This window comes from Marinobacter sp. L-13 (genome assembly GCF_056857715.1).
This window is the reverse complement of sequence record NZ_JBSXNQ010000063.1, coordinates 57,672-171,112: the sequence shown is the minus strand read 5'-3', so window position 1 is coordinate 171,112 and position 113,441 is coordinate 57,672. Positions and strand designations below refer to the sequence as shown.

Sequence of the window (113,441 nt, the reverse complement as noted above, 5' to 3'; positions counted from 1 at the left end):
GGCTAGTGGTTCCCCTTGCCGGGTCCACAGGGGACTTGCACCCCCAAGTCATCCGGCCAGCACCACCTGTACCGGAACAGCGCCCGTCAAGGCGCTACGCGCCATGCCTGGCGCACAACGTAAAAGAGCCGGCGTTATGCCGGCTCTTTTCGTTGGATTGCACGGACAAGAGTCAATCCTGGGCCATCGCCGAGGCCACGGCCTCCACCCACTCGACGTATGCGGTTTCGTCAGACTCAATGATTCGCGCCCCCACCAGAAAGCTCGACTCGTTGGGTCGACACCAGACCACTTCGACCATCAGACCGAAAGGCTGGGCATGGTTACCAAGAAATACGCTCGCCGGCAGCAGGGCCCCCAGGGAAAGGGGTTCGTCAGCTGTCAGGCAAAGGCCACTGGCCGAAATATCACGAATACCGCAGACAAGGTCCCGCTCCTCGGCTCCGGTTTCTTCCGGCAAGCCGGACTCAAGCTCGAGTATTGCCCTGGCTCGCGCCGTAAGACGGTAATCTGCCCGATTGTCCTGATCAACGGGCGGCTCATTCCGGGTTCCAAAGCTATAGTCATTATCTGTCATTATTGTTTTTCCTGCTTCGGCAATATCAGTTGCGGCCAACGCGAATCCGCCCGACTACCCTGCTAAGGGTGTCGTCGAATTCCGCGGAGGTTCCCAGAACCCGGATCCGTCCTTCGACAATCCTTTCAACCAGGGCGTCCTCGAGAAATTCACGCCTGTTCAGGCCCAGACGGTCCACAAACACGAGCTTTCTCGACGCATTGATGCGCACGGCCAGTTTCAGACGGGCAGGTTCATCAGACGTTTCATCGGGTTCAACGGCAATCCAGCCACCAAGCTTGATAGCATCCACCTGTTTCTCGGCCAGCAGCGTCCTTTCCTTCCGGATCCGTTCCTTTTCAGCCTGTTCATCGGCGAGTCGTTGCTCTTCATCGGCTTGCCGCTGGCGCTCAAGCTCGGCTTCACGTTCCGCTTCCTCCGCCCTTCGCCGTTCTTCCGCGACTTCTTTTTCCCGCCTCAATTCCTCTGCGCGCAGCCTGGCAGCTTCCGCCGCCTGCTCCCTCTGCCGACGCTGCTTCTCGCAGACACGGGCAAGCAGTTCCACGGTTTCTGCCAGCACCGTTCCGAACGGCGTGAGCTGCGGCAATGGCCGGATCTGCTCCTGCTCAAGGGCCCTCTGAAACTCGCCCCAGGTCTGCAGCCCCAGTTTCACGCCGGCGCCGTTCGTCCAGAGGATTTCTGCCGATTCCGGCAAGAACGCATAGAAGTAACGGCGCTGCTCTCCGACACCCTCGCCCTCGACAAACCATTGCCCCTCATACGGTTCAAAAGCTTCTGCCGCGGGCACTTCGAAGCTGAGCCAGGTGCTGTCCCAGTGGAAGCTCCCCGCCGCCGGCAGTGCCTCCACAAGATCCGGCGCCTCCCCTCTCAGCCTGGAAACCATAGCGGATTCGATCCCGGACAGGGACTCCGCAGGCAGTGATTCATTAAAAACCCGTTTCCAGACATCAAGGATCCGATCACCGATCTGTTCGCCCACGTGATAGAGCCGATTACGGTCCTTGTCGGAAAGCGACGGATCACCAATCCAGACCAGCCATTCCAGCAACTTGCTGCCATGTCGCAGGTTCTCTCCGTCGAGACCGGAATCCCAGATCGACTGTTTCAGCAGACCCTGCCAGTGATCAAGTATAAAGCGGACGATCGGAAGCGGCAGCTTGCGCCCCTGGAGAGCCCGACCGATTAATGCCCGGGAAGACTGCTCTGCCTTGCGCTGCTTTGCAGCGCCCTGCTCGGTTTCCAGCAGCCGTTGGCGGAGCTTTCCAACCTGGGCATTCCTCTTCCCGGCGTCTTCCTGCCAGCGATGACAGAATTCGTTAACCGGCTCCGTCTTGCCGGATTCAAAACTCGCGGAAACGGCGATAACCAGCGAATCCAGCTGATCCATCAGAACCTTGGCGGAACGGCCTCCGGAATCACTCCAGCCGCGCCACTCCTGAAGGCTGTCCAGCCACTCCAGTAGCGCCTTGCTGAAGGCTTTCTTGCCCTCCAGATTCATGCGCCAGGCAAGATAGAAGCGCAGCCTTGCCACCCGGCGGGCGAGGCTCGGATGCAGGCCGCTCGTCTTCAGGAACACGTCCATGATGCGGTCAGCCACATAGGCGGCGTTCACCTGTCGGGCTGACCACTCCAGATGAACAGATCGGATAACATGGGTAACCCGTTCGTCACGCTGTTCGGACCAGCAGGAAACCAGCAGTGGGCGCCAGTCGCTGACGGCGTCTGGTTCGAGCTTGCCAGCCGGGTATGGAAGGTCAGGAACACGAATGCCGGCCAGGACATCGTCAATCTTGCCTGAAACCGCTGCAACGGAAGGCACATCCTTCGGTCTCTGCCTGTTTTGCGACATCCGTTCCCCGTACTTAAGAAGCGTTGAAAAGGCCCTGTAAATAACGCAGTATAACCAACTCGCCGGGGTTTACCGCAACCGTGCACCGGCGCTATTCGCGTTAATCTGCAACCCTGTTGGCATATTCTATCGTCCACCAGGGCTGCAACGATCAGAATCGGGGAAGCAGAACAACATGTCGGGCAACAAACTAGAGAATCTGAATGTGGCGAGCCAGGAAGCACTGATCACTCCTGAAGCGCTGAAGAAGGAGATGCCGCTCTCCGACAAGGCCGCAGAAACCGTCTCAAAGGGCCGCCAGGCGATCTATGACATCATGGATGGCAAGGACCACCGGCTATTCGTCGTGGTGGGCCCCTGCTCCATTCACGATGTTGAAGCTGCGAGAGATTACGCCGCGCGCCTGAAGAAGCTTGCCGATGAAGTCAGCGACACGCTGCTGATCGTTATGCGTGTCTATTTCGAGAAGCCTCGCACAACAGTTGGCTGGAAAGGCCTCATCAACGATCCGCACCTGAACGACACCTTTGATATTGAGCAGGGCCTTCACATCGGTCGTCGTCTGCTGCTGGATATCAACGAGCTTGGCCTGCCCGCAGCCACCGAAGCGCTGGATCCGATCTCCCCGCAGTACCTGCAGGACACCATTGCCTGGTCCGCCATCGGCGCCCGTACTACCGAGTCGCAGACTCACCGCGAGATGAGCAGCGGCCTGTCCATGGCGATCGGTTTCAAGAACGGAACCGACGGCAGCCTGGACGTTGCGGTGAACGCCATGAAGTCCGTGTCTCACCCGCACAGTTTCCTGGGCATCGACCAGCAGGGGCAGGTGGCGATTATCCGCACCAAGGGCAATAACTACGGCCACGTTGTTCTGCGCGGTGGCGGTGGCAAACCCAACTACGATTCGGTGAGCGTCGCCCTCTGCGAACAGGCGCTGGATAAAGCAGGCCTGCGCAAGTCGATGATGATTGACTGCAGCCATGCCAACTCCAGCAAGGATCCGGCCATTCAGCCGCTGGTCATGCAGGATGTCACCCACCAGATCCTGGAAGGTAACACCTCGATCCAGAGCCTGATGGTGGAAAGCAACATCAACTGGGGTAACCAGTCCATTCCCGAGAATCTGGCAGATCTCAAGTACGGCGTATCGGTGACCGATGCCTGTATCGACTGGCCAACCACCGAAAAGGCCATTCGGGATATGCGCGATAAGTTGAAGGATGTCTTGCCCAAGCGCAAGATCGGCTGATCAAAGCATGATATAAAACGGGGAGCCTCAGCTCCCCGTTGTCATAACCCCACCTATCCAGTCCAGCCTTTCTCTCAGCGCGACTACTTGGCCGATAATAACCAGTGTTGGCGGCTGGACCGCTTCCGCCTCTACTCTTTCAACGATGTTGCAGAGATTCCCTGTAACCACGCGCTGATCCCTCGTTGTCCCCTTCGAGACCAACGCCACGGGCATTTCCTGGGACATACCGTGGGCGACCAACTGCCGGCAGATAATCGGCAGGCCAACCAGCCCCATGTAGAACACCAGGGTCTGGTTGTTCTGGACAAAGTCTCGCCAGGGAAGATCGCAGGTATCGTTCTTGAGATGGCCAGTCACGAACCGGACTGACTGGGCATAATCCCGATGTGTGAGCGGGATTCCGGCGTAGGCCGCGCAGCCGGAAGCGGCGGTTATACCCGGCACCACCTGAAAGCGTACGCCGGCGTCGGCCAGAGTTTCAATTTCTTCGCCACCGCGCCCGAAGATAAACGGGTCTCCGCCCTTGAGACGGACCACCTTCCGGCCCTGCCTGGCCAGATCCACCAATCGTTGATTGATCTGGTCCTGAGGCAAGGTGTGGTTGGCCCGCTGCTTGCCAACATGAATCATCTCGGCAGTGTCTGGAATCATGGCCAGTATTTCCGGCGACACCAGGCGATCGTAAAGCACGACTTCGGCGGACGTAATCAGCCTCCAGGCTTTGAGTGTCAGCAGTTCAGGGTCGCCCGGCCCGGCCCCGACGAGGGCCACTTCGCCCGCTGATGTGTTCGGGTTCGAGGTCACCGGGTTTACCCTGTACCTTACCGGTGCAGGGGTTGCACCAACGCCCTTCCCTGGCGCACTTTGTTGCTGATCACTCATTGGATTATGTCGACGCCTCCCATGTACGGCCTGAGAACCTCCGGAACCACAATGCTGCCGTCTGCCTGCTGGTAATTCTCCATAACCGCAATCAGTGCGCGGCCAACCGCAAGACCTGAACCGTTCAGCGTATGCACGGGTTCCGGCTTACCGGTTTCCGGGTTACGCCAACGCGCATGCATGCGGCGTGCCTGGAAATCACGTGTGTTGGAGCAGGATGAAATTTCGCGGAACTTGTCCTGTCCCGGCAACCAGACTTCCAGATCGTAGGTCTTGGCCGCCGAAAAGCCCATGTCGCCACCACACAGTACAACGACGCGATACGGCAGCTCCAGCATTTGCAGAACCTTTTCCGCGTGCCCGGTGAGAGCCTCCAGGGCGGCGTCGGAATCGGCGGGACGAACGACATGCACGAGTTCAACCTTATCGAACTGATGCTGACGGATCATGCCGCGGGTATCCCGGCCGTAGGAGCCGGCCTCGCTGCGGAAACACGGCGTATGACAGACCATCTGCAGTGGCAACTCTGCGGCATCAAGGATGGAATCTGAGACCAGATTGGTGGCAGGTACTTCCGCGGTTGGAATCAGATAAAGCGGGTGTTCGCCCTCGGTTTTGAACAGATCCTCCTCAAACTTGGGCAACTGGCCCGTGCCATAGAGGCTATCAGCATTCACGAGGTAAGGTACGTAGGTCTCCAGGTAGCCATGTTCGCGAGTGTGCAAATCCAGCATGAACTGGGCCAGGGCCCTGTGCAGCCGTGCGACCGGCCCTCGCATGACAGCAAACCGCGAGTGGGCCAGGCGGGTCGCGGTCTCGAAGTCCAGGCCTTTCAGACTCTCACCCAGGGCAACGTGGTCCCTGGGCTCGAAATCAAAGCTCCTGGGCGTGCCCCAGGTGCGAATCTGAACGTTGTCGTCTTCACTCTCGCCGGCTGGTACATCTTCATCCGGGAGATTCGGGATACCGGCCAGGAAGGCGTTGAGCTCCTCCTGGAGAGTGCGGAGCTCGTCTTCGGCTTCAGACTTCTGTTTCTTCAGGTCTTCCACCTCGTCCAACAGCGGCTGGATGTCCTCGCCGGCAGCCTTGGCCTTGCCGATCGACTTCGACCGCTTGTTCTGCTCGCTCTGCAGGTTTTCCGTGCTCACCTGAAGGGCACGGCGGCGTTCCTCAAGCTGCTCGAAGGTGGCGGTATCGAATTCGAAATTCTTGATGGTCAGCCGACGGGCGATCTCTTCTGTCTGGGTGCGGACACGTTTGGGATCGAGCATGATTATCCTGAATCTTCCGGTTAGCGATGTTTTGAATGACTGGCCATTATACCTGCACTGGCGCTCGTGGCTACCGCCGAAAAAAGGCTCAGGTGTAGCGTTTGCGGGGGCTTTCGGCGTTGCGGGAATCCAGACGCTGGCGTTTTTCAGCCAGTTTTATCTCGAGACCGCGGTTTACGGGCTCGTAGTAGCGGCGCTCATGAATGGCCTCGGGCAGGTAGGATTCCCCGGCGGCGAAGGCTTCGGGTTCATCATGAGCGTACCGATAAGTATCCCCATGGCCCATGCTTTTCATCAGCTTGGTGGGTGCATTACGCAGGTGTACCGGCACTTCATAGTCCGGGTCCTGGCGGATGTCGGCCATACACCGATTGAAGGCGTTATAAACAGCGTTGCTCTTGGGCGCCAGGGCCAGGTAGGTCACCGCCTGGGCCAGCGCCAGCTCCCCTTCTGGAGATCCCAACCGCTCCTGAGCGTCCCAGGCTTCCATGCTTAGCTGCAGGGCCCGCGGATCGGCATTACCGATGTCCTCACTGGCTATCCGTACCAGACGGCGGGCAACGTAGAGCGGATCACAGCCGCCATCGAGCATCCGGCACAGCCAATACAGCGAGCCGTCCGGATCTGATCCGCGAACGGATTTATGCAACGCTGAGATCTGGTCGTAGAATACGTCACCGCCCTTGTCGAACCGGCGGAGGCTGGTCTGCATGACCTGCTCAAGCTGATCCGCCGTTACCCGATCCGTGCCGGCCTCATCCGGCTCTGCCAGGTCAGCCGCCACTTCCAGGATATTGAGAGCACGGCGGGCATCGCCACCAGACGCGGCCGCCATCAGGGTCAGCACGTCTTCATCAACTCGCAGGCGTCCACCAAATCCTTCATCAACTGTCAGCGCGCGGCGTAGCAACTGAAGGATGTCCTCTTCCTCAAGGTTCTTGAGCACGTAGACACGTGTTCTGGAAAGCAACGCACTGTTCAGCTCAAAAGAGGGATTCTCAGTGGTCGCACCAACGAAGATGAAGGTACCGTCTTCAATGTGGGGAAGAAACGCGTCCTGCTGGCTTTTGTTGAAGCGGTGAACTTCATCCACGAACAACAGAGTGTCCCGACCTTGTGACTGCTTGCGATTACGTGCCCGCTCAACAACGGCCCGGATCTCTTTCACACCGCTCAGTACGGCCGAAACCGTCTCGAAACTGAGATCGCTGACATTGGCCAGTAGTTGGGCGAAGGTGGTTTTACCGACTCCGGGAGGGCCCCAGAGGATCATCGAGTGAAGCTGGCCCTGCTCAACAGCGCGCCGCAGCGGTTTGCCGGGCCCGACCAGATGAGCCTGGCCCACATAGTCATTCAGGCTTGCCGGCCGCATTCTCGCGGCCAGCGGCCGAAAGCCCGCGGATTCCGCGAACAGACTGTCCTGCATCAGGCCCCGTCCCGGATAATATCCACACCCTCCGGATAGTCGAGGGTGAACGCACCCGCTTCAACCGGTTCGTTCAGCCTGATCCGGTCGAAACTCAGTACGCTGAGCTGTGCCAGAGAATCCTGCATACGCATCTCCTGGAGCTCACCCTTGAAGAACGTCAGCCTGAGGGACGTAAAGAGGGAGTCCGGGCTTCTTGGCTCCAGAGTAAATTCACGGGTGTTGTCGCCTATCTGGCGACCGGACACCCTGTAGGTATCCTCCAGATTATCCACCTCACCGCTCAGTAAAAGCGCGGGTGTGGATTGCACTCGATCGTCGAGATTGTGGATCGTGACCTGTTCCAGGTCCGGATCGTAAACCTCCACGGTTTCGCCATTACTGACAATAAACTGCGACAAAGGCGCACTGGTCTCCCAGTAGAACAGCCCGGGGCGCTTGGCCTTCAGGGAGCCACGGGTTTCCTGAACCTTGTTGCCATTCTCGTTAACAACAATCTGGATAAAATCCGCCTGGTAGGACTCGTAGCCCTTCAGCAACGAGGCCAACTCGTTCGCGCTATCGCTGCCCTCACTCGCACTCAGAGGGCCGGCAATAAACACCGCCATGACCAGGGTGGCCAGGCATTTCACAAAAGATCGTCCCATTGCTTGTTACTCCTAATCTCTGGGTGGCGGCGGAGCCAGAACTTCACGTGCCCCGTTGTGGCCTGCGGCGCTTACCACGCCGGATGCTTCCATGGCATCAACCAGGTTCGCTGCCCGGTTGTACCCGATCTTGAATTTTCGCTGTACCGAGGAAATCGAAACGCGCCGCCCTTCGGTAACGAACGCAACGGCCTCGTCGTAAAGGGCATCCCCTTCACTATCCCCGCCTCCTTCCGAGAGGTTGGGAACGCCCGGCAGGCTCTCGCCTTCAGCACCATTGAGAACATCGTCCACGTATACGGGCTCACCCCGAGCTTTCCAGGCACTCACCACGCGATGGACCTCATCGTCATCCACAAACGCACCATGCACTCGTACTGGCAGACCCGAACCCGGTGGCAGGTAAAGCATGTCACCATGCCCCAGGAGCTGCTCAGCGCCACCCTGATCCAGCACCGTGCGTGAATCAATCTTGGACGAGACCTGGAACGACATCCGGGTGGGAATGTTGGCCTTGATCAGGCCGGTGATTACATCCACCGAGGGCCGCTGGGTGGCAAGGATCAAGTGAATACCGGCCGCCCGCGCCTTCTGCGCGATCCGGGCAATCAGTTCCTCAACTTTCTTGCCGACGATCATCATCATGTCGGCGAATTCATCAATCACCACCACGATGAAGGGAAGAGTGTCCAGCTCGGGGCGCTCCTGCTCGTCGTTGGCCAGGTATTCGTCCGGCTTCCAGAACGGATCCAGTAATGTTTCGCCGGCGGCCCTGGCATCCTTGATCTTGCGGTTGTAGCCCGCCAGGTTACGGACCCCGAGGCTGGCCATGAGCTTGTACCGGCGCTCCATTTCAGCGACACACCAGCGTAGTGCGTTGGCCGCCTCCTTCATGTCGGTGACCACCGGCGCCAGCAGGTGCGGAATGCCGTCGTAGATGCTCAGTTCAAGCATCTTGGGGTCCACCATGATAAAGCGGACCTCTTCCGGGCCTGCCTTCAGCAGCATGCTGAGCAGCATGGCGTTGACGCCAACCGATTTACCGGAACCAGTGGTGCCCGCCACCAGCAGGTGTGGCATTTTGGAGAGATTGGCAACCATCGGGTTGCCGCCAATGTCGTTACCCAGTGCCAGGGTCAGCGGTGAGTTCGACTCCTGAAACACCCGCGCGCCAAGCACTTCACTGAGCCGGACCATTTCCCGTTCTTCGTTGGGAATCTCGATACCGACCACAGACTTGCCAGGAATCACCTCGACTACCCGAACGCTCAGTACGGCCAGTGAGCGGGCCAGGTCCTTTGCGAGGTTGGAAATCTTGCTGACCTTCACACCTGGAGCCGGCTTGATCTCGAACCGGGTAATGACCGGGCCGGGATTGACCTCGACTACTTCAACGGATACCCCGAAATCCCCCAGCTTTTCCTCTAGCAGCCGTGACATATGCTCCAGGGATTCTTCCGAATAGCCTCTTTCCTTATGCTCCTCCGGCGGGTCCAGAAGAGAAATCGGCGGAATAGGGCTTTCAATATCTTCCAGCAATGAAGGCTGCTTGTTGCCCTTGTCTTTGGACTGGGTCGGCTGTTCGTCCTTCTTAAAGGGCGAAATCTTCAGCGACCGTCCGGCAGACTGAGGAGATGCCTCGGGTTTGGCGGGTTTCCCGTTAGCGACAGGAGCGTCATCCCGTGAACTGAAGCTTTCGAGCCTTGCAGGTTCCGGGTCAACTTCGGCAGAGAGACCATCCAACGCGGGCTCTTTTCGACCGGTTTCTGGCTTCGACGCGGGCTTCGGGGCTTTTGGCTTCTTCGGCCCAAAGCCTGGAATCCGTTGCCACCAGCGTGGTTTGTCGGCATCTGCTTTTTGCCGTTTGCTGTCCATGGCCGGCACACGGTCCTTGACCACCGGTGGCTCAGCTTTCGGTTCTGCTTTGGGCTCTGGCTTTTTCGATTTGGGCTTGCCTTTGAAAAGGCCTTTGATGGCAAGGCCCGTTCTGAGAGTCAAACCGCCCACCTGATCCATCAGCCAGAACCAGGAGAGACCGGTAGTAACCGTTAACGCGAACAGGAAAATGGCAATCAGTAACAGGGTTGTTGCCGGCAGGTTGAAAAACCGCACCATAGCGTCGGCAACAGCCGTTCCAAGGACACCGCCCGAGGACGCCCCCAGACCAAACACGGAATACAGCGACAACAGACTGGTTGCCGAGAGAAGAATCAGCAAGAAGCCACCGAAGCGCATCATGAAGAGTGGCCAGTGCAGATCCAGGGAATCGTTACGCCGACGGATGAGCATCAACGCGTATCCCGCAATCATGACCGGGAACAGATAGGCAACGTGGCCGAAGAAATCCATGAACAGGCTGGCGAGCCAGGCACCGGTGCGGCCCGCATAATTCTGCACGCTGGTGTCATGACCGATACTGGCCCAGCCCGGATCTGACGGGCTAAAGGTAACCAGTGCCATGGAAAGGTAAATGCAAAGGGCAATAAGCGCGATGACGGCGCCTTCGCGAGCGCCCTGGGCGGCCAGCCGGCGAAAGCGCTGCTGCTTCTCTGTCAGTTCCTGTGGTGCTTTCTTCGCTTTTGCAGATTCGGCCATGAATGCTCAGACGTTATCGGTGCTTTCGTTCCGAAGCGCCTGAAAGCCGCGTTCAAGATCGGTTTTCAGGTCTTCTACGGCTTCGATCCCCACGGAAATCCGTATCAGATTCTCCGTGATCCCGGCCCGCGCCTTATCCTCCGGGGATAGTCGCCCGTGAGTGGTTGTGGCCGGATGGGTGATCGTGGTCTTGACGTCACCGAGGTTTGCGGTGATGGAGATCATCCGGGTGCCATCGATGAAGCGCCATGCCTCCTCCCGCGCACCCTTGAGCTGGAACGACAGCACACCACCAAATCCGGTCTGCTGCTTTTTCGCCAGCTCATGTTGCGGATGACTCTGGAGCCCGGCATAGAAAACACGTTCAACTGCCGGCTGTTGCTCCAGCCACAGGGCCAACTCTAACGCATTGTCACAGTGGGCGCGCATACGAATTGGTAAGGTTTCCAGGCCCTTCTGAAACACCCAGGCGTTAAAGGGGCTCATGGTGGGGCCGGCCGAACGAAGGAAGCCATAGACCTCTTCCATCATCTTATCTGATCCGACCACGACGCCGCCCACGCAGCGACCCTGACCATCCAGATATTTTGTCGCCGAGTGAATCACGATGTCTGCGCCCTGCTCCAGCGGGCGCTGGAGCACCGGCGTGCAGAAGCAGTTATCGACTACGAACAGGGCGTCGTTGTCTCTTGCCAGCTGCCCCAGGATCTCCATATCGGCCACTTCGCACAGCGGATTGGACGGCGTTTCAATAAACAGCATCCGGGTTTCGGGACGGATCGAAGCCTGCCACTCTTCCATATCCGTCAGACTGACAAACGTGGTTTCCACCCCGAAACGTGCCATGTATTTCTGGAACAACACGTTGGTGGTGCCGAACACACCCCGGGAGCAGATCACATGATCGCCGCTCTTCAGTAGCGCCATGCAGGTGCTCAGGATCGCAGACATACCGGATGCGGTGGCGACGGCACGTTCACCGCCTTCCATGGCCGCGATCCGACCTTCAAACGCCTGGACCGTAGGGTTGGTAAACCTGGAGTAGATGTTTCCGGGCTCTTCGCCGCCAAATCGCGCCGCCGCCTGGGCCGCGCTGCCATAAACGAAGCTGGACGTGGGGAATATCGCGTCGCTGTGCTCAAGCTGCCCGGTGCGGATCTGCCCTGCCCTCACGGCCAGGGTGTCCACGGACATCCCGTCCAGGTCGGACTCCGGGATCCAGACAGTTTCTTCGCGGCGAAAAGTCATCTACATCTCCTGCCTGAAAGCGGCGTTCAGTCTTCGTCGTTATGCAAGTCGATAATGCCATTGTCCCCGTCAGCACCACCGGCACTTTCGGATCGTTTTTCGTCATTGCGCAAGCCGTCAATGCGGCTCAGATACGCTTCATCGACATCACCGGTCACATAATCGCCAGTGAATACCGAGCACTCCCATCCCTCAATGTCATCGTTCACTTCACTGACGCAGGTTATAAGGTCCTCCAGATCCTGATAGAGCAGCCAGTCGGCACCAATCAGTTCCCGGATTTGCTCTACGGTGCGCCCGTGGGCAATCAGCTCACTGGCGGAGGGCATGTCGATACCATACACGTTCGGGTAGCGAACTGGAGGCGCCGCAGACGCAAAATAGACCTTACAGGCACCGGCATCCCGAGCCATCTGGACGATTTCCTTGCAGGTTGTACCGCGAACGATGGAATCATCCACCAGCATCACGTTTTTGCCACGAAACTCCAGATCGATCGGGTTAAGCTTCTGTCGGACCGATTTCTTGCGCATTTTCTGGCCCGGCATGATAAATGTCCGGCCGATGTAGCGGTTTTTGATAAAGCCTTCCCGGAATTTCACCCCCAGACGATGCGCCATCTGCATGGCCGACGTTCGGCTGGTGTCCGGAATCGGCATGACAACGTCGATATCGTGATCCGGTGTCTCGCGGAGCACTTTCTCCGCGAGGGTTTCGCCCATGCGCAGGCGAGCCTTGTAAACGGACACCTTGTCTATGATGGAGTCAGGCCGGGCGAAATACACATGTTCGAAAATGCACGGGTACAGATGCGGCTGCTCGGCGCACTGGCGGGTGTAGAGGGTACCGTCAGTTTCGATATAGACCGCCTCGCCCGGGGCAATATCGCGCACGAGGGTGTAGCCCGCTGCGTTCAGGGCAACGCTTTCAGAGGCAATCATGTATTCCTTGCGGCCATTCTCGTCGGTGCGTTCGCCGTAGCAGGCAGGCCGGATACCATTCGGGTCCCGGAAGCCAACAATGCCATAGCCGGTAATCATTGCAATGACGGCGTAGGCACCCCGGCAGCGTTTATGAACCGCGCTGACCGCAGAAAAGATCTCATCCTTGGTCGGGTCCAGCTTGCCAAGCTTCTGCAATTCATGGGCGAACACGTTCAACAGCACTTCCGAGTCGGAGTTCGTGTTGATGTGGCGCAGATCGGTCCGGAACAGGTCCTTGCTGAGATCATCAGCATTGGTCAGGTTGCCGTTGTGAGCCAGGGTAATGCCATACGGGCTGTTCACATAGAACGGCTGGGCTTCGGCGGAGCTGGAACTGCCAGCAGTCGGATAGCGCACGTGGCCTATACCCACGTTGCCCACCAGACGACGCATATGACGGGTATGGAAAACATCCCGTACCAGGCCATTGTCCTTGCGGAGGAAAAACCGTTCATCCTGAAATGTCACAATGCCCGCCGCGTCCTGGCCCCGGTGCTGAAGTACAGTCAGCGCATCATAGAGCGACTGATTGACGTTGGAAGTACTGACGATGCCGACAATGCCACACATGGATAAGTGTATCTCCGAGTGTTAAAACTGAATGTTAGCGGGACACGGACGCGGGTTCCACGCCTTCCTGCTCTGTAACGGAATCCGGTTCCGGCGCGTTTTCAGGCGCAGGCCCAAGAAAGCGCGCAAATTCATCGCCCAGGGTCCGTCTGGACCAGTCTTCAACCACCGCCAGGCGATCGATAATGATCGAGGTTCGCCACCAGGTATCCTGGGCCAGCGGTGTGTAACGGGTAAATGCAATCGCAACGATCACCACCACCACGCCCCGCAAAAGGCCAAAACCCATTCCAAGCACCCGATCGGTGGCCGACAAGCCGGTAGCTCGAATCAGATGACCGATCATGTTGTTGATGATGGCACCGACGATGAGCGTTCCAAAGAAAAGTATGGCAAAAGCAGCAATCAGCCGGACAAGCGGTGTTTCAACCGTGCTCTCCAGCAGGGACTGCATCTGGGGGTGGAAGGTTCTGGCCAGGATAAACGCGCCCACCCAGGTCACCAGCGAGAGGGCTTCCCGTACAAAACCCCGTTTCAGACTGATGAGGGTGGAAACTGTAATCAGGGCGATAATGACCCAGTCAATCCAGATCAGCGCTTCCATTGAAAACCCGGTGGAGAAAAGGAAGCGCGAATTCTATCAGGAAACCCCGGTTCGCCAAACCGCAAGACACACATAAACCGGACCCCGGGCGTTATTTTTCGCCGGAGGTCACCAGACTGTTAAGACCAAAGGCATCGTCCAGAGCCCTTTTGGCGGATTCGGCCTCGGTTTTTGACGCAAAGGGCCCGCTGAAGACCCTTGTCAGCGTTGTGTCGCCGCGGACAACCTCCTGAAGATGCGAGCCATAGCCCTTTTCCCGGACCTGATCTCTCAAGCGTCGGGCGTTGTCGGCATTGCCAAAGCTGCCCAACTGCACCACCCAGGCGCCATCCAGCGACCGCTCATACTCTGCAGCTTCTGTGGCAGCATTCTCCGAGGTCTGTTCAGATGTCTGAGCCGGCTCATTGGTGGATTCCTGAGCGTTGCCGCTCTCGGGCTGGGCAGCATCGGACGAATCGGTTACGTCCTGCATCTCATCCTGGCCAGGCGCCTCTTCGAGGATACGATAACCCGGGGAATCCCCTGCTTCTTGCGCGCTTGAGGGTGCTGCCAGGCCGCTATCGCTGGACTCAAGACCGTAAGACGGCGCCGGCGCCAATTCCGATTCGGGCGCTTCCACTTCAGGGAAAGGCGGCTCTTCCGGAATCTTGATGGTTGTGGACGTGCGCTCGGAATGAGGCTCATCAAAAAGCATGGGAACAAAGATAACCGCCAGGGAAACAAGTACCAGCGCCCCGATTATTCTCTGTTTCAGTCCATCCACGTTGCTAGGCTCCCAACTGTTATGACTGCGCCCCGACGGGCACCCATGCGCAGATACTAACTGGCCGGCAAGCGGAACTCAAAGTGTCAGGCACGGCCATGGACAAAGTTTAAGGCGGCCTGCCTAGCTTCCGGCTACCTTGCCAGCGAGCAGAATCTCGCGTGCTTCAGCGACCGTGAAGAAAGAACCGAACACAACCACAAGATCGTTCGGGTCAGCCACGGCCAATGCTGAAACCAAGCCCTCCCGCACGGATTCAAAAGCCGTCGCCTGGATCCCTGAATCGGACAGTCTTGCTTGCAGGTCTTGACCGGACAGGCCTCTTGGTACCTTGAGACCGGCCAGATACCAGGCATCGACCACATCAACCATGGCTCTGCCCACACCTGCCACGTCTTTGTCCGCCAGGGCGCCATAAACACCATGCACCCGTCTGCCCGGGGATTTTAGTTGACTCAGCTGACCAGACAACCAACCGGCAGCATGAGGGTTATGGCCAACATCCAGGAAGATATCCGGTGCGGAACCAACACGCTCGAAACGCCCGGGTACACTCAGACCTGAAAGCACCTGCTCAATGACTGGTACCGGCAGGTTCGGTTCAAGCTCGCGTATGGCAACCACGGCGGCTGCCACGCTTTTGATCGGCAATGGACCGGCGGGCAGACGAATCGCCCGGCCTTTATGGCGAAGCTCTACCGCCGGAGCATCATCGCCTGCTTGCTGCTCAGTCACTAGCTCATAATCACGCCCCAGCAGAGCCAGTTCGACTTTCTGCGCAGTGGCCTGCTGGAGCACCGAACGTGGCGGATCGGAATCGGCATAGACCGAGGGGATGCCCGGCCTAAGGACACCGGCCTTTTCAAACCCGATGACTTCGCGATTGTCGCCAAGGAAGGCAACATGATCGATGTCCACCGATGTCAGGATGGCAAAATCCGCGTCCAGGACATTGACAGCATCCAGCCGCCCACCCAGGCCAACCTCCAGCACCCAGTCGTCGAGGCCCGCACCGGCAAAGGCCACGAAAGCGGCAAGGGTTCCGAATTCGAAATAGGTAAGAGAGACATTGCCGCGTGCTTCTTCGACGGCTTCGAATGCGCTGACAAGCGCGTCGTCGGAGATATCCTCACCATTAAGACGCACACGTTCGTTATAGCGTTGTAGATGGGGCGAGGTGTAGGCGCCAGTCCGGCGGCCAGCCGCGCGCAAAAGCGCCTCAACAGTAGCAACCGCGCTGCCTTTGCCGTTAGTGCCAGCCACAGTGATGATCCGGGCGGACGGCTTTCGTCGGAACAACCGCCGCAGGACCACGAGGACCCGGTCCAGGCCAAGATCAATCTCTGTAGGGTGTATCGCTTCCAGGTAGGTAAGCCACTGATCGACGGTGGCACCAGCCCCCGGCGATGCCGGGGGCTGGTCTGCAGGGTTACTCGGCAGGGGCATCGGTTTCGGGCTTCTCCGAGACTTCAAACTCGATCGGGTCTTCGGTTCCCGGGCGCTCCTGGCCGGTAAACTTGGCCAGCACATGAGCAATGCGTTCGCGCATCTGGTGGCGATGGAGAATCATGTCAATCGCGCCGTGCTCAAGCAGGAACTCACTACGCTGGAAACCTTCCGGCAGTTTTTCACGAACCGTCTGTTCTATAACCCGGGGGCCGGCGAAGCCGATCAATGCGTTTGGCTCTGCAATGTTGAGATCCCCCAGCATGGCCAGACTGGCGGACACGCCACCGAAGACAGGGTCCGTCATCACAGAGATATAGGGAATACCCTCAACTTTCATCCTCTCAAGCACAGCGGCTGTCTTCGACATCTGCATCAACGACAGGATCGCTTCCTGCATGCGGGCGCCGCCGCTGGCTGAGAAGCAGACCAACGGGATACGCTCCTTGAGAGCAACATTTGCGGCCTGGACAAACTTCTCCCCGACCACTTGCCCCATAGAGCCACCAAGGAATCCAAATTCGAACGCGCAGGCAACTAAAGGAACCCCGAGCGTCGTGCCTTTCATTGCTACGAGGGCATCCTTTTCCCCAGTGGCTTTCTGCGCCTGGGACAAACGATCTTTGTAGCGCTTACTATCCTTGAACTTCAATCGGTCCCAAGGCTCAAGCTCAGCGGCAACTTCTTCACGACCCTCTGGATCAAGAAAAATTTCGAGTCGCCGACGCGCAGTCACCCTCAGGTGGTGGTTGCATTTGGGGCAAACATCCAGGTTTTTCTCAAGTTCCGGCTTGTAGAGAAAGGCACCGCATTTGGGGCATTTCTTCCACAACCCCTCCGGAACGCCCGTTCTCTGCTTCGACTCCGAGCGAATCTTGCTCGGCATTATCTTGTCCAGCCAGTTACTCATGGTCTCATCCTGTCCTTTGACGCCTGTTTGCCCTCCTCCCCTTCATTCAGGAGGCGAGACTGTCCAGTGCTTCACGCATCGGGTGGAGCAGATCCGTCAATGCCCGCTTGAGCTGGTCGGTATCTGCCTGATTTCTGGCTATTGTATCGACCAGGACGCTGCCAACAATTACACCATCGGATACCCGACCGACCGCCGCGGCAGTTTCCGCATCACGAATACCGAAACCAACACCCACTGGGAGAGCTGTCAGTTCGTGAATATGATTCACCTTGGCAGCTACCTCTTCCACGTTGATGGTGGCCGATCCCGTCACACCCTTGATAGAAACATAGTACACATAACCGGAGGAGTGCTCACTGATTGCCCGGATCCGGTCATCGGTCGTGGTTGGTGAAAGCAGGAAGATGGCGTCGAGATTTCGCTGGGTGAACAGCGGAGCAACCTCGTCGGCCTCTTCCGGTGGCAAGTCAACGGTCAGAATGCCGTCGACGCCAGCATCCTTGGCAGCATCCGCAAAACGCTCGTAGCCCATGGCTTCCATCGGGTTCAGGTAGCCCATCAAAACCACCGGAGTTGCGTCGTCTGACTTCCGGAACTCCTTGACCATGGCAATCACCTGCCTCAGCGAGGTACCGTGCACCAGGGCCCGCTCACAGGCAAGCTGGATTACCGGGCCGTCTGCCATGGGGTCAGAGAACGGCACCCCCAGCTCGATAATATCTGCCCCCGCCTCAACCAGCGTGTGCATCAGATCTACCGTGACATCGGGATGCGGGTCACCGGCAGTAATATAGGGAATAAGTGCCTTACGACCTTGTCCTTTCAGGGCCTTGAGGACCCCTTCAATTCGGCTCATGCCTGCTCCTGTTAATTCTTCAGATCTCGATGCCTTCAAGCTTGGCAACCGTGTTAATGTCCTTGTCGCCACGCCCGGAAACGTTAATGACAACGGTCTGGTCCTTGTCCATGGTCGCCGCCAGTTTGATGGCATAAGCAACAGCGTGAGCCGTTTCCAGCGCGGGCATAATGCCCTCGACGCGGGTCAATTTCCGGAACCCTTCCATCGCTTCGTCATCGGTAACGGACACATAATTGGCACGGCCAATGTCCTTCAACCAGCTGTGCTCGGGACCCACCCCTGGATAGTCCAGGCCGGCACTCACCGAATGCGTACCCGCGATCTGGCCATTTTCGTCCTCCATCAGGTAGGTGCGGTTACCGTGAAGCACGCCAGGACGACCGGCACAGAGTGGTGCCGCGTGTTTGCCAGTATCAATGCCCAGGCCGCCAGCCTCGACACCGTAAAGCTGTACCGATTCGTCAGAAAGGAACGGATAGAACATGCCAATGGCGTTGGAACCACCACCCACACAAGCGACCAGGGCATCCGGCAATTTGCCGGTTTTCTCCAGCGCCTGACGACGGGTTTCACGACCGATTACCGACTGGAAATCCCGGACCAGCAGCGGATATGGATGCGGCCCCGCAACGGTACCAATGATATAGAAAGTGTCGTCCACGTGAGCCACCCAGTCACGCATCGCATCGTTCATGGCATCCTTTAGGGTTTTGGTGCCACCCTGAACGGCATGTACCGTCGCGCCCAGAAGCTTCATCCGGAACACGTTCAGAGACTGTCGCTGGACATCCTCCGCGCCCATGAACACATGGCATTCAAGACCCAGACGCGCGCAAACAGTGGCAGTGGCAACACCGTGCTGACCCGCACCGGTTTCGGCAATGATCCGCTTTTTACCGAGGAAACTGGCAAGCAGCGCCTGGCCGATCGTGTTGTTCACCTTATGGGCACCGGTGTGACAAAGATCTTCACGTTTGAGCCAGATCTGGGCGCCGCCGGTTTCACGGCTGAGACGCTCGGCGAAATACAGCGGGGTTGGCCGGCCAACATAGTCCGCCAGTTCCTTGTCGAACCGCGCCTGGAATTCCGGATCCTTCTTCAGGCGGGCGTATTCTTTCTCGAGCGTCATCAGGGAATCCATCAGAGTCTCGGAAACAAATCGCCCACCAAAGGCCCCGAAGTGACCCCGCGCGTCCGGCAGTGCGCTCAGCATTTCTTCAGTCAGTTTTACAGACACGGTGAACCTCTTTAATAAAATGAGAAATTTTCTGGATATCCTTGATGCCTTTGCCCTGTTCAACACCGCCACTGACATCTACAGCCCAGGGTTTCACCTGTTTCACAGCGGCAAATACGTTATCAGATGACAAACCCCCGGCCAATATGATCGGAAGCGGCCGGTAGTCAGGGATCAGATCCCAGTTAAACGATTTTCCTGTGCCTCCGTACCGGTCTGGATCCCAGGCATCGACCAGCAGGCCGGAAGCGTTGTGAAACTCCTCGAAGGCGGCTTCAATCTGCCCTGCCTTTCGGACCCGGATGGCCTTGATCCAGCGTCGACCAAAACTGGCACATAAATCCGCCGATTCGTCGCCATGAAACTGCAGCAAATCCAGTGGCACCCGCTCGAGAACCGCCTCGACTTCCTGCCTGGATGGATTAACAAATAATCCGACCACCGACATGAACGCCGGAACACGCTTTGCCAGTTCGGCGGCCAGCTCCAGAGAAACGGAACGGGGACTCGGTTCATAAAAAACCAGGCCCAGGGCGTCGGCGCCGAATTGAACAGCCCCGTCAATATCCTCGGGACGGGTAAGGCCGCAAATTTTGACCCTTGCGCTCATTGGCTCGGAACCCGCTGTTTGACATGGATGTGTGTTGGGGTGAACGGACTGTTCTCTTCCCGAGTGAACCAGGGCCGCAGAAAGCCCGGGCCGCATTCGACATCGGGAATCCCGAATTCGTCCGGGTACCCCACATCGACCAGATACAGACCATGGGGAGGCGCGGTTACACCTGCAGCTGTCCGATCTCTGGCGACCAGTATCTCATGAATCCACTCCGGTCGCTGCTTTCCCGAACCAACCGCCATCAGGGCGCCGGCGATATTCCGGACCATGTGATGCAAGAACGCATTGGCCTGAACGTCTATTACGACAAAATCCCGCTTCCGGGTTACCGAAATACGCTCCAGAAACCGAATCGGTGTTCGAGACTGGCACCCGGCCGCACGGAAAGAGGAAAAGTCATGTTCTCCGGCCAATGCCTGCGCGGCCTTGTGCATGCGATCTGCGTCCAGTGGGCGGAAGGTCCAGCTTACCTGGCCCCGCTGTATACCCGGACGCACTGGATGGTTATAGATGATGTAACGATAACGCCGATAGGTCGCGGAAAATCGAGCGTGGAAATCACCGACTCCATTTCCGGCCCAGTGCACGGAAATGTCATCGGGCAGCGCCGTGTTTATACCCATAACCCAGGAGCGCAGGTTACGGACAGAGGGAGTGTCAAAATGAGCGATTTGATAGCTGGCGTGCACGCCGGCATCGGTACGGCCCGCACACACCAGATCAACTGCATGGTTCGCAACCTTTGCCACCGCTGCCGTCAGTTCCGCTTCTACCGATCGGACACCGGATTTCTGGAACTGCCAGCCATGAAACCCACGCCCATCATATTCGAAGGCAAGTGCGACGCGGCCCGCGCCTACGGCGTTATCGGTGGTGAGCTGCTGAGTCTCGAGAAACAAGTGCGAATCCGAAGAGAGTGGTTCTATAAAAACAAAGCGCCGACCTTGTTGCCGGGAAGATACCCGGCGGCCGGCGCTTGCTACCTGTCAGAACCGATTATAACGGATCAGGACAGATTTTTAAGGAGGTCTTGCGCCTCTGCTTTCTGGTCTTCGTTTCCTTCAAGGGAGACTTCTTCCAAGATGTCGCGAGCTCCGTCGGTGTCACCCATCTCGATGTAGGCCCGCGCGAGATCCAGCTTGGTAGCGGCCTCATCAGTTCCGGCCAGGAAGTCAAAATCGTCCTCGTCACCGAGTTCGCTTTCCTCAATGTCCGCAGCCTGCGATTTGCGCGACTCATCGGAAACCTCATCAGACGCAACCGGGAGATCAAGATCACTCTCAGGTGTCTCCGACTCTTCGAGCTCATCGGTTACACCCAGCTGCTCGAGATCCTCGGCATCTTCAACCGTCTGTTCAGGATCCGCTTCCTCTGCATCGCCCTCACCGAGCGTGTCCTCAAGACCAAGCTCTTCATCGAGTGACGCCTCTTCGCTCTCCTCGGAGTTGGCTGAATCGGCAGAATCGGAAAACTCTTCCATCAGTGCCAGGTCTTCATCGGACACGTCCAGTTCCAGGTCATCCAGTGAAGATTCTTCCATCTCAGTGCCACCAAGCTCGTCTTCTTCACCGGCTACCTTGTCCAGCTCAGCATCGAGCTCGTCCAGGAATGACTCGTCCAGCGAATCAATATCCGATTCGCCGTCAGTATCAGCACTCTGCTCAGTGCCTTCCTCGGATGTGGTTTTAGGCCTTTCGTCTGGCAGCTCCTCCGCCAGGTCTCCTTCGTCCAGATCACCCTCTTCCAGATCAAGGCTCAGGTCGTCATCAGAATCGTCAAGCCCCTGCTCTGCGCCGGATGGCTTGTCAGAGTCCTCTTCGAATTCCGAAGACAGATCCCAGTCTGTGGACTCCTCAAGCTCGGAGGTGTCTTCGGTCGAAGGCTTTTCTTCGTCCGATTCCAGCTCCAGGCCCGACAGATCGTATTCGATCATATCGTCACGGCTTTCTTCTTTGCCCTCGCCGGATGCGTCCTCCTTGCTGGCCTCGGATTCGTCAAGCTCATCAAGCTCGAAATCAGACAGGTCAGTCTCTGAAAGGTCCGAATCAAAGTCGCCAAACTCGTTCTCGGCCGGCTCTTCTTTCTCAGCATCAAACTGATCGGCGAGAAGTTCTTCAGATTCAGGCTTGTCCTGCTTCTCAATGGACTCATCACCGGTTTCGTCAGAATCATAGGACGTAGCAAACGAATCGGAACGTAACTGAGACTCAAGGTCATCGATGCTGGGCATCGACTCCGCCTCTTCCAGCCGCGCGCGCAGCTCGTTCGCAGTGGTCAGCGCTTCTTCATCGTCCAGAGCCTCGACCTCTCCGAATTGTTTTTCGAAAGAGTCGCGATCCTGGGTATCTGCGTAGACACCGAGCAGCTTCAAGCGCAGATCGGTGCGACTGGGCTCACGGGAAATTGCGGTTTCCAGAGCTTGGGCAGCCCGATCATGCTGACCATAGGCAATGTAAGAGTCAGCCTCGGCCAGGGCGTCGCCAGCCGCAGATTGCTGATCCTCTTCATCCAGGCTCAGATCGAAGGAATCCGTTTCTTCGTCGGTTTCATTGTTCAGCTGTTCGTAAAACGCCTTTTCCCGGTTTGCATTGCGGCGGGCAAGCAGCAGGAGAAGCAACAGCAGAACGATCAGACCGCCACCAAGGGCAATCTGATACATCGGATTACCAGTTATGGCATCAATAACGTTACCGGGGAAACCTTTATCGGCAGCCGGAGCCTGTTGAGCAGGCTTGGGCGCAGGCTCTGCAGATTGCTCTGTTTGTGTCGGGGCTGGCTCCGCCGCCTCAGTTGCTTCAACCGCATCATCGGTAGCCGCAACCGCGGGCTCATCCGCTCCAGACATTTCAGCCTGTTCTGATGCGTCACCGGCATCGGCACCCATCTGATCATCGGTTGCCTGATCGGAACCGACCATTTCGTCAGTTTCATCGACCATAGCCTCGGACTCGGCCATGTCGCCTGATTCACCCGCAGCTTCCGCATCCCCAGCTTCACCGTCCATCATGTCCGAATCGACGGGTGCCGTATCACCTTCAACGGCCTCGTCCATGGCGACAGATTCCGCTGCTCCGTCATCGGCAGCCGGACTTTCAACGGGTGCGGTCTGCTCTGCCGTTTCATCACCAGCAGTCTGCTGCATTTCAGCAAGCTGGGTATTCTTGAGCTCAAGCAGGCGCTGCAGAGTTTGCACCTGGTCCTGCAGGTCCTCAACACGACTGTTCAGCTCATCGTTCTCCCGGCGAGCGCTTTCGAGCTCTTCCATCGCGACCGCTGTGCCGGCATCAACGCCGCCCGGCAGTTCGCTGTCACCGCCCGCGGAGCCACTTTCGCTGGCCTCACTGCCGGCGTCCTCGGACACCACGAGTTTGAGTTCATCACCTCCGGCGCCAGCCTGCTGTTGAGGCGCGGACGCTGCCTGCTGCTCGGCGGTTGCATCGACTGTGCGCTGGGGAGTCTGGAATTCCTGATTCTGCTGTGCAACCACGCGAGTAGCTTCAGCGCGAGTTCGACTCTGGATCTGGTCCAGAGACGGGACACGCAGCACTTCACCGCGCTTCAGTCGATTGATGTTATTGCCAATGAATGCGTTCGGGTTCAGGTCCTGGATTGCTAGCATGACCTGCTGCATAGAGACACTGTTGTCTGGACGCACTTGAGACGCGATGGTCCACAATGTGTCTGAAGCTCCGGTGGGCCCGAATGTATCAGCCTGATATCCGGAACCCAGCGACCGCTCGGCCTGAGCCTGGCGACGAACTGATTCGGCACTGCGAGTGGTCGTCGGCTGGCTGGTTGCCTGGGACGTGGAGACTGTTGGAGCGCTGACCTGTTCCTGCACGCCGGACTCTTCCGCGTATACAGGTGGATCCACCAGAACGGCGTATTCCCGCATTAACCGGCCGTTTGGCCAGGTCAACTCAAGCAGGAAGTTGAGGTACGGTTCCCTCAGAGGTTCACGGGAGGACACATTGACAATGAGACTGCCATCATTGCCGGTGACCACCTGGAACCTGAGCTTACTGAGAAACTGGTTGCGATCCAGCCCCACCCGCTCATATGCCTGTTCCGAGGCAATATTGACGAACACGTCCGCTGGATTGACGCCACGGCTTTGGGGCAGAACAATCTCTGCGTCCAGTGGCTCGTTCAGATAGGACTGAAGTTCTATTTCACCCAGCCCCAGGGCCTGTGCGACGCCGGATCCGAGCCCTCCCGCCAGAGCCAGGGCAACCGCAAGCTTGCGTACCTTCATGCTTTTTCCTTTCCAGTCTCCGTTATTCGTTACTGCTCTTTTTTAAACAGAATCGGACGAGGTTGGATGACTTTCGTCTTGATAATTCTCGTTATTATGTGTTCTTTTTAATTTTCAGTCCGGCAAGTATTGTTGATAAAACCTCTTTTATCAATCAATCAATCAGCCGCAATCCTTGTACCATTTTTTTATCAATCACGCGGAACTACCTAGCGCTCTTGAAAATAACAGGGGCGGAGGCTGAAATCAGCCTCCGCCCCCTCACCGGTTTATCGAAACCGGACACAGTTGGCATTTATTGCCTCTGTGTAACAATTTTTAACGCTCCTGAAGGATCCGGAGCATACGGCGCAGCGGCTCAGCGGCACCCCACAGGAGCTGATCACCCACCGTAAACGCGGAAATGTATTCCGGCCCCATGGTCAGCTTGCGGATACGGCCGACAGGAACGCTCAAGGTACCGGTCACCTTCGCTGGAGTAAGTTCCTCAATGGTCGCATCACGATCATTGGGAATCACTTTCACCCAGTCATTCGCTTTCGCAAGGATCGACTCGATTTCAGAAACCGGGAGATCCTTCTTCAGCTTGATTGTCAGCGCCTGACTGTGGGAGCGCATTGCGCCAATCCGCACACAGATGCCGTCGATGGGAATCGGGTTATCGGAGCGCCCGAGAATTTTGTTGGTCTCGACCCCCGCCTTCCACTCTTCCTTGCTCATGCCGTTGTCGAGCTGCTTGTCGATGAACGGGATAAGACTGCCGGCCAGGGGCACCTGGAAGTGCTCGGTCGGGAAGCCGTCCGAACGCATGGTTTCGGTTACCTTGCGGTCAATCTCCAGAATCGCGGAGGAAGGATCATCCAGCTCGGACTGGACGCTTTTGTTGAGCTCGCCCATCTGGTTCAACAGCTCGCGCATGTTCTGAGCGCCAGAACCGGAAGCCGCCTGATAAGTCATGGGCGACACCCACTCGATCAGATCCTGTTCAAGCAGGCCACCCAAAGCCAGCATCATAAGGCTCACGGTGCAGTTACCACCGATGTAGTCCTTGACGCCTTTCTCAAGCGCAGCATCAATCACGTTTCGGTTGACCGGATCCAGAACAATCACAGAGTGGTCGACCATCCGCAGGGTGGAGGCTGCATCAATCCAGTAACCTTCCCAGCCCGCGTCACGGAGCTTCTGATAAACCGCGCCGGTGTAGTCGCCACCCTGACAGGTCACGATAACATCCATGGTTTTCAGAATCTCGACGTCAAACGCGTCCTGCAGAGGAGGAACGTCGTCTTTACCCACGTCCGGCGCAGGCTTGCCAGCCTGGGATGTGGTGAAAAACACCGGTTCGATATCGGCGAAATCGTTTTCTTCACGCATGCGTTGCATGAGGACCGAGCCCACCATGCCACGCCAACCTACAAGTCCAACTCGCTTCATGTGCGATCTTCAGACCTCGTTTTATGCCCGCCCCATGCCTTTATCGCTGGCAGGGACAGGATGGGTGATCCCGCGGCAACTGCATCGCGTTGCCGTCGGGTCTCAAATACGCCTGTCAGGGCCTGGCCTCTTTACAGCGCAGCCAGAACCGCCTCCCCCATTTCCCGGGTGGACACTTTCTTTGCGCCCTCAGACATGATGTCCGCTGTTCGCAGACCCTGATCCAGGACCTTGCTGACCGCCGCTTCAATGGCTTCAGCAGCTTTTTCCTCATTCAGACTGTACCGCAGCATCATGGCAGCACTGAGAATGGTGGCCAGCGGATTGGCAATGCCCTGCCCGGCAATATCCGGCGCAGACCCGTGGCAGGGCTCATACATGCCCTGCTTTTCGGAGTTCAGCGACGCCGATGGCAACATGCCGATCGAGCCGGTGAGCATAGCCGCTTCGTCCGAAAGAATATCACCAAACATGTTGCCAGTCACAATCACGTCAAACTGCTTGGGGGCACGGACCAGCTGCATGGCAGCATTGTCCACGTACATATGAGATAGCTCCACGTCCGGATATTCCCGGCGGAGATCGTTCATGATTTCCCGCCATAGAACAGTCACTTCCAGCACGTTGGCCTTGTCCACGGAGCACAGCTTCTTGCCCCGCTGCTGCGCGGCTTCAAAAGCCACCCGCCCGATACGACGAATTTCCGATTCTGTGTAGGCGTAGGTGTTGTAACCCTGGCGCTCTCCGCTCTCAAGTTCGCGCACACCGCGCGGCTGACCAAAATAGATGCCGCCAGTCAGTTCACGGACAATCATGATATCCAGCCCGGAAACAACTTCCGGCTTCAAAGAAGAGGCGGACGCCAGTTGCGGATAAAGAATTGCCGGGCGCAGGTTTGCAAACAGCTCCAGGTTAGAGCGCAACCCCAGCAACCCCTTCTCCGGGCGCTTGGCCATCGGCAGACTGTCCCACTGAGGACCGCCCACGGCACCCAGAAGGATCGCGTCGGCTCTGGTGGCCTTTTCGAGGGTTTCATCCGGCAGCGGTGTGTCGGTTTCATCAATCGCCGCACCACCCACGAGGCCGGACTCGAAGCTCAGGCCGAGATTGAACTGATCATTGATCTTGTTGAGCACTTTTTCCGCTTCAGCGACAATTTCCGGACCGATACCGTCGCCGGGAAGCATCAGGATAGTTCTGGGCATGTTTTTTCCTTGTTCCATTCCTTCAGGTCGAATTAGCGCCAGCGTAATCCGACAGCCTATTCAACCCCCGGCACCAAACAGCCAGGGCGCAGTTTTACGGCGGCTTTCTTCATAAGACCGGATCAGCTCAGCATCTTCCAGCGTCACGCCAATATCATCCAGGCCGTTCAGCAGGCAATGACGACGGAAATCATCCACCTCAAAGGTAAAGGTTTCGCCGGATGGGGTAGTTACAGTCCTGGCTTCCAGGTCGACTGCCAACTGATAGCCTTCACTCTGCTCCACTTCCCGGAAAAAACGATCGACAATTTCCTCAGGAAGAACAATGGGTAACAACCCATTCTTAAAGCAGTTATTATAGAAAATATCGGCAAAACTCGGAGCAATAATTACCCGGAACCCGAAATCCTCCAGAGCCCAGGGTGCGTGCTCCCGGCTTGAACCACAGCCAAAGTTACGTCGCGCCAACAATACACTGGCGTTCTTGTAGCGGTCCTGATTCAGGACAAAATCCGGATTAATCGGACGGGTGGAACAATCCTGATCCGGTTTGCCTTCATCCATATACCGCAACTCATCAAACAGGTTCGGGCCGAAACCCGTGCGCTTGATGGACTTCAGAAACTGCTTGGGAATAATCATGTCCGTATCCACGTTGGAACGGTCCATGGGGGCGACAACGCCCTGGTGTTGCTTCAATGCGCGCATGGTTCTCTCCTGTGGATCAGTTCATCAGCTCGCGGACATCAACGAAATGACCGGTTACTGCGGCAGCAGCAGCCATGCCCGGGCTCACCAGATGGGTACGCCCGCCAAAGCCCTGACGGCCTTCGAAGTTCCGGTTTGACGTGGAAGCACAATGCTCCCCCTGCCCCAGCTTGTCGGCGTTCATGGCCAGACACATCGAACAGCCCGGGTCGCGCCACTCAAGACCGGCTTCGATAAAGATCTTGTCCAGACCTTCCTGCTCCGCCTGGGCTTTCACCAGACCGGAACCGGGAACCACCATGGCCTGCTTCAGAATCGGCGACACCTTCCGCCCTTTCACCACGGCCGCGGCCTCGCGCAGATCCTCAATCCGGCTGTTGGTACAGGAGCCAATGAACACACGATCCAGCTTGATATCGGTAATCGCCATATTGGGCTGCAAACCCATGTACTTGAGAGCGCGAACAATGCCTTCACGCTTGATCGGATCGGCTTCCTGTTCCGGATCGGGCACCTTGCCATCAATTCCGGCCACCATTTCAGGCGACGTACCCCAGCTCACCTGCGGCTGGATTTCCGAGCCTTCGAGCTCAACAACCTTGTCGAAGACTGCATCGCTATCGCTATGCAAGGTGCGCCAGTATTCAACTGCAGCATCCCACTGCTCGCCCTTGGGCCCAAACGGACGATTGCGAACGTATTCGATGGTGGTGTCATCAACCGCTACCATACCAACCCGCGCACCGGCTTCGATGGACATGTTGCAGATGGTCATCCGCCCTTCCATGCTCAGGCCCTGGATGGCTTCGCCCCCAAACTCAATGGCGTGCCCGGTACCACCGGCAGTCCCGATCTTGCCAATGATGGCCAGCACAACATCCTTGCCGGTAACGCCCGGCCCCAGCTTGCCATTGACCTTCACCAGCATGTTTTTCATTTTCTGCTGCACCAGGCACTGGGTAGCCAGCACATGCTCAACTTCACTGGTGCCAATACCATGAGCCAGGCAACCGAAAGCACCGTGGGTAGATGTATGGGAATCCCCACAAACAATACTCATGCCCGGCAACGTTGCGCCCTGCTCGGGCCCGATAACGTGCACGATGCCCTGGCGTTGATCCTTGATCTTGAACTCTAGAATCCCGAACTCGTCGCAGTTCTTGTCCAGTGTTTCCACCTGGATCCGGGAAACCGGGTCAACAATACCTTCGACACCACGATCACGATCCGTGGTAGGCACGTTGTGGTCCGGCGTCGCAATGTTGGCATCAATCCGCCACGGCTTCCGCCCCGCCAGACGCAGGCCTTCAAATGCCTGGGGTGATGTCACTTCGTGCAGTAACTGACGATCGATATAAATCAACGCGGAGCCGTCGTCGCGCTGTTTGACGAGATGATCGTCCCACAATTTGTCGTATAAGGTTTTGCCCGCCATGGTTCTCTCTCACTCTCTGGGGGTTTTTGGTTCTGACGTTTGATAACGGTATCTTACCGCCTGCGACCGGATAACCTCAATTCATGTTTTTTATCTATCGCATGCCTTATGGTAATACTTTAAGATTCTGAGAAGGTCGCATGAAGGGATAAGCCTCCCAAAACACGCCCGTAAATACATCCATGTAGGGCTCGGTCGCGCCATCCCTGGCGCTCCACGGTTTTGGGAGGCTCATCCCTCCATACTCCCCATGCGCTGCGGATATTGGCCACACTCTGGGGAGCGGGTTGGAGCAGCGTTTTCAAAACCGTAGAGGGCCAGGGATGGCCCGATTCGAGCCCACATGGACGTGCTTGTCGGCGTGTTTTGAAAACGCTGTTCCAACTCGGGACCTTCGGCCAAATTGAAAATCAGGAACGAATGCATGGATTCAAACGCATTAAAAGCTTTTCTGACCATTGTCGATCAGGGCTCCTTCTCAGAAGCCGCGGAAATCCTGCACCTGACACAGCCGGCCATCTCGAAACGCCTGGCCGCCTTGGAAAACCAGCTTGGCACCAGCCTGATCGATCGTAGCCACCGCCAGATTCGTCTGACCGATGCCGGCAGTCGTTTGCTTCCCCATGCACGTCGGATCCTCGATGAAATTCACAACGCCCGGGTGGCGTTGTCGCCGGACTCTGGACAAGTCCAGGGCGAGCTGCAAATCATCGCCAGCCATCACATCGGTCTGCATCATTTGCCAAATTGGCTACGACGGTTCAAACGGGAATACCCTCAGGTGTCCATCAACCTGCAGTTCATGGAATCCGATGCCGCCTACGAGCAGATGCGTAAACGTAATGCGGAGCTGGCATTCGTGACGCTGAGTGACAGCATGGAACCGAGCTTTCATGTGTTTGCCCAATGGCCGGACCAGATGGTGTTTGTGGTGGGCGCCGAGCACCCCCTGGCGTCACTCGAAAATCCGAGGCTTACAGACCTAGCAGACCACCCGGCACTATTGCCCGACACCAGCACCGCAACCTATCGGGTTGTGAGCCGGTTGTTTCTGGAGGCGAATCTGCACCTGAACCCGCAAATGCCAACCAACTACCTGGAAACCATCAAGATGATGACCAGTGTGGGCCTGGGCTGGAGTGTGCTGCCCCTGCGCATGATTGACGACAGCCTTAGGGTACTGGATGTGGGCAAGCCAGTTTCTCGTGTCCTCGGGGGGATCGGGTTATCCGGGCGGCAGCTCAGCAACGCGGCCAAAGCGTTACTCGCCATCGTACAGGAAGAGGAAAGCGCCTGAGGTTTAACCCTCGCCATGGGCTGGCGGCGGCCGAAGGCCTCGCCAGGTGATCACGATTGCGACGGCCATGGCGGCCGCACCACCCCAGAAAGCCGCCGAGGTACTGAACCCATCCACCAGGAAGCCCGACAACCAGGCCCCAAGCGCACCGCCAGCACCGAAGGTGAGGCCGCTGTATAGCGCCTGGCCCTGCCCGTGATGGTGCTTGCCAAAAAAGCCCTGGATGTACTGGACAGAGATTGCATGCAGCGCACCGTAGGATGCTGCGTGCAGCAGCTGGGCGAACAGCAGGACGAGGACAACATCCGTCAGCTCCGCGATCAGTACCCATCGAATCATGGTGAGCGTAAGCGCGCCGATCGCAATCTGGCGAACCGTGAAATTGCGCGTTAACCGGTGCATCACCAGAAACAGTGCGATCTCCGCAAACACACCCAGCGACCACAGCAAACCAATCGACAGCTTGCCGTAGCCGTGCTGCTCCAGATGGATACTGAAGAACGTGTAATAAGCTCCGTGCGAAACCTGCAGCAGGAAATTCATCAGAAAAAACGTCACCACTGCCGGGTGCGTGACGATGGCCTTTAAACTGCCTTTCGGAGCCGGCGGCTTTCGCTCACCTCGCTCCGCAGGCACCAGAAATGCGGATACGGCAATGCCCGCAAACACCGGAAGCAACAACCACGGGAGATTCTGAATCGGCACCAGTTCCAGCAAACCGCCAACCAGCGCAACCGCTCCGATGAACCCCACCGAGCCCCAGAGCCGAACCCGCCCGTATTTCTCTTTCTGCTCGCCCAGGGTTCGAAGCGTGATCACCTCATACAGCGGCAAGATCGCATTCCAGAAAAACGTGAACGCCAGCATGACCAGCAGCAGGCCATAGAACCCCGGTTCCATGAACACACCGGCGAAGAACAGCGAGCCGATGATGGCGCCGAACCGGACCAGACGAACCCGTTGGCCGGTCTTGTCGCCGAGCCAACCCCAGACGCTGGGCGCAATGATTTTGGTGAGCTGGATCGTCGCCATGAGGGTGGCGATCTGGAGGTAGGAAAAGCCCTGGCCCGCAAGGTAGAGGGACCAATACGGCAAGAGCCCGCCAAGGAGGGCGAAGAACCAGAAATAGAGGTTAGAGAGGCGCCAGTAGATAGAAATACCCCGCAAGTCCGGCTGTTTTGGCGGGACTCACTGCCCAAAAATGTGGAGCGCCAAGGATGGCGCGACCAAGCCCTACAGGGAAGTATTCACGGGCTTTTTTTGGGCAGTGAGTGCCGCCGAAGCAGCTTCACCAAGCCTGACAAACAAAATCAGAGCTGCCCAATCACCGGCGTAGAAACAGAAACATCCGCATTCTGCCCACGATGCCGCAGGTAATGGTCCATCAACACAATGGCCATCATCGCCTCCGCAATCGGCGTCGCCCGGATACCGACACATGGATCGTGCCGCCCGGTGGTAATAACTTCACAGGGATCGCCGTTCACATCAATACTGCGACCCGACAAGCGCAAACTCGACGTGGGCTTCAATGCGATACTGGCCACGATCGGTTGCCCTGAGGAAATACCTCCAAGCACACCACCGGCATTATTCGAAAGGAACCCTTCCGGCGTCATCTCGTCACGATGCTCGGTGCCCTTCTGGTCGACGCAGTCAAAACCGGCGCCAATCTCGACGCCCTTCACCGCATTGATGCTCATCAGTGCATGAGCCAGATCCGCATCCAAGCGGTCAAAGATCGGCTCGCCGAGACCCGGTGGCACGCCTTCGGCAACCACGTTGATCCGGGCACCGATGGAATCACCCTCCTTGCGCAGGGCATCCATATAAGCTTCCATTTCGGGAACCTTGTCCGCATCCGGGCAGAAGAACGGGTTCTGGTGAACCTGATCCCAATCCAGTTTCTCGGCCTTGATGGGCCCCAGTTGCGACAGATAGCCGCGAATCCGGATACCCAGGCGCTGTTCTAGGAACTTTCTCGCAACAGCACCCGCAGCAACCCGCATGGCGGTCTCACGGGCAGACGAACGACCACCGCCGCGATAGTCGCGAACACCATACTTGTGCATGTAGGTGTAATCAGCGTGAGCCGGCCGAAACTGTTCGGAGATCTTTGAGTAATCCTTGGACCGCTGATCGGTGTTTTCAATCAGCAGGCCAATCGGCGTTCCGGTGGTCTTACCCTCGAAAACGCCTGAGAGGATTCTCACCTCGTCGGCTTCACGACGCTGGGTTGTGTGCCGGGATGTGCCTGGCTTTCGGCGATCCAGGTCCCGCTGCATGTCCGCTTCCGAAAGCTCAAGTCCCGGAGGGCAGCCATCAATGATGCACCCCAGCGCAGGCCCGTGGCTCTCGCCGAATGAGGTAACCGTAAACAGTTTTCCGAAAGAGTTTCCCGACATAATTCAGTATCTTGTTCAGCTTTTATGAGAATTCAGTTTAACTGGAAGCCTGCCACTGACGCAGGTCCGGCTCGGTGATCAGAAAGACGCCATCGCCCCCATTCTCGAACTCCAGCCAGGTTAGTGGCAGATCCGGATACGCCTCATCCATTGCAACCCAGCTGTTACCGACTTCCACGACCAGTAGTCCACCAGGAGTAAGATGTTCGGCCGCTTTGGCAATGATTCTGTGAGCGATGTCGAGCCCGTCTTTACCGGCGGCAAGGCCCAGCTCAGGTTCGTGGCGGTACTCATCCGGCATGCTGGAGAGATCGTCTGCATCCACATAGGGCGGGTTGCTAACGATGACGTCGTAGCGACCTTCAATATTGTCAAAGACATCGGATTGTACGGTACGGACCCGCTCGCGGACTCCGTGCAGGTCGATATTGGATTCAGCCACTTCAAGTGCATCCGGAGAAATGTCCGACAGATCGACTTCCGCCTCGCCGAAAACAGATGCCGCACCAATGCCAATGCACCCGCTCCCGGTGCAAAGATCAAGGATGCGTTCCACCGGCTTGTCTCCGAGCCACGGCTGAAAGCCATTCTCGATCAGTTCACCAATGGGGGAACGCGGCACCAACACCCGTTCGTCAACATGAAAGGGCATGCCCATAAACCAGGCTTCACCGAGCAGATACGCCAGAGGTACGCGCTCATCCACGCGCCGGGCGATTCTTTCCAGTACCAGCTCCCGCTCTTCCCGCGTTAGACGGGCATCCAGGAACAGAGTGTTGTTTTCAAGGGGAAGGTGCAGGCTACGCATAACCAGCTGAACAGCTTCATCCCAGACATTGTCCGTGCCATGCCCGAAAAACAGCGGCGAAGCAGCAAACCGAGAGGAGGCGTAGCGGAGGTAATCCCGAACGCTGTGAAGGTCGTCAATAGGGCTGGTCACTAACGTACATCCTGTGCAAGAGCGTGTTAGCGCGGGATTATACGCTGTTTACCCGCTCGACTGCAGCCCGCCCCCGCCAACAAATTGTTCAGATAGCCAGAGGCCCGGAGCTGTTCCGGCTTTCTTCAAAGCGATCCAGCGCAGCAGCCATCCGCTCACGGCCCAGCTGAATCAATTCCGGGGCCTTGTGATAATCGTAGCTCCGACAGGCATTCTTCGGGATATTCACCAGCAAATCCGGCGGGTAGCCCGCGATCTTGTACTGCACAAGCGCACTCTGCATGGTCTCGATGGTGAGGTTCATCACATCGAATTTGCCGATCCCGAGCTTGTCCCAGTCGATGGTTTCGTGCTCTTCCTGGCTCTTCTTGTAAGCCGGCTTCTTCTCCGTCTGCTTTTGATGCTCTTTCTTGTGCACTGCCCGGCTGATCTTTTCTTCCGGGCTGTCACCGTTGTCCGGCTTCCGGGCAGTCAGGGATTTCAGGGCATCCCAGTCAAACCAGCGCGAGGCCTTCTCACGGATGGTATCCACCCACTCGTCCATATCCGTGTTTTCAGCCTCGCCCGGAGTAAACGCAGCGTCCGGAATCCGTCGACGGCGGTCATCCTCGCCACTGAGATTGACCGCAACGATGATGTCAGCGTGGGAGGAAATGGTCGGGATGATTGGCAAAGGATTGAGCAAGGCACCGTCCACGAGGACTCTGCCATTGAGAACGAGAGGTGTGACAACACTTGGAATCGCCACCGAAGCGCGGATAGCCTGATCCAGAGGCCCTTCCTGAAACCAGATTTCCTTGTGGGCGAGCAGATCTGTCGCCACGGCCGTAAAGGCAATGGGCAGGTTTTCGATCCGGGTATCTCCCAGCATTTCCCTTACAACCGAAAAAATCTTCTCGCCTCGAATAGCGCCCACGGAATTGAACGTTACATCCAGGAGCTTGAGGACATCGAACTGGCCCAGACCGGTAACCCAGTCCTTGTAGTCCTGCATCTTGCCGGCTCCGAACATACCGCCGATCAGGGCCCCCATGGAACAGCCGGAGATAGCAACGATGTCGTAGCCACGCTCCACCAGAACTTCGATGGCGCCGATGTGGGCATACCCTCTGGCACCACCACTTCCCAGCGTCAGAGCCACGGTCTTGCGCGGTTTGTTCCGGTCTTTGCCTTTTTCCGGGTTTGCCGGAGCACGGGTAGCGGAGACATCAGAGCTGCTCAGGACCTTCGAGACGTTGTCCTGCGGATCTTTCTCTGAGGGCTTGTCCTTTGGATCCTGATCGTCATCCTTTGATGTGCCCATAATCATTACCTCGAGATCACCACCACTTCTACCCGGTCGCCCTGCCTGTCTGGATCACTGAAGACACCTGCCGGCCCCACAACGATTATCTCCTGTTGAGCCCGGGAGACACCCGTTTTGGACAGGACCTCCGACAACGATTCGGTAGCCAGGCGGGCACGCTCCATCGCATCACTGAAGGACTCATCAGTCTCCAATACAGAATAGCCCACCAGTGCAACCACCGTACCATCTTCACGGGCCAGATCATTCACCCGCCTACGATCCGTTGCCTGCCAGTCGAACCGGTAGGTTACACCGCCTTGCCAGGGAACAATAATCGGCCCTTCAACGCGGTTGGCCATGGTGCCAAAGCCGGGAATGGTCGCGCCGGATTCGACCCGCAGGTGCTCCACCCACACATACTCCCGAAGGTTGCCGCGAGTCACCGTGTAAATGAGGGTCAGCCAACGGGCGCCGTCCTCGGCAACGGTGCCCGCCACCAGATAATCCTGGGTTGCATCACGGCCATAGAGAACCGCCTGATTAAAGATCTGGTTCGCCCATACGTTGCTTCTTCCACAACGGATACTGGAGCACTCGAACAGAATCTGGGCGTTTCTCTCGCGCAATAGAGCGAGGTAGTGGTCCCGCGCTTCCTCGCGACTTGAGTCTCGGGCAATCCGGTACAGGCGCCCTTCCCCAGTCACGGGCAAGCGGGCCAGGGTTTCGGAGCGAATCTCGTTATTGACTTCCCGCACGGGGCTGAACAATACCAGGTGTCCCGACGACTGAATCGAGACCGTATCTTCAAGCGTCGACTGTTGATAGGCCTCGGGCATATCCTCCGGAGCAGACTGCACACCGGAAGACAGAGCCAATAATCCGAGGATCGGAACCAAGAAACGTGTGAACAGTAATTTCAGCAAGCGATTACTCATTTTCCAGGAATTGTCTGATGGCTGTTGCAGCCGGCCCGGTCTCGCCATCCAGATGGCAATGGTGACCTCCCGGCACGTTAACGATCTGGAGGTTGGCGATAGCGTCAGCGCGTTTATCCAGATCCTTTCTGTACGAAAGAAGTCCTGCATCGGCTCTGACAAAAAGCACACGGGTTTCAATAGCAGACAGCGAAGCCAGCACCTGCTCTTCGGTCATCATCAATGGAGACGGGTGCCGTAACCTTGGGTCGGTCTGCCAGACGTAGCCCTCTCCCTCGGGTTTCATATTGCGCGGAATGAGCGTCAGCGCGGCCTCGGGGCTGAGCGGGCTCAGCCCGCCCTCCCGTGCTTTGGCGGCCGTGGCGATATCCGGATAGACAACCTGGCGGCCAGAGCCGGCAATGCGTTTTTTCACAGCTTTTCGGAGCTGGGGAATGGTTTCCTTAACCGGACGGCTCAGTGCGCCAAGGCTGTCGATCATCACCAGGTTTCGAATTCGCTCCGGAAAGGCAGCCGCGTAGAGCGCTCCGACAATCCCCCCAAGCGAGTGCCCGACCAGGTTGATCCTGCCATCCGGTGTTTCCTGGAAATAACGTTCAACCAGCTCGGCAAGATCCGCCACATAGTCCATCAAGAGGTAACTCTGCCCCTCTGGGCGGTGCCCGGAATGGCCATGCCCGGCGAAGTCCAGCGCGTAGACGGGCCCGAATCGCGCCAGCTCCGGTGCGAGCTTCACAAAGGTGAGGCTGTTATCGAGCCAGCCATGCAGCATTATGATCGGTGTAGTATCGTGGGCATCAGTAGCGGCAGGCCAGCTAAGACCGGCCAGGGTGATGTGCCGGAGTTTCCAATCGGACTCGCGGAACGACCGGGCGGGGTTTTCAATGCTCCCGTCCTTCACCTGGTTTCCGGGGGTGTTCGTGGGAAACGACATGTCGCTCATCCAGGCTCCGCCTTCACATTGTATGGGTGGGGCGATCGGAGCTCAGCGAGCCTGCCAGGTAGGACTCAATCTTGGTTCGGGCGGCTTCATCATCGCCGTTGAACTGGACACCGATACCCGCCGCGCGGTTGCCCTGGGCACCTTTGGGCGTTATCCAGATTACCTTGCCGGCGACCGGAATTTTTTCAGGCTCGTCCATGAGGTTGAGAAGCAGAAAGACTTCGTCGCCCAGCTGATACTGTTTCTGGGTCGGGATGAACAGACCACCCTGGCGGATATACGGCATGTATGCCGCGTAGAGCACTGCTTTATCCTTGATTGTCAGGGTGAGTATGCCACTGCGCGCACCAAAACCTGGCCCCATAACTGACACCTTTCTCTTAGATCGTTTTGAACGGTTATCGGGATCCGAAAATCCCTTTCATTCCGGAATCATAGCAGTTGTTGCCCCCAAAGACGCAATTCTGCCGGGATATCCGCTAGGCCGCCGGTCGTTTCACCGGCATGAGCTTTTGCCAGGCGATCAGAAGACGACTGGCTTCCAGCTCGGGGCTGGCGTTGTAGACACCCGCTGCGCGTGATTCCTTTACCATATCGAGCAACTCATGGGCCCGCCAGCCGGGCGTCGTTTTGGCCAGAAATCCGAGCATATCGGCGGCATCGGCGTCCCGAGCACTGCCCCCCACTATCAAGCGTGCCAGATCAGCCGCCCAGGTTTCGAACAACCAAAGCGTATCTTCCAGGCCCATGGACTTGAACGCCCTGGCGGCCTCACCGACCGGAATCCTGGACTTCATGAAATCCTTGAAGCGGTCTAGGGCCGTGTCCCGCAAACCGGTGAAATCTCCTGTTGCATAGTCCAGTGCCAATCTGGGTGCATTACCCGCCAGCATCAAAGCTTTGGCCAGAACATCTGCAGACGGTTGTGCATCTTCGGGAAGATTCTTTACACTACTGGCGAGCCAGTGGTTGGCTTCGCTGTTGCCGGGCACCGGAACCGTCAATGTCTGGCATCGGGACCGGATGGTAGGCAACACCGGACGACCGCTCTCCTGCAACAGAATCAAGGTCACGTCGGGCAGCGGCTCTTCAAGGGTCTTGAGCAATGCGTTCGCCGCATTGATGTTCAACTGATCCGCCCGGTCAATAATCGCCACCTTATGGTGGGCAACCTGCGGAGACGCCACCGCGAACGACGAAAGAGCCCTGACCTGATCCACCTTGACCATACGGGACTTTTCCGGCGCATAAATCCGGATATCCGGGTGGCTGGCGGCGGCCAGAAGTTCACATTGTTTACAGCGGCCACAGGCAATTGCCTGGCCCGCTTCCCGGCCCAATGGCTGATCGCACAGCAGCAGCCCGCCGACAGCCTCTGCCCAGGCCCGCTTACCCACACCACGCTCACCAACGAGTATAAGAGCGTGTGGTAGTCGGTCTTCTGCGACCCGGCTCTGAACCGTTTGCCAGGCACGGTGCAGCCAGGGCATGTCTTGGGCAATATCAGTCACTGGATTTTCCTGTGCGGGTTCCGGATCTGCGCAGTTGGCGCTTCATGGTCGCAAGCAAGCGGCGCATTCGCTTCAACTGCTCAACGCCCTCGTCGTCTTTACCAGCGCTATAGTAATGGCTGTTCACCATCCGGGCAAAAAGCCTGGCAGAATCCCCTGCAGCCGGTTCAGCTTTTGCCAGCCTTGATGCAAGAACCGACGGCGTTTCACCATGACGGACAGGCACGCCTGCAGTCGCGCACAGACGGTGCCACGTATCCACCACCCTCCGGAACGCGTCCCGCCTTTCTCCACGGCGCATTTGCAACGCGGAAATGAGTCCAGCAATTAGCAAGCCGGCACCAACGATACCCGCCGTCATGTATCCCAATTCGCGCATGCCGAAACCACCGGGCAACCTGGACATCAGATCCATCTGGCTCTGGCCCTGATAGCCGACGACCCAGCGCTGCCACTGGTAGTTGATGCGATCCATCTGAAGACTCGCCCATTGCACCAGGGCAACGTCCGCATAACGCTGGGGCGAGGCCCAGTTGTTTTCAAGGAAGGATCCCTCCTCTGCCACCGCATCTCTCAGGCCTGACTCAATCCTATCCGGTGCAATGGCGGCCGTCGGATCAATTCTCACCCATCCGCGGCCGTCGACGTAGGCCTCAACCCAGGCATGGGCATCGTACTGACGCACAATCAGGTAATCGCCTCCCGCCCCGTTTTCGCCCCCCTGGTAGCCGACGACAACGCGCGAGGGAATACCGGCAGCGCGCAGCACGAAGGTGGTTGCGCCCGCATAGTGGGCGCAAAACCCTCGCTTCTCGTCGAAAAGCAGGGAATCAATGCCGTCTTCAGGCATGGCAGGAGGTCTGAGCGTGTAAAAGTATTCCTGTTCTCGAAAACGCTGCAACAGGGTACGAACGACCTGCTCGTCGCCCATCGTACGACGAAGTTCCCGCGCAAATTCTCGCGCTCTGGGATTGCCTTCCTGCGGCAACTGAAGATAGCGGCGCAGTTCCGCAGCGCTTTGTTTTTCGGGAACAGGGGCTTCGCTCTCCAGTGCTAGCCTGTAACGTACCGGGCTGTCAGCCGGTCGCCGGAAACGGAAAAGATCCGCGGTGTCTTCGAACACGTTATCCGATACCGCACGGGAACCTTCCAGGGCAAATGCCCAGCGCTGATCCGTCGGTTCCAGCAACACGTCATACTGGTTTGGCTCAAGCTCTCCTATGCCACCATCAACCGCTACGCGGCCAAGCGCCCGAAACGGTTCTTGTTGACCCTGGCGCCAGGTTTCTCCATCCAGATAGTCGAGAATAAGCCCTCGCCAGTACCTGTCCCTGTAGGCGGGCATCTCGCCGCCAAAGGTTACCCGGAACGCCCTCTCACTGCTCTGGGCAAGGTTGGAAATATCCCCTGGCCTCATGGTATCGCTGATTCCGGTGCGAGCCTCACCGGAAACCAGCGGCACACTCCACAGCGGCGACATCCGGGGGAAAAACACGAATAACAGAACGACAATCGGCAGCGTCTTGAGGAACATTCCACCCAGCCTGCGCCAGCCTGAAGTCATGCCACCGGGCAGTTCCGGGGCGTTCAGTACCTGCAACCCAACCAACAGCAGCGCTATGCCGGTGAAGTTCACCAGTGCCCACAGAATCTCCTGGTGGAACAGAAAATTTACCGAGGCCAGATAGACAAGAATGAAGAAAAGAACGTAGAAGTCCCTGACCGATCGGGTCTCCAGCCACTTGAGACCCACCGCCAGCACGAAGAACGAAGCTGCGGTATCTACCGTGAACCGCCCCTGTACTGTTGCAACATAGACGCCGATAAGCACCAGCATAATGCCCGTGCGCAACAGGCGGCCAGGGAGCCTTACCTTCCCGTATTGCGCCAACCAGCGCCAGGCCGCCAATACCGCACATGCTGCAATCAGCCAAAGCGGTAAACGGTCCCACTGGGGCGACAACAGCAACGCAAAACTGGCAATAAGCCAGAGCAGGGCCCTTGATGGCAGATTGGTCGCTGTCGCTTCTTCCGATTGGGTGCCTCTAAGACGGTCCAGGAAACTCAAGCCTGCCCCTCCCCTGCATACAGCGGTGAGTTTCCTATCGGCTGCCTGCGCGTTCCATGGGGCTCGGCCATGGCCTCCCGGGGCCGTTCCTCACCCCAGGTCGCCAATGCTCGCAGGCACCGCATTGCGTGCGCTGGCCCCGAATCAGGCTCGATGATCTGCCCGGGAAGATTCAACCCGAAGCGCACACCGCTTTTACCCCGTTCGTTAACCAGAAACGCCAGGTAACTCAACCGCAACTCATGGTCTGCGCCGGGGTAGGCGTTGAAATCCAGCCAGTAGGGACTGCCCTGCTCACCCTCCCAGTCTGCGACCACCATTTGCCCGGTTCGTGCGAACCGTTTCCAAAGTACCCGCTGGCTGAGATCACCTTCCCGCCAGGGTCGGATATCCGCATGATCATTGCCTTCAACGGATCGTGCTTCTGCTGACTCTTCACCATCCTCTACCGTGCTGAACGCCTCAGGTGCTGGAACCGGCCTTGGAAATACCAAACCGGCGGATACCGGCCGAACCCACGACCAGGCCTTGAGGAGGCCAAACGGAAAACGCGTTTCAATCCGTACCCGATCGGGCCGCAAATACCCCCGATGAGCGGAATGAACCGGAAGCGTGACATCCTGGGAACGACCCGAGTGAACGTGAACCGGGGCCAGGCCGGACTCTTCGCAGGACAGCAGGATGGCAATGGCGTCATCCCGCCCTGCCTTCAGGCGGAATCGAAACGGAATATCATCACCGGCAAAGCCCTCTCCTGGCTGAACCAGCGTGAGTTCCATGCCGGACAGATTTCGATGGGTCTGATGCATCGCGCCAACAAAGACCGCCCCAAGCAGAAAGGTACTCAGATAAATCAGGCTGTTCTGATAATTGATGCCGGTGAGAAGCATGATGACGAGCAACAGCCCGAACACGAGTCCCGCACCAGTAGGCAGGATGAATATGTTCTTCTGACTGAAGCTCTGGACATCGGACCGCGGAATCCGTCGGTTAATCCAGCGACGAAAGCGATTTCTGAACGGATTTTTCATAGTAGAACTGAGGCCCTGCGATGCCCAAAAAGTTCATGGTATTCGACCACGATTTTGCGTTGATTAGTAACAGTACCGAAAATCAAAGATTCTGATCACAATCCCGGATCATCTGGCTTGAATTCCTGTCTGACAAACCGAATACTCGTTTAAGGGAGCGTATTTTTTAAACAAAAGAGACCAGATTATGAAACGCCGACACCTGCTCACCACCGTCATCAGCGGTCTGGTTGTTGCATTACCTGCCTTTGGTGGCGTTCAGACCATGACCCCGGACGAGATGGTGGAAACCTATGTGAAAGATTCCGCCGTAATCGTTGTACCCAAAGAACGGAAGAAATCAGAAGCCGACCGCCAACGTATCCTGCGCTCCCTCACCATATCGCCCGGCGAACCGGTAATGACCGAAGCTGAAGAGGAAGCTTACCGGGAAGCGTTGCAACGATACGTTGATGAGGGCAAGACCGATGCTCTGGAAAACGCAGAAGATGAATTCCTCCGTCGCGCCCTGCTGCTGCCCCAGGAAGAAATCGCCCGGGCGCAGCCGCCAGCAGAGTTTACCCCAACGATTCCACCAATCATCTTTGGGCAGCAGGCACAGATTCCAGAAGAGCCTTTTACGCAAACCTTTCTTAATGATCAACTGGGGATAGGGTTTGACGGGCAGAACCTGAATTTCAGCATCGGCAATCCGCCGGGGATTGATCAGATACAGGTTCCGCAGGCCATTAATGAAGGACCGATTACTTTGACACCGAGGCCCGGTGGTGGGTTTGATCTTTCTATTGCGGTGCCGGATCAGTAGCGCTGACTTTTAAATCAGTTGCGAAAACGGCAGCCAGGATTGGCTGCCGTTTTTTATTGTCTCTGTTTTTCATCTGACCAAATAAAAACGCCCCGCAAGGCGGGGCGTTTCACCAACTCTGGTGTCAGGTCAGATTAGTGACCATAGACAGCCAGGCGGGTGTTCTGAATATGCAGGTTGTCCAGAGCGACAGTACCAATGCTGGTTCCGCCGATGAGAACACCGCCAACATTTACGTCCATTACGACATCGTTGACATCGACCCGCAGCACGTCGGTTGCAGTCGACTGGCCGAGGCCATTGCCCTTGTAAACATCGAGGTTCACCTTGGCGAAGCCGACATTGATGCGTTCCGCCTTGGTGTCTCCGACGGTGCCACTGCCATCAAGGTCAGTATCGGCGCTATCAACAACACCATCACCGTTGTAGTCGAAGTTCGCTCCGGCGCCGGTGATGGACATACCGCGCACGCCAACCGCCAGGAAGGGAACGTCGAATTCCATGTTATTTACGGTGAAAGCAGTGTCGATGTTCAGAGAACCGTCGCCAGTGCCACCGAGGCTGGTGGACGCATCTTCAGTGTCAACCCGGATATCCAGCTTGGCCAGCATACCCCAGGCACTGAGGCCAGAGATCAGCGTGGTGCTGTCGGTACCTTCCAGGTTCATTGAGGAGGCCGTGAAGCCCCAGTCAATTGGCAGGCCACTGATCGTGTGAACGGAAATCACAGCGTCGCCGTCGTCCGCCAGGTCGATGTCGATAGACAGATCGTCTAGGAGCTGGCTAGCCGCAGTGTCAGGAGTACCGTCACTGTTAGTATCGAAGATCGGGTTGGCACCTGTGATGAGACCAGCACCACCAAGTTCGATGTCATTAACGGTGAATGAACCGCCACCGATTTCACCAGCAGCACCACCGTTCGTGTCGGTGTACTTGAACTGACCAATGCTGACCTGGGTTTCCAGTTCGATGGTCACACCGGCCTGGCCGGTTACGTTACCCATCGCAGAATCATTCATGGCCGTCAGTTCTGCCTGGGCGGCGAACGGGGCGGCGGCTACCGCTGTAGCAAGTGCAATTTTTTTCAGGCCTTTCATTCTTATCTCCTTATAAACTCATCGTTGTTCTTGTGTGAGTTTTGTATTTTTAGAAGCAGGATCTGTGATCCCACAAATCCATTTAAGATTGTTTTACACTCTGAATCCGTGATTGCACTCACAATTCTCACCCACACCGAAACAAACCGTTACAAAAAGGATTTATTTCACGTTTTGTTCTGCCTATCCCCGCCTTGATCTTCTTCATCACGGCCGTCATAGAAGAGCTCATAGGGTTTTTTCTGGGTACTCGGTTTGCCGAAGGTCAGCTTTCCTCCCGCAAATTGGTAAGGTACGACCTGTAGTCCCGACAGGCCTAGCCGATGCTCATGTTCTATGGCCATAACTCGCGTACCTTTTTCCCCCTCGACGGTGCCCGCATATACGATCGCTGTAGCAAGGATTTTTCCGTGTCGTGCCAGCGACTTTAGTGCGGCTCTGAACATAAGCACCTTCATGGTTGCCGCTGCCTGCTCTCCACTAGCGCCCAGCCGAACCCGCTTAACTTCACCGTCATTCATCATCATCCATGCCGCAGGAATGACTACGCCACTTTGTTCAAGCTCACTACCAACCTCTTCCCGGGCAACTGCAGTCAATTCCTGAATATGCTTGGCTGCCAAAGTAGCGTATTTCTTGATTTCATCCGGGCTAAGCTTCCCGTCAGATAGAGCATTTCGATCGGGTATGTGTTCACCGACCTCGCTCTGAGCCTGAACGCCTACAGGTATGAAAGACAGCATGAACAAAGCGGATAGAAGAATTATCTTAAAGTGCCCCATGATTGTTTTTATCCTTGTATTCTGTCGTTTTGTTGAGGAAGGTCAGTCGTATGTGCAGTAAAATGCAAAAACCTAATTAATTGCCTTCCTTTGACTTTTCATTAGATCAAGGGCTACACGCAGCGGACAACGCCCGTTTTGTGGGCTGTTTATCATTTCTTGAATATCGCGGAGGATACTTGAACCCGGCAACTATGCGGAAACTCACCCAGGAGGCCTACCATCGCCTGCTAAGCTATGCCTGCCGGGAAGCGGATTTCGCCTATATTGGGAGTGTCGGTCACGGCCCCGCCCGAGGAGTCTTCAGCGGTTTTTCTGCCAGAGCTCGCGCCACCGAAGTGCTCCAATACCCTGTGCCTCCGGATTTCTGCTCCGATCAGCTTGCCCAGAGCATGGAAAGCCTCGTCCGTCAGTTCCAGATCGAACAGGAACCCAACCCGGAATGTCTGTCCGGCGGGTGGATTGGATTCCTCGGTTATGAGCTCGGGTATGTCAGGGAAAACCGTCTCAGAGAGCTCTGCCCATCTCTGGATGTCCCCCTGATGTCTGCAGGATTCTATCTTTGGACTGCCAGTCATAATCGCAAAACAGATCAGTATTGGCTTTGGATTCATCCGGATTGTCCTGATGGGACACGTGAATTACTGGACCAGTGGCTGGCGACGGACGAACCCGCCGCCACCACTGGATGGTCTATGGTTTGCGGCTTTCAGCCCAGGCAAACACCGGTTGCTTTCAGGACGAGCGTCGAAAGGGTCCGCCAATACATCGAAGCCGGTGATTGTTATCAGGCGAATCTGTCCCAGGAATTCTCAGGCCGTTTCGTAGGGGATCCCTGGCGAGCATTCCAGGCGCTTTCGGACGCTAACCCCACTCCCTACAGCGGTTTTATCCGAACAGGCGAAGCATCGATCATCTCGGTCTCCCCCGAACGCTTTCTCGAGATACACGATCGCACCGTAACCACCAGCCCAATTAAGGGCACCAGGCCGAGAGGCAGAACACCGGAAACAGATCTGGCCTATGCCTCTGAACTGGAAGGCTCAGAAAAGGACCTTGCCGAAAACCTGATGATCGTCGATCTTCTCCGCAATGATCTGGGCCTGAACGCGAAACCCGGAAGCGTGAAAGTCGACAAACTCTTTGCTCTTGAGTCCTACAGGAACGTTCATCACCTCGTCAGCCACATTCGCGCGGAACTTGCCGACGGTGTTACGCCGATGAAGGCCCTGTTTGACGCATTCCCGGGTGGTTCCATTACGGGTGCGCCCAAGGTCCGAGCAATGGAAATCATCCGGGAGCTGGAGCCCCACTGGCGCGGTCCCTACTGCGGCTCGATTTTCTATCGCGGACTGGATGGCACGCTGGACAGCAATATTGCGATTCGAACCATGCTGTGTGATGGCGATGGCACCATTCGGTGCTGGGGTGGTGGCGGTATTGTTGCGGACTCAGATCCCGAGGCTGAATATCAGGAGACGCTCGCAAAAGTCGGCTCTTTAATGCGGTTTCTGGAAGAGTTGGTGATCGACTGAAGTGAGTTCGGGTGAACATGGGGGCAGAAGAGAGCGTTCTTCTGACCCCAATTTCAGTCCTCCAATCAGGGGTTATGGATCTCGCTGGCCTTGAGAAACTCCTGCCTCAGATCCTCGAAGTTATGCACTGCAGGGAACTGCGGGAACTCGTCGATTACGTTTTGCGGCGCATGGAACAGGATACCGGCTTCGGCCTGGCCCAGCATGGTAGTGTCATTGTAGGAATCACCGGCAGCAATCACGCGGTAATTCAGCAACTGGAATGCCCTCACGGACTGTCGCTTAGGGTCGCGCTGGCGCAGCAGGTAGTTGGTGATCTGGCCGTCGTCTGCAACTTCCAGCTTGTGACAAAGCAGTGCCGGATAACCCAGCTTCTTCATCAGGGGCATCGCGAATTCGTAGAAGGTGTCGGACAGAATCACAACCTGAAAACGCTCGCGCAGCCAATCCAGAAACTCCCGGGCGCCGGGCAGCGGGTCCAGCTCGCCAATCACTTCCTGGATTTGCGGAAGGCCATAGCCGTGCTGGTCCAGCAGCTTGAGGCGCTGCTTCATCAACACGTCATAATCCGGAATATCGCGGGTGGTCGCCTTGAGCTCTTCAATGCCGGTCTTTTCGGCGAACGCGATCCAGATCTCCGGGATCAATACTCCTTCAAGGTCAAGGCATGCCAGTTCCACAACGATCTCCTGCTTTGATTGGTAAAGGGCCAGTACGGTCAATCCGCCTGCCTGTATTCGGTGCGTATGATAAGAAAAACCGGCCAGGATTGCATCGTGGAAGTGTAAACCCGCGCTTTTGAACGCGGAATAACCATATAGATCGTCATTCCTTCAGGGTATGAGGCATTTAATGGTAGCCTTTTCGGTCAGTTAGATACCCTTGCACATCCATAGAAGGCAATGCCGGGCCATGACCGATATTCAAACCCTGCGGGAAGAGCTCGAAGGCCAGAGCCCCCGTTCGATTCTCAAAGCTGCGCTGCAACAATACGATAACATCGCCATTTCTTTCAGTGGCGCAGAAGATGTCGTGTTGATTGAAATGGCGCACAAGCTGACCGACAACCTGAAGGTTTTCACTCTGGATACAGGCCGTCTGCATCCGGAAACCTACGATTTTGTAGAGCGGGTTCGCAAGCATTACGGCATCGAGATCGAAGTTCTGTTTCCGGATGCTCACGAAGTTCAGGATCTGGTGAACAAAAAGGGCCTGTTCAGCTTCTATGAAGATGGGCACGGTGAGTGTTGCGGCATTCGCAAGGTCAACCCCCTTCGCCGCAAGCTGGCGACCGTGGACGCCTGGATCACTGGACAGCGGAAAGACCAGAGCCCCGGAACTCGCAATGACGTCCCGGTTATCCAGGAAGATACCGCCTTCTCGACCAATGAAAAGACACTGGTAAAGTTCAACCCACTTGCAAACTGGACATCAAAAGAGGTGTGGGATTACATCCGTATGTCCGAGGCGCCTTACAACAAACTGCATGAGAAAGGCTTTGTCAGCATCGGCTGCCAGCCCTGCACCCGTCCTGTCCTGCCTGGTCAACATGAACGTGAAGGCCGCTGGTGGTGGGAAGAAGCCACCCAGAAAGAATGCGGCCTCCATGCCGGCAACCTGATCGCCCGGGAATAACCCGAGCGCCTCTTGCCCATTCACCTTTTAGTGAGTGGGCAGCTCGACATCCTTGAACAGTTCTTCGATTTCAGACCGGCTGCCCTGATGGGAAACCGCCTCGTCCACCTTTTCTTTGGTGAGATGGGGCGCGAAACGGTGAATGAAGTCATACATATAGCCCCGTAGGAAAGTCCCCTTTCGGAACCCGAGTCGTGTGACGCTGGGACGGAAAAGCTTGCGGGCGTCGAGCGCAACCAGGTCGGTGTCCGTTTTTGGATCGAATGCCATGCTCGCGACAATTCCAACACCGAGCCCCAACCTGACGTAGGTCTTGATCACGTCTGCATCTGCTGCCGTAAATACCACTTTCGGTGTCAGTCCCTGGGACTGGAACGCCTCATCCAGTTTCGAGCGCCCCGTAAAGCCGAACACGTAAGTCACGAGCGGGTATTCTGCCAGCTCCGGAAGTGTCAGTTCCGGCAGTTTCGCCAGTGGATGATCCTTCGGCACGATGACGCTCCGGTTCCATTTGTAGCATGGCATCATGATCAGGTCGTTAAACAGCTCCATGCCCTCGGTCGCAATGGCAAAATCGACCGCCCCGCTGGCTGCCATTTCGGAGATCTGCATTGGCGTCCCCTGATGCATATGCAGGGAGACGTCCGGGTACTCCTCTATAAAACCACTGATAATCGGGGGCAGTGCATAACGGGCCTGGGTATGCGTGGTGGCGATGCTGAGATCACCCTTTCGCTGGTTACTGAATTCCTGGGCAATCTTCTTGATGCCCTCAACCCGCCGCAGGATTTCGCCGGCCTCGCGAATAATGATCTCGCCGCCCGGTGTGATTCTGGTGAGATGCTTGCCGCTGCGGGCAAATACTTCAAGCCCCAGCTCGTCCTCCAGCAGGCGGATCTGTTTGGAGATACCCGGCTGGGACGTGAACAGACTCTGGGCGGTTGCTGAGACATTCAGGTCGTGATGCGCAACTTCCCAGATATAGCGCAACTGTTGTAGTTTCATTGAATCTGCTGCTCCCTGGAGATCGAAGGACCTTGTTGAAGAATACGCATAAAAATACAGATTTTCATTCTTTTTTAATATAGGCAACTGCTTTTACACAGTTTAGACCAAAATCGCATTTGCGCAGCCCCTGATAAAACCCTGAGGCTATGAAAAGCCCCTCCAACCCTTGACTTGGCCAATACAAAGGACACAATCCGTAATGCCTTGTCTGGGCACATCAACACTCCAGTTCTCAGGGAACCCATGCTGCTCACCACAAAGTTTCTTCGGCCAACGTCAGACTCGCGCGCGGTTAAACGTGAGCGGCTGAGTGCCTTGCTTGAGTCCCGGGCTCCGAAAAGACTTAATCTGGTGATTGCGCCGGCCGGGTTTGGCAAGACCACTCTGGTTGCGCAATGGTGTTCAAGGGTTTCCTCCCCTACCGCCTGGCTCTCTCTGGATGAACACGACGATGAGCCCCGGCGATTCTGGCAGTACCTGATAGGTGCTTTTGAGCAAGCCGGCCTGACCGGCGCGTCCGATTTGCGTAAACAACTGGCTCACCACTCGGATGACACGTTTACCGAAGCCATTACCGGCCTGATCAACACACTGGCGCATGATGACAGCCCGTGGTCGCTGGTGCTGGACGATTTCCACTTCATTGGCAACCCTGCCATCCACAGGCAGTTCGCCTATTTCATTGATTATCTTCCGCCGGGTGTTCTGATAACCCTGGCGTCCAGAACCGAACCGCAACTGCCCCTGGCCCGCTGGCGCGTCCGTCGGTGGATCCAGGACATCCACCCTGGCCTGCTGGCCTTTTCTGAAGACGAATGCCGTCAGTTCTTTCACGACACCATGGGCCTTGATATCGCCGACGAGGATGTCCACGCGATTTACCGCAAGACCGAAGGCTGGGTCGCCGCCATGCAGCTGTCCGCATTGTCCGGAAAGGACGCCAGCACGAGTGGAAACCAGATAACTCTGGATGAGCGCCACATCAGCGATTATGTGCTGAGCGAAGTACTTGAGCAGCAACCCCGGGAGCTGTCGGACTTTCTGCTTGAAACGGCCTGCTGCCCCCGGCTATGTGCGTCCCTCTGTGATTCGATCCGTGGGTCCGATAACAGCCAGGAGCTGCTTGAAAAACTTCTCAGCCAGAATCTGTTTCTGGTCCCGCTGGATACCCGGAACGAGTGGTTCCGCTATCACGACCTGTTTCGGGATGCTCTGCAACTCAGGGTAAGTCACCAAGACCCTGACTCGGCCGCGCGACTCTGGCACCGGACGGTGGACTGGTTATTGGCCCATGGCCACGTGCAGGAAGCCATTGCCCAGATCGTCCGACAGGAGGACTGGTCCCGGCTTGCCCGGGTGCTCGCCGAGCACGGCAACAACCTGATCCATGGCGGATATCACCTCCCCGTGCTGGACTGGATTGATGCCCTGCCACAGGACCTTGTCATCGACAATCCGCAACTCCAGATGCTCCGGATCTGGGGGCTGTTCTTTGCCAACCGAATGGATAGTCTGGAGCCGCTGCTGTCCGGCCTGGAGGATCTTCTGGACCGGCAGGTGGCGGACTCCCATCCGGATGCCGAAGGGGCCCTCGGGCTGCAAAGTGAGATCTCGCTGATGCGCTCCTATCTGGCTCGCACCCGGAGTGACGACAAGAGCGCCGCAGATCTCACAAGACAGGTGCTCAGGGAGATTGATCACACTCGCATACCGCTAAAGTCGGTGACCTATTACGGCCTGGGCCTGGATTACTACGGCAAGGGTGAACTCACCGAAGCCGAAGACGCGCTCCAATCGGCAGTCCGCTACGGACAGGTCGAACATAAACCCAGTACGGTTCTTTCCAGTGGCGGCCTGCTGGCGTGGATTCAGTACAATCGCGGCGATATCGATCTGGCTTTGGAAACCTGCACCGAGATAAGGCAATGGGTGGACAAACACTATGCGGACCCAACCCAGCCAAGACTCATCTCATGCTGGCAGAACAGTACACTCTGCGAGATTCATCGCGAACGAAATCACCCCCAGCTAGCAGCCACGCACCTGAAACCGTTGCTCGAACATGTTGAGCGGGGCACCGAACCGGGCCAGCACGTGATCATTCAGTACGTGCGTGGTCACCTGGCTTTCAGCGAGGGCAGGCTCCAGGAGGCGATTGACGCGCTCGAAGACGCATCCCAGACCGCCCGCAAGCGGCGAGAGCAAATCGTGTTCGAGCCACCCGCAAGCACTGCCCTTCTGGCACGTTGCTACCTGGCTTCAGGCCATCTGGAAAAAGCCCGGGCCTGCCTGGGTTCCCGAGCCGATACCGAGTTCACCAATCCGCTTCATCTTGAACAAAGCCGTATTAGCGAGGCGCGAGTGCTGGTGGCACTGGATCAGCCCGAGCGGGCCCAGGAGATACTCAGCGCTCTTTTGCAACCGGCTGAACGCAACGCCCACAACCGACACCTGGTGGAAATTCTGTTGGTCTATGGCGAGGCCCTGGCGAAGCAGAAACGGACCGATGAATCGGAGCAAATGCTGACCCGCGCGATAGAACTCGCCGGCGAGGCCGGATTCCTGAGGCTCTTTGCGGAGGAAAGCCCGGATCTGCGTGCCCTGCTCCTTGGTTTGCCAGCACTGGATGAACCGGGAAGCTGGAACGCCAGCGTCAGGAAAATGCTTCTCGATCAGCGCCGGTCTGGCAAGGGCCATTCTGAAACAAAAGCCAGTGCTATTTCTGGTGAGCACGGTCGTACGACACTCAACGCCGAAACACTGCCTGAACCTCTCAGCCAGCGAGAACTTGAAGTGCTTGCGCTCATTCATGCGGGCCACGCCAACAAGGAAATTGCCGCAAAAATGGACGTTGCCCCGGCTACGGTGAAGGCCCACATTCGCAACCTTTATGGAAAGCTCGGCGTTGGCCGCAGAACCGAGGCTCTGGCCAGGGCCCGGGAACTGGGGTTGCTGCAAGGCTGATTTCGAGCCAAAAAACGTGATGCACCTCACACTTTGCACCAACAACTTAAACCCGCTACGCCCTTTGGACGATCCGGCTACGCCCTCTAATCCCCTATTATATTTTCAACGGTGAGGGAAACCTCACCAGGAATTCTGAAACTTCAGGCCTTCAGATTTCTTGTTCCGCGTTGTTTCGACGCCCGGGTTCGAAAGAACCCCTTGATGAGAGCCAACCCCAAAGGGGCTGGCTCTTTTTTTATGGCTGAACGGTTCTGGTGGGATTCAGTGTTCGATGATCCGGCGGAAGGGTGGCAATGCATCCAGCAACAGCTGACCATACCGGCGGGCAATAATGCGGCGATCCAGGATCGTCACTCTTCCAGTATCCTGCTCGGTCCGCAGCAGCCGACCAACCGCCTGGACGAGTTTGATGGACGCGTCCGGAACGGTGATTTCCATAAACGGATTGCCGCCCCGCTGCGTCACCCACTCGGCCAGGCTCGCCTCAATGGGATCATCCGGCACCGAAAATGGCAAACGGGTAATCACGACGTGGTGCAAGTACTTGCCTGGAAGGTCGATACCCTCTGCAAAACTGGCAACGCCGAACAGGACACTCGGCCGGCCTTCATCCACCCTGCTGCAATGCTGCCTCAGCACTTCGCCCTTGGCCATATCGTCCTGGGTAATAATGAGGTCCGGGTAATCCGGGGCCAACGCGTCTCGCACTTGCTGCATTTGACGACGGGACGTAAACAACACCAGAGTCGCCTTCTCGCCTGCCCAGAGGTCCGGTAGTCGTTTTACAAGCTCATCGGCGAAGCCGTCATCCGTTGGCATGGCAGACATCGCAGGCACCTCCACCGTTGCCATTTCGCCGTAACGGAAAGAGCTGGGAACCACGAGGAAGCGGCTGCCCTGGGGCAATCCAGCCCGCGCGTTCAGGCGATCGAACCGACCAAGTGCAGTCAGGGTCGCACTGGTGAGCACGGCGCCGTAAGCGCGAGACCAAAGCCTGGAATACAACAGGTTGTCTGCCAGTACCGGTGAACTGTAAAGAGTGATGTCTTCGGCGTGATCCCAGCGCTGGCGTACTGACCATCGGGCTGGGGGCGGGCTTCTCTGCGTTTTCGGCCTGGCTTCTGGCTCATCACCTGTCTCGCTGTTGGTTTCAGCTTCCACGGGGGGACTGGCATTGCCCGGGTCGCACCAGGCTGTCCAGAGCCGCAACTGGTCCTCTGCCCGGGCGTGAAAGGAGCCTATCACCGGATACCAGGCTTCGGCGGTTTCCCGGTCGATTTCATGCTCCTTGCGCTCGTCAAAGGCGCCCTGCAACTCGTCCGCCAGAACGCCCAGTTGCCGGACCATGTTAGCGGTAGCAATCCGGCTTTCGGCTGCAAGCTCGGCCATCGCCTCCGGCAATTCACCTTCCGGATAACGCCACTGCGCCGTCCGTCGCTCCTCATTGAACTCCCAGCCGGTATTCTGCTCGGCTTCTTCGTAAACCCGGTTGAGGACCAGGTCTACCTCTCTCGACGCAGAACTGATGCGATCCAGGGACTTGGCGGCCTGGGTGCCGGCTGCCAGATAAGGCTGCATTTTCACAAGCGCCTGGGAAAGCTGCTTCAGCCATTGCCGGGTAGCATTGAGTGGCAGCGACGCGGCAAAGTGATTCAGGGCCTTGTCCGGAAGGTGATGAGCCTCGTCGAAAATATAGAGGGCGTTCTCCGGCTCCGGCAGAATGGCACCGCCGCCCAGGGCAAGGTCGGCCAGAACCAGGTCATGGTTAGCCACCACGATATCGGCATCATCAAGGTCTTTACGGGCATCAAAAAACGCGCAACTGTCGAAATAGCTGCAGTGGCGGTTGGTGCACTGCCGGTGGTCCGTGGTTACCTGTCGCCAGACGTCGTCCGGTATCTGTTCCGGCCAGTGGTCACGGTCACCGTCCCACTCGCGGGAGCCATAACTGGCGAGCATTTCTTCGAAAAAGGCCCGGGTGCCCGGTTCTTCATTTTTCGGCCCATCCAAAAGGAACAGGGGCATGGTGTCGCTGTCGGTATTGCCTTCATCGTGCAGTCGGGCTTCCAACCGGGACATGCAGAGATAGCGCCCCCGCCCTTTGGCCAGAGTCCAGTTGAAATCCATCTTGCTGTGCTTTTTCAGGTCCGGGAGATCTTTAAGCACAATCTGGTCCTGAAGGGCCACGGTTGCGGTGGAGATAACCAGGGTTTTGCCGAGGGCTTTGGCCACCGGGATGGCAGCGATCAGATAGGCCAGGGTTTTGCCTGTCCCGGTCCCGGCTTCGACCACACAGGCAGAGGCAGGGGACGTTCGCTGGCCATCGTTCTCGGTGATGTCGCCCATGTATCTGGCGATTTCCGCAATCATCAGGCGTTGCCCATAGCGCGCCCGAATATCCTTGCCTGCCAGCACATCCCGATATCCCTGCTGGATCGATTGCTTGATCTCGTCGGTCAGCGCCATCAGCGAGGGCTCACCCAGTCCCGAACAACGCCAACCCGAAAACGGCGCCCGTCACGACTCAGAACCACCCCTTCTTCCGTTATGTCGTCTACCCGCAAGCCTTCGAAGACGTCGCCCACTCGCAGGTAGGTGTCGTTAATCATGACCCGGCGCGATGCAGGGGATGACGAGTAGATATGGCTGTTAAAGGTCAAATCGGGAACGCTCTTCTGAAATGAGAGCGGCAACTCTACCAGATGTGGCACTCTGCCTGCCTGCTCGGGCTGCACCATTGGTGCAGCAGTTTCGGCATTTGCGGATGAGGGAACGATAACGGTCGCCCGCTCCCGGCTTTGTGATGGGGAAGGTTCCGAAGCGATCGGCGCCGGCGTCGCCTCGCCCGCATCGGGCTCAGGGATGGTCCCCGTTTGTGCAACGGGATCTTCCAATGTCGGCGCTGGCTCTGTCGCAGGCGCCACCGCATCAGGTTCAGGAGCTGTCGTTCTGGCCGAGGCCGCAGATGTCTCGGATTGCGACTCGGAAACCCAGGGCAACGGCGCTCCCGGCCAGAAGACAAAGGCCAGGACGCCGGCATTGAGCATGAGTGCAAGAGACACCCAGGCAGCCGGCGACCACCGCTTTTTCTTCGGGCGATGGATCAGCTGTACCTGCTGACCAAGGTCCGGTACGCGCCCTTGCCTCCGTTCAGTTTCGGATTTCCGCAATGCGTCAAGAATGTACGACATAATTACTCTCGACCTTCAACTTGCCGGCGACCTTCGGACTGCAGAGGCTTGAGACGGGGAATGTTAGCTTCCAGGTCGTTATTGATCTGGATAATCGTCATGGCTCCGGCGATCCCATCGACGGTAAGCCCTCGCAATGACTGATACCAGCGAACCTGCTCTTCGGAATCCAGCCGTTTCACCCGGTCACTTTCAGCACGGGAATTACTGAAACGGTCCGCCAGATCCATCATTCGCGCACCAATCCAGAGTTGCTCGCCCCCGCCATTGCTGTAAAAGCCGTCGCCCGTCAGGTATTCCGGAAGGCGCCACAGAACCCGATACTCCCCGAACCAATAGCGCTCGATACTGGCAAACAATACAGTCTGATTGCCGGAGGGCAAGGCGATGTCTGCGGTATCGCCATCCAGATGGCGGAGCACGACAAACCCCCGGTTACCCGCCTCATCCTGCAACTGAAGCATCGCCGGGCGATCCAGAAACTCGAGGCTTCGGCGGCTACCCTGACGACTCAGGCATCCAAGACCCGCCTCGTTGGCCCATTCGCAGGCAACGGGCGCTTCCGAAGGTTCATATTCGCGCCCCCAAATCCCGAAAAGTACCTGAAAAGCCTCCACGGAATCCAGAAGCTGACCTGGCACGGCAAGTTCAACGGGTGCTGACGACTCTCCCGACCCGGTTTCCTGGATCTCTTGCAATGGTTTCTGTTCCTGCTCCTCGACTCGCTCAACAGCTCCCTGTAAAGGTTCTGCTGAGGAGGGATCGGTGAGAAACGCTCCGCCCGGTGACCAACGCTCAAAAAGCCAGGAGGTGCCGATGATGGCCACCAGAATCGAAGCCGCAACGATAAGGTACTGGGATCTGTCTGGTGACTGGTGAGCTCGTGAGGGCGTGGGGCCGAGGGATTGTCCACGTACTTCTTTTGCCGCCTGGCGGATATGCTCGGGCGTAATCTCATGCTCACCCTCGGCATAGGCGCCCAACAGTGCGCGGTCACTGATCAAATTGATCAGGCGGGGTATGCCCTGGCTCTCGCGATAGAGGCGATTCACCGCCCGCTGCGAAAAGATATCACCCCGCATGCCGGCAACACTGAGGCGGTATTTCAGGTAGGCCGCCAGCTCATCCCGACCGATGGCGTCCAGGTGATAGCGTGCTGTAACCCGCTGATTCAGCTGCCTCAATTCCGGAAGTGCCAGCATTTCCTGCAGTTCAGGCTGGCCAAGCAGGACAATCTGCAGCAGCTTCTTCTCTGCCGTCTCGAGATTGGTCAACAGCCTTAACTGTTCGAGCACCTCGGCCGAAAGGTTCTGGGCCTCATCAATCATCAGAACCTTGTGTCGCCCGGCTGCATGGGCCTTGAGCAAGTCCCGGTTAATCAGATCAACCAGTTCCTTGATGGTGGCACTGATATCGTGGGGGATTTCCAGCTCATCGCAGATGGAGGACAGTAACTCCCGCGCAGAGAGCCTCGGGTTGAGGATCAGCGCGATATCCACATGATCGGGAACATTCTCGATAAAACACCGGGAAACCGTTGTTTTTCCTGTTCCCACCTCACCAGTGATTACGATGAAACCGCCCTGCCCCTGGACTCCGTACATCAGGTGCGCCAGGGCCTCCTTGTGGCGATCGCTGAGATATAGATAACGAGGGTCCGGGGCAATGGAAAACGGCGGTTCGCGAAAGCCGAAAAAGTCGTAATACATATCAGGACGTACCGGAATCCGCGTTGCTGATCAGCCTGAGCTCGGCCGTGCGCCGGTTCTGTTGCTTCAGCCTTCGCACGCAGCGCTCCAGGGTTTTCGATATACGGGCGTGGGAGCGAATCATGGAGATCTTCGGCCAGGTCGCTCGCTCGCCAGCCAGAATCATCTGCCGCACGTAAGCAGGATCCGGATTCGCCAGCATCCTGCTGTAATCCTTGAAGGAATACGACGGAGCTATGGTCACGTCTCCCGAGTAACGCTGAGCCATAATGGTGTACAACTGACCGGACATCTGCCGCAGAAGTTCCGGCCTTACCCGTTTTCGCAGGTAATCGAACACGCCCTGGCCATGAAACTGTATCTCGGATTTCAACAGATGCATGGGCAGATTTCCGAGGGACAGTTTTTCATCCAGCCCCCGCTGGCTCAGGAAAGGGACTACGTGGGGATTGGTCTGGCTCACGATGGTGTAATTGACATCGTACAGGTGCATCAACCGCTCGATTGGCAAATCACTGACGACCGAGCCATCCACAAACTTCAGGCGCGGCATATACGGTAGCGTATTACCCTGAATGTCTTTTTTCATCAGGGTAACCGGCGGGAAAATACCGGGAACCGCGGCGCTGGCCAGCACCGCGCTCCACACCATCAAATAGGGCGAGGTGTATCCGCAAAGCAACCGGGCCTTCTGGTGCGCCTGTACTGGGGACACGCTAACGTTGATTGAACGTCCGGTACGCTGATACGCCTCCTCGAAGGTGTACTCACCGATATTGCCCCGCAGACAGTTCCGAAGCTCCTCCTGATCCATGAGCCCGTCGCCACGGACTGCGCTTAGAAGACCTCGCCATTTCCAGGCTTTCAGGTTGTGGTTCTCGGGGATCAGCATTTCCGGAATTTCGGCATCCGTATGCACACCAAGAATGCCAGCGATGATGGCCCCGATACTTGAGCCCGCAATAACCTGCGGCAGAAGCCCCTTTTCCCAGAGCGCCTTGATCACGCCGAAATGGAACACACCGAGGGTGGCGCCGCCACTGAGCAAAAGTGCCGGGCGACCGTAACTTGTGAGGGTGTCGCGGAAGAACTGGAGCTTATCTGCAACTGGAAAACCCGGAACCGGTTGATCACAAAGATAGTCCAGCGCTTCACAGACCTGCGTGATGTACTCCTCGATCAGATGCTTCGTGCCGACGCGCGACCGGGTATAAAGCGCGGGATTGCCCATATTGCCCAGGTCATGGTGCAAGCCTTCGCGGAGAGCGCGTTTGAGGCGTTCCACGTCATTTTGCTGGCGATACTGCTTGAGGTTGCTCAGCCGGTCGTAGATGACTTCATAATGATAAAGGTCGGAGGCAAAATCCTCTTTCCACTCGGCGTTGCCCTCCAAAAAGTCCAGTTCCAGAGCCGCTGCTTTCCATACCTCGTAGTTGGGCGCGTCGGCCAGCATTTTCCGGAACTTGGCTATTCTTGGGTCCTTGAGCACCGTTGATCTCCTTTCAATCCGGCTGACGCTTAGAAATCATCAAGCATCAAGTCCTCATCATCATCGCTGGCAAACGGATCGTTAACCACCTTACCGTCGTTAATCAGGAATTCGCGACGTTGCAGAAAGGCATTCCGCACAAACACGTAACTGTCGCCAGAGATGAAACTTTCAGCAGGGATCAAATCCGCCCGGCGGTCGACGATTTGCAGAGCCCTTGCATAGTAAACTTCAGGGCTTTCCACTTCATCCCACGCCGAAGGCAACGCGAAGCCGTCCGTCACAAACCCGGTAAAGTGCCGGGGTGTGGAAGGGCCGAGAAAAGGAAGCATCAGATAGGGCCCTGAACCCGCGCCCCAGTATCCCAGGGTCTGACCAAAATCCTCGGGCCGTTCCGGCAGGTCAAAGGCGGTTGCGACATCGAACAAACCACCCAGCCCAAAGGTGGTGTTGTAGGTGAAGCGCCCCACGGCAACCACCGCAGACTCCCCTTTCAGTTGAAGGACACTGTTGATGAAGTTCCTCAGTTCTGTCAGATTGTTGAAAAAATTGGTAACGCCGCGGTCGACAATTTGCGGAGTGAAGGTTCGATAGGCCTGTGCTACCGGTTTCAGGAACCAGCGGTCGATGGTCTCGTTGAAGGTGTACACCTTGCGGTTCCAGTTCTCCCAGGGATCTGCGGGATCAACCGGAACAGATCCCTCTGGAGCGGGTTCCTGCATGTTCTGGGCAATAGCCTGGCCCGCTGGCAGAAGCGCAGACAGGGAAAACAACATGGCCAGGGTAATAAGCCGGCGCCGGATAAAAAAGTAGTTCATCATCTGCTCTTGGGTTGTTTAATTCGTTTCAATTCGTCGAAAATACCGGCGCTACTTTTTATTATTAAACCGTTGTTCCGGAGAAACCGATGTCAGTACCGGGAAATCTTGTAAACACAATCACTATGCCCCTCCGGTGGGGAGACATGGATGCATACGGCCACGCCAATAATACAGTCTACTTCCGATTCTTTGAGGAAGCGCGCATTGTGTGGCTGGCTTCACTGGAGCTGGGCGGGCCTGACGAGCCGACCGGCCCCGTTATTATAAAGACCAGCGCTACCTTTCTAAAGGAATTGAACCACCCGGCAACGGTTGAGGTGAAAACATACGCTGACAAGGCAGGTAACACCAGTCTCGACACCTACCATTTGCTGACAGATGTCGACACCGGCGCCGTCTATGCGGAAGGCTATGCAAAAATCGTCTGGTTCGACCGGAAGACGCGCTCATCGGCTCCGCTGCCAGACACCCTCAGGGCACTGGCAACGTCTTGACCCAGCTCACTCCTATCGGCGGCGAACCACAACGCTGCCGATGGAATAACCTGCCCCGAAAGAACAGATTACCCCCAGATCACCACTGACAAGGTCATCCTTGTTTTTGTGGAAGGCGATGATCGAACCGGCGGAGCTGGTGTTTGCGTACTCATCCAGGATGACCGGGGCCTCTTCTTCGGTGGCATCCCGACCCAGTACCTTGCGCGCTATCAGCTGGTTCATGTTCAGGTTGGCCTGGTGCAGCCACATACGACGGAGATCATCCGGGGCCAGAGAAAGGCTTTGCAGCTGTTTCTGGATTGTCTCGGCAACCAGTGGCGACACTTCTTTGAATACCTTGCGGCCTTGCTGAACGAAGAGCTTGTCCGGTTTTCCGACACCGGAATCGTCGGCGCGGTTCAGAAACCCGAAATTGTTCCGGATGTTATTCGAGAATTTGGTTTTCAGACTGGTACCGAGGATCTCGAAGCCCTGGCCTTCACGAGTATCTTCTTCACGCTCAACCAGAATAGCCGTACAGGCGTCACCGAAAATAAAGTGACTGTCCCGATCGCGGAAGTTCAGGTGGCCCGAACAGATCTCCGGGCTGACCACCAGAACGGCACGGGCACTGCCATTCTCGACAGAGTTAACGGCGGCCTGGAGACCGAACGTAGCGGAGCTGCAGGCTACGTTCATATCATAGGCAAACCCGTCGATACCCAACGCCTCCTGGACCTCGATAGAAACGGCTGGGTAGGCTCGCTGCAGATTAGAGCAGGCAACGATCACCGCATCAACATCCTCAGCCGACTTGCCCGCTTGTTCCAGCGCCTCACGGCAGGCCGTCACGGCCATATCGCATTGAACCGAGGGCTCTTCGTTGCTGCGATCCGGGATGTAGGGTTTCATGCGGTTGGGATCGAGAATGCCATCCTTGTCGATGACATGGCGACGCTTGATTCCCGACGCTTTTTCGATGAACGAAGAGGAGGAAGGCTGCAGTGGCGTTACATCGCCGCTGGCGATGGCGTCTGCGTTCTCGGCGTTGAACAGTTCAACATACTGGTTAAAGGCTTCGACCAGTTCGTCATTACTAATGGTTGCTGGCGGTGTGTAGAGACCGGTCCCGCTAATAACGGCTTTAATCACGCTAACCCCACGTCATAATTGTGAAAACGGGACACCAGACATCCCGTTTTGTTAATTCGTTGACCTACTGCCGGAAATACTAACACAGTATCGGGGTTTTGCCCGTCGGGTATCAGTCATGGGCACCGGATTGGTGCGCCCGTTACTGCCTCAGACCTTCGTTTTCTCCCACTGCCGGTCCAATCGTTTTACGGACACAGTCATCACCGTGCCCAGTTGCTGTGCAAAAAACGACACCCGGAATTCTTCCAGCATCCAGCGGTACAGCACCAGCTCGGGGTCTCGAACGCCCTGCCGTTGCTGTTCGTCCCGCTTGACAGCATACCGGGACCAGAGCGGCTCAATGGTGTGGAGAAATTCCCGTTCCTGGCCCATTTCCCGGGGCATCTTCTCCAGCCGAACCAGAGCCGCCTCAAAATAGCGCCCGAACTCCGCCAGCCACTCTGGCGGCGTCTCAACCAGGAATCCTGGATACACAAGGTTCTGCAGCTGAAACTTGAGATCCGCCATGCTGTTGGCCATGGCCAGATTGATCTTACCTTTTAACTGTTTCGCCACTTTCTGGTAACCGGACATGGCCTGATACAACCGTTCGTCTGCCTGCTCCAGTGCAGGAATGAAATCCCCTCGGTGAGCATCAAACACCCTGTCGAAGCCCTCTGCTGTCCTCGGAATTTCGTCCGTAAGAAAGTGCTGCATGGCGGTCGCCAACAGCAGATCGTCCAACAACACTTTCGACTGACCCACCGGAGCAAACATCAGCGCAGATTGTTTAAACCGGGGAAGCTTGCGCTCCAGATCATCAAGGGTTCGGCCAAACCGATTAATGATCAAGCGGGCGATAGCCTTCCGAGTCGTATCTTCAGCGGTCAGCCGGTCAAGACAACGGATCTGGCGTACCTGCTTACCCAGGTCCTCAAGGGCGGGATACACAGTAACCTGCATACCGCCTTTTTCTGTCTGTACCTGTTCAGGCAATGCGCCGAACTGCCATTCCGTGTACTCGCCACTCGGTTCCGTTGCCGCATCATCCTGAGTCGCCGAGGCCAGCGCCTGCTCGGCCTGACCCTCAAGCTGGTGCTGAAGATCTGCCGTTTCTCGGCTCTCTGCAATGGCGCGACCGCCGTCACCCATAACGCGAAGGTTCATCCGCAAGTGTTTTGGCAATTCGCTATCGGTCCAGGCATCAGGATCAATCTGCACGCCGGTCATGCGCCGCAACTGCTCGCCAAGCTGAAGCGTCAGCGGTTCGTTGGAAGGCTGAAGATTTTCGAGAGCGGCATCAACGAAATCCGGCACCGGAACGAAATTCCGGCGCAATGCCTTGGGCAAGGATTTCACCAGGGCAATGCACTTCTCCCTCAACAGTCCCGGCACCAGCCATTCCAGGCGACGGGACGGTATCTGCTTGAGCGCCATCAAGGGCACCTGGAGCGTAACGCCGTCCTTTTCACTGGAGGGTTCGAACTCGTAGCTCAGTGGGTAACGAACACCCTCCCACTCCAGATAGTCCGGGTAAAGGTCAGCGGCCTTGGCATCAACCGGTCGCTGAAGAATGTCGGTTTCGGTGAGCTCCAGTTCTTTCAACTGTTCCGCCGGCAGCCCTTTCCACCAGGTCTCGAAGTGCCTGCCACTGATGATGTCTGACGGCAGGCGTTCATCATAGAAGGCCACCAGCACTTCATCATCAACGAGCAGGTCACGCCGCCGGGTCTTCTTCTCCAGATTCTCAACCGTGTCGAGCATTTCTCTGTTACGGGCGATAAATGGCGCCTTTGATCGGTAATCCCCCTCCACAAGGGCTCGCCGGATAAACAGATTTCGGCATTCCGCCGGATCCACCTTGGCGTAAGGAATGCGGCGCTTGGCCACGATATCGAGGCCGTAAAGGGTCACCTTTTCATAGCCCATCACCTGGGCCCGCTTCTGCTCCCAGTGGGGCTCAAAGTAGTGGTGCTTGACGATATGTCCGGCCAGGGGCTCAATCCACTCCGGTTGAATAGAGGCCACCACCCGGGCGAACACCCGACTGGTCTCCACGATCTCGGTGGCCACAATCCATTTCGGGCCAGTCTTGGCGACCTTCGAACCGGGAAAGATCAGGACTTTCCGGTTTCGTGTTGCCAGGTATTCCTTTTTCTCCACTTTCACCGCCACTTGGCCCAGGAGACCCGCCAGAATCGCCTTGTGCAGCGCTTCGTAACTGGCGGCATCCTTGTTGACCGCCAATTTTTGTTCCCGGCAGATCAGCGTGAGCTGGCGATGGATGTCCCGCCATTCCCGCATTCGCATCCAACTCAGGAAACTCTTCTGGCAGACCTTCTTGAGTTGATTCTGGGACAATTCCTGACGCTGTTCTTCGTAGAAGTTCCAGACATTCAGTAGCGTCAGAAAATCGGATTCTTTGTCATTGAAAGGCGCGTGGGCCTGATCCGCAGCCTGCTGTTTGTCCTGGGGGCGTTCCCGGGGGTCCTGAATACTCAGCCCGGCAATGATCACCAGCGTTTCCGAAAGACTCCCCAGCTCGGCGGCAGTGACCAGCATCCTGGCCAGGCGCGGGTCCAGAGGCAGCCGTGCCATGGTTCGACCAAGTCGGGTGACGCGGCGTTTGTCATCCACCGCGCCCAACTCTTCAAGGAGCTTGTAGCCGTCGTTTACCTGGCGCTTATCCGGCGCCTCAAGAAATGGGAACTGGCGAATCTCCCCCAAACCTGAAGTGGCCATCTGCAGAATGACCGACGCCAGGTTGGTGCGCAGTATTTCCGGATCGGTGTATTCCGGGCGGTTGATAAAATCCGTCTCGTCGTAAAGCCGGAAACAGATACCCGGGGCCACCCGGCCACAACGTCCTGCCCGCTGATTGGCGCTGGCCTGGGAAATCGGTTCCACCGGCAAGCGCTGGATCTTCGAGCGCACACTGTAGCGGCTGATCCGGGCAACCCCGGTATCGATCACGTAACGAATGCCCGGCACCGTCAACGAGGTTTCCGCCACGTTCGTCGAGAGCACGATCCGTCGCCCCTTGTGGGACTGGAAAACCCGATTCTGCTCGGCGTTGCTCAATCGGGAATACAGCGGAAGCACTTCGGTATGGCGCAGGTCGACGTGGCGAAGAACCTTGCTGAGGTTGCGAATCTCGCGCTCGCCGGGCAGAAAAACCAGAATATCTCCAGGCGGCTGTTTCTGGCTACGCTCGTGCTGTTCGATTTCATCAAGGGCACCCAGCACGCCATCCGTCCAACCCTGATCCCGGTCGTCTTCATCTCCGGTCAGTGGCCGATAGCGCACGTCCACCGGATAGGTTCGGCCGCTCACCTCGATCACGGGCGCCTTGTCGAAGAACTCGCTGAAGCGCTCGACCTCAATGGTGGCCGACGTAATGATGACCTTCAGATCCGGGCGTTTGGGCAAAAGCTGGCGCAGGTAGCCCAGCAGAAAATCGATGTTGAGACTGCGCTCGTGGGCTTCATCGATGATGATCGTATCGTACCGGTCCAGAAACCGGTCGTGCTGAACCTCCGCCAGCAGGATGCCGTCGGTCATCACCTTCACCCGTGACTGCTCGGAGGTGTTGTCGGTGAAACGAACCTGATAGCCGATCTGCTGACCGGTCTGCTCACCTATCTCCTCGGCAATACGGGCAGCCACACTGCGGGCGGCGATCCGCCGGGGCTGGGTATGACCGATCAGGCCACGAATACCACGACCACTGTTCATGCAGATTTTGGGTATCTGGGTGGTTTTGCCAGAACCGGTTTCACCCGCAATGATTACCACCTGATGGTTTTCGATGGCCTCACGGATATCATCCACACGCTCAGAGACCGGAAGGCCCTCGGGGAAGCTGGCCGGCTTGTGCAGGGCATGGCGTTGCTGAACCTTTTCAAGCCCGCGCTCCAGCCAGCTGGCCATTTTCTCCAGGTCTTTCTGGCCCGGTTTGCCCTTGGTACGGGCCACCGTTTTCACAATGCGGGCGGCTTCCTGCTGATTGCAGGCGTCCAGCTGCTCCATCATCGCTCTAACAGCGGCTTCGCCATCGGGCTTGGGTTTCGGTGTGCTCGGAGTATCGGAACGGGTTTCTGTCATTGAATTGCCGGAATAGCGCTCACTCGGATTCGATTGGGCGACAGTCTATCGGGAAAGTCGGTGTCTTAAAAACGGAAAAACCCCGCCAAAGCGGGGTATTCCTTGATCCACTGGCAGGGAGGCTTACTTATTGTTCGCCTCGTCCCGCAGTTCACGGCGCAGGATCTTGCCCACATTTGTCTTGGGCAGCTCGTCCCGGAACTCGAATTTCTTGGGAACCTTGTAGGCGGTTAGCCGCTCGCGACAAAACTCCTTCAGCTCGTTTTCCGTCACGCCTTCAGCCGTCGGCACCAGGTAAACCTTGACCGCCTCACCGCTCTTGGCATCGGGAACGCCAACCGCGGCGCACTCGACTACTTTCGGATGGCTGCTGACCACGTCTTCGATCTCATTCGGGAACACGTTGAAGCCAGAGACAATGATCATGTCTTTCTTGCGATCAACAATGCGGATATAGCCGTCTTCCTGGATCAGGGCGATATCGCCGGTGCGCAGGTAGCCATCGTCGGTGAAAGATTTCTGGGTGTCCTCAGGGCGCTGCCAGTAACCGCGCATAACCTGCGGTCCTTTTACGCAGAGTTCGCCCGGCTCGCCCAGGGGCGTCTCATTGCCTTCTTCATCGAGGGTTATGACCTGGGTGGACGGAATTGGCAGGCCGATGGTGCCGATCTGAATGGCGCTATGGGGGTTAAAGGTCACAACCGGGGAGGTTTCGGTCATACCGAAGCCCTCACAGATCTCGCATCCGGTGACCCGCTCCCACATCTTGGCGGTGTCGCTTGTCAGCGCCATGCCGCCCGAGGACGTCAGCTTCAGGCTGCTGAAGTCCAGATCCTGGAAGTCTTCGTTGTTGCAAAGCGCGACAAAGAGCGTGTTCAGGCCCAGGAACGCGGTAAACTTGTGGTTCTTCAGCTCTTTCACAAAGCCTGGGATATCACGCGGGTTCGGAATCAGCACGTTGTGCGCGCCGGCCTCGAGCATGATGCCGCAGTTCAGGGTAAAGGAATAAATGTGGTAGAGCGGCAGCGGCGCGATAACAACCTCCTGACCTTCAACCACCATGTCTTCCATCATAGGACGGGTCTGCAGCAGATTGGCTACCAGGTTGCCGTGAGTCAGCATCGCGCCTTTCGCCACACCGGTCGTTCCGCCGGTGTACTGAAGCACGGCAATGTCGTCCTGCTTGCACTCTACCGGGGTGAATTTTTCACGGGCGCCGGCACTCAGAACGGCAGGCAGCTTGTGGGCCTGGGGCAGATTGAACGGCGGCACCATCTTTTTAACGTGCTTGACCACGGCATTCATCAGCGTGCGCTTGATTGGCGAGTGCATATCCGCGATTTCGGTAACAATCACGTGCTCAATGCCAGTGTGCGGCAACACCTTCTCGGCGTTCTCGGCCATGTTCGCCAGAACCACCAGCGCCTTGGCTCCGGAATCGTTGAACTGATGTTCCATTTCCCGCGTGGTATAAAGCGGGTTGGTATTCACTACAATCAGGCCAGCTCGCATTGCGCCAAACACAACGACCGGGTACTGGCTGACGTTTGGCATCTGCACAGCGATGCGGTCGCCAGGTTTCAGATCGGTCTTGTTTTGCAGCCAGGCTGCAAAGTTGCGGCTCTGGGTGTCGAGGTCACGGTAAGTGAGAGTTGCACCAACAGCACTGAAAGCTGGACGGTCGGCAAATTTTTTGACCGACTGTTCGAACACATCCACCATGCTTTTGTACTTCTTCAGGTCCACCTCGCGGGTTACGCCGGCGGGGTATTTATCCTGATAGAACTGCTCAAAATCCATCACCATCTCCTGTTTGGCGCTTTTGATTGTAATGATTTACCGATGTCAGGTTGCTCAAAAAATCAACCCTACAAAAGTATCAGCCTCAAAAAAGTGGGGAGAGAATAGCAGTTTTGTAACCGATGAGGTAGTTTTCGAGACTCTTACCCGAACACCAACCAGAACACCTGTACTCAAATGACAACAGTGCGGAGCACGCGATGAGCGATACCCTTGATACCCTGGAAAGTATCACCTACGACGAGCTGAACGAAGGCGATACCGCAACCTTCACACGCACCCTTACCGAGGACGAACTGGTGCTGTTTGCAGCGGTCTCCGGCGATGTAAACCCGGTACACCTGGACTCTGAATTTGCCGCAGGCTCCATGTTCAAGGAACGCATCGCCCACGGTATGTGGAGCGGCTCGCTGATTTCGGCGGCCCTGGCAACAGTGATGCCAGGCCCTGGGACCATTTACCTGGAGCAGAGTCTTTCGTTCAAGCGGCCGGTTAAACTGGACGACACCCTGACCGTTCATCTCAAAGTCCTTCGCAAGGAGCCGAAAGGCCGGGTTGTAGTGGAGTGCGACGTGCGCAATCAAAACGAACAGAAGGTGGTCATCGGAGAAGCGAAGGTGATCGCCCCGACGGAAAAAGTGTCTCTGCACAAACCGCGACTGCCGAAAATCGCCATCGAACACTGAGAACTCAAAATCGGGCAGCCATTTTTATGGCCGCCCGATCACACGCTTCACCCGGGCAGGAAATCAATCGGGAACCTGACCTTGCGGGGCTCAACATTGTCAGCCCCGAAATTGAATAGCCGTACCCGCATGGCAATCCGTTGTTCCAGGGTGGCATGCCCAAGCTCCGAACTGACTACCTCGCAGGCGGAAACCGAGCCATCCGGCTCTATGACCAGCTCCAGCAAGACTTTGCCTTCCAGGGTCGGGTCCTGGCGGAGTTCCCTCCGATACATGGAATAAAGTGCCGTTTTCTGGGCATCGAAGACTTTCCGAATATTGCTCATTGCCCGCTCACCAGCGGACGGGGCTGTCTCGGCAGGTTTAGCAGCCACTTGCCTGGTTTCTTCAACGGGGGCCGCAACTGTTTTAACCTCGTGCTCAGCCACAGCGACGGTTGTTTCAGGAGCAACCGTATCTTCAACTCCGCCACTGCCAGCGAGAACTTCCGTCGATTCCTCATTCTCTCGGGCTCGATCCGGGGCGCTGGCTTCCGTGTTGACCGAAAATTTTCGAGCCGGCGCTGGTTCGGGGGACCTGAGTGATGCCAACTTGTCCCTCATCGACAGCAGCCCCGATCTCGACGCTTTCTCCCTCGCCTGCTCGATGGTCTGCGTTGGCTTCGGCTTTGGCTCCGAAGCTACCTGAGGTTTTACCTCTGGTTCCGGAGCAGGTTCAACCTCGGCAACTTCCGGCTCCGGCTTTTCAGGCTTTTCAGGCTGTACTTCTGGTTTCGGCTCGGGCTCGGGCTCCGCCTCGGGCTTCACCGGCTCCGGTGTCACCACCGGTTGCGGCTTCTCCACCAGGCGAGCCAGCCTTGGGGGAATCGTCTCGGCTTCGCTGCGCTCGATCTCCGGCACATCCTGAATGGGAATTAGCAATGCGGGCGGCAAAAACAGCGCCGTCACCAACAAGACGATGCCCGTAAATCGTCGACTCTCGGCCTGATCACGACTCCATGGCAGCCCTGAATCGCCCATTCGAGACCATCCGCTGTCAGCCATTTCGGACCTCCCGTTCCACAGCGAGCCGCACCTGCCGGTACTGCTCATCAACACAGGTCTGCATGACCTTGCGAAGCAATCGGTAGTCGGTGTCGCGCCCCGCCATGATGGTTACGTCAAGCCCCTCCTCGGGAATTTCAGACCAGCGACTGCGACGCCAGGAAAGCTCTTCCGAAAGCCCAGTGATATAGGTATCACCAATCTCGATACCCTCCAGTCTTGCAACTTCGCTGCCCTGAACGAGAATGGCATTGCCCGTTATCTGGACTGTCAGGCTCTCAACGGCCTCCTGTTGCGCCGTGGACTTTGGCAGTGGCACGTCCGCGGTGTTCTGCATCACTTTCACATCCGACGAATTCACCATGAGGAAGAAAACCAGGATCGTGAAGATGTCCATCAGGGACACCAGGTTCAGGCCCCCAGACTTCTTCATACGGCCGTAATGTCGACGAATTCTTTTGGCCTTACGCGAGGTCTTCATGCGCCCTCTCCGGATTCAAGCCTGGCATTCGCGGCAAGCTTTCGGTCTGCCGGCGCATCCATCAGTGAGACATCAGGAAACAGCTCTCCCTCAACCACGCTGGCCGCAACCACAGCAGGATAAGAACGGACCGTATCCATGGCCGTGATCAGTGTCTGGTAATCGATGTCTTGCCCGACTTCCAAAACCACATCGGTCTTCTCGGGAACCCGGTTTTTTATCTGCCGAAGGACCTGACGCAGGCCTTCGAAGTCTTGAACTGCCTCTTCTGTCGGCAACACACGAATCAAGCCGCGATCACTGTCGGCGATTTCAATACCTTCAGGAATCAAAGTAACCACGAGACGGAACTCTTCGGGCGCCGGGGCTTCCCCAGCGTCCATGCCCGGAAAATTCAGCTCAATCATTCGAACCTGACTGAATACCATGCCCAGCAACAGGACAGGTACCAGCACAATCATCAGATTGAGAAAGGCGGTAATATCCAGCTCAGGCGATACGCTTAACCTTCGGTGACGTCGTCTCATGCTTCAGACACAATGTTCAGCAACTTCACGCCGGCCATTTCAAAGCTGTCGACAATCTCATTGGTTCGGGTCTGTAGTACCGCATGAAACATGAGCAACGGAATGGCCGACATCAGGCCGAAAGCCGTGGTATTCATGGCCACGGAAATACTTTCGGACAACAGACTGGCCTTCTGGGAAGGATCTGCCGCCGCCACCGCAGTAAACGCAGCAATCAGACCAATAATGGTTCCCAGCAGGCCGAGCAACGTGGCGATGTTGGCCAGGGTTGCCAGATATTGGGTACGCTTTTCCAGGCGCGGCAGCACTTCCATCAAGCCTTCTTCCATGGCGTACTCAATATCCTCCCTACGACTGTTGCTCAGCAGACGGCCGATGCCTGCCCCCATGATTGAGGCAATCGCACTGTCTGAGTTTGTGGCTGCTTTCATGGCCCGCTGATAGTCCCGCTTCCTCAGCAGCGGCAGGATGCCCCGCTCAAAGGCAATCCGGTTTCGCCGCCGTACCGCAGAGAGGTATAAGAACCGCTCCAGAGTAATCGCCAACCCCAATGCCAGGACAATGGCGATGGGGTACATGAAGGGCCCACCTTCCTGGAAAAAACGTACGATCGTGTCCAGCATGATTGTTCTCCGGTTATTGCTCGGCCAGGCCTGAGTCTCCAACAGGGCTCAGGATGAGAGGATTAAGGTTTTCACGAAACAGACGGTGACGCTCGAGGACGACTGGATCCACCGGCCGGACCAGTTCCGGCGCCTCGTCATTCAGGTCCGCCCTTGGTCGTTTTGGCAGGCTTGGGGCTTGCCAGGGCAGAATGTAGAGTACCCGCGGCTCGTCTTCGCCGAGGCTGGCGGATATACCCTCAACAGCCAGCCGGTTCGCTTCGTCCTGATCCGCCTGCGCCGGGTTGAGGAGCATTAACTGGAGGCCAACCAGCGCCAGTACGCGTAAGACGACTTTGGCAGTTTTGCGGATATCAGCCATTTATTGCAGCCTCCGTTCCAGATCTGCTATCCAGCCAGCCACCTGCTGGTCTTCTTTATCCGTCAGCTGCCGGTAGCGGTTGTAATGCTCAAGGGCAGTCTGAAGATCCAGCAAATAGAGCTCGGCAATCACCGCCAGATTAAAATGCAGCTCGGCCACATCCGGCGAATGGCTGATGCCCAGTTCCAGTAGCCTGGCCGCTTCGGCGAATCGGTACTGGTCCTTTAGAACGAGCGCCAGGTTGTTGACTGTCACAGCCCTGGTCGGATCCAGCTCCACGGCTTTTTGCCATGCATCCACAGCCGCGCCTTTGCGACCTTCTTCGAAGGCCACCCGCCCCTCATGTTCATAACTTGCTGCCAGTTCCGGATCCTTTCCGATGGGCTTCTCCGGCTGCCGGACTTCCTGCCCGGCGCAGCCGACGAGCAACACCAGAAGCGCCGCCAGTGGCAGGCCCGTTTTCCCCGTTGAATTACACGCCATCCCTGATCTCCATATTCCAGCCAAGCCACTTAACACTCCGCTCGTAACGTCCCGGGTGCAGCTCCGCAAGAACGCCAAGACTGCGTCCTATCCAGGGGTCATACCCCTCGGCCGTAATCCGGCGATGGTTCTCCGTATGAAGTTGAATGGCTTTGTCTTCGAATGGGAAAGCTTCTTCCTCCAGTAACATCTGATACTGCATCGCCTCCAGTTCATTCAAATCCGCCGGAACCGTGGATGCCATCAGGTCTTTGGCCAGACCACGATAGAGTTCGGCCCGTCGGAACAGCGATTCAGACAGAACTCGCTCGCCGCCCAGAGCTTCGGCATCCAGGAATCTCTGTCGAGCCGATTCCAGCGCCTTTTGCTTGCGCGCCAGAGAATGTTCCAGCGGCTGGCTCAGTCTGATGCTGGTAAACACTGCAGCCGCACGGGCACCGAGCACCAGTGACGACCGGGAGGCCCACTCAAGGGTGTCGGCGGTGTGCCAGGTGCTGTCCAGCTCTGACTGGACCAGTACTTCCCTCCAGGCATCGGGATTGTCGCCGGTTTCTACCAGGCGATGCCGGAATGTCTGGAGCTGTTCATGTTCGGCCCCGCTCTCTGCCTTCGGAGCCGTTGCAAGGTAATCCCTGTAAAGGGCATTTCGTTCCGCTACATTCCCGGCTTGATTCAACAATTCCGCAGCCCGCAACTTCAGGCTCCATGGGTTAGCGTGATTGTCGGCGGCCTGCAATAATTCTGACGCCGCGCGGGTGGGTTCATCAGACTGAATCCAGGCATGTACCAGCTTTTCGCTGATGCCGGCAGTAAGCTCGTGCTGGGGAAAATCGGCGCGAAAACTCTGCAGGTCGCCGACGGCAGCGCCCCAGTCCGATGCTTTGAGTAAGGTGTTGGCGGCGTCGTAACGGGCCCGGATGGCGATTTCCGAGCCGGGTAACACTGAATCAACCCGCCGGAAATGACCCACAGCCTCTCCGAGCCTGCCCTGGAATGCTGCCACTTCCCCCTGGCGATAGACAGCTGTCGCCAGTTGCCTGCGAATCGCCGCCAGCTGGTCGCCAGTCACATCCTTGAGCTGATCGCTCTCGGCAAGATCCAGCGCCTGATTCCAGGCACGTTCCGCCAGTCCATAATCGCCCTCTTTCTGGCGGATCCGGGCCGTTACCTGCCAAGCAGCGTATTGCTCTGCCGGCGATGCCCCGGGGGCGGTAAGAACCTGCGAAGCATAGTGCAACCCCCGCTCATGCTCGCCGGCAGCAAGCCAACGGGCAGCCAGATCCGCCATCAGGCCGGAAACCCTGTTATCACCCGCGTATCGCTCGTTAAAACGATCGGCTTCGTCTGAAAGATCCTCCAGACCAGGCCTGAACGCTGCAGCCCCGTACTGCTGGTCGATGCCGTCTCGCAACAGAGTGACGGCGGCCCAGGCAGCATCTGCTGCCTCACTGTAACCGGGCGCCTCATAGGCAGCCTTGCGAAAGTTCGCCAGCGCCTTCGGAAAGTGGCCCGCCTGCAATCGGGCATCCCCGGCAAGGCGCAAGACCTCACCGCTCTGGGCAACCCGGGGCGCCAATCCTTCATAGTAAGTGGCAGCCTGTGCAAAGGCAGACTCAGAGTTTGCAACCTGCCCCTGTTCCGCCGAGCGGGCGCCCAAATCATAGTGATAGTCCGCCAGCCGTCTGCTGAAGCTCCGCCACTTGTCCTGCTGGCTCCCATTCAGCCCGGCAAAGGCGGAATCCAGGCTATAGCTGTGGACGAATCGGGCCCGGGCCGTACGAACCCGCTCCGCGTCACCCGCCCCTTGCCAGACATCCACCACCTGCAACCGAAAGGCGGGAACGGAATGGTGATTCGGGGAAGACTCGATGAAGGCCCGGTTAGCGGCAACACTGGCCCTGGTCTCGCCCTGGATGGCGTAATAATCCGCGAGCCGGTCGAACAACAGGTGTTCCCAGGGGCGCGGCTGGGCCTTATCCAGCCACGCAATGAGGGTGTCCGGCCCACCCTTTCGGGCCGCCATCAATGCCAGCACCCGGAAGGTATCGTCGATGGTATCAACACTGGATTCACTGACCGACGCAAGGCTCTGTTCCTGCGGCAGAAACTCGTCCAGAACCTCGACAAACGTGCCTGCGGCCCTGTTCCATGCAGACGGGCCCTGTTTGAACTGGCTCCAGCCAAGCATGTATCGGGCCTTGGTGCTGAACTCTTCGCTGTCGCCGGATTCAATCAATTGCCGGTAGCCGCTTTCTGCCTCAGCGTACTGGCCAGCAGCAAAGGCGGATTCCGCCAACCGGAACCGGGCCTCCGGTACCAAAGGGGAATCAGGGTAGAGCCCCACCAGCTGTTTCAGCCTCTGGATAGACGCATCCTGCTGTCCTGTCAGGGCATGGGCCTTGGCCATCTGGTAAAGCAGTTCATCCAGCCGCCCACCATAGGAGCCGCGCGCAAGGATGGATTCGTAACTGCTGATCGCCTCACTGTAGACCCTTTCCTCTTCAGCCGGAGAAAACCCTATGTCTTCACCTGAACGATCCCGGATATTACTCAGGCGGTTAAGGGCATCAATCCGGACCTCTGGCTCGTCGGATGTCCGGAACAGGCGATGGTAACGACGAGCAACTTCCGAAGGCGAGATGGCCGGCATCGGCCGGCTTTCAAAGGTCAGGAACACCGGGCGCATATCCCCGATGGTCTCGCCGTCCCGGCCCAGTTCCACACGAAAAGATTCCTGCGCCACAGCCGGCGCTGCCAGCAGTAAGGAAAGGCAGAAGCTCTGAAACGGCCGGATCATGGTTGGGTCTCCTCCAGGTTCTGAAGGGCGAGATATTCATACAGGTGAGCTATCTGCTGTTCGGTTTTGTCCAGTGCGAAGGCCATCTGCTGGTCACTGGCTTCGACATAGTCGAGAGCCAAATCGTCCAACGCCGTCTCAGATGCTTCAAGCAACTGACGAGCAGACACTAACAGCGCTTCGTTGCGCTCTGTCAGCGCAGCGGCAGAGTGACGTAACCGTTCCAGGATTTCCGGTTGCCCCGATGCCTTGCTCCGGACCTGGCTCAAACGGGTCTGGGCATCCGTCAGGGTTTTCTGGAGAGCCTCGATACGGGCTTGCTGGCCGGGACCGGCGCTATCCGCGAGGCGCAGCAGCCGTGCACCGAGCTCCGCCCCCCGCGCATTAAGATCAGCGGTGCTTTGCCTGGATTCCTGCTGATGGATGCCGACCAGCTGTTCTCTCAGAGCCCCCTGAAACACCTCAAGATCGTAACCATGGCGTTCAAGTTTTACCGCCATCGAACGAAGAGCGGCCACTCGCCCTGCGGCCCTCTGGACGTCAGCGTCCTCCATGAAGCCCAACAGATAGGCCATTCGCGGTTGAGTCAAGGTGCGGCTGTCGGCAAGAAACCAGTCAATCCCGGTTTCCCTGGCATCTTCCACCAGGGTTTTGTAGGCGCCCTGCTCGCGAATCTTGCCGGCAAGTTTACGAAGCGTGACCCGTTCACTCTCGAACGCAGCGTTGGCCGCAAGGTAGGCTTCTCCGGCCTGCCCGAGATAGCCGGAGAGATCGTAGCCGCGCCCCATCCCTATCCATGCGTCGGCAACTCCCGGGTAGGCCAAAGGATATTTCCTCGCTCGATGCCAGCTCTGCATAGCGGCCCGGTGATTGCCTTTTTCTGTCAGCGCCAAGCCGTGCAGGTAAAGGGCCCGCGGCGTGTTGAAACTGTCGAGATCGACCTTCTCCAGAAAGCCGATCGCTTTATCGAATTCGCCGTGCTGGTAGGCAAGGTAGCCCGCACGTACCAACAGATTATTCTCCAGATGCTGGCTACGCTCAGAATCGGCGTCACCATCGGACATGGCTAACGCAACCCGCAGAGCAACCAGCGCTCTGGCCGGGTTAAGATCGGATTTCGCGTAATCACTGGCAAGATTGAGGTATCCCAGAGCCGCCCAGTAGCCCTCTTTCATACCGGCCAGGATGCGCCCGGCCTCATCGGTGCGGCCTTCGGCTCGTGCCTTCTCAGCATCTTCATAGAGCGCTTGCTGTCGTCTGTCCCCAAGATCGACGCCGACTTCTCCCGCCTGCCGGAATTGCTTGAGACCAGAAAGGACATCATCCGGCATTACCGGCGTGGCCGCCCCGGAAAAGCCGGAAACAGTCAGAGGTAACACAAACAGGAGGACCCGGAGCATCATGGCGCCCTACTCCCACTCCACGAAAGAAACCCGAGGTTCGTAATCGGGCGCCCGGGCTTCCAGACTCATCTGCAAACGGAGTACGCCGGGGCGTTTTCTGAACTTATGGGTGGATTCCCGCCGCACGAAATCATCATCGGCGGAGCGAGCGGTAATCACCGTTTTCAACTCATGCTCGCCGTTTTCCAGGTTCCCGGTAAACAACTGCTGGATTCCGCCGCGTTCAAGCGATGTCCGCTCTCTATCGGAATAAAGGTGGGAAGCGACAGGTTGGCCATTCACGAAGAGCTCGACGGAATCAAGATCGAGCGCATCCCGGCTTTGAAGTGTCAGAAAAACTGCCAGTCTGGTATTCGCTGGATGCAGGACCTTCTGCTCAAGGGCGAAGACGCGCTCCGAATGACTGGCGACCTCGGCACTCAAGCGTTCGAGTTCCTCGTCAAGCCCGTTGGCGGCTACAGCCGAGACAGCCAGCAATGACAGAACCACTGCACCGAAGCGGACTAACCTTTGGCGTGCTATCCGTCGCCTCTGTGATTTTCGTGTGCCGAACATAAGCCTCCTGCCCTGCAGCCTCTGTAACTCATGCAAACTTCTGTAACAGATCGGCAGAAAGCGTAACACTTGGTAACCGCCAAGAACGGTATCCAGATCACCAAATGAAAAACGCGAGTCCGGCAGTTAAAAATTGAGAAGAGTGTCGACTTATTTGACAGGGTGAAGAGAGTTATCGGAGCAAGTTAAAACCTAAGCGGATAAGCTGAATTTTAAACGACTGTTTTAGCAGCTTTTAATTCAACTGGCCCCGTATTTGCTCACTGGAAAGCGGCGGGAGTGCCTTCGGGCAACCCCGCTTGATATGCCGAGCTTTGCCGATGCCCTCAACCGCATCGGCTTTTTTTATTTACTCAGCTGCTTCATGGCCGATTCAAGGCCTTCAACGGTTAACGGGTACATGTGATCGTTAACGAGCTGCCTGGTCATACCCAACGAACCACCGCTACCCCAGTAACTCTCCGGGAGCGGATTGATCCAGACGACCTTACGGAAGTGCTCGGTGATGCGCTGGAACCAGGTGGCGCCTGCTTCCTCGTTCCAGTGCTCAATCGAGCCACCGGGATGGGAGATCTCATAGGGCGCCATGGTCGCGTCGCCGACAAAGATCACTTTGTAGTCGGGCGTGTACTTGTGAAGAATGTCCCAGGTGCTGGTGGTTTCATTCATCCGCCGGATATTATTTTTCCAGACACTTTCATAGACGAAATTGTGGAAATAGAAATATTCCATGTGCTTGAATTCGAGCCGTGCGGCCGAAAACAGCTCCTCACAGACACGAACGTGGGGATCCATGGAGCCGCCCACATCGAAGAAGATCAGCACTTTCACAGCGTTATGCCGTTCGGGCACCATCTTCAGATCCAGATAACCGGCATTGCGGGCAGTGGAACGAATCGTGTCGTCCATATCCAGCTGGTCTGCCGCACCCTGGCGGGCGAACTTACGTAACCGACGCAGCGCCACCTTGATGTTCCGTATGCCCAGAGTCACGCTGTCGTCCAGATCCTTGAACTCGCGTTTTTCCCAGACTTTAACGGCCCTGCCGTGGCGGCCATTCTTCTGGCCAATACGGAAGCCTTCGGGGTTATAGCCGTTCGCTCCGAATGGTGAAGTGCCGCCGGTTCCGATCCATTTGTTGCCACCGGCGTGGCGCTCTTCCTGCTCTTCCATTCGCTTCTTGAAGGTTTCGATAAGCTCCTCAAGACCTCCCAGAGAATCAATCTTGGCCTTCTCTTCCTCAGACAAGTGCTTCTCGAACTCGGCCCTCAACCAATCGTCCGGAATCAGGGCTTCCAGCAGGCCGTCGAGGTTCTCGATACCTTCAAAGTAAGCCTGGAAGGCACGGTCAAACTTGTCGAAGTGGCGCTCGTCCTTAACCAGGCAGAGGCGAGCGAGGTAGTAGAACTCTTCCATATTCGCAAAGGCGAGCCTCTTCTGCAGGGCTTCCAGAAGATCCAGGAATTCCCTCAAACTGGCAGGCACCTTCGCGCGCCGAACTTCAAGAAAAAAATCAATCAACATAAAACGTGACTCTTGCCAGTGTTCTTGCCGAGAATCAGCTGCGACGACGGGCCATAAACGCGAGCTTCTGCAACAGGTGAACATCCTGCTCGTTCTTCACCAGAGCACCATAAAGAGGCGGCAGCGCCGAACTGGAATCCTTCTCCTGCAACATTTTCGCCGACAGCTCATCAGCCATCAGCAGTTTCAGCCAGTCAATCAGCTCCGAGGTGGACGGCTTCTTCTTGAGGCCCGGGACCTTGCGCACATCGAAGAAAACTTCCAGAGCATCGCGAACGATTTCCTGCTGCAAGTCCGGGAAATGCACGTCCACGATATTCTGCATGGTGTCGTGGTCCGGGAAGCTGATGTAGTGGAAGAAGCACCGGCGCAGAAAGGCATCCGGCAGTTCTTTTTCGTTGTTACTGGTGATCACCACGATCGGGCGTTTCTTTGCCTTAACCAACTTCTGAGTCTCATAGACAAAGAACTCCATACGGTCGAGCTCCAGCAACAGGTCGTTGGGGAATTCGATATCCGCTTTGTCGATTTCATCAATCAGCAACACAACCTGCTCATCAGCCTCAAAGGCCTCCCAAAGTTTGCCCTTTACAATGTAGTTGCTGATGTCCTTGACCTTTTCATCACCCAACTGGGAGTCCCGCAGACGGGAAACCGCATCGTACTCGTACAGGCCCTGCTGGGCCTTGGTGGTGGACTTGATGTGCCAGGGGATCAGTCTCATCCCGAGGGCGGCGGCCATTTCCTCGGCCAGCAGGGTTTTCCCGGTGCCCGGCTCGCCCTTGATCAACAGCGGGCGCTGAAGCGCAATCGCTGCGTTGACGGCCATTTGCAGGTCATCGGTGGCTACATACTTCTCGGTACCGGTAAACTTCATGGTCTGGTTCCTGTTGGTTACTTTTTCTGGTCTTTCTGATCAGGTTTTTTCTTCGAGTCGTCTTCGGGCAATCCGGACTCGTCCTGATCATAATCGGGTAAATCGTCGAATTCGGACAGATCGAAATCTTCAAGCCCGAACTCCTCCTCATCATCATCTTCCGGCCCATCCGCGTCGGACGGATCGGCAATATCCTCCAGCTCCGGGATATCCTCATTCAACTCCGCAGGCTCTTCCTCCACCGGGGTATCCGCTACCGGGATGTCCTCTTCCAGTTCGTCGGTCGGTTCAATCTCCGGTTCCATAAGCGCTGCATCTTCCGACTTCAGGGCGGCCTCATGTTCATCAATAACGGCCTCCAGCTCAGACATATCCTCCTCAGATGCTTCCTCGGTTACCTCAGGGATTTCCTCGGCTTCGACGTCCTCTTCCGGCTCTGAAACTGCCTCCGGCTCGGGTTCTGGTTCTGGTTCGGGCTCGTCCTGCAGATCCTCAAGTGTTTCGCGCTCAGATGCTGCTTTCTCTTGCGCCTGCTGATCCTGTTTACGCTTACGGATGGCAAACCAGACCAGACCGCCAATGAAGAGAAGCCCACCGCCGGCTGCGCCGACCATCCACAAAGGCACGGCAAAAGCAGGTTCCGCGTCTTCCGGCTCCTCAGGGGCCGGTTCCGGCTCCTGGACCGCTGGCGTCTCTGGCTCCTCCACCTCGCTTACGTCGATGGGCGATGTAATCGCCGGTTCCGGCCCGGATTGCTCCGGCTCAGACACCGGCGGCTCCGGTTCAGACTGCTCAGGGGCGAGCGCCGGTTCTGTCACCTGCGGCTCCGGCGATTCAGCCGGCTCAGCCCCTTCAGGCATCGTAAACCCGACGGTGGCGCTGAACTTGCGGCTGAAGGTCTGGCCATCGGCCACCACGGCAAAGGTGTAGAGGCCCGCGGCTGGCAAACGACTTACCGTATCCCGGTAGGTGCCGTCTTCCGGCGGCTGCTCTCCCGACAATACCTTGGTTCCACTTCTGCCATCCTCGGAGGTGATACTGAGGCTGACCTCAATCACACCCAGAAAATCGGGATTAGTGATTTTCTCCCCTTCTTCGAAAAAGCCGACCCGGAGCTTGAGGGGCTCCTGCAATGTGAATGATGGAGGTAGAGGATTGACCACCATCCTCAGATCGCTAACGACCGTAACCCGGCTGCCCTCTCCGAGTTCGCCATTAATGCGCCACTGCCCTGCCAACGGCTCATTGACCGTAATAAGATCGTAACCGGCTTCCCTGGCCCACCGGACGTTGTCGGGAAACTCCGAAAGATTAACGACCCGATCGTCCGGGCGCACGAGGGCAAGCTCCCGGGTGGCAGAGGTTTCAGACTCGCCCCAGAAAATCAGGGCGGTAAACTCACGAACGCCCTCGTCCACAGTAAAGCCATTGCCCTCAATGGGAATCTGCTCCTGTGGGACCGCGGTATTCAACGCCTGAAGAAATGCCAGGTTCAGCGCTTCTGCTGTATCCGCCACCTGGAAACGACCGCCGGAGTCTGTCGCCAACGCTTTCAGAAAGTCGGTATCGGCGGCCTCAGAGAGAGCTACGGGGTGAAAGGTAGCGCCCCTTTCGATGAGATCAGCGACAATCGTATCCAAAATCCGAGTTTCCTCTGCGGTATTCTTTGCAGGATCGTCGGAGATATCGACCTTGCCGTCGGTCAGCAGTATGAAGTGGGTCCGGCTCAGATCGCCGTCTGTGAAATAATCATCGCTGGCTGTCTCAATAGCCGCGCCAAGGTTTGTTCTGAGTGCGACCGAGTTAATCTGAGCTGAGCGCTGAATGGCAATTTCCCGCCATGCGTTGGTCACCTCACGGTGCGGCACCAGCATGTTGACATATTGCCCGAAGGTCCAGACACCCGCGGAGGCCCCCTCTGGCAACAGCCGGGCCAGCAGACGCACGGCGGGCTGTCGCAGGTTGTTCGGATCGGTGTCTTTCATGGAGCCCGAGATGTCGACTATGATCCGGACGTCCGACTGCTCCGGCAGTTGAACATCGTCGCTCTCCTGGGCATTCAGCCCGGCTGGCAGACTGAGCACGAAGCAAATTGCAACCAGCCCAAACCATCTCGATGTCATCTCTCTCAAGGCATCCATCCTTATCTTTTTTTCTTTTTCGCGCTATTTACGAACAAGACGGTAGCGAACCAGATCCAACACCCAGACCAGCAGCATGACCAATCCGGCGAGGCCCAGATTAAACAGGGCCCGACCAGAAGCGTCGGCGTCGCCAAGAATCATTTCGTAGCCGCCGAAGAGCCAGGCCGGAATCCACCAACCGGTCAGATCGGGTGATTCAACCGGAGTGAGCAGCAAAGCCACCAGGGCGGCGAGAATCAGGGTCCGCACTCCATAAAAAGGTAGAAAACGGATCAGGCTCTTCATCATGTAAAAGAACACGACAAAGGCTATAGCGTAGGCGGCCCAGAAAATCCCGTAGGCCATTTGTGCATCGGTATCAATCATTACAGGATCCAGTGAATGATATGTTCTTCCCAGTCTTCTTCCGGCACACGGTCTTCTGAAATCACCTTGTGACGGATCGAAACGCCTGCTTCGTGCACCGAATCCGGATCCCCGCTTCGCAAGGGATGCCAATCGGCCAGCGGCCGGTCTTCAGCCAGGGTGCGGTAGGCGCAGGTGTACGGCAACCAATGGTAGTCGTTGACGGTACCTGGTGTCAGTACCGTGCAACCCGGCACCTTCTTAAGCCGCTCTTCGTAAACGGTGCACTGGCAGGTTTCTTCGTCCATGTAACGACACACCAGATCGGTGTGGTAGACCTCGCCGGTGTCTTCGTCTTCCAGTTTGTTCAGGCAACATTTTCCGCAACCGTCGCAAAGAGACTCCCATTCCTCAGGCGTCATCTCATGCAGGCGCTTGCGTTGCCAGAACGGCACCTGGGCAATCATCGATTGCGCTGATCCAGTTTGCGCTTGAAGTCCACCACGTACCCTTCCTGCTCTTCCGGCATTTGCAGAAAAAAGTCCTTCTCGCCAATGGCTTCCAGAACCTGCTTTCCGGTAGTCCTCGCAAGCTTGCGGTCGGGCGTCAGAACCAGATCCATGGAATGAACCGGCTGACCGAAAATACCCCGGAGGCTCTCGGGAAGCTCCTCCCACTTCTGTCCGCGCCGAACAAAAAGGTAGGTATCCTTCTTTTTGCTGCTCCGGAAAACAGAGACAAATTCCCGCTCTTTCATGACTTCAGTAATTCCTCGATATCAGCGCGAACCGGAGCAAGAATCTGCGCCCGCCAGCCCTGGAAAAATTCGTGTTGCGCCAGATCGGGATGCTGCACAACCTTTTCAAGACGCTTTCTCGGCGCCAACAATTCCATTGGAATATCAGCATCTTCAGCCGCACTCCTGAAAAGACGCTTTAACTGTTTAAAGAATCCCTGCTGATCCCGGGACAACGGTGGCGCAATCCTCTCAAGGGACGAATTATCCGCGGTCGATCCCCGGCTAACAAGTTCAATCAGGGTATCGCCGTACCGACGGACTGCGCCGGATGGTACTCCTTGAATGTTAGAAAGTTCCTTCAGGGACGCTGGCAGCCTTTCCGCGATCGCAATCAACAGTGCATCTGCCATCACACGGTTCCTTGGCCGGTCCCGCCGCTGGCACTCCAGCTCACGCCAGCGCACCAGTTCCTTGAGAACACCCTGTTGCTGAGCCGAGAGGGTCCATCCGGCCCGCAGTTTCAGGTAATGGTTGTCGGGATCCTCCTGCCCTGCCAGTTCATTGGCAAAGCGCGCCGATTCCTCAACCAGAGCCGTTTCCAGACCGCGATCGCGAAGTAATGCACTGACCCACTGGTACATCGGCTCCAAAAAACGGATATCGTCAATCGCGTAGCGTTGCTGAGCATCGCTCAGCGGTCTCGCCAGCCAGTCAGAGCGGGTGGCGGACTTGTCCAGAGTCTCACCGAACAGGGTTTCCACCAGTCTCGCGTAACCCAGGGAGAACCCTGCTCCGGCCATTGCGGCCCCGATTTGAAGATCAATGACACCGGCAGGTTGAAGATTCAACCACTGGCGAAAAAGTTCCAGATCTTCGCTCATGGCGTAAAGAAGCTTTGGAGTGTCCGGGTCCGCCAGGACTTCCCGAAATCGTCCGGACTGCTCGGCAACGGAAGGGTCCACCAGGCAAAACTCGCCGTCGAGGCCCAACTGAACCAACCCCGGTATCGGGTAAAAGGTGTTTACCCGCTCAAATTCGGTGTCCAGCGCAAGAGGCTTGCCCGGTGCCCGATCGAGCCATTTGTCCAGTGCTTGCGGTTCCCGGATCCAGTCAATACTGGTCGGAGCCGGGGGTACGTCAACTGCCACAGCAGCCTGGGCGGAAATATCCATAAACGTGCCTGGTAGGTTTATTCGGTCAGATTCAATCGGACAGTGGTTTGCGACCGCGGAATGCGTGAGTCAGAGTAAAGCCATCGACGTAACCGAGCTCTCCACCCACCGGTATACCATGGGCCAGACGGGTTATCAGGATGCCCTGGCCATCTAGGCGATCGGCGATATAGTGAGCCGTAGCCTCACCTTCCACCGTCGGGTTGGTCGCCAGAATCAGCTCAGTCACGCCTTCGTCGCGGATCCGCCTCAGCAGGCGCTCAATGCCGATTTCTTCCGGTCCCACGCCATCAATGGGTGACAGGTGCCCCATCAAAACGAAATAGCTGCCGCGATAGTCACCCGCCTGCTCAATGGCCAGCAGATCCGACGGACTTTCCACCACACAAAGGGTACCGGTGCGCCGCTGGGGATTTTCACAGATGCCGCAGATCTCGGTGTCGGCAAAGTTCTGGCAGCTTTCACACCGCCGGACACCGCTCATGGCCTGGCTCAGAGCCTCGGAAAGTCGGGTGCCGCCGGAACGACCACGCTCCAGCAGATGGAAAGCCATGCGCTGGGCCGTTTTATGGCCGACTCCGGGAAGACAACGAAGGGATTCTACAAGCTCATCAACCAGCGGGCTGAATGCCATGAAAGGTCCTCGAACGGCTGCAGGATGGAATTCAGAACGGCATCTTGAAACCGGGCGGCAGGCCCATGCCGGACATCATACCGGACATTTTCTCTTTCTGGTTTTCCTCGACGCGCCGCACGGCATCGTTCACCGCAGCGGCCAGAAGGTCTTCCAGAATATCTTTTTCCTCAGTCATCAGGGAGGAGTCTATGTCCACTTTACGAACGTCGTGACGGCCGTTCATGGTGACTTTGACAAGGCCGGCTCCGGCTTCGCCAGTCACTTCGGCCTTGGCGATTTCTTCCTGAGCCTTCTGCATCTCTTCCTGCATTTTCTGGGCTTTTTTCATCATGTCGCCCATATTATTCATCATAGCTTATCTCCTGCTTGTCTCTGCCGGCCGGATGCTGTCTTCCACTACCCGCGCCTCGAATCGTTCAACAATAGACTTTACGACCGGATCCTTGCGAATGGACGCCTCTGCGGCTTCCTGGCGCGCCTTTCTCTGGCGTTCCTCATAAGCCGCAGGGGTGTCTGGCCCGGGATTGCCCTGCTCTGTACGTAACTGAATGGAGTCGCCAAAGCGGTTTCTCAAGGCAGCCAGAATCTTTTCCTCGTGCCTGCTGTTCAACAGCCGGGCGTGCCCCTCATCAATGGTCAGCGTAATCACATCGCCATCGCGGGACATGGCGCCGTGACTGGCAAGATTACCGGGCATGCCCACAATGCCAAGACTTCGAAAATCCCGGTGCCAGACGAATTCGCCCTCAGGCTCAGGGGCAGCTTCGGCCGCTGACTCAGGCTCAGGCTCTGCCAAAGCTGGTTCCGGAGCCGGGGCAGGCTGAGCAGCTGGCTCGGCGGCAACCTCAGGTGCAGGCTCTTCTGTAACGGGAGCCTCATCACTTAAGGGATAGCTCTCTTCATACTCTCCGGTCGCCTCAGCCTGGGCATCCAGACTGGCCAACCAGGATGCATCTTCTTCCGCCACCGGCGGCACTTCCTGGGGCTCAGGCTCAAGTTGCGGCTCTGGCTGAACAGGAACTGCGCTGGTTTCTTGATCCGGCTCCGACGGCACGTCCGGTGCCGGCTCAGAGCGTTGCGACTGCGGTTGCGGCTGTTTTTGCTCTATCTGCGGAGCCGACTCCTGTGGCGGAATCGGCGCCGGGTCGGGCTCATCCCGTGGCTCGGAGGCCGCAGACTGACCGCCGGAGCTTATGGCGGGCGGCTCCCGCCGGTCAGCCCCGGGCCGAAAGGCAAGCATCCGGAGCAGGGTCATTTCGAAACCCATCCGGGCATCGGGCGTAATGGTTAGGTCTTTCCGGCCGATCAGCGCAGACTGATAGAAAAGCTGGGCGTCTTCGGCACTGAGCTTACGGGCCAGCGCCTGGACCTGCTCGGCATCACCAAGAGCGTTGTCGGCACTGCCCGGAACCACCTGCTCCATGGTAACTCGGTGAAAGAGCGACAGCAGATCGGCAAGGATCACACTGTAATCCGGCGCAAAGTCCGAAATCCGGCTGATTTCCGCCAGTAAGGCGGGGCCGTCGCCTTCAACGAGTGCATTCACGATGCGCTCAATATCCCGTTGATCAATGGTGCCCAGCATATTGCTGACATCACTGGCCGACAGCTTCTGGTTGCCAAAGGCGATGGCTTGATCCGTCAGGCTCAGGGCATCACGCATACTGCCGTCGGCAGCCCGGGCCAGAAGCCACAGGGCCGGTTCCTCGAACGGAATTTCCTCGGCACCCAGCACATGGCGGAGGTGGCCAGCGATGTGCTCCGGAGTCATCCGCTTGAGGTTGAACTGCAGACAACGTGACAGCACTGTGACCGGCAACTTCTGGGGGTCGGTGGTGGCCAGCAGGAATTTGACATGTTCCGGCGGCTCTTCAAGAGTCTTCAGGAAGGCATTGAACGACTGGTTGGTCAGCATGTGCACCTCGTCAATGAGGTACACTTTGTAGCGGCCACGCGTGGGCGCATACTGGACGTTATCCGTCAGCTCACGCATATCATCAACGCCGGTCCGGGACGCGGCGTCGATTTCAATCAGATCCACAAACCGGCCTTCCTGAATCTCGCGGCAGCTTGAACATTCACCGCAGGGGTTCGGAGTAACGCCGGTTTCGCAGTTCAGGCAGCGGGCCAGCAGACGGCCAATGGTCGTCTTGCCTACCCCACGGGTACCCGTGAACAGATAGGCGTGATGAAGACGCTGGCTTTCCAGGGCGTGAATCAACGCCTGGAGCACGTGTTCCTGGCCCACCATATCCTCGAAGGTGCGTGGGCGCCATTTACGGGCAAGTACCTGGTAGCTCATGTTCCGCCAACTGCAGTGAAAAACGGGTTTAACCTTAGCACGGACGAAGATCCAGAAGAAGCAGACTTGATTCCGGAAACGCGCGCGCAAGTGCCGCACATAAGTTCATGGCTATCAAGGATAATCACAAGGATAAAAACAGGAGAGGGGAGAAAACTGGGGGTGACTCCATCAGCGACACCCCGGCACACAATTCCACCGCTTCGGCTGCTCCCTTCCGGGCCTGACCGGGTTCACGGTTTCATGTTGCGGAGGCACCAATGGAGCCACCATAACGGCGTTTCAGGACAATTCCCTGAAAGCGGCGCGCATATTAGCAAAAGGGTTTGCACACTACAATGACAAATCCGCACGCCCGTCTGGATCCGCCTTACAAAGGCAGCGGTACCTCATCCTGACGGAACCAGCAGGCCAGACTGTAACGGGTGCGGTTTGCCGGCAGAACCTCGTGGGGAATTTCCTCACTCATGAACAACGCCATACGCCCCGCCTCGGGCAACACGGTTCCACACACTTCATGGTCGTTATCGCGATTGAACACCTGAAGGGCGCCGCCGTCGGCTGCCTGCCACTCTTCGTTGAGGTAAAGCACCAGGCTCACCACCCGGGACGCCCTGCCCTTGAAACTGTCCAGGTGCTGCTTGTAGAAATCACCGGAATGGTAGGTAGCGTAATGGGTCTCGAACCGCTTCAGGCCCAGAAACAGCCTCTGGTTCAGACCCTGGCGAATCCTCTCGAAGAATTCGAACAATGCTGCCTGAGGCGCTGTAATACCCTGCAACCAGGCGATCTTGTCGCGGCGTACCGAACGGTCACGCACCAGATCATTACCGCGCCCGATACCGGCTTTTTTCATGGCATCGGTACGATCCAGAATCTGCACTTCCTGTTTCAGTGCCGCCAGCAGGTTGTCCCCAATCCGGGACCGCACATCCAACGACATCCAGCCGTGCTCGCTGAGCCCCGAAGCCAGCTCATCCAGCCATTCCTCAGACAAGGCCTGACGTTGATCCGGCGCAAGGCCCATCAGCTGGACATCACTACCTGCCACCGCATCCTCGGCGCTATGCAAAGGGGTGATAAGGGGATCATGGATCGGGGTGATTACCGGCGTTTCCATCGGCGGGCCTCGCGCAAAATTTGAGCGTATTTTAGGCGCAATTCTCGCCGGAGCGGCAGTTTTAATTTACTCTCTGTGTAGGCAAATACACTTAACCGGTTTCACTCAGTAGCTAACCATGTCAGAAAGCAGTAACAGGCCACCGCTCTCACTTTCGCCGGGCCAGTGGTCCTTCACGCGCTGGAAAACGATCGGGCAACTGGAAGCTCTTGAGGTACACCATCCTTTGTTCCAGGCCACTGTGTTTATTCAGGGCGCTCATCTGGCAAGCTTCAAACCTCAGGACGAATCTGACTGGCTCTGGATGAGCCCAGCGGCCCGGTACGAACCCGGTCGAGCAATCCGCGGCGGCATCCCCGTGTGCTGGCCCTGGTTCGGTGATCCGGCCCGCAATGCGCCGGAAGTTCGCAAGCGTATCCATACCGACAAAGCCCACGGGTTTGCCCGCACCGCGCTCTGGAAACTGGAGGATGTCCGGGAGAACGCCCACGAAGTAGAAATCAGCCTGTCCCTGGATGCCAATGAAGATTTCAGTGATGTCTGGGTTGGCCATGCGCTCGCCCTGCTCACTTTCAGCTTTTCCATCCGGGGCTGCCAGCTGGCGCTGACCACCACAAACCTGGGCAACGATCCCCTCGCCTTTACCCAGGCGCTCCATACCTATCTGCCCACCAGCGACATCACCCGCACTCGATTACTGGGCCTGGGCAACAGCCAGTACATCGACACCCTGGATAACTGGGAATACCGCAACCAGGAGGGGCCGGTTTACTTCGAAGGCGAAACTGACCGCATCTACGAGAGCGGCGAAACCCTGACGATCGTGACACCCCGAACTGGCCGCAAGCTCTCAGCCGTTGGCAGTGACTCAACTGTGGTCTGGAATCCCGGTCCGGCCAAGGCGGCCAAGCTATCGGATTTTCCCGATACGGCCTGGCAGGCCATGCTGTGTGTCGAAACCGCCAATGCAGCCAGCGATTATCGGGTGCTTAATAACGGGCAAAGCCACACATTAGGCGTATTCATTGGAAGGAAATCATGAGCCTGGCATCGTTTCTCAAAACCCGACTGGTTCCCGCGGAACTGGAGGAGCATATCAACCGCATCCGCAAACCCATCGGGAGCCTGGGCTACGACCCCTGGGGCTACAACAACGAAGCCATGAAATACGGGCTTTCGCTCACCAAACAGATTTACGAGAAGTATTTCCGGGTAAAGGCCCAGGGCGTCGAGAACATTCCCGCGGATGGCCCCGTACTGATTATCGCCAACCACAGCGGGCAGCTGCCCATCGACGGCCTGCTGATTGGCTATGCCCTCGCCTCCCGGGAAAAAGATCCCCGCATTCCAAGGGCAATGATTGAGCGCTTTTTTCCGACCGTGCCCTGGCTGGGCAACCTGCTGAATGAAGTGGGCGCCGTGCTCGGCGACCCGGTCAACTGCGCCAAGATGCTCGCCAATAATGAAGCCGTGATTGTTTTCCCCGAGGGCATTCGTGGTTCGGGCAAGCTTTACCACGACCGCTACCAACTCAAACGGTTTGGCAACGGCTTCATGCACCTGGCCATGAAGTATAAGGCGCCGATCGTGCCCGTGGGCGTGGTGGGCTGCGAGGAAACCATCCCGGCCATCGCCAACATCAAGCCTCTGGCAAAGGCCCTGGGCATCCCCTACGCCCCGGTTGCCATGCCCGTGGTGCTGCCGGCAAAGGTACACCTGAACTTCGGAGCCCCGATGTACTTTGACGATCTGGAAATCCCCGAAGAACAGGTCACCGAGCGCGTGGAGAAGGTAAAGGCCGAGATCAGCCGGCTGATCGACAAGGGACTGAGCAAAAGGAAAAGGCTTTTCTGATGACCGAACAACGCAGACCGCACATCCTGATTACCGGCGCTGCCGGTGCACTCGCCCAACAGGTCATCGAACAGCTCAGGGATACCTGCGACCTGGTCGCCGTGGATTTCCGGGAACAGGTCTACCTGGGCGACGACATCCCGAGCTACTGCATCGATTTCAACAAGCGGGTATTCGAGGATCTGTTCCGGCGCTACCAGTTTGATGGCGTAATCCACATGGGCCGGATCATGTCCAGCCAGCTCACCCGTATGCGGCGCTACAACGCCAATGTATTGGGCACCCAGAAACTGCTGGACCTGAGCCACAAGTACGGCATCAAGCGTGTGGTGGTGCTCTCAACGTTCCACGTATACGGTGCCGTGGCCTACAACCCCGCACTCATTGATGAAGCAGCACCGCTCAAGAGTGCCGGACTCAGTGCCGACCTGATTGACTCCGTGGAACTGGAGAACCTGGCGAACATCTACCTGTGGCGCTATCCGGAGCTGAACATCACCATTCTGCGCCCCTGCAATATCGTGGGCCCGGGCGTGCGAAACACCATCAGCACCCTGCTGGCCAGCGAACGCGCACCTGTGTTGGCTGGCTTTTCACCGATGATGCAGTTTATCCACATCGACGACATGGCCGACGCCATTGTACTGGCGTATAAAAAACCGACACGTGGCGTGTACAACGTGGCACCGCAGGACTGGGTGGCCTACCAGCACGCCCTGAAGCTTTGTGGCTGCAAACGGATTCAGGTGCCCTCCATCCCACCGATGGTTCCGAAGATGATACTCGGCACGCTGAAGCTGAAGAGTTTTCCGTCCTATCTGATGGCGTTCTTCAAGTATCCGGTGGTGATTGACGGGCGGGCGTTTGTTAATGAGTTCGGGTTTGAGCCGAAGCGGCCGCTGAAGGAGATCTTTCGGTTTTATCGGGAGAATAAGAGGCCGGTTTAGGGAAACGCTGGCTACATAAGTTACTCTGCGTCTAAAACAAGACTATTCTTTGACAAGGACTTCTTTTTTTTCGGGGTGCTAAGGCATGTTCAGCAACATGGACGTACTCAGCTACTCGCTGGCAGCGATTACGTTCGGGCTCTTGGCGATACTGGTTGCAACGAAATACCTCCGTCGCGGCGTCGATCGGGCACTGGCACTGGCGGCTGCAGTTTCTGCAATCTGGGCAGCTTCACTCGTAAGCCAGAGCTTTTGGGGATACCCCGGATTTTATCTACGTTATCTTATTGAACTTCTCCGGGACGCGGCCTGGATCTACCTGCTGTTTGCGCTGCTGCAAGATGGCCTGAGGGGAAAAAAGCTCACTGGGAAGGTAAAAAGGCTTCTTGGTGCCGGGGCTGTAATCCTGATCGTTGTTTTGCTGGGAATGGGCCTTGTGGAACATTTCGCCGGTGTGAACGTGGCGACCGGCAAGGTTAAGCTGCTCGGCCAGATTGCACTATCACTCCTCGGTCTGTCATTGGTAGAGCAGATCTGGCGCAACTCGCCGAGTTTCGGACGGTCAAGCATAAAATACATATGCATTGGTGTTGCCACCATCTTTGCCTTTGATTTCTTCATGTATGCAGACGCCCTGCTTTTTGGTCACGTTGCTGACCCATTCTGGAATGCTCGCGGGTTTGTCAATGCCCTGCTTACACCGCTCTTCGCCGTCAACGTAATTAATACCCGCAAACAACCCGTGGACTTCCAGTTGTCCCGCTCCGCGGTGTTCCACGCAGGTACTCTGTTATTTGCAGGCGGTTATTTGCTGTTCCTGGCTCTCGGTGGCTACTACGTGCGAGTGCTAGGTGGAGACTGGGGAGACGCCCTTCAGGTTCTTTTTTTCACCATCTCTCTGGTCTTCCTGATAACCCTTCTGGTCTCTCGGCGCATTCGCGCCAAACTGATGGTGCTTATCAGCCAGAATTTCTTCGATTACAAATACGATTACCGGGAAGAGTGGTTGAAAATGACTCGGGAACTGGCAGATCTGAGTGACGATCCTCCGCTCCCCCAGAGGGTTATCCGAATGCTTGCAGGCCTCGTTGAGAGCAATGCCGGCGCGATCTGGTTGATTGGCGAACAGGAAGCGTACAGCCTCAAGGCGGCAGTGAATCTCTCGATCCCTAAATACACCATGATCGATAGTGATTCTGAACTGGTGCGATTTTTCCAGGATCGCGAGTGGATCGTCGATCTCCACGAATACAAAGCAGACCCCGTGAGCTACAACCTGCTTGAAATTCCGGACGCCATTGCCAAAACACCAGACGGCTGGCTCATTATTCCTCTTTACCTCGGCAACGAACTCTACGGCATGGCACTTGTTGGCAATCCTTACGCCCAAGTGGAATTGAACTGGGAGAATTTTGATCTGATCAAAGTGGTTGCCAGGCAAACCACCAACCTTCTGGCACAGGCAGATGCCCAGAACCGACTCTCGCGAGCCATGCAATTTGAAGCCGTAAGCAAAGCCTCGGCATTTATGGTTCATGACCTGAAAACTGTCATCGCACAGTTATCTCTCCTGGTGAAGAATGCCCCGAAACACCGGAACAACCCGGCATTCATCGACGACATGATCAACACCACCGAACACGCCGTTCGCAAGATGTCCAATCTGGTGGATCATATCCGCAAGCCAGCCAATGAAGATGACAGCGAGCCCAACCCAATCAACCTGAGCCACCTTGTTGAAGATCTCGTGGCAAACCATCAGCATCGGATGCCCATTCCCCGCCTTGAAGGCCCGGATAAAGACGTTCTGGTGAGAGCTGATTCCGAACAACTCCGGAACGTTCTCGGGCATCTTATACAGAATGCCCAGGACGCAACGCCGCCAGATGGAGACATCGTCCTGAATCTCAAAACCGCCAAGGGAAGCGTGGTGCTCTTTATTCAGGATACTGGCAGCGGCATGACAGAAGAGTTCATCAACGGACAGCTCTTCAAACCCTTTGCAAGCACCAAAGGCCTCACTGGAATGGGCATAGGCGCCTATCAGGCGAGAGAATATATCCAGAAAATCGGAGGCAATATCGATGTCACCAGTGAGCCGGGAATCGGTTCCTGTTTCTCTGTTCGAATACCACTGGCGAATGACAAGGTTGCCCTGAAGGATGTTGAGGCATTGCATCCTGTTTCAGACTCTCAGGGGCCCATGCAAAGCGCCAATTAATTGCCCTCGCTCCAGAGAAAATCAAACCAGCATTGCAAAGTGTCAATGTTCAGTTGAGAATCGGTGGTGTGGAAACATTTACAAAAAGGATTTGTAGCTGTTGTGACCAGAAGACTTTTAATTGTAGAAGATGATCCAGGCCTCCAAAGCCAGATGCGTTGGTGCTTTAGCGAGGACCTCGACGTTTCGGTGGCGACAGACCGTGAGGCGGCTCTCACCTGCCTGAGACGTGAAGAGCCCGAGGTTATTACGCTTGATCTCGGCCTCCCGCCTGACCCCGGTGGAGCCAGCGAGGGATTCAGGCTGCTGGAAGATATTCTCCAATTGGCTCCCATGACCAAGGTCATCGTTGTAACCGGTCGCGAAGACAAAGAAAACGCGGTGAAAGCCATTGGAATGGGAGCATCAGACTTCTATCAGAAACCTCTGGATGCCGATATTCTTACCTTCGTGGTCAATCGCGCGTTCAGACTTGCAGAGCTGGAGCGGGAAAATCGTGAGCTCGCCTTGCAGGGAGATGGCGCCAATATACGGGGCATAGTAGCCTCCAGCCCCCAAATGCTGTCCGTTTGCAGGACGCTGGAAAAAGTGGCCCCTACCGATGTAACTACACTCATCACAGGTGAGACAGGCACTGGTAAGGAATTGTTGGCCCGTGCCCTCCATGATCTTAGCCACCGTTCAGAGAAACCCTTTGCTGCAATAAACTGTGCCGCTATCCCTGAAAACCTCTTGGAAAGCGAGCTTTTCGGTTTTGAGAAAGGTTCGTTTACCGGCGCTACCCAATCGAAAAAGGGCAAAATTGAGAGCGCCAATGGAGGAACCCTGTTTCTTGACGAAATCGGCGATATGCCTATGGCACTGCAGGCGAAATTGCTGCGATTTTTGCAGGAGCGAGTTGTTGACCGCGTTGGCTCTGTGAACCCTGTGCCGGTAGATGTCCGTGTAGTCTGCGCAACCCACCGGGACGTGAGACAGCTCATTGAAAGCGGGGATTTCCGGGAAGACCTCTACTACCGAATCAGCGAGATTACACTTGATGTGCCCGCGGTCCGTGAGCGAGACGGAGATGCTCTGGTTATTGCCCAGTCCTTGCTGAAGTCACTGGGGAAACAAATGGATCGCCCGAACCTTTCCTTCAGCGAAGATGCGGTAAATGCCATCAGCTCGTACTCCTGGCCAGGCAATGTTCGTGAGATGATCAACAAGGTGAAAAGAGCCACCATCATGGCTGACTGCAAACGAGTCACTGCTGAAGACCTTGAACTTCCCTGCGAAGAAAATGTCAGCAATTTACAGTTGAACCTCAGGCAAGTAAGAGAAACGGCAGAACGGCAGGCGATAATTCAGGCTCTGAGAACCAGCAACTTCAATATGGCTCAAGCCTCCAGGCTTCTGGGCGTAACTCGCCCCACTCTATACAACCTGACCGACAAATACCGAATAGAAACCTCTAACGATACCTCCAAAGCCTGAGAAAAGAAGACCAAGAAATGAAGGACTCGAACAACAAAGGATTAAGGGCAATGAAAGCTACTTCCCCATTTAGCGCGACATTTATCGCTATTACCCTCGCCATCGGCCTTTCAGGATGTAGCGATAATCAGGAAGAGATGAGCCAAGAGGAAATTGAATACATCAGCCATGTGGACCAATCGCGCTTCTTCCAGCGGCAGGGTGAATTGCGTTCCAGTACACAAGAGGCCAGGAGCGCTATAGAGCTTCAGCCAGAGCGACCTGCCCCCTACTTCATTATATTGAATAACCTCCTTACAGCGGGTGATGCGGTTAATGCCGAACGCCAACTCGGGTATCTTCTGGAGAGCATTCCGGAAGAGTCGAAAACCGAGGCGGTAGAGAATCAGGCAGCGCTGTTGAGAGCCGAGGCGAACTTGATGCAGGGAGAACTGGACGACGCCCTCAATGCACTGAGCGGCCTTGGCTCACTGGATCGCGTTCAGGCTCAGAAAGCTCAAATAATCAAAGGCCGGATCTTGCTTGCATCAGGCCGGCCCGACGAAGCCCAAAAAGCGTTCGAAGAAGCCCAGAACATCTCCTCCTCCGTTGAAGCCATGGTGGGCCTATCTAAAACAGCAATGCAGCGGGGCCAGGTTGAGCAGGCACAGGAATACATCACTCAAGCCGAGGAAATTGATCAGAACGCCTCCGAACTCTGGCTTTGGAAAGCGCAACTTGCTGAGCAATCAGAAAACTGGGGCGATGCAGAGGAAGCCTATATTCGGGCGCTGGAAGAAATAGGTCGCTACGACATCATGACCTTTCGCAAGTACGAAACCATGTCGGCGCTGATCCGGGCCCTGCGTGAACAAGGGAAATCCTCTGAAGCCTTCGTCTATGAGGAAATTCTGGCCAAATCCGCTCCCGGAACAATCAAGAGCAACCTAAAGGCAGCGCAGTCGGCCTATGAAGAGGGCGATCTTGAAGAGGCCGCCCGCTTCCTAGAAGAAATTCGCGCGCAGGCGCCTGGAAACGAACAAGCTGCAACCATGCTTGGTCTCGTAAGGTTCAAGCAAGGACGCGTCAAGGAAGCAGAACAGTTGTTGGCGCCCGTAGCAGAGCTTGGAGACTCCGAGCTGGCAAGCAAACTTGTAGCCGCATCCCGTCTTCAACTTAGAGACCCTCAAGGCGCCCAGCAGGTTCTGGAAAACCTGGAATCCGCAGACACCGATCCTTCAGTGCTTGCAATGGTGGGGATTGCTTCGCTGTCAACTGGAGACCTTGAAACTGGAGAGGCGCTCCTCGAAAAGTCACTGAGCCTTGCGCCTGAAAACCAGAACCTTCGTCTCCGTTATGTCCGCTATCTTCTGGCGAGAAACCAGACTGACAAAGCCTTTGAACAACTAGGCATTCTCAGCGAACAAAACCCTGATTCCACACCGGTAAAATCTTTGCGTGTTCAGGCCCACCTGGTCTCGGGAGAACGGCAGAAAGCCATTGAGGTGGCCAACCAATGGCTTTCTGAAAACCCCGATGACATCACGGCCATAATGACTAGAGGCGAGATCGCGGCACAGGAAGGCAATTATGAAGAAGCCGCCCAATTATTCGAAAAAGCCTCAAGCCTCGACGACGATAATCCAGCGCCAAGAGTCGCTCTCGGCCGCCTGGCACTCTCCCAAGACAAGCCTGAAGCGGCAAAACAGCAGTTCCGGCAGGCTGCCAATTTAAGCCCCGATAATATGCAGGCGCTTCAAGGGTTGGCGGCGACTCATACTGCCGATGAGTTAAAGCCCGAAATGGAAAAGCTTGTTCAAGATCACCCTGAAGCAACCGCACCCAGATTGATACTTCTGGAAATTGCGTTGACCAGCGGCGACCACACTCGGGCGGATGAACTGGCAGCGATCCTTCTGGAACGTGATTCCGAAAATAATCCGGCTCCGGCAGAATCAGCCGTCGCCAACATCTACAACGGCGTTGGAGCCAAACTTCGTCGTGGAGGAAACCTTGAGCAAGCAGACACCGTGCTGGAACGTGGGCGCGTTCTTTTTCCGGAAAACGAAAGCATTGCACTCCAGTCTGCATCGGTAGCATTCAGCCAAAATCAGGAGGACGAAGCGCGCAGAATTCTGCAGGAAGTCAAACAGGCCCATGACCAATCTCCGGCTCCTTACATCGTTGAAGCCCAGTATTTTGATAATCTTAGCCAGCATCAACAAGCAGCCGAGATGTATGAGCTAGCAATACAGAAAGGCGCCGGCGCCGACATAAAGCTGGCTCTCTTACGGTCGACAAGACAGACGGGCCAGACCGACGAAGCCAGTAAAATGGCAGAGCAGTTTCTAGCCCAACACCCGAAACATCAGGGGCTGCTATTGACCACGGCAATGATGAACCAGGAAGGCGGAGACACAGCCGGCGCAATCGAAGCCTATGAAGCGTTGCTGGAACAGAACCCCCAAAACGCCGTTGCCCTGAACAATCTGGCTTGGCTTTACTTCGAGCAGAATGATGACAGAGCCACGGAGCTTGCCCGCAAAGCTTACGAACTGTTACCGGATAACGCCGCGATTGCCGATACCTATGGCTGGATTCTGTTCAAGTCGGGGGATATGAAAGCCAGCCTCCCAATATTGGAGAAGGCCCATCAACTGGCTCCCGAATCACAGGAAATCGGCCTGCACCTGGCAGAGGCCTATCGCGAGGCAGGGATGAACGATCAAGCAAAGGCCATACTGGAGAAATACAACACGGCTGAGGCAGGATAAGACCACCGCCGTGTTTAATACCACACAGGCCCCCGGGGCGAGGGCTTGTGTGGCTATTTAGACACGCTTGTAGAGAGGACATCGGCCAACCAACGATGCCCTTCCCGATTGAAATGGCCTTCATTTGGATGGAAAAGAGACTCGGGATTCTCCTCGGAGTTCAGCCAACGCCCCACGTCCACCACTTTTACACCCTCGCTATCTAGTTTTTCTGTCAAAACAGATGAAAGCGTTTTTTGATAAGTTCGGGGAATAGATCCTTCCCGGGTAATCCCCTGCCCGGGAAGCAATACAACTTGCAAATCAACGCCCTCATCCTCCAGCATGGATTTTCCCTCTCGGATTATAGCCATGAACAAATCAACTTGTTCCTGGGTGCTGGCCAGCAAGTGCTCTCTCAAAGCGCCCGAATCAATTCCTACCCACTGGTTAACAATCCTGCCAATCTCGAAGTCCTCTACCCACACCTGCCAGCGCTGATAAGGCTGATGCCCCGCGAGAATTTCCGACCGCACACTCATCTTTCTGAACGCGGAGGGCTTCGGTTCCAAAGGCACCGGAACATTCTCTAGCACAAGCCGCCCACTTGGCTCTAGCGTATAATATGGCTTGCCATGGGCCGCCTGAAGCGGAAACGGTTTTCCATTATCGAGAAGATCGTTGCCAAGATAGACCACCCAGATCAATTCCTTTGGCCGGTAATCCGTGAGTTTTTCCAGTAGCAGGAGTTGCTGATCATTGGAATAACCAGGAATCCCGGCGTTCAGATAGATTTGTTCCGATGATTGATTCAGTAACTCGGTGAAAACCTCATCGTCATCTACTCCGAGCCCGAAGGTGAAGCTGTCGCCCAGGAACATAATTGAGTTCGGGCGCGCGAAATCAAGATCATCACCTCGGAAACCGAGAGAGTTTACGCGGTAACTGACGTCAAAATCGTGATGAACATGCCGTCCCTGCCATCCAGGTGCCAGCTTCCATCCTAATCGCGAATCATAAAGGATGAATCCTTTATCCATCTGGCCGGCAGGGTCAATGGATGGCCGAACCAGGCCTAGCGCGATTTCTACAACAACCAGCGCCAACAGCACACCAAAGAAAGCCGAAACGAGGGCAAAAATCCTTTTACGACCACGCGAAGCGTCTGACATAACACCTTCCTAATTCGTAACGAAACAACCACTACATCCGTTTGTTACATCACTTGTGTAGTGTCCATTTTATTTACAGTTGGGGTTAAGAAACCTGACATGTCGATACTAACCCCCTGTTTATAAATAGGTAATTCGAATCGGCGCGGCCTTTGCTTGTTACCTAGATAGACCACACCACTAATGTCTGATAGCCGACATTATGTGCAATAGCAGTAGAAATAGACAGGAGAGTAAGATGTTGAAACATGGACTGGCCACAAAAATTGCCGCATTCGGTCTCATGGGAGCTTCAATGACGCTGTCAGCCAACCCCATCACAGTAAACGACTACGATGGAAACAGTGGCTACATCGGCGCCGATGCCACAGGCACAAACGGAACCTACTACGGCGACGTAGTTGGTAACGACTCCGATTTTGATATTTCATCCATGGTCGTTAACCAGAACGGCACTCAGTTTGACTTCACTATTAACACCGCCTTCGCGGGAAAGTCAGGGAATTTGTTCAATAATCTGACTGTAGGGGGAACCGGCATTGGTTACGGTGACCTCTTCCTGGCTAATAACTGGAACCCGAACGGCAACTCGCCCTATCTTCAGGACGACGCAGCTACCGGGACAGACTGGACCTGGGGCCTGATTCTCAACGACCGCTTTGATAACAACGGCGGCACGGTATCTCTCGCCAGACTTCCTGGCAGCAACCTGGATTCAGCCCTGCTGAGCGATGACCTGATGAGCGGGAATCCCGGACAATACTCTGAATGGCGTTATGGACAGGAAGTCATTGTCGACACAAGTACCAGCGCACGCGAAAACGGCGATGTTGAGCTAATATTCAGCGAGGGCGGTCTTGGAAGCTGGTCCCTGGGCCAGAACCAACTCAATATTAGTTTTGACCTCGGCCAGACAGACCTTCTCAATGGCGACACCCTGGCCTTCCACTGGGGCATGACCTGTGCGAACGATGTTATTGAAGGCGAAGTTGACCTCAAGAAAGTGCCGGAGCCTGGCACAATCGGCCTCGCGAGCCTGGCGCTGGTAGCCATGTTCATCATGCGTCGCCGCTCTAAATCAGCTTAAAGGCTGGCAGTCAAAGCAGTGAATCGTCGGAGAGGCCGTAAAGGCCTCTCCGACACAAGAAGAGGCCCCACGAGTAGTAGTTAGAAAAGAGTATAAATAAACGGTGCAAACGCCGATCCCTGCGAAAAAACAATCAACCCGCCCAGCAGAACCAGTGTTGCAAATAGCGGCACCATCCAGTACTTCTTGCGAGCCCGGATAAACAAAAAGAAATCCCGGAATAATTCCATCATCAGAACGGCACCTCCAGACTCGTTGATTCAGCGCTCTCACGGCGATAGGTCTGTGCCGATGAGTCAAACTTCTTGGGTATTGGATCCTTACCGATCAAACGCATGATGAACCCCATTGGCACAACCATCAGGAAGTACACTGCCCCTAACAGCAATACTGAGTTAAAGCGCCCCAGCGGAACCGCCACCCACATCAAGAACCGATAAACGGGTTTCAGCCCCGCAGGAAAGGCCACAGCCACCGCCAACACCCCTGCCCCCGCTACCCAAGGCCAGACCAACCGTTCAAGGCCAAAGAGCCATGGCAAGACCGCATAGAACAGAAGCGGCAACAGTACCGCCAAACCAATTCCAAACTTCCTGAGATCAGCTCTAGAGACATCCATCAGCATCAATCCAGTTCGAATTTTTCGACATGGTCACGGAACGAATCATTATCCGGTTGGTCCGTCTTGGCCAACACAAAGTTTCCCATCACCAGGTAATCCATATCCGTTGCCATAAAACAGCGATACGCATCTTCAGGCGTGGCAACAATCGGCTCGCCCCGAACATTGAAGGAGGTATTGATGAGTACCGGGCAGCCTGTCAGCTTATTAAACACCTCCAACAAACGCCGGTAGCGCGGTGACCCCCCTTCGCCGACGGTCTGCAGCCGGGCACTGAAATCGACATGGGTCACAGCGGGAATCTGAGAGCGATGAACGGCTAACTGATCCAAACCCCTTACTGGCTCTGCACCAGCCTCAAAACGCCTTTCTGAGGCCACTGGCGCAGTGGTCAGCATGTAGGGGCTGGTATGATCACAATCAAACCAGCCAGCCACCTCCTCCTGTAGCACCGACGGAGCGAACGGCCGGAAGGATTCCCGGAACTTGATCTTGAGGTTCATAACCTCCTGCATATCCTGCCGTCTGGGGTCCCCCAGGATAGACCGGTGCCCCAGGGCACGGGGACCAAACTCCATGCGCCCCTGGAACCACCCAATAACCTTGCCTTCAGATATCAGCGACGCCACCCTGTCAAAAAGCTCGGTTTCCTCAAGACGGACAGCAACACCAGAAAACGAATCGATGGCCGACTGGGTTTCCTGATCGCCATAGTCCGGCCCCAAATAGGCACCACTCATGCCGTCCGGCTCAATGATGTTACGCCGCTGCCCAAAATACAGGTACCAGGCCGCCCAGGCGGCCCCGGGCGCGCCGCCTGCATCACCAGCCGCAGGCTGAATCCACACATTCCGGAACCCACTTTCACGAATCACTTCACTGTTGGCCACACAATTAAGTGCCACACCACCAGCCAGACAAAGATTGTCCAGCCCCGTCTCCCGATGCAGACTTCGGGTAAGGGCCAACACGCACTCATTAGTCACCTGCTGAATGGAGGCCGCGATATCCATGTGCTTGTCTGTCAACTCATCCGACTCAGGATCCCTCGCCGGCAGTCCAAACAACGACTCAAAGGCCGAAGAAATCATCCGCAAACCAGTACAATACTCGAAATACTCCATATTCAGCCGAAACGAGCCATCCGGCTTGATATCAATCAGCTGTTCCTTGATCAGATCTGTGTAGGCCGGCTTTCCGTAGGGCGCCAGGCCCATTACCTTGTACTCTCCGGAATTGACCTTAAAGCCCAGATAGTAGGTAAACGCCGAGTACAAAAGCCCAAGGGAATGAGGGAAATCTATTTCCCACAGGGGCCGCAGCTCATTTTTATCACCAACCCATGCCGACGTTGTAGCCCACTCCCCTACGCCGTCCAAACACAGCACCGCCGCTTTCTCATAGGGAGAAGGAAAAAAAGCGGAAGCCGCATGGGACTGATGGTGAGCGGAGAACAGAAGGGGCGGCAGTTCGGTGATCCTCAACCCAGATAGCTCTGAAAGCTGATGGCGAAGCTCTTTCTTCAGATACAGCTTTTCCTTGAGCCAGACAGGCATAGCCTTCAAAAAGGAACCCAGACCTTTCGGCGCAAAACTCAGATAGGTTTCCAGTAAGCGCTCGAATTTCAGAAGAGGCTTGTCGTAAAAAACGACCGCTTCAACCTGATCCAGGGTAATGCCGGCATGCTCAAGGCAATAACGAACCGCATGGGCGGGGAAGCCAGGGTCGTGCTTCTTTCGCGTGAAACGCTCCTCCTGAGCTGCAGCAATCAACTTTCCGTTGCAGATCAACGCAGCAGCGGCATCATGGTAGTAGGCGGAAATGCCGACGATATAGCGCAGTGAACTTGAAGAGCCATCCATAGATTTACGAACCCTGTTCCTTCATTGTGCAGATAGGCAGACTGTAAAAAATACCGACTTCTACCAAATAGAACACAATTCCTGCCAACAAAAAACGGGATGCGGCGAAAACCGCATCCCGTTTTTCAGATTATCCGCCTCTTACAATCAAGGCAAATAAACACAGGCTCCGAAAAATCAGCTCTTTACGCGCTTGCGCATGCCAAGGCCCAGCAAGCCCAGGCCCAGCAGAGCCAAGGTTCCCGGCTCCGGAACAGTGTAGGAACCTTCTACAATGTCGTTGGCACAGGTCATGGTCCAGCGGAGGCCGATTTCTTGGTTGGTTGCATTGGCAAGACCCAGGTCGCTCAATGCAATCTGAAAACTCAGGTTAGTTTTGCCCGGATCGGTAATTACCACTCCAGCAGCACCTTCCTTCGTTCCTCCACTCAAGTAACCTACTTCCTGGTTTGGGCGATACTCAAAGCCAGTAGGAGCAAGAGCGTCAGACATCAGCAATGTTGCATCGGACAACCCAACAAGATCACCCACACTTGCAGCCGCACCGCCAGCGTAATCGGCGTAATCAGCAGAATCACCACCCGAGGTCCGATCGCTACTCGCTAAAACGGCGTAGTCCCAACCGTTCTTCGCGGAATCGTAAACGTCGTCACTATAGTTTGGCGCTGTTCCGTCCGGAGTCCAGCCGTCAACATCGATAAACAGGTCGCCATACTGGTAGCTGTTACCCACCTCGTTGAAGTAGGTCGTTACTGACACATACAGGTAGTCTTCATCCTGTTTTACATCCATGCCGAAAACTTCGAACGGGCCTCCCCCAATTATATCAGGGTTGGACGACCCGGCAGGATATCCCGCACCCCAGAATGCTTCACTACCGGTATCCTCAATTGTATATGCAGCAGCCCCACTCGCCATTCCAATGGTCAGCAAGGAAGTTGCAATCGCTTTGCTCAAGAGTTTCATAGCGCTTAGTCCTTTGTTTGCTCAATAAAGCTTTTCGTACAGCTCCACGAAGTATTTTAAAAGCAAACAGCGGACCACAACTGAATAAAAGTTCTATAACAGCCACTTACCGTACGCCAAAGACCTAACAAGCAACAGCACATCGTAAAGAATGTCGACACTTCGAAAGATTCCGATGCACCGAACTTGCGCTCCAATCACCCTTAAATGATTAGGACATAAAACCCGTACCAACATGACCAAACGTTTCAATAAATCGTTGGCGAAGTTCCGAAACCACATCAATACTCATCAATCAGATACCTACAAGAGAGCGAGGTACCACATGAATAACTACACGATCATTATAGCCCTGGCATGCACTCTTGCTCTCTCAGGTTGCCAAAGTTGGCAAACCCGAGACATACAGGATCTCCCTCCTACAGCATCATTGCCTGAAACACGGACTCAAGGTGAGGTGCAGATTCGCTACTGGTACGACCTCTCTGGTGCATACCTGACAACACTCACAGAACACCCGTCATACCCTGATTCACCTGACGAGATTGACACGCTGACTTCTCTTGAATTGCCAGAGAGCAAAGGATTTAACTATGGAGCGATGGTTCAAGGGCTTATCTCCCCTCCTGAAACGGGCCTTTATCAATTCTTCGTTTCTGGAGACGACCAAACAGAGTTCTGGCTAGGCACATCTGACCAACCCGAAAGCGCTCAAGCCATAGCAGTGGTTCCTGGATGGACGGATAGCCGTAACTACAGCAAATACGATTCCCAGAAATCTGGACTGATTGAGCTCGACGAGGGTCAGTTTTACTATTTCCAGGTGCGCTACAAAGAGGGTATAGGAGAAAGCCACTTTTCTGTTGCGTGGCAAGGCCCTGGCCTTCAGCAGCAAGTCATCTCCGGCTCAGCGCTCTACAGCTTGTCCAGCGAACGATACCCAGATGACGAAACTTCGGCAAATTCGTTCGCGCGAGGCTATGCAGTTGGTTATTTCGATGCCCAACAAAACCTCAATTACAATCCAATGTACCCGCCTCTGGATAAAGACAACGACGGTTTGTACGACAACTGGGAAACTTTCTACGGACTCAGCAACAGCGCCCCAGGCGACGCAACTTCTGATTCCGACGACGACCTCATGACAGCAACCGATGAATTCTTCGCAGGCACCGCCCCCAACAGCACAGACTCAGATGGCGATGGTATTCCAGATGGTGTGGAGTTTGCCTTCAGCCTGAATCCTACCGACCCTTCTGACGCAGTTGACGATTTTGACGGGGATGGGGCAACGAACCTTGAAGAGTACCAAGCAGGGACGAACATGAATGATGCCGAAGATGTCCCATCAGCAGATCCTGTTTATGTTGCGGGCTTTACTGGCCAGTATTTTTCCGGACGCAATTTCGATCAGCAAACATTAGTTCGCAACGATCAATCAATTAACTATTGGTGGGGCACCCGCCGACCCACCGAGGAAATGCCAGTTGATGATTTTAGCATCCGATGGACCGGATTCTTTCAACCCCCTCATAGTTCTGGCAGCCAAGCTTACGAATTCCACCTAGCAACAGATGATGGCGCAAGACTGTACTTGGGAAACGAGTTGGCTATTGATAGATGGGTGCTCAAAGGAGCGACCACAGATGTGGCCAAAACCACGTTATCCGCAGAGGAAACTCTGCCAATTACCGTAGAGTATTTCGAGGCTACACAAGTAGCGAGTGCTAAATTGCTGATTATAGAATCCGAATCCGGCTCCTTGCTCCAACAATCAGAGGTAATCACCTCCATCGACCCCGCCGTAAGTGCCGATCTGGACACAGACGGAGATTCACTACCGGATACATGGGAGTTGACCTACGGTACCTCCCCCATGCTGCCTGATGCCGATCAAGTTCTGAACGACAGAGACATCACAACATTGGAGGCGTACACCTCTAACCTGAACCCTCGCACACTGGAACCGCTGTCCGGAGCAGCCCCAACGACACCGACATCTACTGACTCTGATTCCACAACACAAAGCCAGTCAATTCAACTGTCGTGGACTGCACCAGGCACCCGCACCGATGGTTCATCGATCGCTCTTAGCGAAATTGACCATTACGAAATCGCCTACGGCCAAGACCCTGGTGATCTAAACACTACTGTTCGGGTAGAAGGTGGAGAGGACTTCTATCGCTTTAACGGTCTTGCATCTGGCATATGGTATTTCAGCATTCGAGTGCATGACACCAACGGACTGGTAAGCCAGTATTCTGAGCCAGTAGACGTAGTAGTGGAGTAAGTCGCCAACAAAGACCGAATGCAGCTCAAAGCATTCAGTCCCGCTACCCTTTGCTCTAGGCAATCACAGCCCCCTAGGGTATATTTCGAGGATGCCACACCTTGTAGACCCAAGGTAGCGGGCACGGATGCTAGTGGGTTTGGATATAGGGAGCTGTATGCCTCCAAGTAGTGTTAACAACATCAAAATCCTGATCGGCTCTCTGCCTCTCCTGATTATCGCCCTGTATTCAGAATGGAAGAACTACTTCGACCTGTGGATGGACTCCTATATTTACAGGCATGGTTTTCTCGTCTTTGCAGGAACCCTGTTTCTATTATACCAGCGTCGTCAACGGTTAAATGGGCTCCGCACCACTCTATCCTCGGCAGGCCTTATCGCTTTGATTGCTCTCAGTTTTATGCTTTTGGTCGCTCACGCGGGCAACATAAAGCTGGCTCGCATGCTGCTCCTGCCTTTCCTTATCATTGCTTGGGGGACCAGCATCTGGGGTAAGTCGTTTTTCACAACCGCAGGGCCTCCGATAGTTCTCATTCTATTCGCCGCTCCCTTCTGGGATGACCTCTCGCCCATACTCCAGTGGATCACAGTAGCCGTAGACGAGCGGCTGCTCGCAACCTTGTCGATTCCTGCAACGATTGAAGAGTTCTACATTACGATTCCGAGCGGTGTATTCCATGTTGCACATGGCTGCAGCGGTATTCGATATCTAATGGTCGGCCTTTACCTGGGTGCATTCTATTCCGTGCTCACTGAAAGCCGGCCAAAACAAACCATGCTACTTATACTGGTTGCGGGCTTCCTGGCGCTACTCACGAATTGGATTCGGGTTGCCTGGATCATCGCAGCTGGCCATTACACCAATATGGAATCATCCCTGGTCGATGACCATGAAATGTTTGGTTGGATTGTGTTTGTCGTCGTGACCCTGATCCCTTTCTTTGTTTTTACCCACTACCTTGATAAACGTCATACTCCCAAACGCTCCGGCACCAGTCACGGCTCCGCCGATAGCCAAAAACAGACGAAGCGAAGTCTTCCCGCATTTATTATCGCTTCACTGCCCCTATTGGCCATACCACTGATCTTAACGAGCCAGAATTACCTCTCTGCGTCTCGGGCGGATAACTGGAAACCGGATCTTCCACAAGTCCAGTCAGATACATGGAAAGGCCCTTTGCAATACGCCGAATTCTGGAAGCCTAACTTCGTAGCGCCAGACATCCATCATTCCGGGGTATATGTTTCAAATGAATTGTCGAAAATTCAGACGGATTTTTTTGGGTATAAGAATCAGGCACAAGGCAAGGAGCTCATCTATTACCAGAATCGGGTTTTCGATAAAGATCTATGGGCAGTTACAGCGAAAACGGTGATAGATCTGCCTGAAGAAAACCCATGGGGAGTGGAACACGCGAATCAGCTATCGCTTGAGTCTATTAACCACCGAGAGTTGGCAACAGTCTGGTATTGGTATGAAGTAGGTGGCGAGTTCACCACATCACCAACCAAAGTACAGCTACTCGCCGGTCTTGGAAAGTTCACCGGTGATACCAGGTCCGGGATCTGGATTTTATCCACTAAATGCGGCACAGAAAATTCGCCAGAATGCGGGTCAATTTCAAAACAAGCACTTAAGTCATTATTAAAGGCACTACGCTTGAATTAATCGGCATGAATCCCAGCCATCTCTTCACTAAAGCAGGACAAGATGGTTGCAACATCTTGCTCAGTCACTCCCTCGTGACATGGCAACGTAAGGAGCCTGGAGGAAAACTCCCTGGCGGCCGGGAAGCCTCTTTTTCCAGATAGCGTGAGGTATTTACTGACTCCCTCAATCTCCGGTAACGGCTTTCCATAAAACACACTGCCGGCGATACCCACCTCATTAAGTCGGGCCACCAAACGATCACGAATACGTCGATCAGGAGCAAGCAACGCGTAACGCAGTGACGGATTAGCCAGATCTTCCTTATCCGAGTGCAACGCTCGGATACGAATCCAATCATACCGATCCAGAAAACTTAGTTTCGCATCATACACCCCCTGCAATGAGCCACCCTGTCGATATTGGTCAATACCAGCAGCTATAAGCTTGCTCGGAACATCAAGACGAGAAATATCATCCAGCAAATGCAATCGGGTCTCGCCCAGATGCAGGAACGGAAGTTTTTCCATCAGGGCATAAGGCAATCGTGATAACAAAAAATTAAATACTAACCGCCTCAAATACCAGGCATGGTTGATTTTAAGAGGTAGCACAGGATAGTCGTGCAGGGCGGACGAAAACCACGACTCATGATCCTTCCTAATCAATAGTGCTCCACCGCCCATAAGGTTAATGGGCTTGCCGCGTCCAAAACTAAGAACCACCAAATCTGCCTCTTCGCTTGCCTTTTCAATGCTTCTTGGAGGGAAGCACTGAGCAGAGTCTTCAATAAGAAGCAGGCCTTTCTTTCGTGCAAGGTCCGCCAAAGGCCCCAGCCGTTCTGCAAGACCCAGAAAGCCCACCGCAATAATGGCCACAGCATTATCCGTTATAGCAGCCTCGGCACCCTCAATATCCATGAACGGTGCCCTGTGATCAGCAAGATCTACCAGTACCGGTATTGCGCCCTGAGCAACAACAGCAGCCACTAAGTCAGGGCATCCGTAGGCCGGAACCAAAACTTCAGGTGAATCAACACCAGGATGGTCGGCAATAGCCAACCTCACTGCCAACGAAAGCGCCTCGGTGCCTGACCGCATGAATTCATGAACATACTGGCCTTCCCAGGGCAAAACAGCGTCCACCTGCGCTGGCAACGGTACCTTGCTGCCTACCGGCCTCAGTTTACCAAAACGCACAAGTCAGCCCCTTATCGCTGGGACGGAGTCCAAACCGTCATCCTCCGCCCCCTCAGAAAATCGACCGTTGCCCGTGCAATCGCCAGGTTCACCTGCACAAAGAAATAGGGAATCTTCACAAGCGTGCGATCCTGGAGCTCAGGCCTGAGGTGGCCGGCAATTACCACGCCGTAAAACAGCAACTGCCCCAATAGCGCAAGCGCGTAAATGCCCCCTTTCGCAGCCAGCACAAACGATGTCACCAATAGCAGAGCCTGAAACCAGGGCACAGCCCAGCGCATCAACTTATGCCCAAACACCTGGAAGGCAAACCAGCCAAAGCGGAACGGATTAAGCACCTCCGCGTGCCGGCTGAGCGCAGTCAGGCCCCGGATAATGGTGCGGATCTTCCGTTGGTACTCCTTGGAGGCATCCGCCACATCCTGATAAAAACCAAGAACGTCCGGCGCAGTGACAGCCACCATCCCCTTTCGGGCGCTATTAAGGGCTGTATTGAAATCGCTGGGGGAGCAGATATCCCAGTCCTGATCACACACTTCCCGCCGCGCAGCAAAGAAGGAACCACTCAGGCCAACCAGACCCGCCCGTTCGCTTTCAACGCCCCGTAACCACATCTCGTACCGTACATAGGCACCCTCACCCACCACCGAACCATCCCGGCTGACAAAACGGTCTTCACTGGAAACCGCGCCAACAATGGGGTCATTGAAATAGCGCACCATCTTCTCAATGGCATCCTCGGGAATGGAGGTCGCCACATCTGAGAAGACCAGGATGTCACCGGTTGCCTTGCGGATAGCCTGCAACTGGGCATACTCCTTACCCTTGCGCTCCCCGGCACGGGCTAGCAGCACACCTTTATCTGCATACTCACCGACAATACCATCGGTGCCATCAGTGGACGCATCCGAGGCAATAATCAGTTCCAGATCGGGATAGGTAAGCTGGAGGCAATTCTCGATTTTTTCCCGAATGCGAGCTTCCTCATTGTGGGCAGTCACAATCAGGGAAACGCGGCGGGGAGACTGAGGATCAGCGTGCTGCTCTGTGGCACCAGTACGCCGGGGAGTGAGACGCAGAAGCAAAGGATAAAGAAAATAACTGAATAAAACGCCAAAAACTGAAATCCAGAACAAGCCCTTCAGCATTACAATCCGTCCCTGTGACCCTGATGATGACTTTTGTGACCGCGGCTGGCATAAATTGAGTACCAACAGACTATACATCCGAGGCCAAATCAAAACCACCAGAAGGAACAACCGCGGAGCAAACTTACCAGCGCAGAAAATAGGCCAGGCCTCTCGAGTTGCCGTAACCTTTTTAATTTATGGATAATAACGACTTGGTTAACAAATAGGATGACCTAAAGCTAGCTCTCGCTTTCAAGGATAGCAGTAGCTTCTCTCTCGCCAAGGAAAAATCACCTCTTGACAAAGCTGCCGATCCCCAGTCGCAATAAACTCTCGCTTGCGCCTTTGAAACAGCAGCCGGAAACGACTCTAAAAAATCGGGGTGGGAGCTGCAAAAATGGTTTATCACATTGATATTGTCAATAAACGTTCTGTCCAGAAATTTTGTGCTGAGGCTATTCCCGCCTCCAACTACATAAAACAACACTTGACGAACCTTGACAACAATGCCGCCATAAGCGGCTCTTAGCCATAGATCAACATCCTCAGCAGTAGTGAGGCTCTCATTAAAGCCCCCACATGCATCGAAATTTTCCTTGGGAATAAAAACACCAGGAGTTCCGAAATAGGGATCACTGAAAACAAGCGGAAAATCGATAATTTCTAACTCAGGCTGTTGAGTGGGCTTGTCCCATTGACGGCACATCTCCGGAGTGAGTTCAGTAACCGCCATCCAGTCAGTTACGCAATACTTCGCCCCAGGATTTGATCCCATGGCACATACCTGCTGCCTCAACTTATCCGGATGCCAAAAATCATCTGCATCAAGGAACGCAAGCACCTCACCATCGGACACACGGCTACCGTGATTCCTTGCCGCAGCAGCGCCCATGTTTGACTGCCTGATCAAGCTAACACTGTAACGTGAGAGGATGTCTTTTAGATCATCGGTAGACCCGTCATCGATAACAACAACCTCGAAGTTGCTATAGGTTTGTCGCATAACCGAATCAAGAGCTCTGCCAATCGTTCCTGCAGAGTTGTAAGCGGGAATAATCACGCTAACCAAGGGATTTTTCATTAGCTCCCACCTTATTCGAAATGAAACATCAATTTCGGAAAACTATACAGTCGCCGAACTTCTGTACAAACAATAAATCTTCATGCAATTTCATCAACAATCTCGAAAAACCTGGGCTTGATACGATCAGACGAAAATTCCAAACTCTTTAAAAACGCAGCTTCACGTACTGCATCTAAGTCAACATTACCAGCTGCCAATTTTCTCAGAACCCCAACGAGTTCATCAATATTGCCGGATTGATAAAGAAAACCATTAACGTTGTCATCAATAAATGACGCTGGGCCGCCAATGTCCGACGCGATCACAATGGCACAACCGTGCATTGCCTCGATGACGGCACCTCCCAATCCCTCAAAGCTCGTTGCAGTGTGCAAAAACACCTGACATTGACTATAAACCGTTGAGACATCCTCAACATGCCCCAAAAACCGGACACATTTTTCTAGACGATTCACATGAATAAATTCATTTATTTCGTCACTATAATTCAACGACGTTATGTCTGGATCAACAGAACCGCAAAACGTAATAGAACAATCAAACCCCTCGTCCCAGAGCAATTTCACAGCCTTCAATGCATCAAGTTGTCCCTTCTGCTTACAGATTCGACCAACATGCAGAATAGACACCTTTTTCGATAAAGAACCACCTCGAAAACGCCGGGATTCATCGCTACTAAAATAAAAAGGAGACGGAAGAACATGCGTTCTTCCGACTGGAAATCGGTATTCTTTCTCATACTCCAACCTAAGTGGAGTCGAAACGAAAAAAAAAGCATCTATTTCGCTTATTGCCCTAGAGAAATTAACATCAAAAAAATCAAGGCTTCTGAAATAACAGATTATTCTAGCATTGCAATCTCGAGTGGCTTTCCAAATATTCGCATCAAAGTTAGAATTCATTATGACAAGATCAATTGACTCTGACTGAACGAGACCCTTAACCCTGCGTTGAACGAGTATATCGTTAAGATAGTCAACAAACACCACAGCCCGCTCAAATATTTTCTTTGGAAAATATTTTTTTAGCGACCCAGAGTGAAATTTTTCTATCCTTTGTGCTTTCTGAGAATAACTAGAGAAAGACCATAACCTCCTCATTGCGATATCGCCACGACCTAAAACTCCGCGATGCGAATAATTCTTTCGAAAAAGGCAGATAAAGTTATGCTTTTTGTTGCCATCGATTAACTCCAATATCCTGGCAACCGAGCCTCCGAAGCTTTGGGCTTGGTCATATATCAAGATATTCATGGCAACCTCCGGATGAAACATCGCTTCATGTTTTAAAACCAACAACAGGCAAAAGAACATCTATGCAAAACTATTATTCTACTGAGCAACTGTCTTCGAGCCTGCTGACAAAAGTTTCGCAAACGGCTCTGATTTCTCTGCAAGTTCAGAATAGGTCCCTTCGTCTAAAACACGACCTTTATCAAAGAGTATTATATTGTTAGCGTTTTCTACCGTTGTTAGCCTATGAGCAACCATGACTATAGTTTTCGAGCTAGCCAGCTTTTGAATATCGTTCAATATATTATGCTCTGTAATATTATCCAGCGCACTGGTAGCTTCATCAAATATGATGACTTTAGGATCTTTATAAAGCGCCCTGGCAATACCTATACGCTGTTTCTGACCTCCGCTCAGCTTGGCACCTCGCTCACCCACCTCAAAATCGTAGCCACCCTCACAGCTCATAATGAAATCGTGAATGTTCGCCATCTTGGCGGCCCTAATGAGCATTTCTTCGTCTACACATTCTTCCATCTCGCCGAAAGCGATATTCGATCTAAATGAGCCATCAAGCAGGAATATATCCTGTGCAACATACCCAATCTGGGATCTCCAGCTCCTGAGATTTGATCTGCTCAACGCACAGTTTTTAACTGAGATATCCCCTTTTGTAGGAGTCAGAAGGCCCAGTAATAGATCTACACAAGTGCTCTTTCCTGCACCGGAAGTGCCGACAAAGGCTGTTATCTCGCATTTTTTTATCTCGAAACTACAGTCGCTGAGAGCAAACTCTTCAGAGTTAGGGTAATGATAATAAACATTATTAAATGAAATGCTGTCTACTGAGATTGGCTCATTTCCCAGCTCGTATAGTGACTTCTTATAGAGCTCGCTTCGCTCCAAATCCTCCGCCAACTTGGATACCACCATTCCGTTGGCCTTAATTGAGGAATAAGACTTATATATTGTTTGAACTGCAGGCAAAAGCTTATACCCTGCCATTGCGTAGAGGCTGACTATGCTTAAAGCACTGGCCGTTGAGCCAGCAGTAACAATAATAAAAATTGACAACCCAAGAATTGCGGAAAATATGATCGTTTCCACCACAAAGCGAGGTAGATCCCCTGCTAATACAATATAGGCAGCCGAGCTTAGACTTCTTACCGTCAAGTCGTTAAGTTCATCTTTGTAGTAATCTTCGTTCCCTCTTAACTTCACCTCTTTAATTCCACCCAAGCTTTCATTTAACAACTTAAGCTTCATCCTATTTATATCATATATTTTCTCGCCATGATCTACGACCTTCCCCCGTATTATTTTGAATATAATGAAGTATATAATCAAAACCAAACCCACCGCGACCAGCGCGACCACTATATCCACAATCAACAATGCTACGACTATCAAAAAACATATAAAAAATTGAGAAACAATATGCAATATTGGCTGCACGACCATATAAATCATGCGCGGAATTTCTTGTGTAATCTGAGAGGTGAGCTTACTACTGTTATTCAATGCAAAAAACGAGTAATCATTATCCATGTAGCTGTTAAATATTCTTCTTTGGACGTGAGCTCCCATGCTCATTGATGCCCTTAACAAAGCCCAAATGCTTAATCCCGATACAAAATTAGCAAACAATACCAGTATCGCCACCCCACCCGCATAGAAAATCAAGAACTCACGATCACTTTTAGCTCCGATAAAATCGTAAGCGGAAGATAATAGCGAGTTGGTACTTATGATGGACGGATCGGTTAGCATTTGAATGAAAGGGGGGATTGCCGCCACACTCAAAACCTGGGCCACCGCCGCCATCAAGAAAACTGCTTGGAGCCAAAGCAACTTTGCTCTATTGCGCTCTCCAATGAGCTGCATCAAATTTTTAAAGAAAATCATAAAACCCCTTAGCAAGATTCGGCATTAAAAATTTGACACTTGATCAATTAACGTTACCCAAACTATAACTGAGACGAAGCACTTGTAGGTCTGCCGAAAATTTTAATACCGCCCTGCTTCTAGCGTTTGCCGCATGCTCATTGTAAATACTCATATTTTTCCCATAATAAATAATCTTTTGCGCCAAGCCCTCATGATCCCCAGGTCTTATATATGCTCCGGTTTGATTGGGTACAGTAGTTTCCCTAAGACCCTGAAGGTCCGAAACAATTAACGGCAAACCACAAGCCATCATCTCCACACTCGACATCGTAAAGGAATCCCAGCCCGTTGACGCTATCACGCCGAGGAAGGCCGATTGCATCAACGCTGGTACATCCTCCCGATATCCGGCAAAGGTTACGTGATCTCGCGTCACTGAGTCAGAGATCAAGGCCTCATATGGAACACTTTGTGAACCCTTATTTCCGCAAATCAAAAGATGAAACGGTTCTATCGCGTTCAGCTTCCTCAGAGTATTCATAGCCTCTATGAGTACTCGCACCCCCTTGCGCTCTTCCATGTGCCCAGAGTAAAAAATAATCTTCCTGTCCCTCGGGATACCCAACTGATCATGAGCGTACTTGCTACCTGCATCCGGCTTATAAATATCGGTATCGACCCCCAAAGGCACCACGCGAGTCCGCTCCTTCGGTACCCCCCTGCCCTGTACAGCGGTGAGCCTCATTGCCTCTGACTCAAAGATGAACAAATCCGGGGCGGAGCGTCTTCGTAGGTACCACTCCAATCGCTTGGCAAAAAGCTTGAATCCGTGATTCAGGCCACTCATGCTGCCGCCCCAATACGAAATAAATCTTGATATCCCAAGCTTACGCGCGCGATTTACGACAGGGGTCGGATATGGCATATCGAAAGCAAGAATGGTATCGATAGGAAAAGTCCGATGAATTTCCTCTAACTTTAACGCATCTTTTCTCTCATAATATCCCAGTTCAAATATATTATTCTCTGGAGAAAACACCTTGGGATACGACCATAAAATCCTATCAAAAGGATAACCAGACAACAGAGCCGCTTGTTCAAAAACTCTTTCCAGTGCACCTATCGCATATCCGGTATGTTGTTCACAGTGCAGCATTATAAGGATATGCCTTTCGCTCATGACATCTTCACCCACAACCTCATCATTCGAACCGAGCGCTTTATTTGAAGCATATTGAAGAAAACATCACGCTTTGCGCTGTCTTTAGTTGAAATGGCCGCAAGCGGAAGCGCAATAAGAGATCGTGTGATTGTTATCAGAGCATTTTTCAACGGATATATTGGTCGCCCCAAAATTCTTTTGGTGGAGAAGTAATCCGCAATTCTCAGAGAGGAGCTGGCTCCGTCCACAAATTTTTTCTCGATATTATCCGTTGTGTACTCGTCGGGCTTTAACCTGTGACCAACGGCGGCATCCGGAAAATAGACAACATTCGCCCCTTGCTCTATGAGTCGCCTATATATAACGGTTTCCTCCCCTGCTGCCAGGGACGTACCTTGCCGCCCAAGCATCTCATCGAAACCACCCAGTGATTCAAGCGTGGCTTTCTTACAACAGAAGTTCTTACCAAAAAACTCATGGTGGATATCGGTTACCGAGAAAGCGACATCGCCGTAGTCAAGGTGAACAAAGAACGAACCGTAGCGCTCATCAAACCACCAGGGCCTGCTTCTATCCCATTTAATTTCAATACGACTGAAAATGCAGTCTGCCTCAGTCGAACCAATCTCCCTCAAATAGCTCCCGATCCAATGGCTCGGAATGTCCGCATCGTCGTCTGTAAACAGGAGGTAAGCGCCGCGTGCAGCTCGAACACCATGATTGCGTGCGTAAGAAAGCCCCTGCTTCTCCTCGAAACAGTATTCTACAGGTACTTGAGAAACTCCCAGAGCTTGTTCAACCACAGCAGCGGTATGGTCATTGGAATTATTATCTATAACCAAAACCTCCACAGTCGTTGGGTCAGCAACGTCGCACCGCCCTAGTTGTTCGAGCGTTGTTGCGAGTGAATCAGCATTATTGTAAGTGCAGAGAATGACACTCAGAATGGGCGCGTTACTCATAGAGATGGATACCGGTATTTTTCATCACGGGGCTGGTCAACAAATGTCCCTGGGGATAGACGATGTTTCCCATATTAACGATGACCCAATCCGTTTGGGAGACAACTATAATTGGCCGGATAGAGAGCGTTCGTGCGCTCCTTGAAAGGTAGGTCGACATGCACACAACATCCTTGTCGGTTAGACGGAGTGCCATTATGCACCAGCTATCGCGGCGTTAAAAGCAAGCTGGCGAATCAACTCCATAAAGCTTTAGAATGGCAACAGCACGTGTGGGTGGCAAAACCCCAGCGTTCATGACAATACACGGACGGCTAGATCGCGACCATTGGAGAGGCCT

Annotated in this window: 92 protein-coding genes, 1 other RNA gene and 1 pseudogene; 17 read left to right on the top strand and 77 right to left on the bottom strand. The window is 55.6% G+C overall.

Translation table 11 applies throughout. The annotated features are described in order from the left end of the window. Window positions 1-172: 172 nt before the first annotated feature. Both AC13DD_RS16490 and AC13DD_RS16485 read right to left on the bottom strand, forming a co-directional pair. Complete coding sequence (locus AC13DD_RS16490) at window positions 173-577, bottom strand: PilZ domain-containing protein (protein ID WP_008171722.1); 405 nt, start codon at window positions 575-577, stop codon at window positions 173-175. A gap of 25 nt (window positions 578-602) precedes the next feature. After that, window positions 603-2,426 (bottom strand): DUF1631 family protein, encoded by a 1,824-nt coding sequence (locus tag AC13DD_RS16485; protein WP_092032493.1) that lies wholly within the window; start codon window positions 2,424-2,426, stop codon window positions 603-605. Window positions 2,427-2,601: 175 nt separating this feature from the next. Here AC13DD_RS16485 and AC13DD_RS16480 point away from each other — a divergent pair, with 175 nt between their 5' ends. Next, entirely contained in the window at window positions 2,602-3,678 is a 1,077-nt protein-coding gene (locus tag AC13DD_RS16480) for a 3-deoxy-7-phosphoheptulonate synthase (RefSeq protein ID WP_008171726.1), read from the top strand. A 27-nt stretch (window positions 3,679-3,705) separates the two neighbouring features. Here AC13DD_RS16480 and cobA read toward each other — a convergent pair. The 20 genes and pseudogenes from cobA to leuC form a co-directional block, all read right to left on the bottom strand. Further along, window positions 3,706-4,647: pseudogene (gene cobA / locus AC13DD_RS16475) on the bottom strand (uroporphyrinogen-III C-methyltransferase); the annotation flags it as partial. After that, window positions 4,560-5,834, bottom strand: a complete 1,275-nt coding sequence (gene serS, locus AC13DD_RS16470; RefSeq protein ID WP_338354941.1) for a serine--tRNA ligase — start codon at window positions 5,832-5,834, stop codon at window positions 4,560-4,562. The pseudogene cobA and the gene serS, both read right to left, overlap by 88 nt. Before the next feature lie 88 nt (window positions 5,835-5,922). Continuing rightward, window positions 5,923-7,260 (bottom strand): replication-associated recombination protein A, encoded by a 1,338-nt coding sequence (locus AC13DD_RS16465; RefSeq protein WP_008171733.1) that lies wholly within the window; start codon window positions 7,258-7,260, stop codon window positions 5,923-5,925. After that, window positions 7,260-7,907, bottom strand: a complete 648-nt coding sequence (lolA, locus tag AC13DD_RS16460; RefSeq protein WP_008171735.1) for an outer membrane lipoprotein periplasmic chaperone LolA — start codon at window positions 7,905-7,907, stop codon at window positions 7,260-7,262. Before lolA ends, AC13DD_RS16465 begins: the two co-directional genes overlap by 1 nt. A 12-nt stretch (window positions 7,908-7,919) precedes the next feature. Next, entirely contained in the window at window positions 7,920-10,502 is a 2,583-nt protein-coding gene (locus AC13DD_RS16455) for a DNA translocase FtsK (RefSeq protein WP_482931499.1), read from the bottom strand. 6 nt (window positions 10,503-10,508) lie between these two features. Beyond that, a complete protein-coding gene (locus AC13DD_RS16450) occupies window positions 10,509-11,750 on the bottom strand; it encodes an O-succinylhomoserine sulfhydrylase (protein WP_273085497.1) in 1,242 nt (413 codons plus the stop codon). Window positions 11,751-11,776: 26 nt separating this feature from the next. After that, entirely contained in the window at window positions 11,777-13,303 is a 1,527-nt protein-coding gene (gene purF / locus AC13DD_RS16445; RefSeq protein WP_092032484.1) for an amidophosphoribosyltransferase, read from the bottom strand. 34 nt (window positions 13,304-13,337) lie between these two features. After that, complete coding sequence (locus AC13DD_RS16440; protein ID WP_008171742.1) at window positions 13,338-13,907, bottom strand: CvpA family protein; 570 nt, start codon at window positions 13,905-13,907, stop codon at window positions 13,338-13,340. Window positions 13,908-13,998: 91 nt separating this feature from the next. Next, entirely contained in the window at window positions 13,999-14,670 is a 672-nt protein-coding gene (locus AC13DD_RS16435) for an SPOR domain-containing protein (protein ID WP_008171743.1), read from the bottom strand. A 123-nt stretch (window positions 14,671-14,793) separates the two neighbouring features. After that, on the bottom strand, window positions 14,794-16,116 hold the full coding sequence (gene folC / locus AC13DD_RS16430; RefSeq protein WP_104271234.1) for a bifunctional tetrahydrofolate synthase/dihydrofolate synthase: 1,323 nt from the start codon (window positions 16,114-16,116) through the stop codon (window positions 14,794-14,796). Then, the gene (gene accD / locus AC13DD_RS16425; protein ID WP_008171745.1) at window positions 16,100-17,026 is read right to left on the bottom strand and encodes an acetyl-CoA carboxylase, carboxyltransferase subunit beta; all 927 of its coding nucleotides are present in this window, start codon (window positions 17,024-17,026) and stop codon (window positions 16,100-16,102) included. The genes folC and accD overlap by 17 nt, the downstream gene beginning before the upstream one ends. Window positions 17,027-17,072: 46 nt before the next feature. Continuing rightward, entirely contained in the window at window positions 17,073-17,885 is an 813-nt protein-coding gene (trpA, locus tag AC13DD_RS16420) for a tryptophan synthase subunit alpha (RefSeq protein ID WP_008171746.1), read from the bottom strand. Between the two features lie 19 nt (window positions 17,886-17,904). Further along, window positions 17,905-19,113, bottom strand: coding sequence for a tryptophan synthase subunit beta (gene trpB, locus AC13DD_RS16415; protein ID WP_373274847.1), 1,209 nt, complete (start codon window positions 19,111-19,113; stop codon window positions 17,905-17,907). Next, window positions 19,106-19,735 carry a phosphoribosylanthranilate isomerase gene (locus AC13DD_RS16410; protein ID WP_482931498.1) on the bottom strand — a complete coding sequence of 210 codons (630 nt, stop codon included), beginning with the start codon at window positions 19,733-19,735 and terminating at the stop codon, window positions 19,106-19,108. The genes trpB and AC13DD_RS16410 overlap by 8 nt, the downstream gene beginning before the upstream one ends. Further along, the gene (truA, locus tag AC13DD_RS16405) at window positions 19,732-20,640 is read right to left on the bottom strand and encodes a tRNA pseudouridine(38-40) synthase TruA (RefSeq protein WP_482931497.1); all 909 of its coding nucleotides are present in this window, start codon (window positions 20,638-20,640) and stop codon (window positions 19,732-19,734) included. The genes AC13DD_RS16410 and truA overlap by 4 nt, the downstream gene beginning before the upstream one ends. Before the next feature lie 107 nt (window positions 20,641-20,747). Further along, window positions 20,748-23,996, bottom strand: coding sequence for a motility hub landmark protein FimV (locus AC13DD_RS16400; RefSeq protein ID WP_482931496.1), 3,249 nt, complete (start codon window positions 23,994-23,996; stop codon window positions 20,748-20,750). Between the two features lie 318 nt (window positions 23,997-24,314). Further along, on the bottom strand, window positions 24,315-25,430 hold the full coding sequence (gene asd, locus AC13DD_RS16395) for an aspartate-semialdehyde dehydrogenase (protein ID WP_273156528.1): 1,116 nt from the start codon (window positions 25,428-25,430) through the stop codon (window positions 24,315-24,317). A gap of 131 nt (window positions 25,431-25,561) precedes the next feature. Continuing rightward, complete coding sequence (gene leuB / locus AC13DD_RS16390) at window positions 25,562-26,635, bottom strand: 3-isopropylmalate dehydrogenase (RefSeq protein WP_041645234.1); 1,074 nt, start codon at window positions 26,633-26,635, stop codon at window positions 25,562-25,564. Between the two features lie 60 nt (window positions 26,636-26,695). Next, complete coding sequence (gene leuD, locus AC13DD_RS16385; protein ID WP_482931495.1) at window positions 26,696-27,343, bottom strand: 3-isopropylmalate dehydratase small subunit; 648 nt, start codon at window positions 27,341-27,343, stop codon at window positions 26,696-26,698. A gap of 16 nt (window positions 27,344-27,359) precedes the next feature. Beyond that, window positions 27,360-28,778 (bottom strand): 3-isopropylmalate dehydratase large subunit, encoded by a 1,419-nt coding sequence (gene leuC, locus AC13DD_RS16380; protein WP_482931494.1) that lies wholly within the window; start codon window positions 28,776-28,778, stop codon window positions 27,360-27,362. Between the two features lie 424 nt (window positions 28,779-29,202). Between leuC and AC13DD_RS16375 the strand changes: the two genes are divergently transcribed. After that, window positions 29,203-30,075 carry a LysR family transcriptional regulator gene (locus AC13DD_RS16375; protein ID WP_482931493.1) on the top strand — a complete coding sequence of 291 codons (873 nt, stop codon included), beginning with the start codon at window positions 29,203-29,205 and terminating at the stop codon, window positions 30,073-30,075. A 3-nt stretch (window positions 30,076-30,078) separates the two neighbouring features. Here AC13DD_RS16375 and AC13DD_RS16370 read toward each other — a convergent pair whose 3' ends face one another. From AC13DD_RS16370 to AC13DD_RS16325, 10 genes are all read right to left on the bottom strand, one after another. Further along, window positions 30,079-31,242: an MFS transporter gene (locus tag AC13DD_RS16370; protein WP_199185519.1), complete on the bottom strand. Its 1,164-nt coding sequence runs from the start codon at window positions 31,240-31,242 to the stop codon at window positions 30,079-30,081. A gap of 143 nt (window positions 31,243-31,385) precedes the next feature. Then, the gene (aroC, locus tag AC13DD_RS16365) at window positions 31,386-32,480 is read right to left on the bottom strand and encodes a chorismate synthase (protein WP_008171766.1); all 1,095 of its coding nucleotides are present in this window, start codon (window positions 32,478-32,480) and stop codon (window positions 31,386-31,388) included. A 37-nt stretch (window positions 32,481-32,517) separates the two neighbouring features. Continuing rightward, a complete protein-coding gene (prmB, locus tag AC13DD_RS16360; RefSeq protein ID WP_014577196.1) occupies window positions 32,518-33,420 on the bottom strand; it encodes a 50S ribosomal protein L3 N(5)-glutamine methyltransferase in 903 nt (300 codons plus the stop codon). 88 nt (window positions 33,421-33,508) lie between these two features. After that, complete coding sequence (locus AC13DD_RS16355; protein WP_039881905.1) at window positions 33,509-34,723, bottom strand: patatin-like phospholipase family protein; 1,215 nt, start codon at window positions 34,721-34,723, stop codon at window positions 33,509-33,511. Between the two features lie 5 nt (window positions 34,724-34,728). Beyond that, the gene (locus tag AC13DD_RS16350) at window positions 34,729-35,643 is read right to left on the bottom strand and encodes a DUF4892 domain-containing protein (protein ID WP_092032460.1); all 915 of its coding nucleotides are present in this window, start codon (window positions 35,641-35,643) and stop codon (window positions 34,729-34,731) included. Then, a complete protein-coding gene (locus AC13DD_RS16345) occupies window positions 35,636-36,586 on the bottom strand; it encodes an alpha/beta fold hydrolase (RefSeq protein ID WP_092032457.1) in 951 nt (316 codons plus the stop codon). Before AC13DD_RS16345 ends, AC13DD_RS16350 begins: the two co-directional genes overlap by 8 nt. A gap of 13 nt (window positions 36,587-36,599) precedes the next feature. Next, window positions 36,600-36,950: a PilZ domain-containing protein gene (locus AC13DD_RS16340; protein WP_092032454.1), complete on the bottom strand. Its 351-nt coding sequence runs from the start codon at window positions 36,948-36,950 to the stop codon at window positions 36,600-36,602. A gap of 115 nt (window positions 36,951-37,065) precedes the next feature. Next, window positions 37,066-38,097, bottom strand: coding sequence for a DNA polymerase III subunit delta' (locus AC13DD_RS16335; protein ID WP_092032452.1), 1,032 nt, complete (start codon window positions 38,095-38,097; stop codon window positions 37,066-37,068). Continuing rightward, the gene (locus AC13DD_RS16330) at window positions 38,090-40,156 is read right to left on the bottom strand and encodes a transglutaminase TgpA family protein (RefSeq protein ID WP_254775510.1); all 2,067 of its coding nucleotides are present in this window, start codon (window positions 40,154-40,156) and stop codon (window positions 38,090-38,092) included. Before AC13DD_RS16330 ends, AC13DD_RS16335 begins: the two co-directional genes overlap by 8 nt. A gap of 5 nt (window positions 40,157-40,161) precedes the next feature. Continuing rightward, a complete protein-coding gene (locus tag AC13DD_RS16325) occupies window positions 40,162-41,196 on the bottom strand; it encodes a DUF58 domain-containing protein (RefSeq protein ID WP_092032448.1) in 1,035 nt (344 codons plus the stop codon). Between the two features lie 187 nt (window positions 41,197-41,383). On the opposite strand from AC13DD_RS16325, the gene AC13DD_RS16320 reads away from it, so the two are divergent. Then, window positions 41,384-42,001, top strand: a complete 618-nt coding sequence (locus AC13DD_RS16320) for a hypothetical protein (protein ID WP_482931492.1) — start codon at window positions 41,384-41,386, stop codon at window positions 41,999-42,001. A 134-nt stretch (window positions 42,002-42,135) separates the two neighbouring features. Here the strand turns inward: AC13DD_RS16320 and AC13DD_RS16315 are convergent, their stop codons facing one another. Both AC13DD_RS16315 and AC13DD_RS16310 read right to left on the bottom strand, forming a co-directional pair. Then, entirely contained in the window at window positions 42,136-43,098 is a 963-nt protein-coding gene (locus AC13DD_RS16315) for a DUF6160 family protein (protein WP_092032442.1), read from the bottom strand. Window positions 43,099-43,265: 167 nt separating this feature from the next. Further along, the gene (locus AC13DD_RS16310; RefSeq protein ID WP_273018025.1) at window positions 43,266-43,880 is read right to left on the bottom strand and encodes a hypothetical protein; all 615 of its coding nucleotides are present in this window, start codon (window positions 43,878-43,880) and stop codon (window positions 43,266-43,268) included. 194 nt (window positions 43,881-44,074) lie between these two features. On the opposite strand from AC13DD_RS16310, the gene pabB reads away from it, so the two are divergent. Next, window positions 44,075-45,415 carry an aminodeoxychorismate synthase component I gene (gene pabB / locus AC13DD_RS16305; protein WP_482931502.1) on the top strand — a complete coding sequence of 447 codons (1,341 nt, stop codon included), beginning with the start codon at window positions 44,075-44,077 and terminating at the stop codon, window positions 45,413-45,415. Between the two features lie 65 nt (window positions 45,416-45,480). Here pabB and thrH read toward each other — a convergent pair whose 3' ends face one another. Further along, complete coding sequence (gene thrH, locus AC13DD_RS16300; RefSeq protein ID WP_008171796.1) at window positions 45,481-46,095, bottom strand: bifunctional phosphoserine phosphatase/homoserine phosphotransferase ThrH; 615 nt, start codon at window positions 46,093-46,095, stop codon at window positions 45,481-45,483. A gap of 232 nt (window positions 46,096-46,327) precedes the next feature. On the opposite strand from thrH, the gene AC13DD_RS16295 reads away from it, so the two are divergent. Further along, the gene (locus AC13DD_RS16295) at window positions 46,328-47,050 is read left to right on the top strand and encodes a phosphoadenylyl-sulfate reductase (RefSeq protein ID WP_014577210.1); all 723 of its coding nucleotides are present in this window, start codon (window positions 46,328-46,330) and stop codon (window positions 47,048-47,050) included. 27 nt (window positions 47,051-47,077) lie between these two features. Here the strand turns inward: AC13DD_RS16295 and cysB are convergent, their stop codons facing one another. Next, the gene (gene cysB, locus AC13DD_RS16290) at window positions 47,078-48,055 is read right to left on the bottom strand and encodes an HTH-type transcriptional regulator CysB (protein WP_008171800.1); all 978 of its coding nucleotides are present in this window, start codon (window positions 48,053-48,055) and stop codon (window positions 47,078-47,080) included. A 246-nt stretch (window positions 48,056-48,301) separates the two neighbouring features. Here cysB and AC13DD_RS16285 point away from each other — a divergent pair, with 246 nt between their 5' ends. Continuing rightward, window positions 48,302-51,022 carry a winged helix-turn-helix domain-containing protein gene (locus AC13DD_RS16285; protein ID WP_482931491.1) on the top strand — a complete coding sequence of 907 codons (2,721 nt, stop codon included), beginning with the start codon at window positions 48,302-48,304 and terminating at the stop codon, window positions 51,020-51,022. A 264-nt stretch (window positions 51,023-51,286) separates the two neighbouring features. Here AC13DD_RS16285 and dinG read toward each other — a convergent pair whose 3' ends face one another. From dinG to AC13DD_RS16260, 5 genes are read right to left on the bottom strand one after another with little or no spacing between them, the layout of a single operon-like run. Continuing rightward, complete coding sequence (gene dinG, locus AC13DD_RS16280) at window positions 51,287-53,491, bottom strand: ATP-dependent DNA helicase DinG (RefSeq protein ID WP_053115381.1); 2,205 nt, start codon at window positions 53,489-53,491, stop codon at window positions 51,287-51,289. Continuing rightward, window positions 53,491-54,216, bottom strand: a complete 726-nt coding sequence (locus AC13DD_RS16275) for a general secretion pathway protein GspB (protein WP_014577213.1) — start codon at window positions 54,214-54,216, stop codon at window positions 53,491-53,493. The genes dinG and AC13DD_RS16275 overlap by 1 nt, the downstream gene beginning before the upstream one ends. A 2-nt stretch (window positions 54,217-54,218) precedes the next feature. Further along, window positions 54,219-55,925, bottom strand: coding sequence for an ExeA family protein (locus AC13DD_RS16270; RefSeq protein WP_482931490.1), 1,707 nt, complete (start codon window positions 55,923-55,925; stop codon window positions 54,219-54,221). A 1-nt stretch (window position 55,926) separates the two neighbouring features. Next, on the bottom strand, window positions 55,927-57,414 hold the full coding sequence (locus AC13DD_RS16265; protein ID WP_014577215.1) for a DUF3336 domain-containing protein: 1,488 nt from the start codon (window positions 57,412-57,414) through the stop codon (window positions 55,927-55,929). 29 nt (window positions 57,415-57,443) lie between these two features. Continuing rightward, complete coding sequence (locus tag AC13DD_RS16260) at window positions 57,444-58,232, bottom strand: MlaA family lipoprotein (RefSeq protein ID WP_053115383.1); 789 nt, start codon at window positions 58,230-58,232, stop codon at window positions 57,444-57,446. Between the two features lie 89 nt (window positions 58,233-58,321). On the opposite strand from AC13DD_RS16260, the gene AC13DD_RS16255 reads away from it, so the two are divergent. After that, window positions 58,322-58,729, top strand: coding sequence for an acyl-CoA thioesterase (locus AC13DD_RS16255; RefSeq protein WP_041645241.1), 408 nt, complete (start codon window positions 58,322-58,324; stop codon window positions 58,727-58,729). A gap of 12 nt (window positions 58,730-58,741) precedes the next feature. On the opposite strand, the gene AC13DD_RS16250 is transcribed toward AC13DD_RS16255, so the two are convergent. The 3 genes from AC13DD_RS16250 to AC13DD_RS16240 all read right to left on the bottom strand — a co-directional run bounded on the left by AC13DD_RS16250 (window position 58,742) and on the right by AC13DD_RS16240 (window position 65,749). After that, a complete protein-coding gene (locus AC13DD_RS16250) occupies window positions 58,742-59,863 on the bottom strand; it encodes a beta-ketoacyl-ACP synthase III (protein ID WP_053115384.1) in 1,122 nt (373 codons plus the stop codon). 150 nt (window positions 59,864-60,013) lie between these two features. Then, on the bottom strand, window positions 60,014-63,949 hold the full coding sequence (gene hrpA, locus AC13DD_RS16245; RefSeq protein ID WP_482931489.1) for an ATP-dependent RNA helicase HrpA: 3,936 nt from the start codon (window positions 63,947-63,949) through the stop codon (window positions 60,014-60,016). Between the two features lie 123 nt (window positions 63,950-64,072). Further along, a complete protein-coding gene (locus AC13DD_RS16240; protein ID WP_482931488.1) occupies window positions 64,073-65,749 on the bottom strand; it encodes an AMP-binding protein in 1,677 nt (558 codons plus the stop codon). Between the two features lie 200 nt (window positions 65,750-65,949). Between AC13DD_RS16240 and AC13DD_RS16235 the strand changes: the two genes are divergently transcribed. Beyond that, window positions 65,950-66,435: a MaoC/PaaZ C-terminal domain-containing protein gene (locus AC13DD_RS16235; RefSeq protein ID WP_482931487.1), complete on the top strand. Its 486-nt coding sequence runs from the start codon at window positions 65,950-65,952 to the stop codon at window positions 66,433-66,435. A 47-nt stretch (window positions 66,436-66,482) separates the two neighbouring features. Here AC13DD_RS16235 and AC13DD_RS16230 read toward each other — a convergent pair whose 3' ends face one another. The 21 genes from AC13DD_RS16230 to AC13DD_RS16130 form a co-directional block, all read right to left on the bottom strand. Further along, window positions 66,483-67,478: an AgmX/PglI C-terminal domain-containing protein gene (locus tag AC13DD_RS16230; RefSeq protein WP_273157924.1), complete on the bottom strand. Its 996-nt coding sequence runs from the start codon at window positions 67,476-67,478 to the stop codon at window positions 66,483-66,485. Continuing rightward, window positions 67,471-67,959: a biopolymer transporter ExbD gene (locus tag AC13DD_RS16225; RefSeq protein WP_273018013.1), complete on the bottom strand. Its 489-nt coding sequence runs from the start codon at window positions 67,957-67,959 to the stop codon at window positions 67,471-67,473. The genes AC13DD_RS16230 and AC13DD_RS16225 overlap by 8 nt, the downstream gene beginning before the upstream one ends. Next, on the bottom strand, window positions 67,956-68,486 hold the full coding sequence (locus AC13DD_RS16220) for a biopolymer transporter ExbD (RefSeq protein ID WP_273085462.1): 531 nt from the start codon (window positions 68,484-68,486) through the stop codon (window positions 67,956-67,958). Before AC13DD_RS16220 ends, AC13DD_RS16225 begins: the two co-directional genes overlap by 4 nt. Then, window positions 68,483-69,109: a MotA/TolQ/ExbB proton channel family protein gene (locus tag AC13DD_RS16215; RefSeq protein ID WP_062784122.1), complete on the bottom strand. Its 627-nt coding sequence runs from the start codon at window positions 69,107-69,109 to the stop codon at window positions 68,483-68,485. Before AC13DD_RS16215 ends, AC13DD_RS16220 begins: the two co-directional genes overlap by 4 nt. Before the next feature lie 13 nt (window positions 69,110-69,122). Continuing rightward, window positions 69,123-69,470, bottom strand: a complete 348-nt coding sequence (locus AC13DD_RS16210; RefSeq protein ID WP_273018012.1) for a hypothetical protein — start codon at window positions 69,468-69,470, stop codon at window positions 69,123-69,125. Next, window positions 69,471-69,953: a hypothetical protein gene (locus AC13DD_RS16205; protein ID WP_273085458.1), complete on the bottom strand. Its 483-nt coding sequence runs from the start codon at window positions 69,951-69,953 to the stop codon at window positions 69,471-69,473. After that, entirely contained in the window at window positions 69,943-72,750 is a 2,808-nt protein-coding gene (locus tag AC13DD_RS16200) for a tetratricopeptide repeat protein (RefSeq protein WP_482931486.1), read from the bottom strand. The genes AC13DD_RS16205 and AC13DD_RS16200 overlap by 11 nt, the downstream gene beginning before the upstream one ends. Next, window positions 72,747-74,153 carry a tetratricopeptide repeat protein gene (locus AC13DD_RS16195; RefSeq protein WP_482931485.1) on the bottom strand — a complete coding sequence of 469 codons (1,407 nt, stop codon included), beginning with the start codon at window positions 74,151-74,153 and terminating at the stop codon, window positions 72,747-72,749. Before AC13DD_RS16195 ends, AC13DD_RS16200 begins: the two co-directional genes overlap by 4 nt. Window positions 74,154-74,159: 6 nt before the next feature. Next, entirely contained in the window at window positions 74,160-74,708 is a 549-nt protein-coding gene (locus AC13DD_RS16190) for an AraC family transcriptional regulator (RefSeq protein ID WP_338354904.1), read from the bottom strand. 345 nt (window positions 74,709-75,053) lie between these two features. Beyond that, the gene (locus AC13DD_RS16185; RefSeq protein WP_482931484.1) at window positions 75,054-76,232 is read right to left on the bottom strand and encodes a vWA domain-containing protein; all 1,179 of its coding nucleotides are present in this window, start codon (window positions 76,230-76,232) and stop codon (window positions 75,054-75,056) included. Between the two features lie 34 nt (window positions 76,233-76,266). Beyond that, window positions 76,267-77,109, bottom strand: a complete 843-nt coding sequence (locus AC13DD_RS16180; protein WP_014577232.1) for an AAA family ATPase — start codon at window positions 77,107-77,109, stop codon at window positions 76,267-76,269. 17 nt (window positions 77,110-77,126) lie between these two features. Next, complete coding sequence (locus AC13DD_RS16175) at window positions 77,127-79,232, bottom strand: VWA domain-containing protein (protein WP_482931501.1); 2,106 nt, start codon at window positions 79,230-79,232, stop codon at window positions 77,127-77,129. Between the two features lie 42 nt (window positions 79,233-79,274). Beyond that, entirely contained in the window at window positions 79,275-79,619 is a 345-nt protein-coding gene (locus tag AC13DD_RS16170; RefSeq protein ID WP_482931483.1) for a hypothetical protein, read from the bottom strand. Beyond that, complete coding sequence (locus AC13DD_RS16165; RefSeq protein ID WP_088557152.1) at window positions 79,619-80,065, bottom strand: YcgN family cysteine cluster protein; 447 nt, start codon at window positions 80,063-80,065, stop codon at window positions 79,619-79,621. The genes AC13DD_RS16170 and AC13DD_RS16165 overlap by 1 nt, the downstream gene beginning before the upstream one ends. Continuing rightward, window positions 80,062-80,355, bottom strand: coding sequence for a YcgL domain-containing protein (locus AC13DD_RS16160; RefSeq protein WP_482931482.1), 294 nt, complete (start codon window positions 80,353-80,355; stop codon window positions 80,062-80,064). Before AC13DD_RS16160 ends, AC13DD_RS16165 begins: the two co-directional genes overlap by 4 nt. Continuing rightward, the gene (locus AC13DD_RS16155; RefSeq protein WP_482931481.1) at window positions 80,352-81,509 is read right to left on the bottom strand and encodes a ribonuclease D; all 1,158 of its coding nucleotides are present in this window, start codon (window positions 81,507-81,509) and stop codon (window positions 80,352-80,354) included. Before AC13DD_RS16155 ends, AC13DD_RS16160 begins: the two co-directional genes overlap by 4 nt. Before the next feature lie 31 nt (window positions 81,510-81,540). Further along, window positions 81,541-82,143, bottom strand: a complete 603-nt coding sequence (gene recR, locus AC13DD_RS16150; RefSeq protein WP_482931480.1) for a recombination mediator RecR — start codon at window positions 82,141-82,143, stop codon at window positions 81,541-81,543. A 31-nt stretch (window positions 82,144-82,174) separates the two neighbouring features. After that, window positions 82,175-82,498: a YbaB/EbfC family nucleoid-associated protein gene (locus AC13DD_RS16145; RefSeq protein ID WP_008171847.1), complete on the bottom strand. Its 324-nt coding sequence runs from the start codon at window positions 82,496-82,498 to the stop codon at window positions 82,175-82,177. Window positions 82,499-82,501: 3 nt separating this feature from the next. Next, a complete protein-coding gene (gene dnaX / locus AC13DD_RS16140) occupies window positions 82,502-84,448 on the bottom strand; it encodes a DNA polymerase III subunit gamma/tau (RefSeq protein ID WP_482931479.1) in 1,947 nt (648 codons plus the stop codon). Between the two features lie 166 nt (window positions 84,449-84,614). Continuing rightward, window positions 84,615-84,711, bottom strand: an RNA gene (gene ffs, locus AC13DD_RS16135) — signal recognition particle sRNA small type. Between the two features lie 107 nt (window positions 84,712-84,818). Then, on the bottom strand, window positions 84,819-85,568 hold the full coding sequence (locus AC13DD_RS16130; RefSeq protein WP_273069815.1) for a 2OG-Fe(II) oxygenase: 750 nt from the start codon (window positions 85,566-85,568) through the stop codon (window positions 84,819-84,821). 118 nt (window positions 85,569-85,686) lie between these two features. Here AC13DD_RS16130 and AC13DD_RS16125 point away from each other — a divergent pair, with 118 nt between their 5' ends. From AC13DD_RS16125 to AC13DD_RS16100, 6 genes are all read left to right on the top strand, one after another. Then, window positions 85,687-86,610 (top strand): D-hexose-6-phosphate mutarotase, encoded by a 924-nt coding sequence (locus AC13DD_RS16125; protein WP_482931478.1) that lies wholly within the window; start codon window positions 85,687-85,689, stop codon window positions 86,608-86,610. After that, window positions 86,607-87,422, top strand: coding sequence for a lysophospholipid acyltransferase family protein (locus AC13DD_RS16120; protein WP_482931477.1), 816 nt, complete (start codon window positions 86,607-86,609; stop codon window positions 87,420-87,422). Before AC13DD_RS16125 ends, AC13DD_RS16120 begins: the two co-directional genes overlap by 4 nt. After that, window positions 87,422-88,369, top strand: coding sequence for an SDR family oxidoreductase (locus AC13DD_RS16115; protein ID WP_148607198.1), 948 nt, complete (start codon window positions 87,422-87,424; stop codon window positions 88,367-88,369). The genes AC13DD_RS16120 and AC13DD_RS16115 overlap by 1 nt, the downstream gene beginning before the upstream one ends. 85 nt (window positions 88,370-88,454) lie before the next feature. Beyond that, window positions 88,455-90,590, top strand: a complete 2,136-nt coding sequence (gene prsK / locus AC13DD_RS16110) for an XrtA/PEP-CTERM system histidine kinase PrsK (RefSeq protein WP_482931476.1) — start codon at window positions 88,455-88,457, stop codon at window positions 90,588-90,590. Window positions 90,591-90,692: 102 nt separating this feature from the next. Then, on the top strand, window positions 90,693-92,066 hold the full coding sequence (gene prsR, locus AC13DD_RS16105; RefSeq protein ID WP_482931475.1) for a PEP-CTERM-box response regulator transcription factor: 1,374 nt from the start codon (window positions 90,693-90,695) through the stop codon (window positions 92,064-92,066). A gap of 17 nt (window positions 92,067-92,083) precedes the next feature. After that, on the top strand, window positions 92,084-94,819 hold the full coding sequence (locus tag AC13DD_RS16100; protein WP_482931474.1) for a tetratricopeptide repeat protein: 2,736 nt from the start codon (window positions 92,084-92,086) through the stop codon (window positions 94,817-94,819). Window positions 94,820-94,872: 53 nt separating this feature from the next. On the opposite strand, the gene AC13DD_RS16095 is transcribed toward AC13DD_RS16100, so the two are convergent. Further along, window positions 94,873-95,970, bottom strand: coding sequence for a GDSL-type esterase/lipase family protein (locus AC13DD_RS16095; RefSeq protein ID WP_482931473.1), 1,098 nt, complete (start codon window positions 95,968-95,970; stop codon window positions 94,873-94,875). A 238-nt stretch (window positions 95,971-96,208) separates the two neighbouring features. On the opposite strand from AC13DD_RS16095, the gene AC13DD_RS16090 reads away from it, so the two are divergent. Next, window positions 96,209-97,057 (top strand): PEP-CTERM sorting domain-containing protein, encoded by an 849-nt coding sequence (locus tag AC13DD_RS16090; RefSeq protein WP_482931472.1) that lies wholly within the window; start codon window positions 96,209-96,211, stop codon window positions 97,055-97,057. 80 nt (window positions 97,058-97,137) lie between these two features. Here AC13DD_RS16090 and AC13DD_RS16085 read toward each other — a convergent pair whose 3' ends face one another. The 4 genes from AC13DD_RS16085 to AC13DD_RS16070 form a co-directional block, all read right to left on the bottom strand. Next, window positions 97,138-97,290 carry a DUF5989 family protein gene (locus AC13DD_RS16085; protein WP_482931471.1) on the bottom strand — a complete coding sequence of 51 codons (153 nt, stop codon included), beginning with the start codon at window positions 97,288-97,290 and terminating at the stop codon, window positions 97,138-97,140. Further along, window positions 97,290-97,682 carry an SxtJ family membrane protein gene (locus AC13DD_RS16080; protein ID WP_482931470.1) on the bottom strand — a complete coding sequence of 131 codons (393 nt, stop codon included), beginning with the start codon at window positions 97,680-97,682 and terminating at the stop codon, window positions 97,290-97,292. The genes AC13DD_RS16085 and AC13DD_RS16080 overlap by 1 nt, the downstream gene beginning before the upstream one ends. Next, window positions 97,682-99,541: a carbamoyltransferase family protein gene (locus tag AC13DD_RS16075; protein ID WP_482931469.1), complete on the bottom strand. Its 1,860-nt coding sequence runs from the start codon at window positions 99,539-99,541 to the stop codon at window positions 97,682-97,684. The genes AC13DD_RS16080 and AC13DD_RS16075 overlap by 1 nt, the downstream gene beginning before the upstream one ends. A gap of 177 nt (window positions 99,542-99,718) precedes the next feature. Then, complete coding sequence (locus tag AC13DD_RS16070; protein ID WP_482931468.1) at window positions 99,719-100,507, bottom strand: PEP-CTERM sorting domain-containing protein; 789 nt, start codon at window positions 100,505-100,507, stop codon at window positions 99,719-99,721. A gap of 235 nt (window positions 100,508-100,742) precedes the next feature. On the opposite strand from AC13DD_RS16070, the gene AC13DD_RS16065 reads away from it, so the two are divergent. Together AC13DD_RS16065 and xrtA are read left to right on the top strand one after the other, a co-directional pair. Then, window positions 100,743-102,797: a PA14 domain-containing protein gene (locus AC13DD_RS16065; protein WP_482931467.1), complete on the top strand. Its 2,055-nt coding sequence runs from the start codon at window positions 100,743-100,745 to the stop codon at window positions 102,795-102,797. Window positions 102,798-102,954: 157 nt separating this feature from the next. Continuing rightward, on the top strand, window positions 102,955-104,466 hold the full coding sequence (xrtA, locus tag AC13DD_RS16060; protein ID WP_482931466.1) for an exosortase A: 1,512 nt from the start codon (window positions 102,955-102,957) through the stop codon (window positions 104,464-104,466). On the opposite strand, the gene AC13DD_RS16055 is transcribed toward xrtA, so the two are convergent. From AC13DD_RS16055 to AC13DD_RS16025, 7 genes are all read right to left on the bottom strand, one after another. Continuing rightward, a complete protein-coding gene (locus tag AC13DD_RS16055; RefSeq protein WP_482931465.1) occupies window positions 104,463-105,644 on the bottom strand; it encodes a DegT/DnrJ/EryC1/StrS family aminotransferase in 1,182 nt (393 codons plus the stop codon). The genes xrtA and AC13DD_RS16055 overlap by 4 nt on opposite strands. 11 nt (window positions 105,645-105,655) lie before the next feature. Further along, complete coding sequence (locus AC13DD_RS16050) at window positions 105,656-106,792, bottom strand: glycosyltransferase family 2 protein (RefSeq protein ID WP_482931464.1); 1,137 nt, start codon at window positions 106,790-106,792, stop codon at window positions 105,656-105,658. Window positions 106,793-106,964: 172 nt separating this feature from the next. Beyond that, complete coding sequence (locus AC13DD_RS16045) at window positions 106,965-107,855, bottom strand: glycosyltransferase family 2 protein (RefSeq protein WP_482931463.1); 891 nt, start codon at window positions 107,853-107,855, stop codon at window positions 106,965-106,967. Window positions 107,856-107,935: 80 nt separating this feature from the next. Further along, window positions 107,936-109,111 (bottom strand): glycosyltransferase family 4 protein, encoded by a 1,176-nt coding sequence (locus tag AC13DD_RS16040; RefSeq protein ID WP_482931462.1) that lies wholly within the window; start codon window positions 109,109-109,111, stop codon window positions 107,936-107,938. Window positions 109,112-109,189: 78 nt separating this feature from the next. Beyond that, on the bottom strand, window positions 109,190-110,995 hold the full coding sequence (locus AC13DD_RS16035; RefSeq protein ID WP_482931461.1) for an ABC transporter ATP-binding protein: 1,806 nt from the start codon (window positions 110,993-110,995) through the stop codon (window positions 109,190-109,192). A gap of 43 nt (window positions 110,996-111,038) precedes the next feature. After that, entirely contained in the window at window positions 111,039-112,172 is a 1,134-nt protein-coding gene (locus AC13DD_RS16030) for a glycosyltransferase family 4 protein (RefSeq protein ID WP_482931460.1), read from the bottom strand. Further along, on the bottom strand, window positions 112,154-113,101 hold the full coding sequence (locus AC13DD_RS16025) for a glycosyltransferase family 2 protein (protein WP_482931459.1): 948 nt from the start codon (window positions 113,099-113,101) through the stop codon (window positions 112,154-112,156). The genes AC13DD_RS16030 and AC13DD_RS16025 overlap by 19 nt, the downstream gene beginning before the upstream one ends. Window positions 113,102-113,441 lie beyond the last annotated feature (340 nt).

Bases quoted from the DNA above. Each gene is read 5' to 3' on its own strand.
- cysB (WP_008171800.1), bottom strand. From the start codon at position 48,055: ATGAAACTACAACAGTTGCGCTATATCTGGGAAGTTGCGCATCACGAC.
- AC13DD_RS16255 (WP_041645241.1), top strand. From the start codon at position 58,322: ATGTCAGTACCGGGAAATCTTGTAAACACAATCACTATGCCCCTCCGG.
- AC13DD_RS16440 (WP_008171742.1), bottom strand. From the start codon at position 13,907: ATGGAAGCGCTGATCTGGATTGACTGGGTCATTATCGCCCTGATTACA.
- AC13DD_RS16080 (WP_482931470.1), bottom strand. From the start codon at position 97,682: ATGCTGATGGATGTCTCTAGAGCTGATCTCAGGAAGTTTGGAATTGGT.
- AC13DD_RS16160 (WP_482931482.1), bottom strand. From the start codon at position 80,355: ATGAAAGAGCGGGAATTTGTCTCTGTTTTCCGGAGCAGCAAAAAGAAG.
- AC13DD_RS16325 (WP_092032448.1), bottom strand. From the start codon at position 41,196: ATGAAAAATCCGTTCAGAAATCGCTTTCGTCGCTGGATTAACCGACGG.
- AC13DD_RS16455 (WP_482931499.1), bottom strand. From the start codon at position 10,502: ATGGCCGAATCTGCAAAAGCGAAGAAAGCACCACAGGAACTGACAGAG.
- pabB (WP_482931502.1), top strand. From the start codon at position 44,075: ATGCGGAAACTCACCCAGGAGGCCTACCATCGCCTGCTAAGCTATGCC.
- hrpA (WP_482931489.1), bottom strand. From the start codon at position 63,949: ATGACAGAAACCCGTTCCGATACTCCGAGCACACCGAAACCCAAGCCC.
- AC13DD_RS16120 (WP_482931477.1), top strand. From the start codon at position 86,607: ATGAGCCTGGCATCGTTTCTCAAAACCCGACTGGTTCCCGCGGAACTG.
- AC13DD_RS16035 (WP_482931461.1), bottom strand. From the start codon at position 110,995: ATGATTTTCTTTAAAAATTTGATGCAGCTCATTGGAGAGCGCAATAGA.
- AC13DD_RS16465 (WP_008171733.1), bottom strand. From the start codon at position 7,260: ATGCAGGACAGTCTGTTCGCGGAATCCGCGGGCTTTCGGCCGCTGGCC.
- AC13DD_RS16210 (WP_273018012.1), bottom strand. From the start codon at position 69,470: ATGGCTGATATCCGCAAAACTGCCAAAGTCGTCTTACGCGTACTGGCG.
- purF (WP_092032484.1), bottom strand. From the start codon at position 13,303: ATGTGTGGCATTGTCGGCATCGTCAGTACTTCCAACGTCAATCAGTCG.
- leuD (WP_482931495.1), bottom strand. From the start codon at position 27,343: ATGCGCGCATTGAAGCAACACCAGGGCGTTGTCGCCCCCATGGACCGT.
- folC (WP_104271234.1), bottom strand. From the start codon at position 16,116: ATGCCCCTGCCGAGTAACCCTGCAGACCAGCCCCCGGCATCGCCGGGG.
- AC13DD_RS16285 (WP_482931491.1), top strand. From the start codon at position 48,302: ATGCTGCTCACCACAAAGTTTCTTCGGCCAACGTCAGACTCGCGCGCG.
- AC13DD_RS16490 (WP_008171722.1), bottom strand. From the start codon at position 577: ATGACAGATAATGACTATAGCTTTGGAACCCGGAATGAGCCGCCCGTT.
- AC13DD_RS16275 (WP_014577213.1), bottom strand. From the start codon at position 54,216: ATGTCGTACATTCTTGACGCATTGCGGAAATCCGAAACTGAACGGAGG.
- AC13DD_RS16050 (WP_482931464.1), bottom strand. From the start codon at position 106,792: ATGCTGAAGGGCTTGTTCTGGATTTCAGTTTTTGGCGTTTTATTCAGT.
- aroC (WP_008171766.1), bottom strand. From the start codon at position 32,480: ATGTCGGGAAACTCTTTCGGAAAACTGTTTACGGTTACCTCATTCGGC.
- AC13DD_RS16410 (WP_482931498.1), bottom strand. From the start codon at position 19,735: ATGAGCGCAAGGGTCAAAATTTGCGGCCTTACCCGTCCCGAGGATATT.
- AC13DD_RS16175 (WP_482931501.1), bottom strand. From the start codon at position 79,232: ATGACATCGAGATGGTTTGGGCTGGTTGCAATTTGCTTCGTGCTCAGT.
- AC13DD_RS16130 (WP_273069815.1), bottom strand. From the start codon at position 85,568: ATGGAAACGCCGGTAATCACCCCGATCCATGATCCCCTTATCACCCCT.
- AC13DD_RS16165 (WP_088557152.1), bottom strand. From the start codon at position 80,065: ATGATTGCCCAGGTGCCGTTCTGGCAACGCAAGCGCCTGCATGAGATG.
- AC13DD_RS16170 (WP_482931483.1), bottom strand. From the start codon at position 79,619: ATGATTGATACCGATGCACAAATGGCCTACGGGATTTTCTGGGCCGCC.
- AC13DD_RS16070 (WP_482931468.1), bottom strand. From the start codon at position 100,507: ATGAAACTCTTGAGCAAAGCGATTGCAACTTCCTTGCTGACCATTGGA.
- trpA (WP_008171746.1), bottom strand. From the start codon at position 17,885: ATGAGCCGAATTGAAGGGGTCCTCAAGGCCCTGAAAGGACAAGGTCGT.
- AC13DD_RS16235 (WP_482931487.1), top strand. From the start codon at position 65,950: ATGAGCGATACCCTTGATACCCTGGAAAGTATCACCTACGACGAGCTG.
- AC13DD_RS16185 (WP_482931484.1), bottom strand. From the start codon at position 76,232: ATGTTGATTGATTTTTTTCTTGAAGTTCGGCGCGCGAAGGTGCCTGCC.
- AC13DD_RS16350 (WP_092032460.1), bottom strand. From the start codon at position 35,643: ATGAGTAATCGCTTGCTGAAATTACTGTTCACACGTTTCTTGGTTCCG.
- AC13DD_RS16075 (WP_482931469.1), bottom strand. From the start codon at position 99,541: ATGGATGGCTCTTCAAGTTCACTGCGCTATATCGTCGGCATTTCCGCC.
- AC13DD_RS16200 (WP_482931486.1), bottom strand. From the start codon at position 72,750: ATGATCCGGCCGTTTCAGAGCTTCTGCCTTTCCTTACTGCTGGCAGCG.
- AC13DD_RS16450 (WP_273085497.1), bottom strand. From the start codon at position 11,750: ATGACTTTTCGCCGCGAAGAAACTGTCTGGATCCCGGAGTCCGACCTG.
- dnaX (WP_482931479.1), bottom strand. From the start codon at position 84,448: ATGAGCTACCAGGTACTTGCCCGTAAATGGCGCCCACGCACCTTCGAG.
- serS (WP_338354941.1), bottom strand. From the start codon at position 5,834: ATGCTCGATCCCAAACGTGTCCGCACCCAGACAGAAGAGATCGCCCGT.
- recR (WP_482931480.1), bottom strand. From the start codon at position 82,143: ATGGCATTCAGCCCGCTGGTTGATGAGCTTGTAGAATCCCTTCGTTGT.
- AC13DD_RS16145 (WP_008171847.1), bottom strand. From the start codon at position 82,498: ATGATGAATAATATGGGCGACATGATGAAAAAAGCCCAGAAAATGCAG.
- AC13DD_RS16225 (WP_273018013.1), bottom strand. From the start codon at position 67,959: ATGAAGACCTCGCGTAAGGCCAAAAGAATTCGTCGACATTACGGCCGT.
- AC13DD_RS16400 (WP_482931496.1), bottom strand. From the start codon at position 23,996: ATGAAGGTACGCAAGCTTGCGGTTGCCCTGGCTCTGGCGGGAGGGCTC.
- prsK (WP_482931476.1), top strand. From the start codon at position 88,455: ATGTTCAGCAACATGGACGTACTCAGCTACTCGCTGGCAGCGATTACG.
- AC13DD_RS16180 (WP_014577232.1), bottom strand. From the start codon at position 77,109: ATGAAGTTTACCGGTACCGAGAAGTATGTAGCCACCGATGACCTGCAA.
- asd (WP_273156528.1), bottom strand. From the start codon at position 25,430: ATGAAGCGAGTTGGACTTGTAGGTTGGCGTGGCATGGTGGGCTCGGTC.
- AC13DD_RS16155 (WP_482931481.1), bottom strand. From the start codon at position 81,509: ATGGATATTTCCGCCCAGGCTGCTGTGGCAGTTGACGTACCCCCGGCT.
- AC13DD_RS16090 (WP_482931472.1), top strand. From the start codon at position 96,209: ATGTTGAAACATGGACTGGCCACAAAAATTGCCGCATTCGGTCTCATG.
- lolA (WP_008171735.1), bottom strand. From the start codon at position 7,907: ATGGGACGATCTTTTGTGAAATGCCTGGCCACCCTGGTCATGGCGGTG.
- AC13DD_RS16190 (WP_338354904.1), bottom strand. From the start codon at position 74,708: ATGTTCGGCACACGAAAATCACAGAGGCGACGGATAGCACGCCAAAGG.
- AC13DD_RS16480 (WP_008171726.1), top strand. From the start codon at position 2,602: ATGTCGGGCAACAAACTAGAGAATCTGAATGTGGCGAGCCAGGAAGCA.
- AC13DD_RS16085 (WP_482931471.1), bottom strand. From the start codon at position 97,290: ATGATGGAATTATTCCGGGATTTCTTTTTGTTTATCCGGGCTCGCAAG.
- accD (WP_008171745.1), bottom strand. From the start codon at position 17,026: ATGAGTAACTGGCTGGACAAGATAATGCCGAGCAAGATTCGCTCGGAG.
- AC13DD_RS16375 (WP_482931493.1), top strand. From the start codon at position 29,203: ATGGATTCAAACGCATTAAAAGCTTTTCTGACCATTGTCGATCAGGGC.
- AC13DD_RS16355 (WP_039881905.1), bottom strand. From the start codon at position 34,723: ATGGGCACATCAAAGGATGACGATCAGGATCCAAAGGACAAGCCCTCA.
- AC13DD_RS16260 (WP_053115383.1), bottom strand. From the start codon at position 58,232: ATGAACTACTTTTTTATCCGGCGCCGGCTTATTACCCTGGCCATGTTG.
- AC13DD_RS16230 (WP_273157924.1), bottom strand. From the start codon at position 67,478: ATGGCTGACAGCGGATGGTCTCGAATGGGCGATTCAGGGCTGCCATGG.
- AC13DD_RS16095 (WP_482931473.1), bottom strand. From the start codon at position 95,970: ATGTCAGACGCTTCGCGTGGTCGTAAAAGGATTTTTGCCCTCGTTTCG.
- AC13DD_RS16125 (WP_482931478.1), top strand. From the start codon at position 85,687: ATGTCAGAAAGCAGTAACAGGCCACCGCTCTCACTTTCGCCGGGCCAG.
- AC13DD_RS16485 (WP_092032493.1), bottom strand. From the start codon at position 2,426: ATGTCGCAAAACAGGCAGAGACCGAAGGATGTGCCTTCCGTTGCAGCG.
- AC13DD_RS16315 (WP_092032442.1), bottom strand. From the start codon at position 43,098: ATGAAAGGCCTGAAAAAAATTGCACTTGCTACAGCGGTAGCCGCCGCC.
- AC13DD_RS16195 (WP_482931485.1), bottom strand. From the start codon at position 74,153: ATGATGCTCCGGGTCCTCCTGTTTGTGTTACCTCTGACTGTTTCCGGC.
- AC13DD_RS16025 (WP_482931459.1), bottom strand. From the start codon at position 113,101: ATGAGTAACGCGCCCATTCTGAGTGTCATTCTCTGCACTTACAATAAT.
- AC13DD_RS16115 (WP_148607198.1), top strand. From the start codon at position 87,422: ATGACCGAACAACGCAGACCGCACATCCTGATTACCGGCGCTGCCGGT.
- AC13DD_RS16345 (WP_092032457.1), bottom strand. From the start codon at position 36,586: ATGAGCGACATGTCGTTTCCCACGAACACCCCCGGAAACCAGGTGAAG.
- leuC (WP_482931494.1), bottom strand. From the start codon at position 28,778: ATGGCGGGCAAAACCTTATACGACAAATTGTGGGACGATCATCTCGTC.
- AC13DD_RS16270 (WP_482931490.1), bottom strand. From the start codon at position 55,925: ATGTATTACGACTTTTTCGGCTTTCGCGAACCGCCGTTTTCCATTGCC.
- AC13DD_RS16205 (WP_273085458.1), bottom strand. From the start codon at position 69,953: ATGGCGTGTAATTCAACGGGGAAAACGGGCCTGCCACTGGCGGCGCTT.
- AC13DD_RS16065 (WP_482931467.1), top strand. From the start codon at position 100,743: ATGACCAAACGTTTCAATAAATCGTTGGCGAAGTTCCGAAACCACATC.
- AC13DD_RS16340 (WP_092032454.1), bottom strand. From the start codon at position 36,950: ATGGGGCCAGGTTTTGGTGCGCGCAGTGGCATACTCACCCTGACAATC.
- leuB (WP_041645234.1), bottom strand. From the start codon at position 26,635: ATGCCCAGAACTATCCTGATGCTTCCCGGCGACGGTATCGGTCCGGAA.
- AC13DD_RS16100 (WP_482931474.1), top strand. From the start codon at position 92,084: ATGAAGGACTCGAACAACAAAGGATTAAGGGCAATGAAAGCTACTTCC.
- AC13DD_RS16040 (WP_482931462.1), bottom strand. From the start codon at position 109,111: ATGAATATCTTGATATATGACCAAGCCCAAAGCTTCGGAGGCTCGGTT.
- AC13DD_RS16295 (WP_014577210.1), top strand. From the start codon at position 46,328: ATGACCGATATTCAAACCCTGCGGGAAGAGCTCGAAGGCCAGAGCCCC.
- AC13DD_RS16310 (WP_273018025.1), bottom strand. From the start codon at position 43,880: ATGGGGCACTTTAAGATAATTCTTCTATCCGCTTTGTTCATGCTGTCT.
- xrtA (WP_482931466.1), top strand. From the start codon at position 102,955: ATGCCTCCAAGTAGTGTTAACAACATCAAAATCCTGATCGGCTCTCTG.
- AC13DD_RS16215 (WP_062784122.1), bottom strand. From the start codon at position 69,109: ATGCTGGACACGATCGTACGTTTTTTCCAGGAAGGTGGGCCCTTCATG.
- AC13DD_RS16240 (WP_482931488.1), bottom strand. From the start codon at position 65,749: ATGGATTTTGAGCAGTTCTATCAGGATAAATACCCCGCCGGCGTAACC.
- dinG (WP_053115381.1), bottom strand. From the start codon at position 53,491: ATGGCGCTGACCGACGAGATCAAGCAATCGATCCAGCAGGGATATCGG.
- AC13DD_RS16045 (WP_482931463.1), bottom strand. From the start codon at position 107,855: ATGAAAAATCCCTTGGTTAGCGTGATTATTCCCGCTTACAACTCTGCA.
- AC13DD_RS16320 (WP_482931492.1), top strand. From the start codon at position 41,384: ATGAAACGCCGACACCTGCTCACCACCGTCATCAGCGGTCTGGTTGTT.
- AC13DD_RS16220 (WP_273085462.1), bottom strand. From the start codon at position 68,486: ATGAGACGACGTCACCGAAGGTTAAGCGTATCGCCTGAGCTGGATATT.